The sequence below is a fragment of the Caballeronia sp. SBC1 genome, assembly GCF_011493005.1.
GTDB lineage: Bacteria > Pseudomonadota > Gammaproteobacteria > Burkholderiales > Burkholderiaceae > Caballeronia.
Genome location: NZ_CP049158.1, coordinates 744,898 through 860,240, shown reverse-complemented (window position 1 = coordinate 860,240; position 115,343 = coordinate 744,898). Strand labels below are relative to the sequence as shown.

99 protein-coding genes and 3 riboswitches (1 of these 102 running past the window's edge) are annotated in these 115,343 nt (G+C 59.5%); of the genes, 35 read left to right on the top strand and 64 right to left on the bottom strand.

The genetic code is table 11. The annotated features are described in order from the left end of the window. Both SBC1_RS30740 and SBC1_RS30735 read left to right on the top strand, forming a co-directional pair. Window positions 1–557 carry the 3' portion of an SDR family NAD(P)-dependent oxidoreductase gene (locus SBC1_RS30740; RefSeq protein ID WP_165103988.1) on the top strand. Its footprint begins 148 nt before the window's first position, so 557 of the gene's 705 nt are visible here — the last part of the coding sequence; the start codon falls outside the window, past its left edge; it ends in the stop codon at window positions 555–557. A gap of 339 nt (window positions 558–896) precedes the next feature. Next, on the top strand, window positions 897–1,898 hold the full coding sequence (locus tag SBC1_RS30735; RefSeq protein ID WP_165104900.1) for an NADP-dependent oxidoreductase: 1,002 nt from the start codon (window positions 897–899) through the stop codon (window positions 1,896–1,898). A 210-nt stretch (window positions 1,899–2,108) separates the two neighbouring features. Here SBC1_RS30735 and SBC1_RS30730 read toward each other — a convergent pair whose 3' ends face one another. From SBC1_RS30730 to SBC1_RS30720, 3 genes are all read right to left on the bottom strand, one after another. Further along, entirely contained in the window at window positions 2,109–2,846 is a 738-nt protein-coding gene (locus SBC1_RS30730; protein WP_241202378.1) for a sulfite exporter TauE/SafE family protein, read from the bottom strand. A gap of 252 nt (window positions 2,847–3,098) precedes the next feature. After that, window positions 3,099–3,620: a hypothetical protein gene (locus SBC1_RS30725; protein ID WP_165103978.1), complete on the bottom strand. Its 522-nt coding sequence runs from the start codon at window positions 3,618–3,620 to the stop codon at window positions 3,099–3,101. A gap of 30 nt (window positions 3,621–3,650) precedes the next feature. Beyond that, entirely contained in the window at window positions 3,651–3,896 is a 246-nt protein-coding gene (locus tag SBC1_RS30720; protein ID WP_165103976.1) for a DUF1697 domain-containing protein, read from the bottom strand. Between the two features lie 784 nt (window positions 3,897–4,680). On the opposite strand from SBC1_RS30720, the gene SBC1_RS30715 reads away from it, so the two are divergent. Then, window positions 4,681–5,478 (top strand): sulfotransferase, encoded by a 798-nt coding sequence (locus SBC1_RS30715; protein ID WP_165103974.1) that lies wholly within the window; start codon window positions 4,681–4,683, stop codon window positions 5,476–5,478. Between the two features lie 370 nt (window positions 5,479–5,848). On the opposite strand, the gene SBC1_RS30710 is transcribed toward SBC1_RS30715, so the two are convergent. Beyond that, the gene (locus tag SBC1_RS30710) at window positions 5,849–7,168 is read right to left on the bottom strand and encodes a voltage-gated chloride channel family protein (RefSeq protein ID WP_165103971.1); all 1,320 of its coding nucleotides are present in this window, start codon (window positions 7,166–7,168) and stop codon (window positions 5,849–5,851) included. A gap of 76 nt (window positions 7,169–7,244) precedes the next feature. Then, window positions 7,245–7,311, bottom strand: a riboswitch (Fluoride riboswitch). A 54-nt stretch (window positions 7,312–7,365) separates the two neighbouring features. On the opposite strand from SBC1_RS30710, the gene SBC1_RS30705 reads away from it, so the two are divergent. Next, entirely contained in the window at window positions 7,366–7,800 is a 435-nt protein-coding gene (locus tag SBC1_RS30705; protein ID WP_165103969.1) for an HIT family protein, read from the top strand. A gap of 33 nt (window positions 7,801–7,833) precedes the next feature. Here the strand turns inward: SBC1_RS30705 and SBC1_RS30700 are convergent, their stop codons facing one another. The 10 genes from SBC1_RS30700 to SBC1_RS30655 all read right to left on the bottom strand — a co-directional run bounded on the left by SBC1_RS30700 (window position 7,834) and on the right by SBC1_RS30655 (window position 19,542). Continuing rightward, window positions 7,834–9,825 (bottom strand): proton-conducting transporter membrane subunit, encoded by a 1,992-nt coding sequence (locus tag SBC1_RS30700; RefSeq protein WP_165103967.1) that lies wholly within the window; start codon window positions 9,823–9,825, stop codon window positions 7,834–7,836. Then, the gene (nuoB, locus tag SBC1_RS30695; RefSeq protein WP_165103965.1) at window positions 9,815–10,624 is read right to left on the bottom strand and encodes an NADH-quinone oxidoreductase subunit NuoB; all 810 of its coding nucleotides are present in this window, start codon (window positions 10,622–10,624) and stop codon (window positions 9,815–9,817) included. The genes SBC1_RS30700 and nuoB overlap by 11 nt, the downstream gene beginning before the upstream one ends. An 11-nt stretch (window positions 10,625–10,635) precedes the next feature. Beyond that, on the bottom strand, window positions 10,636–12,123 hold the full coding sequence (locus SBC1_RS30690) for an NADH-quinone oxidoreductase subunit C (protein WP_165103962.1): 1,488 nt from the start codon (window positions 12,121–12,123) through the stop codon (window positions 10,636–10,638). Further along, a complete protein-coding gene (locus SBC1_RS30685) occupies window positions 12,120–13,595 on the bottom strand; it encodes a hydrogenase 4 subunit F (protein WP_165103960.1) in 1,476 nt (491 codons plus the stop codon). Before SBC1_RS30685 ends, SBC1_RS30690 begins: the two co-directional genes overlap by 4 nt. Before the next feature lie 2 nt (window positions 13,596–13,597). Continuing rightward, complete coding sequence (locus SBC1_RS30680) at window positions 13,598–14,278, bottom strand: hydrogenase (RefSeq protein WP_165103957.1); 681 nt, start codon at window positions 14,276–14,278, stop codon at window positions 13,598–13,600. A 19-nt stretch (window positions 14,279–14,297) separates the two neighbouring features. Continuing rightward, window positions 14,298–15,245 (bottom strand): respiratory chain complex I subunit 1 family protein, encoded by a 948-nt coding sequence (locus tag SBC1_RS30675; RefSeq protein ID WP_165103955.1) that lies wholly within the window; start codon window positions 15,243–15,245, stop codon window positions 14,298–14,300. A gap of 236 nt (window positions 15,246–15,481) precedes the next feature. Further along, window positions 15,482–15,552: riboswitch (Fluoride riboswitch) on the bottom strand. 48 nt (window positions 15,553–15,600) lie between these two features. Beyond that, entirely contained in the window at window positions 15,601–15,969 is a 369-nt protein-coding gene (locus tag SBC1_RS30670; RefSeq protein ID WP_165103952.1) for a DUF190 domain-containing protein, read from the bottom strand. Between the two features lie 196 nt (window positions 15,970–16,165). Further along, window positions 16,166–16,411, bottom strand: coding sequence for a hypothetical protein (locus tag SBC1_RS30665; protein ID WP_165103950.1), 246 nt, complete (start codon window positions 16,409–16,411; stop codon window positions 16,166–16,168). Next, window positions 16,412–17,974 carry a DNA mismatch repair protein MutS gene (locus SBC1_RS30660; RefSeq protein ID WP_165103947.1) on the bottom strand — a complete coding sequence of 521 codons (1,563 nt, stop codon included), beginning with the start codon at window positions 17,972–17,974 and terminating at the stop codon, window positions 16,412–16,414. It abuts the gene before it with no gap. Next, window positions 17,971–19,542, bottom strand: coding sequence for a hypothetical protein (locus tag SBC1_RS30655; protein WP_241202377.1), 1,572 nt, complete (start codon window positions 19,540–19,542; stop codon window positions 17,971–17,973). Before SBC1_RS30655 ends, SBC1_RS30660 begins: the two co-directional genes overlap by 4 nt. Window positions 19,543–19,867: 325 nt before the next feature. Beyond that, a riboswitch (Fluoride riboswitch) is annotated at window positions 19,868–19,931 on the bottom strand. A 460-nt stretch (window positions 19,932–20,391) separates the two neighbouring features. On the opposite strand from SBC1_RS30655, the gene SBC1_RS30650 reads away from it, so the two are divergent. The 6 genes from SBC1_RS30650 to SBC1_RS30625 all read left to right on the top strand — a co-directional run bounded on the left by SBC1_RS30650 (window position 20,392) and on the right by SBC1_RS30625 (window position 27,659). After that, window positions 20,392–21,153 (top strand): enoyl-CoA hydratase/isomerase family protein, encoded by a 762-nt coding sequence (locus SBC1_RS30650; protein ID WP_165103945.1) that lies wholly within the window; start codon window positions 20,392–20,394, stop codon window positions 21,151–21,153. Between the two features lie 79 nt (window positions 21,154–21,232). Beyond that, window positions 21,233–22,294 carry an ABC transporter substrate-binding protein gene (locus SBC1_RS30645; protein WP_165103942.1) on the top strand — a complete coding sequence of 354 codons (1,062 nt, stop codon included), beginning with the start codon at window positions 21,233–21,235 and terminating at the stop codon, window positions 22,292–22,294. An 11-nt stretch (window positions 22,295–22,305) separates the two neighbouring features. Continuing rightward, on the top strand, window positions 22,306–23,367 hold the full coding sequence (locus tag SBC1_RS30640) for an ABC transporter ATP-binding protein (protein ID WP_165103940.1): 1,062 nt from the start codon (window positions 22,306–22,308) through the stop codon (window positions 23,365–23,367). A gap of 8 nt (window positions 23,368–23,375) precedes the next feature. Further along, window positions 23,376–25,148, top strand: coding sequence for an ABC transporter permease subunit (locus tag SBC1_RS30635; protein WP_165103937.1), 1,773 nt, complete (start codon window positions 23,376–23,378; stop codon window positions 25,146–25,148). A 57-nt stretch (window positions 25,149–25,205) separates the two neighbouring features. After that, window positions 25,206–26,759 carry an AMP-binding protein gene (locus SBC1_RS30630; RefSeq protein ID WP_165103935.1) on the top strand — a complete coding sequence of 518 codons (1,554 nt, stop codon included), beginning with the start codon at window positions 25,206–25,208 and terminating at the stop codon, window positions 26,757–26,759. A 54-nt stretch (window positions 26,760–26,813) separates the two neighbouring features. After that, window positions 26,814–27,659, top strand: a complete 846-nt coding sequence (locus tag SBC1_RS30625) for an IclR family transcriptional regulator (protein WP_165103933.1) — start codon at window positions 26,814–26,816, stop codon at window positions 27,657–27,659. Between the two features lie 54 nt (window positions 27,660–27,713). Here SBC1_RS30625 and SBC1_RS30620 read toward each other — a convergent pair whose 3' ends face one another. Next, window positions 27,714–28,103: a surface-adhesin E family protein gene (locus SBC1_RS30620; protein WP_165103930.1), complete on the bottom strand. Its 390-nt coding sequence runs from the start codon at window positions 28,101–28,103 to the stop codon at window positions 27,714–27,716. Between the two features lie 325 nt (window positions 28,104–28,428). Next, the gene (locus SBC1_RS30615; RefSeq protein ID WP_165103927.1) at window positions 28,429–29,406 is read right to left on the bottom strand and encodes a LysR substrate-binding domain-containing protein; all 978 of its coding nucleotides are present in this window, start codon (window positions 29,404–29,406) and stop codon (window positions 28,429–28,431) included. A gap of 254 nt (window positions 29,407–29,660) precedes the next feature. Here SBC1_RS30615 and SBC1_RS30610 point away from each other — a divergent pair, with 254 nt between their 5' ends. The 3 genes from SBC1_RS30610 (at window position 29,661) to SBC1_RS30600 (ending at window position 33,852) form a co-directional block, all read left to right on the top strand. Next, on the top strand, window positions 29,661–31,220 hold the full coding sequence (locus tag SBC1_RS30610; protein ID WP_165103924.1) for a M81 family metallopeptidase: 1,560 nt from the start codon (window positions 29,661–29,663) through the stop codon (window positions 31,218–31,220). Continuing rightward, window positions 31,221–32,585: an MFS transporter gene (locus SBC1_RS30605; protein ID WP_165103921.1), complete on the top strand. Its 1,365-nt coding sequence runs from the start codon at window positions 31,221–31,223 to the stop codon at window positions 32,583–32,585. A 211-nt stretch (window positions 32,586–32,796) separates the two neighbouring features. Continuing rightward, window positions 32,797–33,852 carry an aldo/keto reductase gene (locus SBC1_RS30600; RefSeq protein WP_165103918.1) on the top strand — a complete coding sequence of 352 codons (1,056 nt, stop codon included), beginning with the start codon at window positions 32,797–32,799 and terminating at the stop codon, window positions 33,850–33,852. A gap of 150 nt (window positions 33,853–34,002) precedes the next feature. Here SBC1_RS30600 and SBC1_RS30595 read toward each other — a convergent pair whose 3' ends face one another. Both SBC1_RS30595 and SBC1_RS30590 read right to left on the bottom strand, forming a co-directional pair. Continuing rightward, window positions 34,003–34,857, bottom strand: coding sequence for an SDR family NAD(P)-dependent oxidoreductase (locus SBC1_RS30595; RefSeq protein WP_165103915.1), 855 nt, complete (start codon window positions 34,855–34,857; stop codon window positions 34,003–34,005). A 133-nt stretch (window positions 34,858–34,990) separates the two neighbouring features. Beyond that, a complete protein-coding gene (locus tag SBC1_RS30590) occupies window positions 34,991–35,302 on the bottom strand; it encodes a DUF4148 domain-containing protein (protein ID WP_165103912.1) in 312 nt (103 codons plus the stop codon). 361 nt (window positions 35,303–35,663) lie between these two features. Between SBC1_RS30590 and SBC1_RS30585 the strand changes: the two genes are divergently transcribed. Continuing rightward, entirely contained in the window at window positions 35,664–36,590 is a 927-nt protein-coding gene (locus SBC1_RS30585) for a LysR family transcriptional regulator (protein WP_165103909.1), read from the top strand. 533 nt (window positions 36,591–37,123) lie between these two features. On the opposite strand, the gene SBC1_RS30580 is transcribed toward SBC1_RS30585, so the two are convergent. The 10 genes from SBC1_RS30580 to SBC1_RS30535 form a co-directional block, all read right to left on the bottom strand. Next, window positions 37,124–37,693 (bottom strand): cytochrome c, encoded by a 570-nt coding sequence (locus SBC1_RS30580; protein WP_243830324.1) that lies wholly within the window; start codon window positions 37,691–37,693, stop codon window positions 37,124–37,126. A 211-nt stretch (window positions 37,694–37,904) separates the two neighbouring features. Then, window positions 37,905–38,315 carry a cupin domain-containing protein gene (locus SBC1_RS30575; RefSeq protein WP_165104896.1) on the bottom strand — a complete coding sequence of 137 codons (411 nt, stop codon included), beginning with the start codon at window positions 38,313–38,315 and terminating at the stop codon, window positions 37,905–37,907. A gap of 159 nt (window positions 38,316–38,474) precedes the next feature. Further along, a complete protein-coding gene (locus tag SBC1_RS30570) occupies window positions 38,475–39,059 on the bottom strand; it encodes a class I SAM-dependent methyltransferase (RefSeq protein WP_165103906.1) in 585 nt (194 codons plus the stop codon). A gap of 235 nt (window positions 39,060–39,294) precedes the next feature. Then, window positions 39,295–40,449 (bottom strand): iron-containing alcohol dehydrogenase, encoded by a 1,155-nt coding sequence (locus SBC1_RS30565; protein ID WP_165103903.1) that lies wholly within the window; start codon window positions 40,447–40,449, stop codon window positions 39,295–39,297. A 174-nt stretch (window positions 40,450–40,623) separates the two neighbouring features. After that, window positions 40,624–41,925, bottom strand: a complete 1,302-nt coding sequence (locus SBC1_RS30560) for an MFS transporter (RefSeq protein ID WP_165103900.1) — start codon at window positions 41,923–41,925, stop codon at window positions 40,624–40,626. Window positions 41,926–42,069: 144 nt separating this feature from the next. Continuing rightward, entirely contained in the window at window positions 42,070–42,870 is an 801-nt protein-coding gene (locus SBC1_RS30555) for an N-acyl homoserine lactonase family protein (protein WP_165103897.1), read from the bottom strand. A 361-nt stretch (window positions 42,871–43,231) separates the two neighbouring features. Next, window positions 43,232–44,224 carry a LacI family DNA-binding transcriptional regulator gene (locus SBC1_RS30550; protein ID WP_165103894.1) on the bottom strand — a complete coding sequence of 331 codons (993 nt, stop codon included), beginning with the start codon at window positions 44,222–44,224 and terminating at the stop codon, window positions 43,232–43,234. A gap of 151 nt (window positions 44,225–44,375) precedes the next feature. Continuing rightward, entirely contained in the window at window positions 44,376–45,182 is an 807-nt protein-coding gene (locus tag SBC1_RS30545) for an NAD(P)-dependent oxidoreductase (RefSeq protein ID WP_165103891.1), read from the bottom strand. Between the two features lie 30 nt (window positions 45,183–45,212). Then, a complete protein-coding gene (locus SBC1_RS30540) occupies window positions 45,213–45,956 on the bottom strand; it encodes a GntR family transcriptional regulator (protein WP_165103888.1) in 744 nt (247 codons plus the stop codon). A gap of 52 nt (window positions 45,957–46,008) precedes the next feature. Beyond that, window positions 46,009–47,748, bottom strand: coding sequence for an IlvD/Edd family dehydratase (locus SBC1_RS30535; RefSeq protein ID WP_165103885.1), 1,740 nt, complete (start codon window positions 47,746–47,748; stop codon window positions 46,009–46,011). A gap of 129 nt (window positions 47,749–47,877) precedes the next feature. Here SBC1_RS30535 and SBC1_RS30530 point away from each other — a divergent pair, with 129 nt between their 5' ends. Together SBC1_RS30530 and SBC1_RS30525 are read left to right on the top strand one after the other, a co-directional pair. Beyond that, the gene (locus tag SBC1_RS30530) at window positions 47,878–48,879 is read left to right on the top strand and encodes a D-glycerate dehydrogenase (protein WP_165103882.1); all 1,002 of its coding nucleotides are present in this window, start codon (window positions 47,878–47,880) and stop codon (window positions 48,877–48,879) included. 41 nt (window positions 48,880–48,920) lie between these two features. After that, a complete protein-coding gene (locus SBC1_RS30525; protein WP_165103879.1) occupies window positions 48,921–49,850 on the top strand; it encodes a dihydrodipicolinate synthase family protein in 930 nt (309 codons plus the stop codon). 98 nt (window positions 49,851–49,948) lie between these two features. Here SBC1_RS30525 and SBC1_RS30520 read toward each other — a convergent pair whose 3' ends face one another. From SBC1_RS30520 to SBC1_RS30505, 4 genes are all read right to left on the bottom strand, one after another. Then, on the bottom strand, window positions 49,949–51,115 hold the full coding sequence (locus SBC1_RS30520; RefSeq protein ID WP_165103876.1) for a mandelate racemase/muconate lactonizing enzyme family protein: 1,167 nt from the start codon (window positions 51,113–51,115) through the stop codon (window positions 49,949–49,951). 79 nt (window positions 51,116–51,194) lie between these two features. Then, the gene (locus tag SBC1_RS30515; RefSeq protein ID WP_165103873.1) at window positions 51,195–52,487 is read right to left on the bottom strand and encodes an MFS transporter; all 1,293 of its coding nucleotides are present in this window, start codon (window positions 52,485–52,487) and stop codon (window positions 51,195–51,197) included. A 74-nt stretch (window positions 52,488–52,561) separates the two neighbouring features. After that, window positions 52,562–53,869: an MFS transporter gene (locus SBC1_RS30510; protein ID WP_241202376.1), complete on the bottom strand. Its 1,308-nt coding sequence runs from the start codon at window positions 53,867–53,869 to the stop codon at window positions 52,562–52,564. A gap of 98 nt (window positions 53,870–53,967) precedes the next feature. Next, window positions 53,968–55,515, bottom strand: coding sequence for a UxaA family hydrolase (locus SBC1_RS30505; RefSeq protein ID WP_165103870.1), 1,548 nt, complete (start codon window positions 55,513–55,515; stop codon window positions 53,968–53,970). A 256-nt stretch (window positions 55,516–55,771) separates the two neighbouring features. On the opposite strand from SBC1_RS30505, the gene SBC1_RS30500 reads away from it, so the two are divergent. After that, window positions 55,772–56,710 carry an SMP-30/gluconolactonase/LRE family protein gene (locus SBC1_RS30500; RefSeq protein WP_165103864.1) on the top strand — a complete coding sequence of 313 codons (939 nt, stop codon included), beginning with the start codon at window positions 55,772–55,774 and terminating at the stop codon, window positions 56,708–56,710. A 293-nt stretch (window positions 56,711–57,003) separates the two neighbouring features. On the opposite strand, the gene SBC1_RS30495 is transcribed toward SBC1_RS30500, so the two are convergent. From SBC1_RS30495 to SBC1_RS30485, 3 genes are all read right to left on the bottom strand, one after another. Next, window positions 57,004–58,677, bottom strand: a complete 1,674-nt coding sequence (locus SBC1_RS30495; protein ID WP_165103843.1) for an FAD-dependent oxidoreductase — start codon at window positions 58,675–58,677, stop codon at window positions 57,004–57,006. A gap of 466 nt (window positions 58,678–59,143) precedes the next feature. Next, window positions 59,144–59,491 carry a cupin domain-containing protein gene (locus tag SBC1_RS30490; protein ID WP_165103840.1) on the bottom strand — a complete coding sequence of 116 codons (348 nt, stop codon included), beginning with the start codon at window positions 59,489–59,491 and terminating at the stop codon, window positions 59,144–59,146. A 650-nt stretch (window positions 59,492–60,141) separates the two neighbouring features. Next, the gene (locus tag SBC1_RS30485; RefSeq protein WP_165103837.1) at window positions 60,142–60,441 is read right to left on the bottom strand and encodes a superinfection immunity protein; all 300 of its coding nucleotides are present in this window, start codon (window positions 60,439–60,441) and stop codon (window positions 60,142–60,144) included. Window positions 60,442–60,723: 282 nt separating this feature from the next. On the opposite strand from SBC1_RS30485, the gene SBC1_RS30480 reads away from it, so the two are divergent. Both SBC1_RS30480 and SBC1_RS30475 read left to right on the top strand, forming a co-directional pair. Further along, a complete protein-coding gene (locus SBC1_RS30480; protein ID WP_165103834.1) occupies window positions 60,724–61,539 on the top strand; it encodes a helix-turn-helix domain-containing protein in 816 nt (271 codons plus the stop codon). 341 nt (window positions 61,540–61,880) lie between these two features. Continuing rightward, window positions 61,881–62,471 carry an NADPH-dependent FMN reductase gene (locus tag SBC1_RS30475; protein WP_165103810.1) on the top strand — a complete coding sequence of 197 codons (591 nt, stop codon included), beginning with the start codon at window positions 61,881–61,883 and terminating at the stop codon, window positions 62,469–62,471. A 191-nt stretch (window positions 62,472–62,662) separates the two neighbouring features. On the opposite strand, the gene SBC1_RS30470 is transcribed toward SBC1_RS30475, so the two are convergent. From SBC1_RS30470 to SBC1_RS30425, 10 genes are all read right to left on the bottom strand, one after another. Continuing rightward, a complete protein-coding gene (locus SBC1_RS30470; RefSeq protein ID WP_165103807.1) occupies window positions 62,663–63,202 on the bottom strand; it encodes a gamma carbonic anhydrase family protein in 540 nt (179 codons plus the stop codon). Then, window positions 63,199–64,080: a 3-keto-5-aminohexanoate cleavage protein gene (locus SBC1_RS30465; RefSeq protein WP_165103804.1), complete on the bottom strand. Its 882-nt coding sequence runs from the start codon at window positions 64,078–64,080 to the stop codon at window positions 63,199–63,201. The genes SBC1_RS30470 and SBC1_RS30465 overlap by 4 nt, the downstream gene beginning before the upstream one ends. 18 nt (window positions 64,081–64,098) lie before the next feature. Next, complete coding sequence (locus SBC1_RS30460; protein WP_165103801.1) at window positions 64,099–64,848, bottom strand: SDR family NAD(P)-dependent oxidoreductase; 750 nt, start codon at window positions 64,846–64,848, stop codon at window positions 64,099–64,101. A 13-nt stretch (window positions 64,849–64,861) separates the two neighbouring features. Then, a complete protein-coding gene (locus SBC1_RS30455; protein ID WP_165103798.1) occupies window positions 64,862–65,776 on the bottom strand; it encodes a dioxygenase in 915 nt (304 codons plus the stop codon). A 237-nt stretch (window positions 65,777–66,013) separates the two neighbouring features. After that, window positions 66,014–67,438, bottom strand: coding sequence for an efflux transporter outer membrane subunit (locus tag SBC1_RS30450; RefSeq protein ID WP_165103795.1), 1,425 nt, complete (start codon window positions 67,436–67,438; stop codon window positions 66,014–66,016). An 8-nt stretch (window positions 67,439–67,446) separates the two neighbouring features. Then, window positions 67,447–69,021 (bottom strand): DHA2 family efflux MFS transporter permease subunit, encoded by a 1,575-nt coding sequence (locus SBC1_RS30445; protein WP_165103792.1) that lies wholly within the window; start codon window positions 69,019–69,021, stop codon window positions 67,447–67,449. A gap of 18 nt (window positions 69,022–69,039) precedes the next feature. Next, the gene (locus SBC1_RS30440) at window positions 69,040–70,155 is read right to left on the bottom strand and encodes an HlyD family secretion protein (RefSeq protein ID WP_165103789.1); all 1,116 of its coding nucleotides are present in this window, start codon (window positions 70,153–70,155) and stop codon (window positions 69,040–69,042) included. 118 nt (window positions 70,156–70,273) lie between these two features. Continuing rightward, on the bottom strand, window positions 70,274–70,708 hold the full coding sequence (locus SBC1_RS30435; protein WP_165103786.1) for a MarR family winged helix-turn-helix transcriptional regulator: 435 nt from the start codon (window positions 70,706–70,708) through the stop codon (window positions 70,274–70,276). Between the two features lie 160 nt (window positions 70,709–70,868). After that, window positions 70,869–71,798, bottom strand: a complete 930-nt coding sequence (locus SBC1_RS30430) for a LysR family transcriptional regulator (protein ID WP_165103783.1) — start codon at window positions 71,796–71,798, stop codon at window positions 70,869–70,871. A gap of 148 nt (window positions 71,799–71,946) precedes the next feature. Continuing rightward, window positions 71,947–73,962: an acyl CoA:acetate/3-ketoacid CoA transferase gene (locus tag SBC1_RS30425; RefSeq protein WP_165104894.1), complete on the bottom strand. Its 2,016-nt coding sequence runs from the start codon at window positions 73,960–73,962 to the stop codon at window positions 71,947–71,949. Between the two features lie 759 nt (window positions 73,963–74,721). Between SBC1_RS30425 and SBC1_RS30420 the strand changes: the two genes are divergently transcribed. Then, the gene (locus SBC1_RS30420; RefSeq protein ID WP_165103778.1) at window positions 74,722–75,048 is read left to right on the top strand and encodes a hypothetical protein; all 327 of its coding nucleotides are present in this window, start codon (window positions 74,722–74,724) and stop codon (window positions 75,046–75,048) included. A gap of 76 nt (window positions 75,049–75,124) precedes the next feature. Here SBC1_RS30420 and SBC1_RS30415 read toward each other — a convergent pair whose 3' ends face one another. Next, window positions 75,125–77,359: a bifunctional diguanylate cyclase/phosphodiesterase gene (locus SBC1_RS30415; RefSeq protein WP_165103774.1), complete on the bottom strand. Its 2,235-nt coding sequence runs from the start codon at window positions 77,357–77,359 to the stop codon at window positions 75,125–75,127. Between the two features lie 180 nt (window positions 77,360–77,539). Between SBC1_RS30415 and SBC1_RS30410 the strand changes: the two genes are divergently transcribed. Both SBC1_RS30410 and SBC1_RS30405 read left to right on the top strand, forming a co-directional pair. Next, complete coding sequence (locus SBC1_RS30410; protein WP_165103771.1) at window positions 77,540–77,809, top strand: hypothetical protein; 270 nt, start codon at window positions 77,540–77,542, stop codon at window positions 77,807–77,809. Window positions 77,810–78,770: 961 nt separating this feature from the next. Continuing rightward, complete coding sequence (locus SBC1_RS30405) at window positions 78,771–79,667, top strand: flagellar brake protein (protein WP_165103768.1); 897 nt, start codon at window positions 78,771–78,773, stop codon at window positions 79,665–79,667. A 42-nt stretch (window positions 79,668–79,709) separates the two neighbouring features. Here the strand turns inward: SBC1_RS30405 and SBC1_RS30400 are convergent, their stop codons facing one another. Together SBC1_RS30400 and SBC1_RS30395 are read right to left on the bottom strand one after the other, a co-directional pair. Next, window positions 79,710–79,907 carry a hypothetical protein gene (locus SBC1_RS30400; RefSeq protein WP_165103765.1) on the bottom strand — a complete coding sequence of 66 codons (198 nt, stop codon included), beginning with the start codon at window positions 79,905–79,907 and terminating at the stop codon, window positions 79,710–79,712. A 365-nt stretch (window positions 79,908–80,272) separates the two neighbouring features. Continuing rightward, window positions 80,273–81,790 carry a PQQ-binding-like beta-propeller repeat protein gene (locus SBC1_RS30395; RefSeq protein ID WP_241202375.1) on the bottom strand — a complete coding sequence of 506 codons (1,518 nt, stop codon included), beginning with the start codon at window positions 81,788–81,790 and terminating at the stop codon, window positions 80,273–80,275. Between SBC1_RS30395 and SBC1_RS40155 the strand changes: the two genes are divergently transcribed. The 8 genes from SBC1_RS40155 (at window position 81,768) to SBC1_RS30360 (ending at window position 88,131) form a co-directional block, all read left to right on the top strand. Next, a complete protein-coding gene (locus SBC1_RS40155; protein WP_243830323.1) occupies window positions 81,768–82,205 on the top strand; it encodes a hypothetical protein in 438 nt (145 codons plus the stop codon). The genes SBC1_RS30395 and SBC1_RS40155 overlap by 23 nt on opposite strands. 670 nt (window positions 82,206–82,875) lie before the next feature. Beyond that, the gene (gene pqqA / locus SBC1_RS40465) at window positions 82,876–82,950 is read left to right on the top strand and encodes a pyrroloquinoline quinone precursor peptide PqqA (protein ID WP_008354335.1); all 75 of its coding nucleotides are present in this window, start codon (window positions 82,876–82,878) and stop codon (window positions 82,948–82,950) included. Window positions 82,951–83,673: 723 nt separating this feature from the next. Further along, a complete protein-coding gene (locus tag SBC1_RS30385) occupies window positions 83,674–84,240 on the top strand; it encodes a cytochrome b (RefSeq protein ID WP_165103759.1) in 567 nt (188 codons plus the stop codon). A gap of 49 nt (window positions 84,241–84,289) precedes the next feature. Then, a complete protein-coding gene (pqqB, locus tag SBC1_RS30380) occupies window positions 84,290–85,210 on the top strand; it encodes a pyrroloquinoline quinone biosynthesis protein PqqB (protein WP_165103756.1) in 921 nt (306 codons plus the stop codon). Window positions 85,211–85,293: 83 nt separating this feature from the next. Further along, window positions 85,294–85,995, top strand: a complete 702-nt coding sequence (gene pqqC / locus SBC1_RS30375; RefSeq protein WP_165104893.1) for a pyrroloquinoline-quinone synthase PqqC — start codon at window positions 85,294–85,296, stop codon at window positions 85,993–85,995. Then, window positions 85,992–86,267, top strand: a complete 276-nt coding sequence (gene pqqD, locus SBC1_RS30370) for a pyrroloquinoline quinone biosynthesis peptide chaperone PqqD (protein ID WP_165103753.1) — start codon at window positions 85,992–85,994, stop codon at window positions 86,265–86,267. The genes pqqC and pqqD overlap by 4 nt, the downstream gene beginning before the upstream one ends. Then, the gene (pqqE, locus tag SBC1_RS30365; protein ID WP_165103750.1) at window positions 86,264–87,436 is read left to right on the top strand and encodes a pyrroloquinoline quinone biosynthesis protein PqqE; all 1,173 of its coding nucleotides are present in this window, start codon (window positions 86,264–86,266) and stop codon (window positions 87,434–87,436) included. Before pqqD ends, pqqE begins: the two co-directional genes overlap by 4 nt. Next, the gene (locus SBC1_RS30360) at window positions 87,433–88,131 is read left to right on the top strand and encodes a response regulator transcription factor (protein ID WP_165103747.1); all 699 of its coding nucleotides are present in this window, start codon (window positions 87,433–87,435) and stop codon (window positions 88,129–88,131) included. Before pqqE ends, SBC1_RS30360 begins: the two co-directional genes overlap by 4 nt. Here the strand turns inward: SBC1_RS30360 and SBC1_RS30355 are convergent. After that, window positions 88,065–89,114, bottom strand: a complete 1,050-nt coding sequence (locus SBC1_RS30355; RefSeq protein WP_165103742.1) for a sensor histidine kinase — start codon at window positions 89,112–89,114, stop codon at window positions 88,065–88,067. The genes SBC1_RS30360 and SBC1_RS30355 overlap by 67 nt on opposite strands. A 162-nt stretch (window positions 89,115–89,276) precedes the next feature. Between SBC1_RS30355 and SBC1_RS30350 the strand changes: the two genes are divergently transcribed. Continuing rightward, window positions 89,277–91,595 (top strand): TonB-dependent receptor, encoded by a 2,319-nt coding sequence (locus tag SBC1_RS30350; protein WP_165989108.1) that lies wholly within the window; start codon window positions 89,277–89,279, stop codon window positions 91,593–91,595. A 1,001-nt stretch (window positions 91,596–92,596) separates the two neighbouring features. Here SBC1_RS30350 and SBC1_RS30345 read toward each other — a convergent pair. From SBC1_RS30345 to SBC1_RS30310, 8 genes are all read right to left on the bottom strand, one after another. After that, window positions 92,597–93,688 (bottom strand): cytochrome D1 domain-containing protein, encoded by a 1,092-nt coding sequence (locus SBC1_RS30345; protein WP_241202373.1) that lies wholly within the window; start codon window positions 93,686–93,688, stop codon window positions 92,597–92,599. Window positions 93,689–93,909: 221 nt separating this feature from the next. Then, the gene (locus SBC1_RS30340) at window positions 93,910–94,161 is read right to left on the bottom strand and encodes a GGDEF domain-containing protein (RefSeq protein WP_370469698.1); all 252 of its coding nucleotides are present in this window, start codon (window positions 94,159–94,161) and stop codon (window positions 93,910–93,912) included. Between the two features lie 2 nt (window positions 94,162–94,163). Continuing rightward, window positions 94,164–96,179, bottom strand: a complete 2,016-nt coding sequence (gene tkt / locus SBC1_RS30335; protein WP_241202410.1) for a transketolase — start codon at window positions 96,177–96,179, stop codon at window positions 94,164–94,166. A 145-nt stretch (window positions 96,180–96,324) separates the two neighbouring features. Further along, a complete protein-coding gene (locus SBC1_RS30330) occupies window positions 96,325–98,184 on the bottom strand; it encodes a TRAP transporter large permease subunit (protein ID WP_165103737.1) in 1,860 nt (619 codons plus the stop codon). A 4-nt stretch (window positions 98,185–98,188) separates the two neighbouring features. Continuing rightward, a complete protein-coding gene (locus SBC1_RS30325; RefSeq protein ID WP_165103734.1) occupies window positions 98,189–99,232 on the bottom strand; it encodes a TRAP transporter substrate-binding protein in 1,044 nt (347 codons plus the stop codon). A gap of 154 nt (window positions 99,233–99,386) precedes the next feature. Beyond that, window positions 99,387–100,151 (bottom strand): SDR family NAD(P)-dependent oxidoreductase, encoded by a 765-nt coding sequence (locus tag SBC1_RS30320; RefSeq protein ID WP_165103731.1) that lies wholly within the window; start codon window positions 100,149–100,151, stop codon window positions 99,387–99,389. Window positions 100,152–100,215: 64 nt separating this feature from the next. Further along, window positions 100,216–101,214: a transketolase family protein gene (locus SBC1_RS30315; protein WP_165103728.1), complete on the bottom strand. Its 999-nt coding sequence runs from the start codon at window positions 101,212–101,214 to the stop codon at window positions 100,216–100,218. Further along, a complete protein-coding gene (locus SBC1_RS30310; RefSeq protein ID WP_165103723.1) occupies window positions 101,211–102,056 on the bottom strand; it encodes a transketolase in 846 nt (281 codons plus the stop codon). The genes SBC1_RS30315 and SBC1_RS30310 overlap by 4 nt, the downstream gene beginning before the upstream one ends. A 190-nt stretch (window positions 102,057–102,246) precedes the next feature. Between SBC1_RS30310 and gcvA the strand changes: the two genes are divergently transcribed. After that, the gene (gcvA, locus tag SBC1_RS30305; RefSeq protein WP_165103720.1) at window positions 102,247–103,137 is read left to right on the top strand and encodes a transcriptional regulator GcvA; all 891 of its coding nucleotides are present in this window, start codon (window positions 102,247–102,249) and stop codon (window positions 103,135–103,137) included. Between the two features lie 197 nt (window positions 103,138–103,334). Here the strand turns inward: gcvA and SBC1_RS30300 are convergent, their stop codons facing one another. The 3 genes from SBC1_RS30300 to SBC1_RS30290 all read right to left on the bottom strand — a co-directional run bounded on the left by SBC1_RS30300 (window position 103,335) and on the right by SBC1_RS30290 (window position 106,807). After that, window positions 103,335–104,693: an MFS transporter gene (locus SBC1_RS30300; RefSeq protein WP_165103717.1), complete on the bottom strand. Its 1,359-nt coding sequence runs from the start codon at window positions 104,691–104,693 to the stop codon at window positions 103,335–103,337. Window positions 104,694–104,778: 85 nt separating this feature from the next. Beyond that, window positions 104,779–105,936: a CaiB/BaiF CoA-transferase family protein gene (locus SBC1_RS30295; RefSeq protein ID WP_165103713.1), complete on the bottom strand. Its 1,158-nt coding sequence runs from the start codon at window positions 105,934–105,936 to the stop codon at window positions 104,779–104,781. 64 nt (window positions 105,937–106,000) lie between these two features. Beyond that, a complete protein-coding gene (locus SBC1_RS30290) occupies window positions 106,001–106,807 on the bottom strand; it encodes a citryl-CoA lyase (protein WP_165103710.1) in 807 nt (268 codons plus the stop codon). 200 nt (window positions 106,808–107,007) lie between these two features. Here SBC1_RS30290 and SBC1_RS30285 point away from each other — a divergent pair, with 200 nt between their 5' ends. Then, window positions 107,008–107,949: a LysR substrate-binding domain-containing protein gene (locus tag SBC1_RS30285; RefSeq protein WP_165103707.1), complete on the top strand. Its 942-nt coding sequence runs from the start codon at window positions 107,008–107,010 to the stop codon at window positions 107,947–107,949. 54 nt (window positions 107,950–108,003) lie between these two features. Here SBC1_RS30285 and leuD read toward each other — a convergent pair whose 3' ends face one another. From leuD to SBC1_RS30270, 3 genes are read right to left on the bottom strand one after another with little or no spacing between them, the layout of a single operon-like run. Next, window positions 108,004–108,636, bottom strand: coding sequence for a 3-isopropylmalate dehydratase small subunit (gene leuD, locus SBC1_RS30280; protein WP_165103704.1), 633 nt, complete (start codon window positions 108,634–108,636; stop codon window positions 108,004–108,006). A 2-nt stretch (window positions 108,637–108,638) separates the two neighbouring features. Continuing rightward, the gene (gene leuC, locus SBC1_RS30275) at window positions 108,639–110,063 is read right to left on the bottom strand and encodes a 3-isopropylmalate dehydratase large subunit (protein WP_165103701.1); all 1,425 of its coding nucleotides are present in this window, start codon (window positions 110,061–110,063) and stop codon (window positions 108,639–108,641) included. 9 nt (window positions 110,064–110,072) lie between these two features. Beyond that, window positions 110,073–111,464 (bottom strand): MFS transporter, encoded by a 1,392-nt coding sequence (locus SBC1_RS30270; protein ID WP_165103697.1) that lies wholly within the window; start codon window positions 111,462–111,464, stop codon window positions 110,073–110,075. 216 nt (window positions 111,465–111,680) lie between these two features. Between SBC1_RS30270 and SBC1_RS30265 the strand changes: the two genes are divergently transcribed. Continuing rightward, window positions 111,681–112,589, top strand: a complete 909-nt coding sequence (locus tag SBC1_RS30265; protein WP_165103694.1) for a LysR family transcriptional regulator — start codon at window positions 111,681–111,683, stop codon at window positions 112,587–112,589. Window positions 112,590–112,770: 181 nt separating this feature from the next. Here the strand turns inward: SBC1_RS30265 and SBC1_RS30260 are convergent, their stop codons facing one another. Further along, the gene (locus SBC1_RS30260; protein WP_165103689.1) at window positions 112,771–113,505 is read right to left on the bottom strand and encodes a Crp/Fnr family transcriptional regulator; all 735 of its coding nucleotides are present in this window, start codon (window positions 113,503–113,505) and stop codon (window positions 112,771–112,773) included. A 779-nt stretch (window positions 113,506–114,284) separates the two neighbouring features. Between SBC1_RS30260 and SBC1_RS30255 the strand changes: the two genes are divergently transcribed. Then, entirely contained in the window at window positions 114,285–114,947 is a 663-nt protein-coding gene (locus SBC1_RS30255; RefSeq protein WP_241202372.1) for a septal ring lytic transglycosylase RlpA family protein, read from the top strand. The last annotated feature ends 396 nt before the right edge of the window (window positions 114,948–115,343 follow it).

Below are 115,343 nucleotides of genomic sequence, written 5' to 3'. Positions count from 1 at the left end.
CGGAAAGCACCCAGGGCGTGCTGGAAGTTGAAACCGTCGACATCACGATGCCCGACCAGGTAACCGCGTTACACGGTCGTCTTGAAGATCGACGACTGGATGTGCTTTTCGTGAATGCGGGCGTCAAAAACGACGATCGTGAAACGATCGCCGATGTCTCGAACGAAGAATTTGTGCGCGTCATGGTGACGAACTCGTTGAGTCCAATGAGAGTAATCGAGGCATTTCAGGACCTCGTGCAGCCGACAGGAACGATTGGCGTCATGTCGTCCGGTCAGGGTAGCCTGACAAACAACACTAACGGCAATTACGAGGTCTATCGGGGCAGTAAGGCTGCTCTCAACATGTTCATGCGTAGCTTCGCTGCGCGACACCAGAGCGATCCGAGAACCTTGCTATTGATGGCGCCCGGATGGGTAAAGACGGACATGGGCGGTTCTGACGCGCGTCTGAGTATCGGGGAAAGTATCCCGAACCTGGTGAGCACCATAGAGACTTACGAAGGGCGCACCGGATTGCATTACCTGGACTACCTGGGAAGAATCGTTCCCTGGTGATTTGGCACGGACCGTCCCTGAGCGGGAAGCCAAGGCGTTCAATTGGAAACCCGCGAAGCGGACGGTGGCGCGCTTGGCATCAGGGTTCCTGGAACGTGTGAGATGAGCGTCGGCTGGAAGCGGACGAAGCTGAGCGCTCGTTACGGGCGCCTCGTCAAATATCGGCGAAGCCACGGTACAGCGGCTTCTTTCAACGTAAACAGCGTTACTGCGCCCTCTCCGTTGAAAGAGCGGACCAACGAAGGCGTGCACCAACGGTCGTCGCAAGTGAGCGAATCCGTGACCGCGCTGCTGCTCCCGAGAAAAATTGACGCAACCAGAAACTGACAAGGAACCATGATGAAGGCATTCGTCGTCGATCGATATGGACGCAAGAATGGCATACGGGCCGGCGATATGCCGGTCCCGGAACCACGGGAAGACGACGTATTGATCCAGATCCACGCCGCAAGCGTGAACCCGCTCGATTCAAAGATCAGGGACGGAGAGTTCAAGCTGATTTTGCCCTATCGTTTGCCGCTGATTTTGGGCAACGATCTGGCCGGGGTGGTTGTTAGCGTCGGATCGCGCGTACGGCGATTCAAACCGGGCGATGAGGTCTATGCTCGGCCGCACAAGGATCGCATCGGCACTTTCGCGGAATTCATTGCGGTCAAAGAGGATGGCGTAGCCCTCAAGCCCACAACACTCACGATGGAGGAAGCAGCTTCAATCCCGTTGGTGGGATTGACTGCCTGGCAGGCGCTGATCGAAAAAGGCCAACTCAAGAAAGGGCAGAAAGTGCTCATCCATGCTGGCTCGGGCGGCGTTGGTACGTTTGCCATTCAATTGGCGAAGCATGTGGGCGCGACTGTTGCAACGACTACGAGCGCGCGGAATATCGAACTGGTGAAGGGCCTCGGTGCGGATATCGTCGTCGATTACAAGAAGGACGATTTTTCAGCCATCCTTAAGGACTACGACTTAGTACTGGACACGCAGGGTGGAGTAGCTCAGGAGAAGTCGCTGAAAGTACTCAAGCCGGGCGGCAAACTCATCGGGATCGCCGGGCCGCCTGATCCGGATTTTGCTAAAGAGATGGGTGCGTCCTGGTTCCTGAAAACGGTGATGCGCTTTCTGAGCTATCGCATCCGAAAAGCGGCGAAAAGTTGTGACGTCAGCTATTCATTTCTTTTCATGCGACCTGATGGAGGCCAACTGAGCGAGATCGCTACGCTTATCGAGGCAGGTGAAATAAGGCCCGTGATCGATCAGGTTTTCCCATTCGAGTCAACCGAAGAGGCTTTGGCTTACGTGGAAACAGGACGGGTAAAGGGCAAGGTTGTCATCAGGATCCAATAGACGGAGCTAAGCCTGTTTGCCTGCAATCTCATTGCGTCCAATTCGAAAGAATGACGGACGCCATTGAGCTCGGCAAGCTGTAATACTTGCCGTAGCGTCCTCTCCTACGGATCCAAAGCAGATACTCGAAATGCCGATGTTCGGGCCGACTGAACCGCCAACATTGAGACATTCGCTGTTGCAGGGTCGACGACCTCTAAGACCCGAACCCTACAAGACGTGTGATTTCCAGATCATTTGAAACGCAGCGGCAAGTACAAAAAGCAGCACCAGGATTCGGAATGCGCCGGGCGGCAGTTTGTCGCGAAGCGGGCGCACAAGCATGATGCCGATAATGACGGGAACACTCGCCGCGGTCGAAATAGCAATGTCCGTCAGGCTCGTATGAGCGCCTCCGCTGAAAGTGAGGATCAGGGTAAGAATCGACACGACGAGGATGATCGCAATCTGTTTCGTAAATGCCTTGCCTGTTGCACCTGTCGCGATCAGGTACATCGCGAGCAAAGGGCCCGGAACCGACGCAATACTTTCCATCACGGCCGCGCCAAACCCAAACACAAAGCCAGCGGGCTTGGCCAATGCAGGCGAAAACGTGAGCCTCGGCGCCGCAAGCAACAAAAGCGCGGCAAGCATCAACAGGCCACCGGCCGCTGCTTGCGCGCGATGCGGTGCCAGCGAGATCAAGACCGTCACGCCCACGATATTTCCCAGGACGGTGCCAATAAGCGGAGCCGCAATACGGCGAACCGTGGGTAGCATCTCGCCGCCTTCCAGCGCTTGCGGGATATTGCCGAGAATGATCGGCATTGAGAGAAGAAGCACCGCCTGCTTGATCGGCAAGAATTGACTCAATATTGGCATTGCCACGAGCGGCACGCCAATGCTGACGATCCCTTTGACCATGCCGCCAAGCACGAGAGCGACAACGACTCCGAGTATTTCGGGCAAATTGAGCGCATGAAGGCTAGCGCCGAGAACGCCGTCAGTGAGATTAATTTGGGCCGCCGTGAGAATGAGAGATGCCTTGGCCGCTATGCTATATGAACGACCGAATCGTATGGTTTGGCGTTGGAGAGGCCACGCATTTCGAAGGCAGCTATTTTAGCGCCGACTGCACGGCTTCACTGCCCGCGTGATTTTATGTGCAGGTCACTGGCCGTGGCTGTGACGCCCGCTCCGTACACGAATATTCTCGCTGATTTAGCTTCCGCCCTTTGCGAAAAATCCCGCCGGCGGCCGTGGTCGAAAGCCGACAATGACAGCGTTGGCATCCGCGAAGAACACATCCGGGAAGATGGTCGAGATTTGGGCAAGCGCGATACGGGCCGCCGTGAGCATCATTGAAAGCTGCTGATCTGATGCCGACTCACCCAACAGCAGCCGCTGCACGAGCGCGACGCCGCCGTACCTGGCAAAGACACGCAAAACGTAGCCAAGGGAGGAATTGGTCAGCATTTCGGCGCCGTATGTGTCCGCAAGCGCTGTGAGGATGGCGAGTTCCACCTTGTTGGGTCGACGAGGCACACGACGCTCCGTTTGGCGCGTCCCACTTACTGGCACGCTGCCGCTCGAACGCGAAACACGGGCAACAATCTGGCTCGCCGCATCGAGTGCTTGCACCCCTGACTTCTGCCCTGCCCGGAATGCCGAAATGGCTGCATCCATCCGAAGCACGAGACGAGCGGTCTCCTGACAGGCTTGATCGGGCGTGGGTTCGGACATGGGCGAAACTCAAGTCGAGGGTGCTCAACTCTACACTGGAAATGCTCCGCTCAAAAAGAGCGGGAGGCACGTTCGACGAAGTATCTCGCAAGCACTGTTGAACACCCTTTGCGATTGTCTGCCAGAGCTTGTTGTGAAGACCATCGTTCCATTTGTCAGGAACGAAGACGCCGATACCGCGCCTGCAGCTAGGAACGCTTCCTCGAACTGGACCTTAGTAGGGCAATTCGGCCGACCGAGATTCAAGTTACGAAAGAAAGCAATGTGTTTATTCATTTTGGCCTTTGCGATGCAAGAATAAAACCTGATCGAACCGCTAGCCGACGACGAACGTAACGCGGGTGTGGGAAATGCGATGCAGTTTAGCATCGCGATAACACCCCAAGTTCCTGAGAAGGTGTTCCGACCGGTCAAGCGTGCGGTCGGAAGAAGTTGTCGAATGGACAGGACGCGTATGGAAGTCAAGGGCGAGTGGAAATAGTCGCCCGCTCAGCCCCGCAAAGCCGTGGAGATGCCCTTGAGCCCCGCTTCCTACTCCGCGCGGGTCGGCCAGCCTGCAGTGTACCGGTCGGACATCTCGAGCCCCCTGCTCTTCCATCAGCCGGCGATAAGACGCGTCGGTGCCTCCTATTGCTTCGGATCGCACGCGCGGAAAGCAAACCATGCCGCCCGCAGGCTCAACCCATTCAAGCAGATCTTCGCGTGCGATCTAGTTGCTTACGATTTCCCGACGCTTGCGCATTTCGGTGAGCGTCGGTTCCAGAATGGCTTGCCTGTTCGAAAGAATCAGCACGCCCATCCATTCGCCGATCACGCGGCCGCACATGCTGATCTGCTGCTAAGCCGCGCCACCCTCGCACACTTTCAGACCCGAGGCCGCGGCAGGATTGTCAACATTGCCTTGCGAGCCGCAGTTCGTAGCGACCAGTCTGACTACCTCGCTACGCGGCCCGTACGAACGTCCAAGAAAGCCGAGTTTGGCGGGAACGTCATGGGTATGTCAGGTTTGTGCCATCTGCGTTGCGTATGCTTGGAACCAGAACAATCGTCAGGAGGACAAATGGAACCGGTCCCGCTTTTCGTTGTTGGCTCGCCCCGGTCTGGAACGACCTTTCTTTGCTCCGTCCTGAACGCGCATCCGCTCATTCAACTGACCAATGAGTGTCGGATCTTCGCGTTACTCAAAGACGCTTTGGACGTTGGCGCCAATCGTCCTGACTTGCTGAGTCCGGCCTGTCGCGATCGCTTTTCCGACTTCAGCCGTCGCACGCTTGGCGCGTGGGTCGAACGTTTTTATCGCGAGGAACTCGAGATAACGGCGCCTATCTGGGGAGACAAGCATCCGTCGTATGCCGACCCCACCGTGCTGTCCGGCCGGACGGGTTCGATCGAACGCCTGCCACGATCGGGATCGTGTCTTGGCTTGATACGCGAGTTGCTACCGCAAGCGCGCTTCATTCATATCCATCGCGATCCTCGCCACGTTGCCAATTCGCTGCTGCACAAGCACTGGATTGGATCTATCGAAGATGGGATTCGAGTGTGGGAGCAATATGTGGGCGAGATCATCGAATTTTTCGCACAGATCCCTCAAGGCCAGGGCCTGACCGTTTCGTATCGCACTGTGATTGAGGACCCGGGCACGACGGCGGCAAGTATCGGGCAGTTTCTTGGCCTGGCGGATGCGTCACCAATAAGCGATTTTCTTATGTCTCAGCGTAGTGCCCCGACGCCGTTCAGTGATCCTGTTACCGATATTGCCGATCTCTATGTCGTACCTGATGCGTCGACGGGCGGCGACAAACTCCTCACTCTTGCGGGAACAACGGCGACACAACTGGGATACGCGACTGCATAACGAAGGCGGCACAACGAAGGCGGCTTGACGAAAGCTCCACAACGAAGGCCGCTTAACGAGATCCGCGCGCTTGATGAGCGCAGATTGCGACTGCGTGCGGCGCAATAGGGTCGCGCTGTACAAGCCCTGCCGAGCTGAGACCTGCCATTGATGCCATGCTGCGCTCAACACACGCAACGCTGCTCGAAGTCCGTGTGGATCTTGCCGAACCTATTATGCTGCCGGGCCATCTCGCGGCTTGATAGCGAAGTGCAACACGCTCGGAGAGTTAAGCGTGTTGGACGAGCGCTTTCGACAAGGGTGAAAATACAGACGATACTAAATCAGCTGAGGCGTGACGTATGACGTATCGCGTTGACCCGAAAAGTGTTCAAGGGCTTCCGGATTGCGTGGAGACAGTCGGGGCCTTGCGGCGCGCGCGGCGCCAGGCAGGGATATCGGCCAAGCGCATGCCGGCTGGAATGAGCGGATGTTTTGCGTGGCCGACCCGTTGCGCGCGATAAATGCCCGTGTGACCGGAGAAGAGGTAACTGACTACGCACGCCAATGCGGCATACACCCCGATCTGAGGACCAAAGAGTTCGATGGCCATCACCGTCGACGCGATCGGGGTGTTTGCCGCACCAGCGAACACGGCGACAAAGCCCAGCCCCGCGAGCACCGGTATCGGCAACGCGAGGACGTGGCCTAGTGCGTTGCCAAGCGTGGCGCCAATATAGAAGAGTGGAGTCACCTCGCCGCCCTTGAATCCTGACGCAAGGGTCACTACGGTGAAACCGAATTTTCCGGCAAAATCATAGACTGGCAATGGACCGTTGAAGGCTTGCACGATGGTCGGTATCCCGAGACCCAGGTACTGCGGAACGTTCAGGACGGTGGCGAAAATCGCCACCACGGCACCGCCCGCCACGGGCCGGAAAGGCGCATAGGCGATCTTGCGTTTGATAAGGGCCGACAACGCGTGTGTTGAGTCGGCAAAGAGCATCCCCACCACCCCGAATGCGATACCGGCAACGATCGCCGATCCAAACCCAAGGGCCGTGACGGGTGGCACGAACGGGATCGCATACACGGTATGGTGAATGCCCCACAGACGGCATACCGCATCGGCCACGACAGACGCGGCGAGACACGCGAGCAACGCGTCATAGCGCAGGCGGCCGATCGCGAGCACCTCGAGGCCGAAGATCGCGCCGGCGAGAGGCGTGCCGAAGACCGATGAAAAGCCCGCTGCAATGCCAGCCATCAGCAAGATGCGACGGTCCTCCCGACCCAGATCGAGAAGGTGCGTGACCCGGTCAGCCAGTGCCCCGCCCATCTGGACCGCTGTGCCCTCGCGGCCCGCGGAGCCGCCGAACAAGTGGGTGATCACCGTGGCGACCAACACGAGCGGCGCCATGCGCTTGGGCACGATCTTCTGCGGATCATGAATCTCGTCGATCAACAGGTTGTTGCCGCCCTCGACGCTCTTGCCAATGCGGTGATAGACCCAGCCGGTCAGAAACCCTGCGAGCGGCAGCAACCAGACGAGCCACGGATGATCCAATCGTGTATTGGTGGCGCGATCCAATGCGAAGAGGAAAAGCGCGGAGGCAGACCCGGCCAGGGTGCCGAGCACGGAGGAAAGCAGCAGCCAGCGCGCCAGATACGGCACCATGGCGATCTGCTCGACAGACTTGAGACGTTTCATAATTTCTAGGTTTGATAGAACATCAAACCTGGGCGACAGGACGTCGCACGGACGACCTACGACCTCCTGCACCCAGGAACTCGTAGGCATCATCAGCCGAAGGATCGGCGGTTGTTTGGAGGAATGCCATCTCCAGAAACGCGGATTTTACGGACTAAAATTGCGCAACGCAACAGCGGCATGTGCCAAGAGAAGTCATGACATACGACCACAACAACGCGTTCGCCAGGATCCTTCGGGGAGAAGCACCGTGCATCAAGGTAGACGAAACCGACGCGGTGCTCGCGTTCATGGACTTGATGCCCCAGTCCGACGGGCACGTGCTTGTCATCCCGAAGGAAACGGCGACGGACATCTTCGAGCTCTCCGATACTGCGGCGGAGGCCTGTATGTGCATGGTCCGGCGTGTGGCGCTCGCGGTACGCGCGGCACTGCAGCCAGATGGCGTCGTGATCGCGCAGTTGAATGGGCGCGCGGCCGGCCAGACCGTCGGCCACGTGCATTTTCATGTGATTCCCAGATGGGCCGGCCAGCGGCTTCGACCGCATGCCGGCGTCATGGCCGAGCAAGCCACGCTCGAATCATTCGCCGAGCGTATTCGCACTCATCTGAACCACCAGTCGAATGAATGATTGCCCTTGCGCGCGGCCCTTCGTTGAGGCGATCTATATCAGCGTCAACGCCAGTATCGCGACCAGCAATCCTCCGATCAGTGCGAGATAGAAATTAAGGTTGCCGGACTGCAATGCGCGCAAGTTCTCGGCGGACCACGTCACGATCCGTATCGCCGGCGCGAACAGATGCCGCTCGAACAGATCGGTCACGCCTTCGGAAAAAACCAGCCGCTTGATAAAGTATTCACGCTGTTCGTGTTCGCGCTCGGTGCTCATTGTTGGTTGATATACGAAGCTGTAGAACGTGCGCATCGCGTTCGAGAATGTCAGCGGCGTAGTCATCGCCTCACGACCGTTCGGGGTCATGCCGCCGAACCAGACCGCTGTGCGCCGCACCGGACGCGTCTTCGTGAACCTCAGGAGTGCGAGCGGCAAAAGCGCCAGCAACGGCATCACGATGATGAGCTTCGACGGCGAGATGAAAGCGAACTTGTCGGTCAACGGTACCAGCAGCCATCCGGAGACCATTGCCTGGGGACTGTTGGCCTGGAACAGCATCTGGGCGCCGCTCGCCAGTGCGTTGAGCCATAGCGGTGCACCGACGGCCACTGCGAGCACGCATAGCCCCAGCACTCCGACGACTGCCGCGTTGCGTCGCGGCACCGGACGCGCATAGTCGACATCTGGCATGCCCAGGAGTCCCAACCCGAACAGTTTCACGAACGTAGCGAGCGCTACCGCTGCCGCTAGCGCAAGACCCGCTCCAGCCAGCACGAGTACGAGGCGTCCTGTGAAGACCGAGAGATGGAAGCCTTGAAACACCGTTTGGAAGACATACCATTCACTGACGAACCCCGCTTGCGGTGGAACCGAGGCGAGGCTCATCACCGCAAAGACCGCGCCGAGTCCCAGCATGAAGCCGCTATTCTTGAGCCATGCGCGCGGCACGATATCGTAGTTTCCGGTCGACGCCTGGATGCCGTCAGCGACCACAAAGAGGGCACCTTTGGCGAGCGAGTGGCCGGCGAGGTGAAGCAGCGCGACGGTCCATGCGAGTCCGGCGAGGTCGCCCAGATGGTCACTGCGAAAGAGCTGCGTCACACCGAGCATTGCTACCGCCACCGACGCGTTTTCCGCAGAGGAGTAGCTGAGCAACGCTCTCCAGTCGTCCTGCTGAAACGCGAACAAAATCGCCAGCACCGCGCTGATCACGCCGATTGCAATCGCGACAACACCAAGGCCGAATGCGGTGCCACTATCGCTCGTCACGCCCAGCCAGCTATTCCAGCCACGGCTTAACGCGAAATAGGCGGCGTTCAATACGACACCGGAAAACAGCACGCCGGTTGCACCGCTGCCGCTCGAGTACGCGCGCGGGAACCACTCATAGAACGGGATGAGACCCAGCTTGGCGCCGAAGCCGACGAGCAGCGCGACGCCAGTCACCCACGACAAAAGCGCTGACGCATGGGGCGCATGAGCACTGATCACATCGAAGCTGATCCCGCCCGACGCATGGTCGAGCAGCAGGATCGCGAGGACAAGCGCGATCGCGCCCACCTCGAGCAGCGCAAGCATGAGCAGCACGGAGCTGCCATCGGCATCGCGTGCTCGCTCGCCTGCGAGCATCACCGCTCCACCCAGGCTCATCACCTCCCAGGCGACGAGCATCGACATGCCGTCTTGCAGGCCGAACACGCCCAACGCACCCAACAAGCTCAGCGATGCACCCATCCACCATGTACCAGAGCGGCCCGAGAGCGGTGAACCAAGCCAGCAGGCGAAGATGGCTGGTACAAGACCAAAGCCCAATAACCATAGCGCCGACGGCTCAAGCTTGAACGCGATTCGCTGCGACGCGAGCGCGAACGGAAATTCGACGCGCGCCGTCGCGGTTGGCAAAGCGAGCAGACACGCCACGACACCCAGCACGCAACCGGCGGTCAGCGAATATCGGACCACCACGCGCACTGAGCGCAGCGGCGAAAGGATGGCGGCGGCGAACCACAGTGCGCTTGCGGCCAAGATCAGATCAGCGCTCAAGCTGCCCTCCTCGCATCCGTTGCTCTGCGCGGCCGAGGAGCAACAGCAGCGCGTGAATGATCGCAGCGGGGTTCGGCGGGCAGCCCGGCAGATAGATGTCAACCGGCACCACGCCATCAAGCCCGTTGCCACATGCGTAATTGCCGCCCGTAACGCCGCCCGACACCGCGCACGTGCCCGTCGCGATGACCCACTTGGGATCCGGCATCGCCTCATAGGTCTGCAGCAGCGGCGCGCGCATCGCGTGCGTCACCGGACCGGTGACGAGCAGGACATCGGCCGAGCGAGGAGACGCGGTGAAGAAAATACCGAGTCGATGCAAGTTGTAGAACGGATTGTTCAACGCCTGCAGCTCCGATTCGCAGCCATTGCACGAGCCTGCATCAACGTGACGGATATGGAGACTGCGCCTAAACGGTCTTCGCGTTCGCTCAGCGGGATCGGTGGCAGCACCGGACGCGAGCGCCTCGGCCCAAACCAGATCGTCGCGCCGCCTCACACCGAGTGCCCAATCTTCGGACGGTGAAAAAGCACCCGTTGGACACGCTTCGGTACAAAGCTGGCAGACGATGCAGCGCCCCCAATCCACCTCGGGACGCGCGTTCTCGCCAAGCGTCGGCGAAAACGTAATGGCATGCGTCACGCAAGACTGCGCGCATGCGTCGCAACCGTCCTGGCATTTGGCCGGGTCATAACGCGGCATGCCAAGTACGCCTTGCTGACCATGCGCATCGCCCTTGAGCGGCCAGCCGGTACTTGCGCTGCCACTCGTCAAGCCGAACCAGGTCCATAAAGACATATCGCTCCGCCCTATCGTGCACAACCCGAAATGGTCAAACCGAAACTCGCCTCGTTGATCGCATAGTCCATCATGTTGCTGTCATGCACGGTGAAAGGGAAAACCCGCCAGTTCGAAAATGATGGCGACTTGATCTTCGCGCGTGCAATGCATGATTGGTCGTCGAAATGCAGCGCGTAGAGCACGCTGCCACGCGACGATTCCGCCCACCCGAGCCCCTCGGCATTTGGCACCCGGTGGCAAGGCTGAAGCAGCGGGCCGGTCGGAACGCCGCGCGTGATGACATCGTCCAGGAATCCTAAGCTGGTCTGGAGTTCCGCGATACGCACCTTCATCCGGGCATACGCATCGCCCTCGCTGCGGGTCGCGACAGCTGGCAGAAGTTCACCGTACGCGGCATACGGGTGATCCCGCCTGAGATCACGGTCGACGCCCGAGGCGCGCTCGATCGGCCCGGTAGCGCCTTGATCAAAGGCGAGTTGCTGACTCAGGGGTGCTGTAGAAATGAGCCGGTCGAGATGACTCGTGGTCCGCTCGATGAGATCGACGTACCGGTCCAGTTCACGCCGGAGCGTAGCGACTCCCTCCGCAATCGCAACCACGTCCAGATCCCGGCGTACGCCGCCCGGCCAGACAATGCTGCGCAGTAGCCGGCTACCCGATGCAAGCGCGTTCATTTGTTTCGTGCGCTCCTCCAGCAGCTTGCCCTGGGCCTCGCCAACCTTTAGCGTGGTCGTGTGGCACAAGTGACCGAGGTAGTGCAAATGGTTGTAGGTACGCTCGAGTTCCGCCGCGATGACACGAAGCCACTGCGCGCGAGGCGGCACGATGCACCCCGAGGCGTCTTCAACGGCCTGCGCATACGCAAGCGCATGCGCGACGGTGTCCACGCCCGATACACGCTCGGCCAGCAGAATGCCTCGTTCGATGTCGATCCCCTCGAACTGTTTCTCCATCCCACGGTGCTTGAGGAACAGGTTGGGGTGATAGTGAAGAATTCCCTCACCAACGTAATAGAAAATGAACTGGGCCGACTCGACCACATCGGCACGCACTGGACCGAACGGCAATAACTGAACGTGCTTGCCGGACACTTGCGGCAGTGTTGGTGCCGCAAGTGAGCTCGCAGCGCTCGCATGCGCCGCCCCGCTCGGCTCGAGCGGGCCACGGGCCGTCTGAGGCAGAAATGCGCTCACCAGGCGCTCCGGCTCCGGATGCCCGGCAAACGCGATGCCGCTCATTTCCATGATCTCGCGCTCGTGCCAGCCGAGCAGTGGAGATTTGGCCGCCAGACTTGGGACTGGCTCTTTGCCTACATCGACACGCCAGCTCGTAAATTCCCGCTGGCCGGGCGTGGTCGAGATGTATCGCAATTCCGGCGCGTCCGGTCTCGGAAACCACGCATAGGCCATCTGCATGCAACCTCCCTGATCAAGGAGATCGGCAGCAGCCGCGTTGAGTTCGGCAGGCGTTATGGTCTTGAACAAGCAGTTGTTCATCGCGCTACTCCTCCGAGATCAGCGGCAACCATTTCAAAGAAGTGCCACAGATCTTGCGGCCACCACACGCCGAGCACCAACACCGGCACCAGGGCGAGCCACATCGGGACAGTCATCCAGGCGCTGACGCTCGCCGAGCTATTCGTTCCGCGGTTGTCTGCCGCTGGCTTGATTTCAAAGTACATGGCCCTGAAGTGATTGAGAAAGCCGATGAAGATAACAATCAGCAGCAGCAACATCACGATCACGGCCCAGGCGTTCGAGGTTGCCATTCCAGCACGCATCAATGTCAGTTCGCTCAGAAAGAGACCGAACGGAGGCGCCCCGGTGATCGCGACGGCGCCGGCCAGCCACAGCGCGCCAGTGACGGGAAAGCGGATCCACACGCTGCGTATTTCGCCCATGTCCTTAGTACCGAACACGCGCATGACGTTGCCGGCGCCAAAGAACATGAGCGATTTGTTCAGCGAATGATTGAGCATGTGATACAGCACGGCGGCGATCGCGAGCGGGCCGCCGAATCCGAATCCGAGCGCCAGCACGCCCATGTGCTCGACGCTGGAATAGGCCATCAGCCGCTTGATGCCCTGCTGCTTCACGATGAAGAGCGCGGCGACGAACAGCGAAAATGCGCCGAATGCAACGAGCACCGTGCGCGGCAGCGGCGAGGAACTCGCGGCATCGGTAATCGTGAGGAACCGCGCAATGCCAAGCATCGCCGTATTCAAAAGCGCGCCAGAGAGCATGGCGGACACTGGCGCCGGACCCTCGCTGTGCGCGTCGGGCAGCCAGGTATGCATCGGCGCAAGGCCCGCTTTCGTACCATAGCCCACCAGCACGAGCAAGAACGCCATTTGGGTGAGAGCAGGACTCATCTGCGGGGCCGCACGGCGCAGCGCATCCCAGGTCATGTCGTAGGTCGGGCCGATGACGAGACTTCCCGCCCAGTAGAACAGCACGGTCCCAAGCAGCGCAAGGCTGATGCCAGCCGACACCACGATGATGTATTTCCATGCCGCTTCGATCGCTTCCCTGCCGCGCTCGAAGCCGACGAGGAACGTGCTGACGAGCGTGGTCAACTCGATCGCAATCCAGTAGACGCCGATATTGTTCATGATCGGTCCGCAGATCATCGTTGCCGCGAACAGGGCGAAGAGCGCATAGAAGTTCGGCAGGCGCTCGCGTTCTTCGGCGAGCAAGCGCATGTAGCCAACGGCATAGATGGAAGCGAGGCAATACACGAGCGCGGTGCAAACCAGCGTCCAGGTGGCCAGCGCGTCAACCACTACGTAGTCGTGCAGAAAGCGATACCCGTCCTTGACGTTGCACGCCAGCGAAAGCGCTGCGACTACGCAGACGAACGACGCGATCAGGTTCGCATACTCGGCGACGCGCGCATGGTGGCACGCGGCGCAAATCGCTGCCGCAACGAGGGGGGAAACAACGATCACGATGCTCAACGTTTCGATCATGGTCACCCCACCAGCCGCGTGAGTTCACGGCTGCTCGTGCTGCCGACGTGCTCGACCAGATAACGGACCAACACGCCGAAGCTCACGACGATGACAAGCAGATCGAAGAGCAACACCAGTTCGATCAACATCGGCATGCCGGGCACAAGGATTTGCGAGCCCAGGAAAATGCCGTTCTCCAGGATCAGCAGGCCAAGCACCTGGCTGATTGCCTCATGACGCACTGCCAGCATCAGGAAGCCAATGAGTTTCATGGAGAGCATCACGGTGAGCGCCAGCACCACGACGGTGCCGCCGAAACCCAGCGTGTTGCCCAGATGGTTCGATACGACAAAAGCAAAGAGCACCAGCAGCGCGCCGAGCACGATGCTTGAACTAGGTTGCAAGATGACGTGCAACTCCCGCTCGACTTTCAGCCGAACAATGATTCGCCAGATCAGATAGGGCAGCACCAACCCCCGAAAGAGCGCAGTCAGGATCGCGATCAGGTACAGCTCGTGATAGTTGCCGTAGTAACCCACGGCTCCGGAAAGCACCGCGATCAGCCACGATTCGGCCATGAACGCTAGCAAGTAGTCTTTCAACCAGCGCGAACCCAGCATCACGAACGCAAGCAGGAGGCTGCCGATCGCCAGCAGGCTGAAGAGGGATGCGGCAAGCGGACTCAGATGGGCGAGCGGCATGAGGTGTCACCTAAGTTGGTCACCTGAGCTGGTTGGCGGCGATCGCAAGCACCGCCAGCATGAACGATGCAGCTAACGGCTCCTGATAACGGAAGAAGCGCAGGCGGGATTGCGCTGTCTCGACCAGCACGACGACAAGTGCAATTAGCAGCATGCGCAGGAAAAGCCCGATCGCAGCACCCAGTACACCTAAGGCCGTGCCCCGTTGCGACAGTCCCCATGGCAAGGTCAGCACGTTGCAAAAGATGGTGTAGAGAATGAACTGCTTCATCATCGACGCCCATTTGAGCAGCGCGAGAAGCGAGCCTGAATACTCAAGGATCCGCGCCTCTTCGATCATGTATACCTCGATATGCGTGCTCGAGTGGATCGGCAGACGGTCCGTCTCCACGAGCAGCAAAACAAAAAAGGCGAACACGAGAAAAAGGTGTGCCGGACTCCAGTACACGGAGGGTTGTGCCACCAGCAGATGGTTCACGACGAACGGCAGCATGGCTTTGGCGAGCAGCGTAATGCCGACCAGCACGAGGATCAGCGTCGGTTCCGCGAGGATGCCAAGCATCACCGAGCGGCTCGAGCCAATGCCGCCATAAGCGCTACCTGAATCGAGCCCCGCGAGTACAACAGCAAACGACCCGAGCGTCAGGATGAGGCCGCCGCCCAGGATGTCGCCCATGTCGGATAGCGGTAGCGGAAAGTCGGTGAGCACCGGGATGAGGATCGGTACCGTGAGCATGCAGGTGAACGCCACGACGGGCGCAGCCAAGTAGACCCACGAGGCGGTTTCCGGTACCACGAGTTGCTTGTGGAAGAGCTTCCACAAATCCCGGTACGGCTGGAAGATGCCAGGGCCGCGTGCCCGTTGCACGCGCTCTTCCCATTGCAGGATGACGCCCTGCAGAAGCGGTGACACTGCGATGACGGTCAGAACCTGGGCGATCTGAAGTGCCACGTCGCGCGTGCTCATACGCCCTCCGCGGAAACGAAGGGATGCCCAACATGGCGATGTGTACGGGTCTCAACGCCCGTGCGGATCGCTAGACGATGACGCGACAAAACGTGGCGACAAAGGCGGGAACAAGCGCAACACGGTGACTCGCTGATGCATCCCATATTCTTGTGTTCTTGTAGGCAACAATATGCCCGGGATGCTCAAAGAAACGAGCCGGCGGAAAAATGCCTACCGGCCCCGAAGCGCCCGGGGACCATGTAGGCATCATTAGCCGCTAGGGTGCTAGCGGCGGTTAGGGAGGAATGCCATCTCCGCCAGATTCAAACTTGAGTATAGGTGACGCGCCGACGTGTGCAAGGTCACCGTTCAACTATCTTGGCGAGTGGCCGTAGAGCGAAAAATGCTTCGGCGACTTAGGCGGGGCACCGTCGCCGATCATTCCGAACTCGATGGGAAACCGCGTATAGAACACGTGAACGTTTTCGGCGCGCACGACATCCAGAATGCGTTCGGCTTCATCTTCGGTCAAAGCAAGAATGATCTGCAGCGGCTGATCGGCGAGTTTCAACATGTGCGCTGCATGATGCGCACCCGCGTGGCCGATGCCTTCGGCGCAACTGATGACGGTCGCACCGCGAATCCCAAGTTCGCGAACCTCGTGTAACAGCCACTCGCATACGGTCCGATGGCCATGCTTTCGGTTCTGCTCGGTATAGAACGTCAGTTGATAGCCGTTCATCACCCACCTCCCGTGGCGCAATGGGTACTTTCCGCCGCGAGAGATCTGCTGTGCGGTGCTACGACACGCTGGCAGACTGTCAAGGGCCCCTACCTCTGTTCATTCTAGTGTATGGGTCCGGCGACGCACGATTGTGCAGTGCGATATGGGGCAACACCACGCAGTGCGGAGCGTTTCATTGACCATGCCAATCTGGTTAAGCTTGATCGGGCTGAGCCTTCTTCGCTTCGTCCAGTATCCAGCCGACCATCGTCATATTATTCTCGCGATGGCTTTGATTAGCCGCGAACACCGTTAGCTGACCGCCTTTCATAAGTAAATCCGAATGGCTCGAGAGAGAAACAGGAACTGCCCACCGCTGCCCGCAAGCGCACCGCAGCGAAATGCGCAGGGACAGGCTCGCCCATGCTGCGCGGTATTCGATCAGTTTTTGCGCAGCCAATTATTCAACCTTTGAAAGACTGACAGCGATGGGCTCGCCCTGCGCTCTCGAGTCACCTTCCGAATCGCCTTTCGAGAGGAATATGCGCCTGTACAAATCCTCTCCATAGCTGGTCTGCAAGGGCTCAGCCTCGGTCAACTTGAACGTGCGCTCGCCGTCCGCGCGCCGTTCCGCTCTCAGGAACATCATGCCCTGCGCCTTCCGCTCATGCAGCCCGTGAGCAAGCGTGTACAGATGCGTCACCAATACGATCTTTACGCGCTTCCGCAACAACGCCATGATGATCTGGCGCGCGATCTCGGAACCCTCGCGCTCGTTGGTTGCCGCGAATGACTCGTTGCACAATAGCAGCGAGTGATCGCGGATGTGGTCGACGATTTCGCTCATCCGCTTGAGCTCCTCATCGAGCTTGCCGCTCTTCATCGACGCGTCTTCTTCGCGCTTGTAGTGCGTCAGGATTCCGTCGCATACGTTAGCCGAAAACGACGCCGCCGCGACGAACATTCCGCATTGCATCATGACCTGCGCCTGGCCGACGCCGCGTAAGAACGTCGACTTGCCCCCTTGATTTGCACCGGTGATCACAACGAGGTCGCAGCCATCCCCGGCCACGTCGTTGCCAACGAGCGGATGCGCGGTGCGCAGTGCGAGACTGGCATCGTACAACCCGTGAAAGGCGTACCGCCTTTCACTGCGCGCCAATGGAACAGGAACGCACACATCAAAGCGCAGCCGTGTCAGTTCACGATGCAGATTGACGCATCCAATGTAGAAAGCCAGTTCCGTGCGCAGCATCGTAAAAAAACTCAGTATGTGTTCGGCGGACTGGGCAAGTGCATTCGCGACGAGATTGATGCCGCGCGCCTCCAGTTCCGACAATGCTCTGGCGCCTGCCTCATCCCGCCCCGCGATATGAAACGTCAACGAGCGCGGCCGTTTTGCGAATAACCGCCTCAGAAAATTGGGATCTTTCTGGTGAGGTTTCCGGAGCACGTAGTTGATCCCCTTGTTGCCCTGGCCCAACCCGGCACTGATCAGCACACCGCCGTTGAACCTCAGTTCTTTGAGGCACCGCTGAATTGTCACGAAATACTCGTCCGTCAACTCTCGCTGGATCATTGAGAAAAATTGAGCGAACCCTTCTGATTGAAACTGCGCCGCCTGCGTGTCGGCGACATCTCGCAGCTTCTTCAGCACGCCCACGAATTGCTGAATCAAGTCACGTGCGCCGTGCAGCACCGAACTGGGAGACCCCGAAAACACCCCGTAATAGCACTTTCGCTTCGTTTCAATCCCCTCGATCGCAATAGCATAAAGCTGTCTCACTGCTGCTTCGAATAGGATGCAGTCGCTAAGGACTGCCTGACGATAAGCAATTTCATTCAAGTCAATTGAACTCGCCGGCACCACCCGTTTGATCACGTCGTAGACAAACGTGTCGCCCTGCGCCATCGCCTGATAAAGCGCGTTCAACTCCAGGTCCTGTACGAGCGCCGCCTCATTCCACACGGCCTCCTGGCACATATCCTGGTCCCGGTCCCGGTATAAAAGATAGGCTTTCATAGCCCGATCCGCTCCGTCAGATGATCATAGGTCAGGCCGTAAAGCTCCGCGACCGACACCGCATAGGCCCGCCCATCAGCGGGCCGTCTTCTCACGCGGAAGGTGCGAGAAGCCGGGTCTTCGGGCTTGACTTCGCTCACCATGCTCACAGCCCGGTCATCGATCTGAGCGAGCTCTTCGATAAATGTCACGCAAACGCACAAGGCATCACGTCCCAGTATCTCGTCGATTATTTTCCTGCTTAGAAACAGCGCGTCGGTCAGCGTGGTAGAGCTGAATATTTCGTTCATGATAATGACGCTTCGTGACGTGGTGTGCGCCAGGATTTGATGAACACGCATCAGGTCGTCCTGGAGCTTGCCACGCAAGTCTTTCGTATTCTCTTCGCGTTCGAAGTGCGTAAAAATATGGTCGCATAGAAAAAGCGCGGCGTTCCGGCCCGGCACCGGACAGCCTATCTTAGCCAGATAATGCAGTTGTCCGAACATGCGGGCAAACGTCGTTTTCCCACCGTTGTTAGGTCCCGAAACGACAATCAGGCGCTCTTCGTCATCGAGATGGCATTCGTTACAGACCACACGCGCTTTCTCGTTAGCGAGCTTGTGCGCGAGCGCCAGATCAAATGTCTCGTCGCAGTGCATGGCTTTACTGGTTGACGACATACGTGGGTAGCAAAAGCTCAAACCCACCGATTTGCAGATGCCGATGTAGTCGCGGTACGCCAGATAGAACTGAACTTCACGGTCAAACGTCTGGATCGTGGCGTCGAGATAGTCCGTGTTGTTCGCGCAGTATGTAGAGAGTTCGACAAACACCTGCGGGTGAAGCTGCTCGACAAAATCCAGTACACGCGCTTCGACATGGTTCATGTCCAGCCAATCGCGCAGCTCTGCGCGGTGATCCTTGACCGCTCCTTGCTTGAATTTTTCGAAGATCCTCAGGACGTCGGCACTGTGATCGATTTCTGCATCATAGTGAAGCACCGTAACCGCACTCCCCTTGATGCGAACGCAATATCGAATCGCCGCCAGACTCTTCTTGATACGGATCGCGTCACGCATGAGCGCCTGAAAGCGAGCCGATGCGACATACGCGTTCAGGGTTCGATGAAACTCACGCAGTCCTTTCGATCCTAACGCCGTCAATGACAGATCACGGGCAAAAGTCTCGAGCGTCTGGCAATACACCGCAACCGCTTCGAGGAACCACCACTCACTTTGGAGCAGGTAGTGGAGCTTGTCCGCCTGTGCCAAATGCTGGCGCATCTTGCGCATGCCAGCAGCGAAAGCGTTGATGCTGTCGAGCACGGCGACGTTATCGAGGTCCCGCATGACCTCATGCCGGTAGGTGATCGCTTCCTCGCGCACCAGCTCGGTGTGGAAGAACGGCTTGAGCTTGTATTCGTCCCTCCCCATCGTGACCGCCGAGACGATCTGGTCGAGATTGAGATCGCCGAAGAACGCCGGCTCCGGGATATCGTCGGGCCTTGGGCCGTCTTCTGGCTTTTCGAACAGGATGCTGTGAAAGACCATGCGTATCCCCTTCATCCCTTCTTGTTTGAAGCTCACACTCCCGCCTCCGCAGACGAGGCCGGATAGTCCGTTTGCCGGTCCCCCTCTACCTTGGTACAGACAGACCGACCGAGCGGCGCAACAGGACAGTCCCTACGCCCGGATTGAGTCGAATGTCGTAAGAGAGACCCGTAGGCCGATATCCGAGAGATAGCTGCCCCATCATGCTTCCTTGCGCGCAGGGCAACGCTCCGCGATCAACGCAGAAACGCGGAGAGACTGACCGGACGGTGATGGAAACTGGGATCGTGCGCCGAACTAACTAAGGCGCATGTTTTAAGGCAAGTGAAACCGTTGGACGCGCGCCCACAGTGCCATACCCAGGCCTGTAGGCATCATCAGCCCGTTGCGGGCGGTTGCGGAGGAATGCCATCTCCGACGTCAATTTAAAGTCTACGCCTCGCAAGATGCAGGCACAACCCCCTTGCCAGTCGGTGTTTCGAGCAGACGATTCACGCGGTCCGGGACCGATTTTCGACCTCCAGGTTGAACACGCATGGTGAGGCGCAGCTAAATGATTGCTACACGAGCATGCGGTCAAGCGCGCTAGTGCTGCGTACGCAATCGGTCTCACCTTGCAGCAGGAAGCCATGCAAACCCACTCAACGCGACTAAGCGCCGACGAACTTCAGGCTCCTGCCGTCACGTCATCAGCCTCCCGAAGTGCACTCCACGACTGCTCTGCTTGACTCATGCTGCGACGCGTTACAGGTCGTCCCCGTGCCGCGACCCCATCCCAAACTCTCAGCACCGGCATCGTGCAAACCCTCAGGAAATGCCGCTTGCATCGGCATTTTGTTGCGGTTATATTGAACTGCGATATCACTTATCACTATGAGATAACTTATGAACAACGACATTCTTGTTTCGAACCATGGCCGTGTTGCTGTCATTACGCTGAATCGTCCGGCTCGCCTGAACGCGTGGACAACGGCGATGCGCGACATGATTATCGAAGCGCTGCAAGACCTGGATGCCGACGACGGCGTTGCCGCGATCATCATGACCGGCGCGGGCGATCGCGCATTCTCGGCGGGCCAGGACTTGTCGGAAGCGCACGACTTCGACGGTGCAAGAGCCGTGGAGTGGGTCAAGGAATGGGAGCGTTACTACACCGTGCTCCGCAGCCTGAAAAAACCGCTCGTGATGGCGCTGAATGGCACGGCCGCGGGTTCGGCGTTCCAGGTCGCGTTGCTCGGCGATATCCGGGTGGGACATCCCGGGGTGCGCATGGGGCAGCCGGAAATTAACGCGGGCATTGCCAGCACCACAGGCCCATGGATCATGAATTCCATGCTGGGCATGTCACGCACGATCGAACTCACGCTTAGCGGCCGCCTGATGGAAGCAGACGAGTGTTATCGCATTGGACTCATTCATCACCTGGTTGCCCAGGAGGAAGTGTTTGCGAAAGCGCTCGAAATTGCCAACGAACTCGCGGCCAAGCCGCCCGTCGCCATGCGGCTGGACAAGCAGCGATTCCGCGAGATGACGGAGGCCGGTTTTCGCGACTCCATTGAATCGGGCGCACGCATTCAACGCGAGGCCTACGACTCCGGGGAACCGGCCCGGATGATGGAGGTCTTTTTCCAGCAGCGGGCAAAGTAAGCCCCGGCGAAGCGGAGGCCGACGCCGCCGCGCGCGACTATTCGCGACTATTCATCTCATCTAGTGCGGGAGACCAGGCATGACTCAAGACTTCAATGCGACCCGACGGCGCATGTTCCAGGGTGCGGGCGCAATTGCGCTTGCCGGTTTGATGCCGGCGCTGGCCGGCGCCCAGTCAAAGCAGATCGTTGTCTCCGATCCGGGTGGTCCCTATACGGCAGCGTATCGCAACGCCTTCTACGACCCGTTCGAGAAAGCGACCGGCATCAAGGTGATCAGTGTCGCGCGCGAGTCCCAGCCCGTCGCGCAGTTGTCGGCCATGGTCCAGACAAGGAATTACGTCTGGGACGTGACCACGCTTACGCTCTCGGCCGATATTCCGTATCTTGAATCGAAGGGTTATCTCGAACCGATCGGGATGAAGGCCAGCGACTATCCCGATCTGATGCCGGAGGCCGTGACGGCGAACTGGCTGGGGGTCGACGTGTATTCAACCGTGCTCGCGTATCGGCAGGACAAGTTTGCGCAGAACGGCCCGAAATCGTGGGCGGACTTCTGGGACGTCGCACGATTTCCGGGCCGGCGCTGCCTCAGGCGCAGCCCGCTGGACACCCTCGAACAGGCGCTTCTCGCCGACGGCGTACCGCTCGACAAACTTTACCCGCTTGACGTCGACCGCGCCTTCAGGAGTCTGGACAAGATCAAGCCTCATGTAAGCATTTGGTGGACCTCAGGCGCGCAGGCAATGCAGGCGATCCAGAGCGGCGACGTCGACATGATCTCAACGTGGAACGGTCGTGCGCAGGCTGCCATCGACGCCGGCGCGCCGGTGAAGATCGTCTGGAACCAAGGACTCTATTCCATTGAAGGTTGGGGCATTCCGAAAGGCACGCCTCGAGCGGAAATGGCAAAGCAGTTCGTGCGTTTTTGCGCCGACGCGAAGCGCCAGGCCATGCTAACGGAGACCCTTGCGTATGGACCGACCAATAAGAAATCGTTCGATTCGATCTCGCCCAAGCGTGCAGCACTACTACCTACCTCACCGGATAACGTTCGCGACATGCGCCTGCCTAGCCCTCAATGGTGGGAAAACAATCGCCAGATGGTCACTGAGCGGTTCAACTCCTGGATCATTTCCTGAGGAACGATGTCATGAGCGCAAAACTCGACACTATCGGCATCGCGAAAAACTACGGTGAAACCGTCGCGCTGTCACCGACCGACCTGAGCGTTCAGGCAGGCGAATTCCTGACGCTGCTGGGTCCTTCCGGCTCCGGCAAGACAACCTTGCTGCAGATGATTTCCGGACTGGTCTCGCCTACGGCGGGCCGCATCGAAATCGACGGAAAAGACGTCACGGATATAGAACCGGGCAAGCGCGGAATCGGCATGGTGTTCCAGAGTTATGCGCTCTTCCCTCACATGAGCGTGTGGGACAACGTGGCGTATGGCCTGCGCATGCGTCGTCAATCTCGCGATGAAGTAAAACGGTCGGTAGCCGACGCGCTCACGATGGTTCGCATGACTGATTATGCGAAGCGCTATCCGAAAGAACTTTCCGGCGGACAACAACAGCGTATCGCCCTCGCTCGCTGCTTCGCCTACCGGCCTTCGGTCATCCTGCTCGACGAGCCCCTCGGTGCACTGGACAAGAAACTTCGGGAGCATATGCAGTCCGAGATCCGCAGGCTGCACAAGGAGCTTGGTGCGACCTTCGTTTATGTCACCCACGATCAGGACGAGGCGCTCACGCTTTCGGATCGCATCTGCCTGATGAACCAGGCCCGCATTGAACAGATTGGCACGCCGGCCGATCTCTATGATCGTCCGGCCACGCGCTTCGCGGCACAGTTCATCGGTCATTCAAACTTGCTTGAGGGGGCACTTGATGACGCGCGTGGCCCAGATGGTGAGGACATCCTGCTGAGCGCAGGCGGTCGTATACCGTTGCCGCAAGCGGGCATGGCCGGGGCCGAGTCGAAACATTGCCTGCTGGTACGTCCGGAAGCGCCGCGGCTCGTGCCACCCAAGAGCGGCTTTGTGGATGGCACGATCTCCGACATTGTGTTTTTTGGCAGCGATTCACGCGTCCAACTGACAATGCGAGACGGCACATCCTTCACCGTGCGATGCGAGCGCAACATCATGCCGCGTGTCGGCGAAACCGTGGGTGTTGTATGGGACCCGAGCCGCACCACGCTACTGCGAGCCTGAGGATAACCATGACCGTCGCCCTGTATGTACAACGTTCCCCTGACGCCGCCCGCAAGCGCCGCTTCGCGTGGCTGGCGAGCGGCATGCGCTTCCTGCCAATCTTGCCAACGTTGCTTTTCCTGCTGGTGTTCTTCATTTTTCCTGTCGGCGAAATCCTGCAGGGTGGGCTTTTCAACGCGGACGGTAGCTTGGGGTTCGGGCAGTTCCAGCGGATTGCTCACACGCCCGTGTATGCGAAGGTGCTATGGATCACCTTCTCGATCTCGTTCATGACGGCAGCCTTCTCGGTGCTGCTCGGCTATCCGGTCGCGTACCTGCTTAGCCGCTTGTCCGCCCGTTCGCGTGAACGCTGGCTGCTGTGGATCATGCTGCCGTTCTGGACCAGCTATATCGTCAAGACCTACGCGTGGATGCTGCTGCTATCGAAAACGGGCGTGCTGTCCACCATCGCCCTTTCGCTCGGGCTTGTGAAGGAAACCAGCGGCACGATTCCCTCACTGACGGGGGTGCTGATCGGCATGGTCCACGCCATGTTGCCGCTCGCCGTGATGACCATGCTGCCTGTCATGCGTGGTATTGACGACCGCCTGGCGCAAGCTGCCGAAACGCTCGGTGCGGATCGCGGCACCAGCTTCTTCACGATTTTCCTGCCACTGTCGTCGCCGGGCGTGGCGGCCGCTGGCTTGCTGGTGTTCATCACAAGTCTTGGCTTCTTTATTGTGCCGGCGCTGCTTGGCTCGCCGAAACAAACGATGATCGCGCAGCTCGTGATCTCGTCAGTGCTTGATCTTTTCGACATGCGCTTTGCTGGCGCGCTGTCGACCGTGCTGCTGGTCTGCTCGATCATTATTTTCTTTGTCTACGACCGGCTGGTCGGGCTAACTTCACTCACCGGCGATGTCCCCGACAAACGCCGCGGCGGACGCGCCCAGGGGGCCAAGCTCGCCATGCTGATCATGTTTGGCAGGCTCGCCGCTCCGCTTGTTCGTCGCAGGGAGGGCCGAGCCGTTACCGGCGTGGGTCCATTGCGCGTCTATACCTTCATGGTGCTAGCCGTACTGGTTGCACCCATCTTGTCCATCATTCCGTATGCGTTCACTCGCAGCGACTACATTGCATTTCCACCAACCCTGTTCAGCCTCAAGTGGTTCTCGACGTTCCTGCATTCGCCCGTCTGGCAAAGCGCGCTGATCCGTTCGTTCGAAGTCGGCTTTGCAACCGCGCTGCTTGCCCTTACGCTTGGTTTCGGCGCGACTCTCGCGCTCACCCGCATGTCGTCCCGCGCAAGCAAGCCGATGTTCGCGTTGCTCGTCGCCCCCCTGATCGTGCCGCGCATCGTGGTAGCGGTGGGTTTGCTTTATCTGTTCGCGCGGCTGGGATTGACCGGCACGAATACCGGCCTGGTCGTGGGTCACACCGTATTGGCAATCCCCTATGTGGTGGTCACGCTTGCAGCAGGTTTCAGGCAGTTCGACTGGCGCCTCGACGACGCAGCGCGCGTCATGGGAGCGTCGCCGTTGCGGCGTGTCACCACAATCTTGCTGCCGCTGCTCGCGACAAGCCTCGTGGCGGCATTCCTGTTCGCGTTTATTGTTTCCTTCGATGACCTGACTATCGCAATCTTCGTAAGCGGTGGCATCAACAGCACTCTGCCGAAGCAGATGTGGGACGACATCCAGCTTGCGATCACGCCGACGCTCGCGGCTGTATCAACCACGCTGATTGTCCTGATTGCGTTGATTGTTTTTCTTTCCTCCTATCTGAAACGTGACACCCGTTAAACGTGACACTCCACAAGCGTGACGCCCGCTGACTTCCGGTTTTCCAAAGACATAACCATGCACGCTTATTCCGAGTATTTTCCCCAACGTCATCCGAACGACGCGCTGGACTGCGCGCCGCTGATCGCGGCCGGTCTGCACCGAACGCCCAAAGCGGCTTTTCTGCACCTCGACGACAGTGTGATCACCTATGCCGAAGCCGCGAAGCGCATCGCGCAACTGCAGGGTTGGTTTCAGCAGCACGGCCTCGTCGCAGGCGACCGCGTCGCGGTGATGCTCGGCAACAGTGCGGCCCACATTCACTTGATCTATGCGCTGATCGTCAGCGGCCTTGTATGGGTACCAGTCAATACCAAGCTACGCCGCGCCGGACTCGAGTACCTGCTTCATCACGCGGAGCCGAAGCTTCTTGTGTCAGAACCCGCATTCAACAGTGTTGTTGCGGACATCGATCCCGGCACGGCAAGCCGCGTCGAAGTGCCGGAGTACGAGCCGGGCGCCAGCGCGCAGCCGGTGCAAACCCTGTCGATTGCACCTCACCTCCCGCTTTGCGTGATCTATACGTCTGGTACGACCGGGGCGCCCAAGGGGGTTGTGTTCACGCATCGCATGATGCGCATCGCCAGCGAGGCCGCGCTGCAGGTCGCTGACGTGCGCGAGGGAGACCGGTTGCTCCTTTGGGAGCCGCTGTGCCATATCGGTGGCGCGCAGATGCTTCTGCTGCCATTCCTCGAAGCTGTCGAACTGCATGTGGTGCCGCGCTTTTCCGCAACGAAGTTCTGGGCGCAGGTCGAGCGTTCGCGCACGACTCAGCTTCACTATCTCGGCGGCATTCTCGATATCCTCATGCAGCTTCCCGCGGCCGCTCAGCCCGCGCGGCACAGTATCCGCGTCGCCTGGGGTGCTGGCGTGGCTGCGTCGTCCTGGCACGCGATTGAGGCGCGGCTGCAAGTCCGCCTGCGCGAGTGCTACGGCATGACCGAATGCTCGAGCTTCGCGACGCTCAATACAACGGGGACGCCCGGCTCGATCGGCAAGCCCCTGCCATGGATTGACCTGGAGTTGCTCGACGAGCAGGGCTTGCCGGTGAAGGACAGTGAGGCGGGAGAAATCGTATTATCGAGTCGTGTGGAAGGAGCCTTCCTCCCGGCTTACCTGAAAAACGAGACTGCAACGCACGCGGCCATGCGCAACGGAAAGCTTTACACCGGCGACAGCGCCCGCCGTGACGCCGCGGGCAATCTATTCTTCGTCGGCCGTCGCACGGACAGCATGCGGGTGCGCGGCGAGAATGTTTCGGCGTGGGAGGTAGAGCGCGTTTTTGCAAACCATCCGGCAATCAGTGCGAGCGCGGCGATCGGCGTGATATCGGAAATTGGCGAGCAGGATATCCTGCTCCATGTACAGTTCAAGGATTCCCCTGTCGAGTGGGAGTCTCTGCTGGCATGGGCGGCGCCGCGCCTCGCAAGTTTCCAGTTGCCGCGCTATTACCGCGCCGTGGCGCAGTTCGAACTAACACCCAGCGAGCGCATCAAGAAGCACTTGTTGCCGCGCGATCCTACAGATGCATGGGACTGCACGCAGATGACCAGTGTTATCGTTAATAGATAAAGGTCTATCTGTATGCGATAATTCAGGCCAACATTCAACTGGCCGATATTTATCGTGACAAAGGCATCTCTCAAGAATCCAGGACGGAAAAAGAGCGCCGTCAACGCTGAAGGTGCGCCCATTGCGGACCCCACTGCTTCGTCGCTCTACGTTCAGTCGGTCGAAAAAGCGATGACAGTGCTTACTGCATTCGACGGCAGCAAGCGCCAGTTGTCGCTGTCCGAGATTGCATCGCTCACCGGTTTTGACCTGAGCGCGACGCAGCGCTTTACGTTCACGCTAGCGGCGCTTGGCTATTTGTTCAAGGATCCGGAAAGCAGGAAGTATGAACTGTCGCCAAAGCTGCTCGACTTCACCTATCACTATCTTACGTCTAACGAACTAGTCAGCCGCGCGACCCCTTATTTGCAGCAACTGGGCTCTGAAACCGAAGAGGCCACGAACCTTACCGTGCTCGACGATACGGATATTGTGTTCGTGCTTCGCATTGTCAGCCGCAACGTATTCAATGCGCACGTGATCACCGGATCGCGCTTGCCAGCCTATTGCACGGCTCCGGGCCTTGCCATTCTTGCTACGCTTAGCGACGGCGAAGTCGAAGATATCCTCGCGCGTACGAACCTGATTGCGTACACGCCTTCGACAGTGCATCAGCCCCGCAAGATCAAGGACCGCATCGCGCAAATCCGCAAGCAGGGATATGCACACACCGAAGACGAATACTTCGTCAGCGACATTTCAACAGCCGCGGCGATTACCAATTCACATGGGCGTGCAGTTGGCGCGGTGAACATCGCGGTCGCCCGGCCGCGCTGGCAAGCCGAGCGAGACGAGCAGCGCTTTGCGGATCTCGTGATTTCCACCGCGTCCGCCATCTCTTCAAGACGGCGAACCGAATGATGTGCGATAAACCCGTTTAAGCCGCATTCGAACAGGCCGGCCGCACATTGATCTTCAGCCCTTATTGCACACCGCACGCAATATGAACTCTCCGGCTGTACCCGGGACGACAACCGCTGGAGCGTCTTGCTCCGGCGGCAGAGAAGCGAGGACATTACCTTGCGCATCGTAAAACATCAGTGCGTTCACGAGGAGTGTTCTGCCCTGACAGTCCGCAATGTATTGTGTCCTGACCTCCTTGGCGGGACGTCCGAGCTGCACGTCCGTCTCTACCGTCAAGACCGTCCGAGTCCAGGCGTTGATGTTGTCGCCACTGCGAGCAATAGAGTCGGTATCAACGCTTATGGCCTCCGCCGGGTTCGTGAAGACCTGGACCCAATCCGACGCAATCGCCGAAGCCGACGATAAAAGCAGAAATGCGCCGATCGCAAGTATTCTATTCATGTTTGATCTTTATAATTTTGAGTTCCTGCCGGTTGGCGGGAAATATCTAAGCCAGATACAGATATCGTAACAGGCAGTGTGTGAGCGAGATTCTGTTTGTCTTCTGGTTTGAACGTCACACGCGATGACCGCGATAAAACGATTCGAATTCTTCAGCGCATCCACCCTGCGCGACGGCCCGGGCAGCGTGACGAGTGCCCGTCAGATGGTCCCCGTGTCCTTGCCGTTTACGTACATTGGCGGACGATTGATCCGCTCCCCGTGAACGCGTGTTACGAGAACAATCAGGCCCTGTCGGTCATGTAGGCGGCGCAACAGCATTCGACTAGCCGGCATCTGGCCCTGGCTTACGTCTGTGCTCAGCACGGCCGCGCTCTGCTGGTTCGCCTGCGACGGACGGCGGCCACAGCAGTTGCGATAACGACGAGTGCAGATGGTCGAGAAAGCGCGTCGCGCGCAATGAGCGTCCATGTCGCGAGCTGATCAGTGCGACGATATCGGCATCCGGCAATTGCCACCCATCGAGTAGCGGGACAAGACGGCCCGCGTGCAGATGCTCGGCGACGTCCCATTCGGAACGCGCAATGATCCCGAGCCCGGCAAGTGCCCAATCGCGTACGGTGCCGCCGTCGTTGCTCGTCAGGCATGGCTCGATCCTGACATTCGCCGGTGTGCCGTGCTGCATCGGCATGAAGCGCCACATCGTCACGTCTTCATCGTTTTCGCGTAGCGCGATGCAGTCGTGCACACGCAGTTCATCCGGGTGACGTGGTTCGCCTCGCAACGCGAGATAGCGCGGCGCCGCGCACAGGATGCGCCGGTTCGGCGCAAGGCGCCGGCTGACTAGCGTGGAATCGCGTAGCTCGCCAATATGAACCATCAGGTCCCAGGTGTCATCCGAAAGGTGCGTGGGGCGATCCGATAGCATCAGGCTTGCGGTCACTTCCGGATAGAGGCTGCGAAATTTGGCGATGACGGGTGCGATGTACCGCTGCCCGAATCCGAGCGGCGCAATCACTCGAAGATGCCCCGCCACCGTCCCGCGTCGCGACGCCAGCGTGTCCGACAGATTGCCGATGTCATCGCAGATCCTGCGCGCGTGCACCGCGAGCAGTTCGCCCTCATCGGTCAGCACCATGCGCCGGCCCGACCGGTCGATCAAGCGCATGCCCAGCCGCTTTTCCAGGAGATGCAAGCGCTGCGTGACAGCAGGCGGCGTGACATCGAGCTTGCGCGCGGCGTCCGCGAGCGAAGCGGCAGCCGTCAGCGTAATGAAAAAGTGCAGGTCTTCAGTCGAGATCATTGTCGACGTCATCATCGACGTAATTAAGCTGCGCGTTAAGTTGCGTGTTAACGAAGCAATAAGAAGATGTTAACCCCCGCGGCTATTTGACGGCCAATACTCTTTTCACCGCGTGCGAGCTCAAGTGCCGATGTTCGCGTCCATGCACGGTACGCCATGATGCCGCGCATGGAAATGCGATTGCCTTTCGATGACCCGCCGGGAATGTCAGCGCCGAATGCCGGCTGATGACACCGGCCGATAAGGAGCAATTGATGAAAAACCCGCGCATTGCCATTCTTGGCTTCGCGATCGAGTCGAACCGGTTTGCACCGGTTTCGACGCGCGCCGATTTCGTATCGCGTGCGTATCTGCAAGACGCCGCGCTCCTGGTTGACGCGAGAAGCGCGGCACCTGTTATGACGCCGGAAATCCCGGCGTTCGTTCGAACGATGGACGCGCTCCAAGCCTGGACACCGGTACCCATCCTGTTCGCGAACGCGGAGTCTGGCGGACCAGTCGAGCACGCATTTTTCGCCGATACGCTGCGCGAATTCGAGAAGCGGTTGCGCGCCGCGTTGCCGCTTGACGCCGTCTACATCTGTGAGCATGGCGCAGCGATCACGACAGAAGAAGACGATCCCGACGGCGCGGTGTTCACGCTGGTACGACGCATCGTCGGGCCGGCGGTACCGATCGTCGCCACCATCGACTTGCATGCGAACGTGTCGGACCGGATGGTCGACGCAGTCAACGCGCTCGTGTCGTACCGTCGCAATCCTCACACGGATATGGCCGAGCGAGGTGCCGAGGCGGCGCGGATCGCCATCGAACTGCTGGACGGTATGCGCACGTCCGTCGCCCATGTGCGAATGCCCGTCTGTGCACCGCCGACACAGTTGCTGACAGCCCCCGGCACAGGACCGTATGCTGAAATGATCCGACGCGCCGAAGCGCTCGATGATCCGCGCATTGTGAACGTCTCGATTGCCGGTGGATTCGCATTTGCGGACACGCCGAAGAACGGGCTGACGGTACTGGTCACCACGCGGGCAGACGCGCCGCTCGCCGCCCGGATTGCGAACGAGCTTGCGTCGTACGCGTGGCAGGAGCGTGCCGCATTCACGCCGCGGCTGACGCCACTCAACGATGCCGTCAACCTCGCGAAAGCAACAGGCGACGATACGTCGCGAGCCCCCGTGCTACTCGCTGACGTAGCCGACAACCCTGGCGGCGGCGGGCGCGGCAACACGCCGTTTATTCTGAAAGCACTCCACGAACAGGACGTGCGCGGTGCGATCCTCGGCGTCGTCACGGACCCGGAACTGGTGTCGGACGCCTACCTGGCCGGTACCGGCGGAACGTTCAATGCGCGGTTCAACCGGGCCGAAACCACCGTTCATTCAGAACGGTTCGACGTGCCCGCCCGGGTGTTGCGGCTGCATACCGGCAAAGGTATCGGCCGCCGCGGACAACTGGCCGGGTGCAGCTTCGACCTCGGTCCGTCGGTTGCGCTTCAAGTCGGAGGTGTGACGGTCATCGTCATCAGCAAGCGGCACCAGTGTCACGAGCCAATGTTCTTCGAGATGTTCGGCATTGATATCGCCAGCGTGCGCGTCGTGGTGTTGAAGTCACGCGGACATTTCAGGGCTGCGTTCGACGAGTTCTTTGCTGACGAACAAATCGTGAGCGTCGATGCGCCGGGCCTGACCTCGCCGATTCTCGCGCGTTTCGACTTCAAGAAATTACCGAGACCGGTGGTACCGCTGGACGACATTGCAACGTGGAGCACGACAGTCCGTGCGGTCCAGCCCAACAGCCACGCGAGTACTTAAATGAACGATACCTTGAATGCCGCACGAATCAGACCCCAGACCGCCCGGAAAGTCATTTGGCACCTGGCACCCCTGCTGATCCTGCTCTATGTCGTGAACCAGATGGACCGGGCGAATGTCGGTTACGCGGCATTGACCATGAATCACGAACTCGGCATGTCGGTCTCGCAGTTCGGGTTCGCGGCCGGCCTCTTCTACGCGGGCTACATTCTCGTTGCCGTGCCGAGCAACCTGATGCTGGCCCGGTTCGGCGCGCGGCTTTGGATGACCCGTATTCTCGTCACATGGGGAATCATTGCGTCGCTGACCGCATTCGTGAACAGCGCGCACACGCTGTACGTGCTGCGCTTTCTTCTCGGTATCGCCGAATCGGGTTTCTTTCCGGGGATGGTGCTGTACGTCACGTTCTGGCTGCCGCGGCAGGAACGGGTGTGGCTGATGTCACTGCTCTTTATCGCGATCCCGCTGTCGAACATGCTCGGCGCGCCGATTTCAACCTTCGTCATGGAGCATGTGCATATTTTCGGGTGGCCCGGCTGGCGCTCGATGTTCTTCATTGAAGGACTGCCGGCGATTGCGTTAGGCGTCGCCACCTTCATCCTGATGAAAAATCGGCCAGACGATGCCTCCTGGTTGACTGCGGACGAGCGCGCTGAACTGAATCAGGCGCTTGCAGTGGAGCAGCAGGAGGCGCGGCGGGTGTCGCCGCAAAGCGCGTGGAGTGCGTTGCTGGATCGGCGCGTTCTTGCCTTTGGGCTGATCTACTTCGGCATTAATATTGGCGTCGTCGCGCTGTCGTTCTTCATGCCACAGATCGTCGCCGAGTTTTCACGGACGTTCGCGGTGAACTATTCGGTCCTCCAGATCGGACTGATCACCGCGATTCCATTCTCGGTGTCGGCGTTGACCATCCTGTTGTGGGGACAGTATGCACGGCGTACCGCTGTCAGCGCGTGGCACGTCGCGATTCCTACCGCGGTGGGTGGTTTGTCGTTCGCCGCGGCGCTCTTCCTGTCCTCGCCGTACGAGGTGATGGCCGCCTTTACGCTCGGCGCCGTGGGCGTCTATACACCGCATGCGTCGTTCTGGCAGTTGCCTCCGCGCTATCTCAGCAATGCAGCGGCGGCGGCCGGGATCGGACTCATCAATACGATTGGCACGCTCGCCGGTTTCCTCGGGCCTTATGCGACCGGGTGGCTACATGATGTGACCGGGTCGTATCGCGTCCCTATGCTCGGCGTCGCCGCGCTGATGTGCATGTCCGCAACCATGGTCGTGCTCATCGAGCGCACGAGCCGCGCCGCGCCGCCATCGGTGAGACCCACTGAGCTCCCGGAACAGCGCGTCTCAAGATCGGTGATCTGATCAGAGGAGTTCCTTGAAACACCGTTAAGCATAAAAACTGCTTAATCTAAGCAGATATTCCCATTGGAATGGTAAGTGAATCTCCTATATCGTCGAACGGTTGGGCGCGTCAACGGAGGGAACAGGCAAGATTTTCCCGCGCGGGTGGATGCGAAATAATCGTGCGCGGGGTCCTGAACCCTGTGCAACATTCATAGGAGATTGCTTCATCATGGAATATCGTCAACTCGGTCGTTCTGGCCTCAAGGTGTCGACCATTACGCTCGGCACCATGACGATGGGCGGCAAGGGCAAATTTGCGAGCGTCGGCGAAGTCGGCCTCGACGATGCGCGTCGGCAGATTGACATGTGCATCGACGCGGGCGTCAACCTGATCGATACGGCGGACGTCTATTCGAATGGCGCGTCGGAGGAAATTGTCGGCGAGGCGCTTGGCGGAAAACGCAAGGGCGGTGTGCTGATTGCCACCAAGGCACGCTTTCCAATGGGCGACGGCCCGAATGACCGGGGCCTGTCGCGGCATCATTTGATCCAGGCTTGCGAGGCGAGCCTGCGCCGCCTCAAGACCGATGTAATTGACCTCTACCAGGTTCATCAATGGGATGGGCTCACGCCACTTGAAGAGACGCTGGAAGCGCTCGACCTATTGGTCCGGCACGGCAAGATCCGTTACATCGGCTGCTCGAACTACTCGGGTTGGCACCTGATGAAAGCGCTGCACGTGAGCGAACGAGATCGTCTGCCGCGCTTTGTGAGCCAGCAGATCCACTACACGCTCGAAGCACGCGAAGCAGAATATGAGCTCGCGCCGATCGCGCTCGATCAGGGACTCGGCATTCTGGTCTGGAGTCCGCTCGCAGGCGGCCTGCTGTCAGGCAAGCATCGCCGCGACGCGACGCCCGAAGGCACACGCCAGCTCGCAGGCTGGACCGAGCCGCCAATCCGCGACGAGCAACGGCTGTGGTCGATCGTCGACGTACTCGTCGAGATTGCCGGCGAGCACCAAGTCTCGGCCGCACAGGTAGCGCTTGCATGGACGCTCGGCCGCCCTGCCGTTGCCTCGGTGATCATCGGCGGACGCAACGAGACGCAACTGCGTGACAACCTCGGCGCGGCGAATCTCGCGTTGACCGCCGAACAGCGCGAGCGGCTCGACAAGGTAAGCGCGCCGCCCCTGCTCTACCCGTACTGGCACCAGGTGCAGACCGCACACGATCGCCTTGGAGTCCCGGACCTGTCGTTACTGGGACCGCATCTGAAGGCATAGGCCGATCCTGCCGGTCACACTGAAAAACAGTTCTGTCGTAATCGGGCGCTCTGCTAGGGAGAGCGCCCAAGACGAGCGATCTTTCGATGCTGAGGACACCGAACACCACCCTGAACCAAGTGCGCAGCAGACTGACTATCTGCCGGCAGGTCAGTCGGCTTTCCGGCTGAACGCTTCGAACGCTTGCTTGTAATCCGGATGCCAGCGCGACAGCGGCGGACGGTTCTCGACAATGTCTCCCGCTGCCCACAGGATGCGTCGCTCGTCGAGGGAGCGCGGTACATCGTTGTCGGGGCAGAGAATGTAGAAGTCGCCGGCACCCAAGCGTTCCATCATGAAATCGACCGTTTGCTCAGGGGTCCAGGCGCCGGCCGGCTTCTCCGCGCGCCCCTGAGCGGTAAGGTTCGTGAATACAAAACCCGGGATCAGCAAATGAGCGCTTAGCTGGCAATCCGGCGTGTTGCGCAGTTCATGCTGCAGCGCTTCGGTGAACGCCTTAAGGCCGGCTTTGGAAACGTTATAAGCCGGGTCACCGGGCGGCGTAGTGATACCTTGCTTGGAGCCGGTGTTGATAACCAGACCCGGGCGGCCGCGCGCGATCATTGAAGGGACGAAAGCCTGAGTGCCACGGATGGCTCCCCACAGGTTGACGTCAAGCACCCGTTCCCAGTTAGCGGCCGGACCGAAGATTGCGCTGCCAGGTTGAATCCCGGCGTTGTTCATGAGGATATCTGTCCCGCCGAAGCGATCCTGAACCGCTGCCTCAAGTCGACGTAGGTCCTCGACACGGCTGACATCCGTCTCAACGGCCATGACATCGTCCGCTCCATGAGCCGTCAGGATGGCGACTTCCTGTGCTGCTCGCGCGAGTCTGTCCGCACCCAGATCCGCGATGCAAACGCGAAGTCCGAGTTGCGCGAATCGCTTGGCAGCGGCGAGGCCGATACCGGCAGCACCGCCCGTGACAACGGCGACCGATCCAGCAGTGAAAGCAAAGTGAGTCATCAATGACCCCTCCTAGGCGAGTACTTGGCACCCTACCCCGTTGATTATCTCTGATCTTCCACTTCGCAACAATTCTTCAAAGCCTGCACCACGGTCGCCTTCCGAACAGGGCGCCTCGCTGTCGGAGCAGTCATCAATGATGCGCGTACAGCGTCTGACTCTGAAGCTCGGCTACGGGTGCTTTTGATCCGAATGCGCTCCCTTCGGATACACCACCGTAGGACGTGTCAGCAGTCGATGACGTATGAACGCGCGCTTCGGCGGCTTGAATATCGGCTGGGTAATTCAGGTCGTTGCGTGCCGGGTTATAGCCTGCCTGTTCGAGCTGCACAAGTTCGGCTTTGACTTCTGCACGCGTGACCGGTGCGTTGCTCACTTGTGCAAATGAGAGCGAGGGAGCGGCGAGAACAGCAGCGGCGAATACCGCGCAGATGAGTGATTTCATGATGGCTGCCTTTCAATGTCGGTGAGATGGTGTCGCTCACCACGAGCAGCACCTGATTCGCATTGTGCGTATCCGACCATGACCTCACGCCAACTTTCCCATTACAAATTTGTTATCCGAGCTGGTGCGTGTGCTGCCGCCCGGCACGCCGCGTACAATGTATGCGCGGTGCCGATCCTGCAGTCCGCTCAGCACGGCATTGATCTAACCTGACGTACGTCAGAGCTACGATACGTCTTCCTCAGTAAAGAAAGTGCCGATCCGGACACGCGCTCCTGACGCGGCTGACATCATCAGCCAACTGAAGCTGGATCGCTGCAGTTGACCCGCAGCACGAACTCGGCACATCCAGGACAAGTAAATGGATCTAAAGCAGCTTGAGTGTTTTATTGCCGTAGCCGAAGAACGTCACTTCACCAGGGCGGCACGACGGCTGAACATTGTGCAGTCCGGCCTTTCGCAAACAATCCGCATGCTTGAAGAAGAGCTCGGCGGTCCATTGCTCGTTCGTAGCACGCGTCGCGTTGATTTGACGCCCGCGGGCAAGGTTCTGTTGAAGGAAGCGGCTCGGGTGCTGGCAGCGGCCCGCGAAGCGCGCCTGGCAGTCACCCAGGTGCACGGCCTCGCCCGTGGACAGTTGCGCATCGGCTCGATTCAGAGCCTGGCGCCGTTCGTCGACTTGCCGGCCTCTCTAGGGCGATTTCGCGACCGATTTCCCGGTATCGATGTCCAGCTACTGCTGGATGGTGCGACGCCTTTGCTTGATGAAGTGAACGAGGGGCGGCTCGATCTCGTATTTACCCAACCCGGAGAAACCGGTGCCGGGATGGTGACAAGAATGCTGGCCTGCGAGGATGTTGTAGTGGTCTGTTCGCCGAGGCATCCATTAGCTGATGGGCCTGCGACCAACATGTTGGGTCTGCTGGACGAAACCTTCGTCGATCTCAAGCCCGACTGGGGAATGAGACGTCTGCTGGACCGGGGCTTTGCCGCTCTCCCTGGCGCTCGCACAACCGCTTTTGAGGTGAATGACGTATCGACGTTGCTCGATCTGGTCGCTCAGGGCCTGGGCATAGCGCTCGTGCCCGAATCAATCGCACGCGCGCGCGCAAAGGACGCGCGTGCAAGCCCAATTGCAGTGGCAAAACTATCTGACAGTGCCGCGCCTTGCTGGGAGCTCGTCGTCGCGTTCAAGGGACATAACGGACAACCATCCGATCGAATCACCAAGACCTTCCTGGACCTGTTGATTTCAAAGAACGGCGTAGCGGTGCAGTATGAGAACTAGATGATTTTCTCTTGCAACTCAGGACAAGCTGAACGTTCCCTGCATCTGCGCGCTCTCACCCGCGTTGGCCCAGCGTTAGAGTGCTGTTGCCGCGCGCTGCAGACCATCTGTCACCTTGCTGGACAAGTCGGTTCCCTGACGTGAAAATTCTGACAGGGATAGCCGGGCTTCAGCTGCGGATGAGTTGCTTGATCCACGCCGCTTTTATCGGCCGACCGGCCGTTTCCATGCATAAGGTCATTGCTGCTCGCAAGGGTACCGTCGGCAGTCGTTGGTTCTGGCTCGGATAACTGGGCAATACTGTTGGATACCGACATGCCTGCAGCCTCGCATTGGACAGGCGGAAAACTGAACAACACGGTGACTAGCGTCAGAACAGGTAGTGCGATACGAGCGTTCATAGTATGTCAGCAAGATGCGTTTTGACGACCGAATTTCAATGTAGCCAAATTTCAATGTAGATAAGGCAGCGTTAAGGTTTTCTCAAAGACCTGACTCATTCAGAAATCCGACGGATATTCGATCTCCGTTCATCATTTCGTTAACGCGGCGTTATTTTTGAACATCAAGGCATCGTAGTCTTGAGCAGATATCCCCCGTCCTTTTGACAGGAACGCCGCGAGTTGCCACATCGACTGATCACTCTGCGTCTTTCCGAATGAAGGCATGCCGGTCATCTTGACGCCGTTCTTGATGACCCAGAACATTAGCTTCGGATTATTCCGGCGATGGGCGTCGAGCAATGGCGGAGCAAGAGGCAGGATTCCCTGTCCAATCGAGCTAAGCTCTCGACCCGGCGCTCCGTGGCAATACACGCAGGTTGAGTTGTAAAGACGGGCTCCTGCCCGAACATTTTCTGCGCTAACCAGGTCGGCTGGAACGACTATATTTTGAGCGTGCCGATGCAGGGATTGCATATACGTCTCATGCAGAACCCGCGCAACCAAGGGGTTATGTCCCGACGACACGGAAACGTCGTAAATGCCCGACTCCATGAACGCCAGTCCCCCGGCAATGATCGCAACAGCGGCTCCTGCCAGCAACAGGCCCGCTTTGCCACGTCCTGAAAGGGATCTTTTCGTCGATACGCTCATGTTGTTCATCCGTCGAACCGCAGTGAAAGTTGGCTTTAGTATGCGATCTCCACATTGCGCCACACGGTCAAGAACATTACCATTTTGTTATCCGATGGTATCCTGCATCTATAAAAATATCTGCATTACTAACTATATTTCCCGTCACTCAAGCGAGCTTGGATCAACACGGCACGGCACGGCACGGCACCGGAATCATGCCGCAATCCTTGTGACCGACTTATTGACCGGGATCGTTTAGGTGCGTAACGAAAGGACGTATCTTTGCATCCTCCGGATTAACGTACACAACGTCGGACGGCACGCGCCGGGGTGCATCAACCGTAAAAAATACGGCGGGAGACTCCAGAATCTCGGTAATTGCATGCACGGTGTTCCGTTCAAACGTGACTAGCTGACCGGCCGTGAGCACGCGAGGATCTTCGTCTTCGATCGCAAATTTTACTTTGCCCGTCAGGAGATAGAGATGCTCCTCGCAGGTCTCATGGTAGTGGCGAGGTATTGGATAGTAGACGCGAAAGATTCGCGAGCTAGCTGAAGGCTCGTCGGTGAGATAGGTGTCTACAATCGTGCTAACTGCCTCGTCGGGAAACGTCTTGATGATGTCGTTCACGTCAAAAAAATTGAACACTTCATACTCCTTTGTATTCATCTCCACGTTGAATTACCGCTCTTGTCGCTGCGGATGTTTCCACTTGGACGCAACTTTCCAAGCATCGCAAGCGTTTCTCGCGCCGAATATTTCACGGTTTCACGCAACAGCCATCATGGCCGTTTTCGTCCTGTCAACCTACGGCCCCCTTCTGGTGATCCTATAGACCACAGCGGGTGGCAGATTCCGAACGGTCTGCCCTACGCGGGTAGCTTTCAACCCCAGACGAGCGAGGATTGCATGCGGCACGGGACAACGAAATCCGTAGGTAAATTGATAGAATGCCCCGTCAGGGCGGATATAGCGAAAGGCGCCACGAAGGACAGAAATCACTCTTCGCCGCGACATGGACAGTAACGGCAGACCGCTGACCACCGCGCCAATCGAAGCAGGTGGAAACAGATCGAGCGTCGAAAGCCGCGATGCATCAGCCAAAAGCACCCGGGATTGCGGGAATCGACGGCGCAGCAGCCGAGCAAAATCTGGGCTGCTTTCAATCAGAGTAAGTTCAGTCTCGCTCAGGCCTCGACCCAACAGCGCTTTTGTAAACACCCCGGTTCCGGGGCCAAGCTCGAGGACGGGGCTATCACACGGATCAATGTTCTGAGTAATAAGCCGACCCAGTGCTTCTCCCGATGGAACAACTGCTGAAACGCTCAGCGGGTTGGAAAGCCATGAACGGAAGAAGTGCAGGAAGTCAGAGTTCGAAGTGCCGTATGTCATGGATCGATTCGTGTCGAGTCTGGATGGTTCGCCGGAAAGGACTCGTATGCCCTCAGCCAACGGCGCAGTCAGACATGCTTTCAGAGGGCAGAACAGCCCCTCTTTGGCCGTCTACCTTATCGGACGCAGAAAACCCGAGGTGGTTCATTCGCTGCTTCATGGCGGATCTCGGTGCGTCCCGGCATAGGTCCCGGTAATGGTCAATTCGAAACTGTTAGCCCCGGAAAGGTCTTCGTTACACGGCCATTTGATACACCTGGCGAGCCACCTCGGGCGTCACGCCGCCGCGCTCGCCCAGCGCCGTCATGCCGTGCTCTTCAAGCTTCGCCACGAGCGTGCTGATGGAAGAGCCGCCGATATCGTAGTCGCGCAAGCGGGTGCCGACACTCAAGCGCTCGAAGAACACGCGGGTCGCAGTGATTGCCCCGGCAATACGATCGTCCTCGCTGCCTCGCGTAATGTTCCAGACACGCTCCGCGTATTGCAGCAACTTTACACGCTTCTCGTCGCGACGCACGCGCAGCATCGCCGGTAGGACAATGGCGAGTGTCTGAGCGTGATCCAGTCCGTGCAGCGCGGTAATTTCGTGGCCAAGCATATGCGTCGCCCAATCCTGGGGCACGCCGGCACCGATCAAACCGTTAAGCGCCATGGTGGCGGCCCACATGAGATTCGCGCGAACCTCGTAGTTGAACGGATCGGCGAGTGCTTGCGGGCCAACCTCTGTCAGTGTGATCAGGAGTCCTTCCGCAAAACGGTCCTGCACGCTTGCACCAACCGGATAGGTCAGATACTGCTCCACGATATGAACAAACGCGTCCACTACCCCGTTGGCAATCTGCCTTGGCGGCAACGAATAGCTCGTTGTGGGATCGAGCACTGAAAAACGCGGATAAGTCGCTTCGCTGCTAAACGCAAGCTTGTCGCCTCGCGCACGGTGGCTGATAACGCCGCCGCTGTTCATTTCCGAACCGGTCGCAGGCAGCGTCAACACGCTTCCAAACGGCATCGCGTCATGCACCTGCGCCTGCTTTTCCAGAATGTCCCACGGTTCGCCGTCGAACTTCAGCGCAGCCGCAATGAACTTCGTACCGTCGATGACCGAGCCTCCGCCAACTGCAAGCAGAAAGTCGATGTTCTTCTCGCGTGCCATCGCGACCGCTTGCATCAAGGTCTCGTAGGTCGGATTCGGCTCGATGCCGCCGAACACGAACCATGCGCGCTCTCCTAGCGCCGCCTGCACTTGTGCGAGCACGCCATTGCTCTTGATACTGCCGCCACCGGAAGTAATCAGCACGCGAGCGTCGTATGGAATTTCTGAATTCAACGCGGCGATCTGGCCTTCGCCGAAAATGATCTTGGTCGGATTGTGGAAGGAAAAGTTTTGCATATGACCTCTTGTTGAATGCGTGCCGGATCAGCCGCTCGATCTCGATGATGTCGCGTCATTCGCGGTTATTCAACGGGACGGCTTGAATAGATTCAGCACGAGTAGAGATCAATCGCGTGTCACGCACAACATGCAGCCGAGAAGCCGATCCTCGACACTGCTGCTACATTGCGTTCAATCGGCGATCTGCGTCAGATCAAGACGAGAACTGGCGGCGGGCGTTCGGGGTCGGCCGGCTTCCTTGATTAACAACACCAGGATACACGTGCCGATCAAGCTACCGCCCATGACCAGCAAACCCGCGGAAAATGATTGCGTGACCGCGCGGACATAACCAACGAGATACGGCCCGGCGAATGCGCCCAATACGCCCACGGCGTTGATCGCCCCGCTGACCGACCCGGTCACGCGACCGGGCAGGATTTCTGTCGCGATGGACCAGAGCACCGGTTGCGAGCCATACAACGTTGCGCCGGCGATCACCAGAAGTCCCATGTTGAAGACGAACGTGTTGCTGCCATAGGTCAACCCGCCGATTACCAGCGCCGCGCCTGACACGGCGAGAGGAAGCGCGGAGAAAAGGCGGCGATCAAGCGTACGGTCTGACCAGTAGGTCAGGATCTGCATGACGACAATAGCGCATGCATAAGGAATCGCGCTGAGCCAGCCGACTTCGGTTTGGGACAAGCCGGGCTGCTGATGGATCACGCTCGGCAACCAGATCACGAAGCCAAGGAAACCGACGTTCCATAGAAGGATTGACGCCGTGAACAACAGGACGGGCAAACGCGTCATTTGCGACCCGAATGAGGCGGGTACTCCCGGCGCCTCCCTTTCGGCGCGTAACTTGTTTTCGTTCTCGATCTTTTCGACGATGCGCGCACGATCGGCCTCGCTCAACCACTTCGCATGCAGCGGGGAGTCTGCCACGCCCCAAAGCCAGACAAACACCCAGACAAGCGGAAAAACACCTTCGATAATAAACAACGAACGCCAGTCGCCTGAACGCAGAATATAGCCAGCGATAGGACCACTAATTACTGCCGCCAGCGGATAGCACAGTTGCCAGATGCCATTAGCGCGAGCTCGCTCCGACGGCGCAAACCAGTTCTTGACGAACAACAGGAAAGTGGGAAACACGCCCCCTTCGAACAGCCCGATCGCGAAGCGTACGATCACCAGCTGGGTTGCGCTATGTACGAAGCCCTGCGAGATTTCAGTCAAGCCCCAGAACAACATCAGGACGGCGACCAGCATCCGGCCATGCCCTTTATCGGCTAGCCAGCCGGACACGGTCTGAGACATGCCATAGCCAAAAAACAGCACACCGGAGGCAAACCCAAGCACCGACGCCGTGATGCTCAACTCCTTACCCATCAACGGTATGGCGAAGCCGATGTTAGTACGGTCCATGAACGCAATGATGAACGTGATCATCATCACAGGGAGTAGGCGAAACCAACGCTGATCCATCATTTGTCTCCTGGATTCTCTCGCTCAGGCGCAGCGGTCTCGTCGCTGAGGTCTACCGGGCGCTATTCGATTGTCATCCGCTGAGCGCCGGGGGTAAATGCCAGGCTTAAGTCGCGGCCCGGGTACAAGACACGCTAAAAAGGCACGCTACAAGCAACGGCACGAAGGATATTGTTTGAAATCGAATACGCGCGGCTCGTGCGCCGGCAATACCGTGGCGTTAAGCGCCGCCAGGCGCCTGAAGCTTGCGGAGTACGCACGCAGATCCGTGTGATTTCCGTTGGGTATCGCCTGGCTCTCTGTGCCCGGCCAGCTTTCGTACAGAGGCACCAGATCCCCGGCAATCAGGAACCCGCCTTCTGCGGTATTCACCAGCACCCCCTGTGAGCCGGACGTGTGGCCCGGGAGCAGTAAAGCGCGTACCCCAGGCATGATCTCGGCGTCCCCCTCGAGCACTTCCATGCGGTCCAGAATGTCGACCCACGAAGGGATCTTGCCGAGCTGATTGGTTTCGTAAATGGGCCGTTGAAAAGGCACCGGCCACACGGCTTCTTTAAGCTCCGCCTCTTGCACGTAAAAACGAGCGTTCTTCAACAGCGGCGCCCCTCCGACATGATCGTTGTGCAGATGCGTGAGGATGACGTGCGTCAAGTCGGAGGGATCCACGCCCAGGCGTGCCAGCTCTTCGTTCAGAAGATCCTGCTGGTCTCCGTCGTCGCTGTAAAAACGCGCGGCGCGACTCCGGGTACCCGGTCCCGTGTCCACGAGCAGAGTGCGATTCTGGCTGCGCAACAACCATGCGATACACGGAGCGTTCAGCCGCGCGCCGCCACAATCCGTGCGGTACAGGAAGCCTGAGCGTTCGTGGTTGCGGATCGTGCCGCAGTTAAGCGGGTGGATGGTGAATTCGTCGGCGTGATCATTCGTAAGCTTCGAAGATTCATGCATGGGCGTCTCTTGAGTGCGCGGTATCGCCGGCGCCTTATGACTTCGTTGCCACGAAGAGTTTTCCTGGCCGACATCTGAAGTGGAAGCGCAAACGTCCCGGAATTCTTCATTCGACTGGTAAGCGCTTACTCAGAATGTAGAGAAATTGAACCTATCTGTCAACAACCGGCACTCAAGGAAAACCCAAGCCATCGTAATTCAACCCTATAAAAACAGATATTTATGCCGCTTTACTCAGGTATCGATCGTTATTTAATTTCTCATCTCGGCGAAGATAGATCGACCCCGCTCTCTTTATGGTAAGCGATTACCGAAAAAATCGAACGTACGGGCAAATCCCGCGCACATCGCCAAGCCAGGCTTAACCGCTGCTGGGAGGACGGCCCGTCGTGCCGCGCACGATCAGGTCGGTGGGCACGATGTTCTGAGAACTGGCGGGCCGCCCTTCTATATGCGCGAGCAGGTACTCGGCGCTGCGTGCGCCGATTTCGTCCGCGGCCAGACGCATCGTGGTTAGCGGTGGCGTGGTAAAGCTGGAAAATTCGATGTCGTTGATACCGGCAATCGACAGTTCGCCGGGAACGTTGATGCCGGCTTCGTGCGCTTCGGCAAGTGCGCCCACCGCCAGCAAGTCCGTGCCGCAGATAACAGCAGTCGGCCGGATTGGACCCTGCATCAGCGCGCGCATGGCCATTTGGCCTTCAATGATCTTGTGCGGCATCTCGATCAGGTGCTCGTGACGCAACTCGAGCCCGCGCGCCCGCAAGGCTGCGCGCACACCCATGATGCGATCGGCCGCGCGATCGCTGTGCTGGGTCATCTGCGTGATCATGCCGAAATGCACGTGCCCGAGATCGAGCAGATATTCCGCGATGCGCCGCCCGACCGCGACGTTATCGAAGCCTACATACGGATGATGTTGATCGACGGTCCAGCCGTTCACGAGCGGAATCTGCTCCTTCTCGAGCAGTTCGTAAAGAGCGGGGGAATGACTGCGGCCCACCAGCATCAGCCCGGCAATGCCATCGGCGATCAGCGCGCGGACCTGCTTGAGTTCGTCCTCCTGGTCATAGTACGAACAGGCCAGAAGCAGCGTATAACCGGCTTCGCCAAGACGTTTTTGCAGCGCGAACACGCCGAGCGCAAAGTTCTGGTTTTCAAGCGACGGAATGACTGCGCCGATGGTCTTCGAGCGTTGGGACGCAAGCGCGCGCGCGGCCGCATGGGGCGTGTAGCCAAGATTTTGCGCGATCTCGCGTACCCGGTCCTGCAATGCCTGCGCAACCGTGGCGTTGCCGTTAAGAACACGCGAAACGGTCGCCGTGGAAACTCCGGCGGCGCGCGCGACGTCCATGACTGAAACCGCGTTGGACTTGCGGCGCGGCGCCCTCTTTTTTAATTCCGTGTTCAACGTCCACCTGCTTCTCGTCGTAGGGTCATGAATGATGCCATTCACGACCGCATACTACAACGCGACGCGCTTTCCCGACGATGGACCGCCACATTCAATCGATCCGGGCCGGATCCCCGTCGAATTCGACCAGGCAGCCGAAGCCGCCATGAAACAGCGCTTCGCGCGAGTCTTCTATCTTCCCGGTTGCAGCGATCTCGGCCGCGTGCAGTTCAGCGTCGTCCTCCGGCACAAAGCCGAGATAGCGCACGTTGGCGTTGTCCCAGCGATTGCGCGCGTTATTGGACACGCCATAGACGATCGCGAAGTGAAAATCCGGATAGTCGATACAGCGGCGTGCCACCTGCACCATGTCGCGATGGCTGATCCAGGTGAAGAGGTGCCGTGGCGCGCTCGGCTGGTCGTCGGGGCGAAACGACCCAATGCGGATGCACGCGACCGACATGCCGTGCTTGTCCGCGTACATCCGGCCAAGCGCCTCGCCGAACACCTTCGAGATGCCGTAGCGGCTGTCCGGGCGAGGCTCGACCGCGTTATCGATCATCCGGTCGCGACGATGAAAACCCACTGCATGATTCGAGCTCGCGAACACCACGCGCTTGACGCCCGCTTGCCGCGCCGCTTCGAACACGTTGTAGCAGCCTTCAATGTTCATATCGCGGATGCGCTCCCAGCGATCCTCGTCAGGAATACCGGCAAGATGGACGACCACGTCGACACCTTCCATGACGGGAAGAAGATCCTCCAGCCGCGTGATGTCCGCGGTCACGATTTCCTCACCTGCCTGCGCCTCGGCTTGCGGCGCAATGTCGGCCAGACGCAGCGCATAGTGGCCCTGGAAACCGGCGCGGAGCACGCGCCCAATGTGGCCCGCCGCGCCGGTAATCAATACTCGAGTCATTGATACTCCGTGTGATTGAAGTAAATACGGTTATTCGGTCTGGCTTTTCTGCGCGGCGTAGCTAAGCGAGCGGCGGTGGTGCGCTTCAAGATACGCATCGCGCGATGGCACCAGGTGCTCCCGGCACAACTTGATCAGCGATTCCCGGTCGGCCGCCCGAAGCGCCTCGATCATCTGGTGATGCTCGGCGCGAGCCTTTTCCAGGTACTGAGGAAACACGATCGAGACCGACCGGATAGCGTGCGTGCGGCGTTCATACTCGCGAATCGCCTCCGTCAGGACCTGGCTTTCCGAAAGCGCAAAGAATGCATGGTGAAAAGCCATGTTTGCGCGGAACACGCGCCGCAAATCACCGGCATCGGCCGCTTCGTCATGCTCTGCCTGAATGACCTCCAACGCGTCGAGCGCCTCGCTGCTCACCGGAAAAACAATCCGCCTCGCCGCGTCGGCTTCCAGCAGTTCGCGCAGTGCGTACAGCTCGATGACCTCGCGCGGGGTGTACGACTTGACCAGCGCGCCTACGTTCTTGCGGCGCTCCACCAGCCCGCGCCGCTCCACTTCCGCCAGCACCTGCCGCGCGACGTGGCGCTTCAGGTTGAAACGCTCGCACAAATCGTCTTCCACGAGCCGTTCTCGCGGATGCAGAACGCCAAGGACGATTTGCTCCTCGAGTTCGTCCGAGACGCTGCGCATCGTTTCGTCGATATTGCGGTCGCGCTCGACCGTCTTCGCGACGGGTGCATCGGAGAGTTTGGACTTGGCAGCGTTGCTCATAAAAGGGTCCGCAAAATGATCTAAGCCGGGAGCCTATACGAAAATGGGGCCGTCAAACCTTGTTTCCGTCGCCGGGAACGGTCGCGGTAACGCGAGTCGCTTGCAAAAAATCAAAGTCGCAGCCCTGGTCGGCCTGGGTGATCGTGGTCAGGAATAGCTTGCGATAACCCCGCTCGTCGGGATCGACCTCGCGCGCCGGCAAAGCGGCAAGACGCGCTGCAATTTCCTCGTCGCCGAGGGCAAGTTCGATCGATCGTTCTGCCACGCTCAGGCGAATCCGGTCGCCCGTTTGCACGATCGCGAGCGGACCGCCGATGGCCGCTTCCGGTGTCACGTGCAGGACCACCGTACCGGACGCCGTGCCGCTCATGCGGCCATCCGAAATGCGCACCATGTCTTTCACACCCAGGCGGCCGAGCTTGCGCGGGATCGGAATGTAGCCCGCTTCCGGCATCCCGGGTGCGCCGACCGGGCCGATCCGCTTGAGCACGAGTATGTCGTGCGCTTCCACGTCCAGTTCCGGATCGTCGATACGAAGAGCCAGATCCTCCGCGTCCTCGAACACGACGGCCCGGCCTTCATGCTCCATCAGGCTCGCGCTTGCCGCCGACTGCTTGATGATCGCGCCGCCCGGCGCGAGATTGCCACGCAACACCGCAATGCCGCCTTGCGGAAAGATCGGGCGATCAAATGGGCGGACGACCTCTTGCGGAAAACTTGCAGGAGCGGCATCCAGCTCCTCGCCGAGTGTGCGGCCGGTCACTGTGAGCGCGTCGAGATGCAGCAGGCCTTTCATCTCGCGCATGACCGTGGTCAAACCTCCGGCGCGATGCAGGTCCTCCATGTAGTGCTGTCCCGACGGCTTCAGATCGACCAGCACCGGCGTTTCGCGCGCCATCCGGTCGAGCTGCGCAAGGTCGATGCGAATGCCGAGCCGCCCCGCAATCGCCGTGAGGTGGATGATGCCGTTGGTCGAACCGCCGATCGCGAGCAGCACCCGCAACGCGTTTTCGATCGCTTTTGGCGTCAGGATTACCGCGGGACTCAAGTCCTTCCCAATCATCGCCACGGCCTGCGCGCCGGTGCGCTCGGCGATGCGAATGCGATCGGCCGTCACCGCTGGCGCCGACGCGCCGCCCGGCAACATGATCCCCAAGGCTTCCGCAATGCAGGCCATCGTGCTTGCCGTGCCCATCACGGAGCAGGTTCCCACCGTTGCAACGAGTTGATTGTTGACGGCTTCGATCTCGGCCTCGTCAATCTGATCGCCACGAAAACTCGCCCAGAAGCGACGGCAGTCCGTGCATGCCCCAACCCGTTCGCCCCGATGTGAACCCGTGAGCATCGCGCCCGTAACAAGCTGAATGGCGGGAACGCCCGCCGCGGCCGCGCCCATCAGTTGGGCCGGGACGGTTTTGTCGCAGCCGCCGATCAGCACCACCGCATCCATGGGCTGAGCCCGGATCATCTCCTCCGTGTCCATCGACATCAGGTTGCGGAGATACATGCTGGTCGGATGCGAAAAACTTTCAGCGATCGAGATCGTTGGAAATTCGACCGGCAGGCCGCCCGCCAGCATCACACCGCGCTTCACCGCTTCAATCAATTGCGGCGCGTTGCCGTGACAGGGGTTGTAGGCGCTGCCGGTGTTCGCTATGGCCACGATCGGGCGCGACAGGGCGTCGTCCGTATAGCCCGCGCCCTTGATGAACGCCTTGCGCAGAAACAGCGAGAAGCCTTCGTCGCCGTAGTTCGTCAGGCCCTGCCGCAAGCCGCTTTTCTTCTCGCTCATCGCTGCTCCTAACTCTTCAATGAAATTATTGATAATCTTGACGACAATCTTAACGATATCTATAGTGCTTCCGCAAGGGGTTCTTTTTCGTCTGTTATCTCTCTACACAGGATTCGTCCCGAGGTTTTCATGAAGCATGTCGTGGCCTATCGTCCGTTGCCTCCTGCCGTGCTGGACGTTCTTCGCAAGCACTGCTCCGTCGACGTGGTCGACGTTTCTTCTGGCGGCGACCTCGCGCCATTTCGGCACGCGCTCGCCTCGGCTCACGGGATCATCGGCAACAATCTCAAGATAAGCCCTGATCTCCTCGATGCTGCGCCGTCGCTCCAGGCCGCCTCCACCATCTCGGCCGGCTTTGACGCCTTCGACGTCCCCGAGCTCTCGCGCCGCGGCATCTTCCTTACCAATACGCCGGACGAAGTCACCGAAACCACCGCCGATCTCGTCTTCAGTCTGATCCTCGCCACCGCGCGCCGCATCTCCGAACTAGCGGACTGGACCCGGCGCGGTCAGTGGACCCGTTCTGTCGGCGAAGCGCAATTTGGTGTCGACGTGCATCACAAGACGCTTGGGATCGTGGGGCTTGGGCGCATCGGCAGCGCAGTCGCGAAACGTGCTGCCCTCGGTTTTGGCATGGATGTGATCTACTCCAACCGGTCTCGCAATCAGGAAGCCGAGCAGCGGTATCGCGCGCAATGGCGGCCGCTCCCGGATCTGCTGGCAAGCGCCGATTTCGTCTGCCTGCTCGTCCCGCTTTCTTACGCCACCGAGCGTCTTATCGGGAGCACCGAGCTCGGCCTCATGAAGCCGTCCGCCATTCTCATCAACTGTTCGCGTGGACAGGTCGTCGACGAAGCAGCCCTCATCGAGCATTTGCGTGAACGACGCATTCTCGGTGCCGGTCTCGATGTCTTCGAGCGCGAGCCCTTGCCGCACGACTCGCCGCTGCTGCAATTGCCTAACGTGGTGGCGGTGCCTCACATCGGCTCCGCTACGCGCCAGACGCGCGAGAACATGGCCATGCGTGCTGCGCGCAATCTCATTGGCGCACTCGACGGCAATCTCTCCTCTACCTGTGTCAATCCCGAAGCACTCAAAGCCCGCTCGTCCCTCCGACATCTCGCGGGATGAATGATGCGAGACACCCTCACTTCAACGATAAGGAACACGCGATGACTTCTGTCAGCCGGCCTCACGGCGTCTATTCGCCCGTGGTCACGCCGTTCACCAAAGACCTTCTTCCCGCTTACGATCGCTATGTTCGTCATTGCCGATGGCTCATCGAACAGGATGTGGGACTCGCCGTGTTCGGCACCAATTCGGAAGCGAATTCGCTCGGGGTCAGCGAGAAAAAGAAGCTTCTCGAAACGCTGGTTGGCGCGCAAATCCCGATCGATCGTCTGATGCCGGGCACGGGCTGTTCGGCACTCACGGACACGGTGGAGCTGACGCGTCATGCGCTCTCACTGGGCGTCAACCATGTGCTGATGCTGCCGCCGTTCTATTACAAGGGCGTCACCGACGAAGGCCTGTTCCGCAGTTATGCGCAGATCATCGAGCGGGTGGGTTCGGAAGCACTGCGCATTTATCTGTATCACATCCCGCCCGTGTCCCAGGTGCCGCTCAGCCTCGGGCTGATCGAACGACTACTGACTGAATTCCCGGGCGTCATCGCCGGCGTGAAGGACAGTTCAGGCGACTGGAGCAATACTCAGGCAATGCTCGAGCGCTTCCAGCCGCGTGGGTTCGATGTTTTCGCCGGCAGCGAAACCTTCCTGCTGGCCACATTGCGAGCGGGCGGCGCGGGCTGCATCACGGCAACCGGCAATGTCAATCCGGCGGCGATTGTGAATCTGTACCGTCACTGGCAGTCGGATGACGCCGATGCCCGCCAGACAGCACTCGACGCCACGCGTGCGGTGTTCGCCAAGTTTCCAATGATCCCTGCGCTCAAAGCCGCGATCGGCGTTTATTCGAATGATCCCGAATGGGGTGTCGTACGCCCGCCGCTCGTTGATCTGACTACAGCCCAATGCGACGCGCTCGCCTCGGCATTGCATGAGATCGGCTTCTCGATGCCTGGGATCGAAGTAGCGGCATAAAAGCGGCATAAAGCGAAAAACCGCCGGCTGCATGTATAACCGGCGGTTAGATTATTAGTTTTACTGACGACTTGTTCACGACTTATTTACGTGCCCTCTCAGGCCCAGTCGTCCAGCGCATATTCGTTTAGCGCTGCCTCGTCGAAATCGAAGCCCAGGCCAGGACGGGTCGGCACCGTCAGCCTGCCGTCCGCGAACTCCAGTTGCGTATCGACCAGTCGACGAAAATTCAGCACCTGATCATCGGGGAAAAATTCGACATAGCGCGCATTGGACGTCGATGCCACCAGATGCACGTGCAAATCGTGAAACCAGTGCGGGCACATCGTCACACCCACAGCCGCCGCCGACGCCGCAATCCGCCGCCATTCGCTGATCCCTCCGCACACTGCCGCGTCCGACTGAAGGATCATCGCCGCGCGTTTATCGAGCAGCTCCTGATGGCGCCAGCGTCCCGCTTCTATCTCGCCTGTCGCAACCGTCACCGGCGTGCGCCGGCTCAATTGCGCGTGGCTCTCGATGTCGTCCGGGCTGAACGGCTCTTCTATCCAGTACGGGTTGAACGGTTCGTACCGGCGCATATATTCCAGCGCGGTCGGAACATCGGACCAGGCGTTGTTGGCATCGAGCATCAGCAGCACGTCGTCGCCAATCGCCTCCCGTGCTGCCCTGATCCGGGCTTCCTCACCGCGCGGATCAAGCCGCCCGACCTTCATCTTCACGGCGCGAAATCCAAGCGCCACGTAACTCGCCATCTCGTCGCCGAGATGCTCCGGCGTCTTGCCCTCGAGGTAATAGCCGCCGCTGGCATACGCCGGCACGGTTGTGCTCGATGTCCCGCCAAGGTACCGGCTTAACGGCAAGCCGGCCGCTCGCGCGTTCCTGTCCCACAGCGCGATATCAATGATGGACAGCGCTCGCATGACCGATCCCGCACGCCCTTGCAGCAGCGACTCCTCGTACATTGCGCGCCACAGGCCTTCAATATCAAGGGCGGATCGCCCGCGCAACAGCGGTGCAAACAGTTCGCGCACGGCATAGGTGACGAGCATGCCCGCACGGCTGCCGCTGTAGCAAAAGCCAATGCCGTACCGGTCGTCGGCCGTGGTGACTCGCACGACCGTGTAGTCGCGAGCGGTAACTAGCCGTGTCGAAAATGCAGTCTGGCGGTCGAGTGGGACGCGGATAGTGCGCGCCTCCACCGAAACGATCCGGGAACGGGTCTGATAATCGTCTTGCTCTGTTTCAACGATGGCTTGATTCATGGCAATAGGTCAACTCAGAAAAAATTAATGACATTTCCCGTTCATCGCGCTTCATCCTGGCGTGACAGGAATGGAAGGCTTACGCGGCGGTGGACTGCCCCTCGGCTGCCTTATCTGCCGCGCGCCGGCCGATGACAAGCAGCATGGCCAGCACACCAATCAGATCGATTACCGCGCCGAGCACAAAGCCGCTGCTGTAACCGCCGAAGTACTGGACCGCAATGCCCATCATGGTCGGCCCGACGATGCCCGAAATGTTGCTCAACAAGTGAACAAAGCCGCTCACGCCACCCAGATGCCTGCCTGGCACAAGCTCATGCATGACTGCCCAGCACGCCTGCGACGAAGCTGTCAGAAACATCACGGCGCACGCGACCAGTGCCACCGCGGGCGTGACGGAATCGACCATGCTGACGCCCAGCAGCGCGAGACCCGACAATGCGAGCGGCACCGTAGCCGAGACCTTGCGTGCCAGCAGCTTGTTGTTTGCCCGCTTGAAGTAAGCGTCGGCAAGCAGGCCCCCGCCGAAATAGCCGATCCCGCCGCATGCCCATGGCACCGCGCTCAGGACACTCATGTGCGCCATGTCCAGATGCAGCGCATTGGTGAAATAGCTCGGCATCCACGAAATGAACACGAACAGCGTGTAGTTCACCGCGAAGAGGCCAACGCCTAGCGCGAGCGTGCTCGGACGAAACAGGTAGCTGCGTAGCGGCGTGGTTTCGTCACCGCCTTCAGCCGGGTGCGCGGCGTTCCGGCTCGCTTCGACCAGCTCGCGTTCCGCCTCGCCGACCCGCGCGTTTTCAGCGGGCCTGTCGGTCGCAAAAATGCGCCAGGCGACAATCCACACCAGCCCGAGCGCCGCGATAATCACAAACGACGTGCGCCAGCCATAAGCGATGGCGATCAGTCCGACCACCGGTCCGGCGATCGCACTGCCTACCGTCTGGCCCGAAAACGTAAACCCGACCATGGTCGCGGTTTCGTGGCGGGGAAACCAGTTGGTAATGGTCCGGTTGGTCGTCGAGTTCATCGGCCCTTCGCCGAAGCCGAAAAGCGCCCGCGCAATCAGCAGCGTGCCGAATCCGCTCACGGCCGCGGTGAGTCCGCAGAGGATCGACCAGCTTCCCATCGCCCAGGAAAAAACCCGGCGCGGTCCGTACTTGTCAGCCAGTTGGCCGCCGACAAAAGCAAAGATGGAATAGCCGAAGAAAAAGCTGCTGAACACTACTCCGAGTTGCGAGGGTGAAAGACTCAGCTCCTTGTTGATGATAGGCGCGACTACCCCAAGCGCCGCCCGGTCCATGTAATTGATCGCGCCCGCAATAAATAGCAGCAAGGCGACGACGTAGCGATACCTGCCAGTCTTCATGTTGTCTCCACTTCATATTAAGTAAGTATTCCGAACTTTATGATCTGGCACTTCTGACGAGTGGCATGGACTTATTACTTGTTCACAAGCTTTGCAGGAAGCTGCGTGAGGACAAGACAGGCGGATACAAGCAGCGAGCCTGCAATCAGGAACAGACTCGAATCGAGTGAATGCGTGATCGTCTTCAGCCATCCGACCAGCGTAGGGCTGACGAATCCGGCAAGGTTGCCGGTCGAGTTGATCAATGCGATGCCTGCCGCGGCGCCCGTGCCTCCGAGAAACGACGTCGGCAAGGCCCAGAACATTGGCAAGGCGGTAATCACTCCCGATGCGGCAAGCGTCAGACCCAGCAAAGCAACATAGGTGTTGTTTCCCGCATAGGCGCAGATCACGAAGCCCGCTGCCGCCACACACTGCGGCACGACAACGTGCCACCGGCGTTCGCGTGTGCGATCCGCATGGCGGCCAACGAGGATCATCGAAATCAAGGCAACAAGATACGGCACCACGGTGAGCAGGCCGATGGTAAAGGCATCGGTGATTCCCGAACCCTTGATGATGGTCGGCTGCCAGAAACCTACTGCATACGAGCCCATCACAATACCGAACAGAATCGCGCACAGGAGCCATACCTTGAGCGACGTGAACACCTCGCGCACGGAACCGTGGCTTTTGGTGCGCGCCTCCGCTTCGATTTCTGCCGCAATGAATTCGCGCTCGTGCATTGGCAGCCACTTGGCGTCCTTCACCCGGTCATCGAGGAACCAGAAAATGACAACCGCCAGAAGCAGCGCGGGAATGGCTTCCAGAATGAACAGCCACTGCCAGCCGGCAAGCCCCGCGTTGCCCGCCAGGCGCTGCATGATGAATCCCGATATGGGACCGCCAACAATACCCGCCACCGGATTGCCTGCCATGAGAAATGCGACCATCTTGCCGCGCCGGTGTGCTGGATACCAATAGGTGAGATACAGCACTAGCCCCGGAAAGAATCCCGCTTCAGCTACGCCGAGAAAAAAGCGCAATACGTAGAACATCGCGGGCGTGCTGACCCATGCGGTCGCCGCTGAGAGAACAGCCCAGGTGAGCATGATCCTGGCTATCCATCGGCGCGCGCCGAGCCGGTGCAGCAGCAGGTTGCTAGGCACCTCAAAGAAGAAATAACCGATGAAAAAGATCCCGGCGCCGAAGCCATACATGGCCTCGCTGAAGTTCAGGTCGCTGAGCATCTGGAGCTTGGCAAAACCCACATTGACCCGGTCCAGATAGGCCACGACATAACAGACGAACAGCAAGGGCATGAAGCGCCAGGTCACTCGCGTATAGATTGAGTTGCTTGCCGCGCTGTCAGGTATTCGTACTGTCGAGGTTTGAGTACTCAAGGGCTGTCTCCACTATTCTGTCTGACCGGTTGCCGGGCGGCAGCTTACTTATTGTGTAAATGGCCGTTCGCCCTGCCGATGCGCTGACCCGCGCGGACTCAACTCATGATGCCGATCTGCCACGGTACGAATTCGTGGTCGCCAAGCCCCAGCATTTCACTCTTTGTGCGCTCTCCCGACGCGGCCGCAAGAAGCGCGTTGAAGATTTCCCGGCCCGTGCTTTGGATTGATGCGACGCCGTCCAGGATTACGCCGCAGTTCAGATCCATGTCTTCAGTGAGGCGGTTGTACATCGGCGTGTTGGTGGCAAGCTTGAGCGATGGCACGGGCTTCGCGCCGAACATTGAACCGCGCCCGGTGGTGAAGGCGATCAGGTTCGCGCCGCCGGCTATCTGCCCCGTCGCCGAGACCGGGTCGAAGCCCGGTGTATCCATGAACACGAGTCCGTGTTTCCTCACCGGTTCCGCGTACCTATACACCTCCATCAGCGGCCCGGTCCCGCCTTTCATCGATGATCCAATCGACTTCTCGAAGATGTTCGCCAGGCCACCTACCTGGTTGCCAGGGCTGACCTGGCCGTTGATCTGTACGTCTCGACCGACCGAATACACGTCTTTCCACCAGCGAATCCGCTCGACCAGTTTTTCGCCGACTTCGCGATTGACCGCACGCCGTGTCAGCGTATGTTCAACGCCGTATATTTCGGGCGTTTCAGAGAGGATTGCCGTGCCGCCATGACGTACCAGCAGATCCATTGCCGCGCCGAGCGAAGGATTAGCGGTGATAGACGAGAAGCCGTCCGAGCCACCACACTGCAGGCCGATTTTCAGGTGACTTGCGCAAACCGTCGTGCGTTTCACACGATTAGCTTCGGGCAGCAGCGCCTGCACCGCGGCCACGCCGGCCTCGATGGTCCGACGGGTGCCCCCGTTCTCCTGCATGATGAAAGTATGTAGCCGGGAATCCGCCTTCAAGTCTTCCTGATCCATTAGTCCGGACAACTGATTACGCTCACATCCCAGGCCGACAATCAGAGCTGCGGCGAGATTGGGGTGGCGTGCGTAACCCCCCATGGTCCGTCGCAACAGGGCCATTGGCTCGCCGCTCATCTCCATGCCACAACCGATCGAGTGACTGAACGCGACCACGCCGTCCACATTGGGGTAGTCCGCCAGCCGCTCCGGCGTGAACCACTCGGCAATCTTGTGGACCACGGTGGCCGAACAATTAACTGTCGACAACACGCCAATGTAGTTGCGTGTCGCGACTTCGCCGTTGTCCCGCACGATTCCCTGGAAGGTGGCGCGCTCAGCCTCGGGCACCATCTCGACCGGCCGGTACTCCGCGCCAAACGCGTAGTCTCGATCAAACTCGCGGAACTCCACGTTATGACTATGCACCATCGTGCCTGCCGCAATGTCCGTCGCAGCAAAGCCGATCACTACATTGTATTTACGGATTGGCTCGCCCTTCCTGATCGATCCGGCCGCGATTTTGTATCCCGCTGTCACTTGGCTGCGGCAAACAAAATCTTCTGATGGGACCGGAGTGCCGATCGCCACGTCGATGCGTGCGATCACCACGTTATCGGCGGGATGCAACCGGATAACCGGCCCGGTTACGGTCTTGCTGGACATATCGATCATTAGGCATTGCCCTTTAAAAGTCCTTCGATCAGCTGTCTGAAACGCTTGCAAGAAAGTACCAATCAAGTAATCGCTTTCTCAAACGACCGTTCTGACGGACGCACCGCTGACATAACATCCTTAATTTCAGGCATCTTATGGCAGTTTTGTCGGAATTTCAAGAGAAAGCGCTTACTCATTTGCACTATACTGTCGCTCAAACACCGGTCGCACGTACCGCACCGGCGCAATCCCGGAACTCAACCAGGAGCTACAGATGTGGCAACAAGCTGAGCGATATCCCGACCCTCGCGTGATTTCGCTAGACCCTTCCTTCGATAAATACCGGGTGGCGTTTTCAGCCGTCGAACGGCTGGCTACCGGGTACCGCTGGACCGAAGGTCCGGTATGGTTCGGCGATGGCCGTTACCTTCTTTGGAGCGATATTCCGAACAACCAGATGCTGAAATGGGAGGAGGAAACGGGCATGGTCAGCGTGTTCCGCAAGCCCTCCAACTACGCGAACGGCAACACGCGCGACCGCCAAGGACGGCTTGTTACGTGTGAGCATGGCCGCCGCGTCACGCGTACCGAGTACGACGGAAGCGTAACCGTCCTGCTTGATTCCTTCGACGGCAAGCCCCTTAACTCCCCGAACGACCTCGTGGTGAAATCGGACGGCTCGATCTGGTTCACTGATCCGCCGATGGGCATTCAAGGACATTACGAAGGGCTCAAGGCGGAGCAGGAACTACCACATTCGGTGTATCGAATAGATGGCGTGACGGGCCAAGCGTCAGTCGTGACGCGCGAGTTGAAGGGGCCGAACGGCTTGTGCTTTTCGCCCGACGAGAAACTGCTGTACATCATCGAGTCGCGCGGCGTGCCAAACCGGATGATTCATGTTTATGAAATGGATCCGGACGGTCGCGGGATCGGTCGAGGCCGCGTGTTCCACGACGCAGGTGCCGGGACAATTGACGGAATGCGTGCGGATATCGACGGCAATTTGTGGTGCGGCTGGGGCATGGGTAACGACGAACTCGACGGCGTCATGGTGATTTCGCCGCAAGGAAAGATGATTGGCCGGATCGCGTTGCCGGAGCGCTGTGCGAATCTATGTTTTGGCGGACGCGCACGTAACCGGTTGTTCATGGCTTCGTCGCAGTCCATTTACGCGGTGCATGTGAACACGCAGGGCGCCGTGGGTGGATGACGCGGGGTGCGGCAAAACTTTGTTGGTCAGCGAGACATTCGAGCGCATGGCGAAGGTCGTCTACAAGCAGAACGCCAACGGCCCGCACTACCAGCCGATGGTTCGTCACGTTGAAACGTCGGCGGCTTTCCATGTGATCATTACGCCCGGAATGCTTGCCCTTGCCGTGGGCGACGCTTGTCCATTGCCGTGGCAGCCTTGCGGTTCTCGTCTTCCATCGGAGTGCTCCTTAAATGAAGCACCACGACAATGCTTCGAAGATGTTCTCGAGACAAGCTGCCACTCCACACACGTCACCCGGATCTTGCAAGATATTGGTGAACGGCTTGAATGGCAGCTGCCCCCTCTCCCACGGCAGCCGCGACTCTCTTGACGGAGCTACTCCGCACGTCGCCGGCGGCAAAGACACCGGGCCTGCTTGTCTCCAGATCATGCGGCGGCCGCTCCGCTTTCCACCTGCCGCCTGTATCGGCACCGGTCAGCACAAACCCATCCTTGTCCAGGGCGACGCAATCACCCAGCCACCGAGTATTGGGCTGGGCTCCCAGAAAAAGGAAGACGTGCTGGATGGGCTTCTGTTCGATCTGCCCCTGCCGGTCCCACTTTATCGACTCTAGTTTCGACTCGCCGCATAACTCGACGATCTGTGTCCGCGTGTGAAGCGTGATGTTGGCCGACGCGTTGATTCGTCTGATCAAATAGGTCGACATGCTTGCACTGAGTCCGTCACCGCGAATGACGACGTGGACATGGCGCGCGAACCTCGCAAGGAATACCGCGGCCTGTCCGGCTGAATTCCCGCCGCCCACCACAATCAACTCTTCGTTTTTGCAGAACCCGCCCTCCATGAAAGTCGCGCTGTAGTAGATGCCGCGACCCTCGAAATGCTCAAGACGGGGAAGATCCGGCTTCCGATAGCGCGCCCCGGTAGCAACAACGACAGCGCGAGCGTAGACGCACTCGTCCTGATTGAGGCCAATGTAAAACGACTGGGAGTCCGTGCAGTCGATCGTCAGCGCCTCGATCGGAACGCCGACCTCGGCGCCGAACTTCCGACATTGCGACAGCCCGCGGCCGGCTAGCGCCTGCCCCGATATGCCAGTCGGAAAGCCAAAGTAGTTTTCGATCTTCGAACTGGTGCCGGCCTGCCCCCCCGGCGCCTTGGCGTCCAGAACCGCCACCTTCAATCCCTCCGATGCGGCATACACTGCGGCCGCGAGACCGGCGGGGCCCGCGCCCACCACCACGACATCGAAGTGCTCGCCATTGAGCCTGTCCGGACTCAGGCCGATCGCGTCTGCGACGGCCCTGTGGCTGGGTTGCCTCAGCACAGAGCCTTGCAACGTGATCACAACCGGAATGTCGGCTTCCGTTGCGTCATAGTGCGCCAGGAGTTCTTTGGCCTCTGCGTGATCGACGATATCGAAGTAGGCCGAGGGCTGACCGTTGCGGCTCAGGAAATGGCGCAGGCGTAGCGTGGGGCCCGAGGACGTACTCCCAATCACCACCACGCCTACGTGTTGGCCCTGGATGAAAGCGACCCGGCGCAAGATATACGCGCGCATGATCGTTTCGCTCAACTCGGCTTCTGCGATCACGAGCGCGCGGAGCGATTCTTCATCAATGACGATGACCTCGCAATCGGAGAGGGCCCGTGTTGTTGCGACCGCAGCCCGGCCGGCGAGCGTGGCGACCTCGCCGGTGAAACTGCCTGGGCCATGTGTGCCCAGTAATCGGGGACCCTGAACGGACGCCCTGGACGCCTCGATCGTTCCGGAAAGAATGGCGAACATCCCGGTGTGCCGGTCGCCTTCGGAATAGAGGATGTCGTTGGGCTTCAGCTTGCGTCGCGTGCCGTATCCCTCCAATATTGCCAGTTGCCTCTCATCCAGCGTGGGATACACCTGATGGTAGCGGCTGCCGCCTGACGACAGTTCGTTCGGATTACCTGAAGAGTCTTTGCCCATGGCAGATTCCATCAAGTTGAGACGTGATCCTTGTCGTGGAACTGCTTTGTCCACCAGGGGTATGATAGTTCCGGTTGCGACACGCGATCGAAGGCTATTTTCTCGAGTTATAGCCGCTTTGGCGAGTAGTACTCTTAGCCGAAATATACCCCTGTCGAGCTTTCGCGCGAATCAAGAGTGATGGTGACTTCCACTCGATAAATCGAACGTCTGTTACTTGGCCGTAGGCGGATTTTCCTGATGATGCACCGATCGGCTTGGCATACGCTGAATCCGGCGGCCTCCCGAGACGCACCAGTTCAAGCAGCGGCTTTTCGTTCGGCTCCGAGGGGTGTTCATTGGACTCCTTATGACTGACAGCGCATGCCGCGCCGGTGCAATAGTAGAGGCAATGCTTACGCGGCATGAACGGCTATTTCTCAAAACACCGTTAACCAGAACGCAACACTGCAGCGGGAACTTTCAATCAGGGTGTCGGAGGCACCAACGGCATCGCAAGCAAAATCATTGCGGGTTCGGCGGAATTGTTTCTCAATGCGCGCGCTTCACCAGGGGCCAGGCGACACGAGTCGTACCGGTAGAGCGTCGTTGCATGGTCTTCGGTACAAACGACAACCTCGCCTTGCAACACAACGTAATGCTTCTCCAGCGGGGACGCCGCAAGCGACGTGTAACCGCCCGGCTCAATGGTCGACACCCCCATCCAGAATGTGTCGGCAGGGCCGGCCTCGTGCCCCTGAAGTCTCACACATCGCATCTGATAGTGATGCGCGGGCAGGTATTCGGGGGCTTCGTCAAATCGCGTCACGTTCATGGCTTAAGCAAGGCTCCGTGAGTTACGGCCTCAAGCGGCCCGGTCAGCGCGGTCGGTGCGCGCGTGTGCTCGAACGCGGGTCCCGCTCAATCACAGTGCTTCACATGCTATCTGTTCGGTAGCCGCACGGATGACAATCGATTTCGAGTTTCGGCCAACGCTGGTCGACTATTGGCAACCTGGACTGGCGACGAGGACTGTCCGAAACTCGAAAGTCATTGGCCATTCAACTGGCAGTTCACTGGCTAAGGTTCTACCTGACAGTAGCGATGCAACCCTAGTCCTTCGCCAAACATGAGGAGGAATTCCGCGGACATCGCGAAGTCGATGCGGATGTTTACGAAGGTCGCGGAGCTCAACAGCTTCGCCCGTGCCGCGGGATCGCTCGACATGGTTGTCCCTCGAATAAAGCCGGGCACTTGCCGACCTTGAGGATCACCTTGGAACCAGCTCGCTCCAGAGAACCACGCGCAGGATGTCCCTGACCGAAGCGGGCCTAAGTTTCTCTCGCTTAAGGTCAGGGCGTTCATCGACCTTGCCATTGAACATTTTCGCAACGCAAACAGGACACGTTAGGTCGCGGGCCCCCCTGTCACAGGGGCACCTCAGGTCGTGTTGTTACCTCGATGTATTTTTCAACCCTGACCGTGTCACCTCATGCGCCCGGCATCCGCCCGCTTCTGCGCTCGATCGACAATCGCGGCGACGGTGCTATGAGCCTGCGCGCGCCGCGTTGCACGGACTGTACGGACTATCCGGCCCTGGCTGTCGGGATGAAGCGCCCAGTAAAGCGCTGCGATCCAGCACACTACCGTCCAGCCGAACAATGCGTTCAGTAGCGCCAACAGGAGGACGTTACGTCGTCCCTTTCGGTCGGCCACGATGGCTGGCAGGAAATACACTGCGACCGCGGCAGTAACCGCAAGACCCTCTAAAAGGTAGCGAAACATCTTCACCTCCGGCTGGACGTGTTACGCCCAAAAACCTGGCCATTGAACCAGAATATAAAAGCAATAATACGATTACCGATATTCAACTCAAAGATGTGATCCGTTAAAACGTTATTGTCTGGAACGCAAGAATCTCCGGTGCCAGCGGCGGCGGGACATCCCCTGCTTCGAGCCGCTCTCTGGCGTGGGCACCACCTTGCAGGAGACCTTGGCGCGCGTCCCAATCCTCCGTTTCTACAAGGTATGCTTATTCGTCCCGCCCCTTTTTATAGGCAAATTACGATGCCGAAAGCTGTCCCTCCCGATCTCGACGACGAATCCGGACGAGGCCGATCGCTGGCAAGACGTTATCCGCGTGGCCTTCGCATTGACCCGCACGCTCACGAATGGGCTCAGGTGCTCTACGCAGTCGCAGGTGTCATGTGGGTTGAAGTCGGTCGTGAAGCACTGATCGTCCCGCCGCAGCGAGCGGTCTGGCTACCGCCCGGAACCGAGCACTCCATATACATGATGAGCGAGGTTGACATGCGCAACCTTTATCTACGTGGACCAGACGTTCAGCACCTGAGCAAGACCGGTGACGTTTTTGAAGTCAACGGTTTGCTAAGGGAACTCATTACGAGCATCGCCGAACACGAACGCGAACGCGACGACGAATATCTGGACGCGGCTTACCATCTTGCTGCACTGGAACTGACTTACGCGCCGCGCTACTCGCTGAGAATTCCGCTCCCGGACAAATCGGATCGCCGGCTAGAGGTACTATGCCGGGCCGTCATCAGCAATCCCTCTGTCGACATCAGTTTCGAACATCATGCAACGTCCGTAGGTGCAAGCGTGCGCACGCTGTCACGGCTGTTCACGCGGGAGCTGGGACTCGGATTCGCGGAATGGCGCCGGCAGGTACAGCTCGCCATTGCCTTATCGAAACTCGCGGAAGGTCAAACGGTGAGCTCGGTGGCGCGATCCCTGGGCTATCTGCCCAGCAGTTTCAGCGATATGTTTCGCCGCGAACTGGGCACTGCGCCTAGTGAATTCCGTCCGGACGAAACACTGGCCGCCTCAGGGGACGGGGCTGCCACGCCAGCGGTGCGCTAACGGGGAGCAGCGGTACGCGAGCCGTCTGGCCCGCCTTGTCCAAAGTTCGAAAGCCTATGTCCGAACGAGTTCCCTCATTCCCGGCGTCGTCGTCGGACTGGTCTACCACCTTGCCGGTGTCTGCTTTGCACGCTCGCGTTTTGGCTGAAACTCGAAAGTGGTTGTCCGCCGGGTCATGCACCCGGTGGCTATAGTCAAACCGTCTGTGAGGCGAAGCCCGCTTTGTCTCCTGCGGGTCCGGTGGATGCTTCATCACGGGCCACACTCCTCGCTTGATACATGACACCCCTTTCGATCCGTCTGGACCGGACGGGCATTTTTTCTATTGATCAAATAATCTCATGAAAACATCGCTTAGATTTGTCGGCCTGTCAGGCAGCCTTCGTCAGGAGTCTTATTCATCTGCTGTTTTGGATATGGTTGGCAAGCAGCTTCTGCCGCGAGGATACGGTCTTGACGTGTTGAATATTGGAGATTTCCCGCACTACAACCAGGACCTTGAGGAGTCCGCTCTACCTGAAGTGGTCGCACTGGGGCGCAGTCTCGTCGCGCAAAGCGACGGCGTTGTCATTGTGACGCCGGAATTTAATCACGGTATTCCCGGGGTGCTGAAGAATACCCTGGACTGGTTGTCCAGGCCGGCCTTCGCGAGTTGCTTTCATCATAAGCCAGTCCTCTTTTGCACGATTTCTCCCGGGGCTCTTGGGGGCGTGCGGGCGCAGTATCAACTGCGAGAAACACTCAGCTCGATGCTTTGCAAAATTGTCCCGATGCCGGAAATCGTCATTCCGCATGTAAACAAGAAGTTCGAGAACGGGATATTTTCCGAAAAGCAGACGCTTGATTTCGTATCGAACTCCATTGATCGATTTATCAACGAGATCAAGACGAGCCGAACCGTCCAGGATGAGGAATCCGTGCTCGAAGCCTAGTTGCCCGGACCGGATTTGCATCTCGCGCGAGATTGCACCCAAGCTTCCCCGAGGTATAGCGTGACCATTGCAAGACCCCTCGCGCAAGGGGAGTCGCGCGCTAACCGGGGAAGGTAATTTTCCGAGTTCGCCGCACGACAGCAAAAAAGGATCAGTTTTACTTAGCCAGGGTTGAGCAGAAAAACGTCCCGCTAGAAATGCAGGACGACGGGCTTGGCGAACATATACCGCTGTGCAAGCGCTACATAGCGGTCCGACGAGGTGATCATCCCCGCCCGTTCCTGTTCTGTGAGCGGGCGAAGGAGTTTGGCAGGATTTCCGGCCCACAGGTCCCCTGATCCGACCACTTTCCCGGGCGTCAGCACCGCGCCCGCCGCCAGCATGCCGCCGGTGCGCACAATTGCGTTGTCAAGGACCCGCGCGCCGAAACCCACAAAAGCAAGATCCTCGATGGTGCACGCATGCAGAATCGCGCCATGTCCCACAGTGACCTGGCTGCCGATCAGCGTCGGCGATCCATTCGTCGTGCCGTGAAGAACGGAACCGTCCTGGATGTTCGTCCTCGCGCCGATGACAATGCGTTGCACGTCGCCACGCAACACGCAGTTGAACCAGATTGATGCGTGCTCACCAATCTGCACATCGCCGATAATCGAGGTTCCGTGGCCCACGAATACTGATCGGTGAACCGACGGCGTGCCGAACTGCCGTGCGTCCTGGTCCTTGCTCATTTCACCAACCCCAGTTGCTCGCGCGCTTCACGCGCAGTCGCAATCTCTCCACCCAGCGACAATACGATGTCCCGAGCCCGGGCGACGAGCACCGCGTTCGTTTCAGCAAGGACTCCTTTGGATAGGTAGATGTTGTCCTCAAGACCGACGCGCACGTGCCCACCGGCCAGCCATGCCTGGGCGACAATGGGAAACTCTGCCCGGCCAATACCGAAGGCCGACCACGCCGCCCCTTGCGGGAGAAAGTTGCGGGCGTACAGGAGCGTTTCCGGCGTCGCGGCAAAGCCGTACTTCACACCCATCACAAACGTCCAGAGCCCCGGTCCATCGAGCACGCCCTCCTTGATCAGATCCAGGGCGAGGTGCAAGTCACCCGAGTCGAATATTTCAAGCTCCGGCTTGACGCCGGCTTCGCGTATCGCGCTTGCCATGCGCCGCACGTTTTTCGGGGTGTTGATCACCACGTCGCCGCCTGAATTCATGGTGTTCAGGTCGAGACTGCAAATATCGGGTTTCAACGCAGCAATGTGCTCGACACGTTTTTCTGGCGGCAGCAGTGTCGTCCCCGGGGCCGCGACCCTGGGATCGTGGTCGCTCGGAATGAAGCGCCCCCCGGGACCGGTAGTCAGATTGATGATGAGTTCGCTATCGACGGCGCGGATTCGCTCGATGACCTGCCGATACAGGTCGATATCCATCGAGGGCCGGCCGGTTGCGGGGTCGCGCACATGAATGTGAACGACAGCCGCGCCGGCAAGCGCCGCCTCCAGCGCCGATGTGGCAATCTGCTGGGGCGTAATCGGCAGGCCGGGATGCTGCTCCGGTTTCGTCAGATTGCCGGTAACGGCGCAGGTAATAATGGTTTTACGTGCATGCATGCTTGGCCTCGCTTAAGCTCAGTTCAGGCGTCGGCCGCCGTCGACGACAATCGTCACGCCGGTGCTGAATGTCAGATGGGTTGCACACGCCTCGATCGCTGCGGCAATATCGTCCGGCGTGCCGATTCGTCCTAGAGGCGTCGTCGCGGCGACCTTGTCATTGAAGTCCGCGCCACGCCCGGGCACGAAGCTCGTGTCGACAACACCGGGTGAAACATTCAGAACCCGGATACGCGGCGCAAGTGCTCGCGCCAGCGAGGCGGCCATGACATCGAGCCCCGCTTTCGCTGCACAGTACGCAATGTTGCTGCCCACGCCCGTGCTGGCTGAAATCGACGATACGTTCACGACCAGTCCGTCACCGGACTCGTCGAGCAGATGGCGAAAAGCGCGGATGGCAGCAAACTGTGCGCGCCAGTTGACCTTCATGATTTCGTCGATCAACTCGTCTGTCAGCGCATCCAGGTCGCCATGTTTGACCGGTTTCGTAAAACCGGCGGTGTTGACAAGGATGTCCGTCCGCCCTAACTGTGCTTTCACGCGGCTGGCGAGTTCGACGAGCGATGTGCTGTCAGTGATCGCCGCAACTGTTGCTACATGACCGCTGCCGGGCAGTGAATCGACCACAAGCTGCGCCTTGGCAACGTCAGACTGACCGGTGACGACGACGGTCGCTCCCGCGTTTGCCAGCCGGGTGGCGGTAGCGACACCGATGCCGCCCGTGCCCCCAAGAACGACTGCTACTTTTCCTTCGAGATGGTTAGACACTTGAATCTCCGGCTTACTTGATAGGGGGTGTCGGATACGTCGGTGTACCTTCGGTCAGCACAAAGTCGTAGTCGAGCGTGTAGTACGGCCCTGTCACGTCTGCATCAGGCGCCTGGCCGTCATCGTGCATCGCGAATTTGCCGACTAGCGACCGGTTGACTCCGAACACGACATCCGAGCCGAGATACTCCGAGTCGTCAGCAAAGACCTGGCTGACCAACGTCTCGTGCCCTTCTGCAATCACGACGAAGTGAATGTGAGCGGGTCGATACGGATGCCGATGCTGCTTCGCCAGCAGGACGCCCACCGGCCCATGAGTGGGGACTGGGTAACCAGCAGGTCTGACCGAGCGGAAACGGAAGCAACCGTCTGCGTCGGTCCTGAAGCTGCCACGCAGATTCATGTCGGGCTGGTCCGGGTCCTGGTTTTCATAGAGACCCACCGGCGATGCCTGCCACACGTCAACCCTGGCATTCGCGATGGCTTGGCGTGCGGTATCAACCACGTGACCACGCACGAACAGCGGAGCGCCCGGAGAACCCTCGGCGACGATAGATTCGCCGTTGCCATATTCAGGGGAATTGCCGCGATAGAACGGCCCAAGCAATGCGCCAGGCGTCCGGTCGGTCTTGTCCACTGTATTGAGCAGCGTGACGAGTGTCGAAAAACCGAGCACGTCAGCGCACAACACGACCTCGTTGTGATCGTCGACCGTGGCCTGGCCAATCGCCTTGACGAATTCAATGCCCTGCTCGAACTCCCGGTCCGTCAATTGGACCTCGCGAAAGAATGCGTGGGCGTGCCGGACAAGCGCGTCGAGAATCTGCTTGAGCCGGGCGTCATCGGTTCGGCTCATTGCAGCGAGCACCACCTCTGTAATCGACTCAGCGTCGTCAGCGATACTGTCCAGGTGCGATAGATCGGTCATACGAGTCTCCTTATAGGCGCACCCATCGGGGAACGAGAGCTCCCCGCAGTTGAGCCGCGATAGCATTGATAAAGCGCTTGAAGTTGGTTTCGATGAATTTGCGCGAAGCCATATCTGGATGCTATCCGCTTCGAGGCGACGCGGCCGCCAATCGCTTTCGAGTTTCTGCCAAGTTGAACCACTGCAGCGTCCGCTCGCGAGCGCGACGCGCAGTGGCTTAGTAAGGAGCGCGCCCCCTCAATGATCAGCGCTGACGGCAACAACCGGAGCGGTCTGGCTCCATCCACCACCCAGCGATCTATACAGCGCCACCGCAGCAAGTGCGTGCTCCTGTTTCGCCTGATTAAGCAGGTCCGAGTCCTGCAAATAGGTCTGCTGTGCGGCCAGTACGTCGAGGAAGTCCGTCGCACCGCCTTTGTACAGCTGATTCGCCAGCTTCAACGACTGGTCCGAAGCACCCAATGCATCGGTCAGCCGTTGCGTTGATTCAGTCATGCTAACGAGGTCGCTGCGAGTGTCTTCCACTTCCTTGAGCGCCTGCAGCATTATTTGCTGCAAGTTCAGTTGCGATTCGCGCATCTTGCTTTCGCTCTGCTGGATATCAGCCGTAATCCGGCCCGCGTTGAAGATCGGACTGGTCGCGTTCAACGCGGCGCTGAACAGGTTGTCGGTGAGCGCGGGCAAGCCAAGGTACGACGATGCAAGCAATCCATCACTCAGGTTCAGCGAGAACTTCGGATAACGCTCGGCTCTCGACACCCCTACCTCCGCGGCACGCTGTTCAACCGTGGCGTAGGCAACGAGCACGTCCGGACGACGCAGCAGCGCTTCGGACGGCAAGGTCTGCGGCGCGGCTCCTTCCGGGTTGGGAATGGGACCCGGCGTTGCCAGCACCAGCTTGTCGACCGATTCCGGCGTACGTCCTGAATACAGCGCGATCAGGCTTAACTCGTGCTCGATTGTCGACCGGGCGCGTGGAATTCTGGCCTGCAGTTCATCCAGTTGGTTCTGTGCACGCGCTACATCGAGCTGGGTCGACAGGCCATACTTCAAGCGCTCCTGGGTGAGTTGCAGCGCACGCTGCCTAATCCCGAGGTTGTCCTGCAGGATCTGCAACTCTGCCTGCGCCCAACGCAGGTTCACATACGCGGACGCAGTGTCGGCCGCCAGCGCGAGCCTGAGTTCATCCTCCACATGCTGTTGGCCAACGAGTTTCGCCTGGGCCGCGAGCAGGTCGAGCCGCTCGCCGCCGAATACGTCGGGTGACCAGTTCAGCGCCAGACCAACGCCACCTTGGCGCACGTAGCCAAGCGGAGGCGGGGTGTTTTGCCGCGCATCGGCGGCCGTGGCCGTCGCATCGAGCTCGGGCAGAAGCGCCGCATGTTTTTGCGTGGTGAGCGCTTGCGCCTGCGTGACGCGTTCGGCTGCCGCCTGCAGGTCGAGATTGCTGGTCAGCACCGAGTTCACCAGCTCGTCCAGCACCGGGTCGCCGAACTGCGACCACCAGGTCTTTGCATCGACGGCATCCTTGGGCGCCTCGACGCTCCAGTTCGCGGGTGCGATCGTCTTGACGGTGTCCGGCAGTTCCTCATGGCTAGCCGGTTGCACGGCACACGCAGCGAGGGCGAGACTGGTCAGAATTCCGATGAAGAGCTTTTTCATGATTGACCTCAATGCGCGTCCGGCGGCGGCGCGGCGTTGGAAATAGGCAGGGAAAAAAAGACACTGACGATGGCCACCAGGAAGCACAGCGACAGAACGTAGAAGGTGTCGGAATACGTCAGAACCAAAGCTTCGCGCAACACGAGCGCGTGCAGATTGGCGAGCCCCGATTGCGTCGCGTTCAGCGCATCGCCCGCGACCAGCGACCAGTGCGCGGTCTGCTGCGAGAGCACCGATTCCACTTCTGGCCGCCCGACCGTGACGCTTTCGTTCAGGCGCAGATAGTGGAAGTTCAAGCGGTCGTTGAGCATCGTCGCGCTGACGGCAATGCCGATCGCGCCGCCCAGGTTACGCATCAGGTTGAACAGGCCGCTGGCAGACTTCAGGCGCGATTGCGGCAGCGATCCAAGCGCCATCGTGACGATGGGCGGCACCGCAAACTGCTGGCCGATGCCGCGCAGCGCTTGTGGCAGCAGGAGTTGCTGCCAACCCCAGTCATGAGTCAAAGGTACATACAAGTAGCAGCCCAGTCCGAAACAGACGAGACCGAACATCAGCAGTGCACGCATGCTGATGAACCGTGCTGCAATTGCATAAGCGGCCAGTGCCAGCAACTGGAATCCCCCCACCGACAGCAACGCAATGCCGATCTGCAGCGAATTGAAACCCCGCACCTGGCTCAGGAATAACGGCGTGAGAAAGACCGCCACGAAGATCCCGGTGCCCGTAACAAACGACAGCAGACTGCCGATGCCAAAATTTCGCACCGCCAGCGCCCGCAAGTCCACGATCGGGTCTTCGGCTGTCAGCGCATGCACGATGAAGAGGAAACCACAGACCGCAGACACCCACGTACACGCAACAATAATATGGTCTCCAAACCAGTTCTTACGCGGTCCTTCTTCAAGCACGTACTCGAGGCAGCCCAGAAAGCCGGACATCAGCAGGATGCCGAGGTAGTCCCCTTTCTTCAGCAGCGACAAATCCGGTTCGTCGATATGCACATACTTCGGAACCAGCACCGCAACCGCCACGCCCGGCACGACGTTCAGATAAAACAGCCAGTGCCATGACCACTGGTCCGTGATCCAGCCGCCAATCACCGGACCGATGGCCGGCGCGAGCGAAGCCAGCGCACCGATCGTGGTGGAGGCAACCAGACGCTGCTTGCCCGGGAACAGCACGAACGCGGTCGTGAACACGGTCGGAATCATTGCGGCGCCCAGCGCGCCCTGCAAGCCGCGAAACAGGATCATCGAATTGATGTCCCACGCCATTCCGCACAGCATGCTGGTCAAGGTGAAACCCACGGCGGAGGCAACGAAGAGCCAGCGCGTCGAGAACACCTTGGAAAGCCAGCCGGACATCGGGATGACAAGAATCTCCGCAATCAGATAGGCGGTCTGCACCCACGACAGTTCGTCCTGACTCGCGGAGAGCCCACCACCAATGTCCCTGAGCGAGGAAGCAACAATCTGAATATCCAGCGTGGCCATGAAAAAACCCAGGCACATCAATGCGAAAGCAAATACCCGCTGCTTCATGGGCTGTAATGCGGGGTCGAACGGATGAGAGGTTGTCATGATGGGGATCCCGTTCGCTCAGCGATCGCTCGATGTCTGCGTGCCGTCGGCGAGATGAATCTCGACCGTAGCCGAAAGCCCCGGACGCAGTATGCTTTGCGTCCCGTTCGTTCCGTTCGGCACGTTCAGGCGGATTCGCACCGGCACCCGCTGCACGATCTTGGTGAAGTTGCCGGTCGCATTCTCAGGGGGCAACACGCTGAACGTGGCTCCCGTCGCGGGCGCAAGACTCTCCACATAACCGTGGAACGGCACGCTCGACGCATCCAGTGCAACGTCTGCCTTGTCGCCAACGTGCATCTTCTTCAACTGGTCTTCCTTGAAATTGGCGTCCACCCACAGATCGCTTGCCGGCACCACGGTCAGCAGCGGCACGCCTGTGTTAGCGAGCATCCCTACCCGGCCGGTGCGGTTGCCGATATAACCGTCGACCGGCGAGCGGATGGTGGTGTACTCCACGTTGAGTTCAGCCACCCGTTGCGCTGCCAGCGCCGTATTGACCCGTGCTTGCGCGTCGGTGATCTGTGCGCCCAGCACTGACAGTTGCCGTTGCGCTGCAAGCACGGCAGCACCGCTGCTCTGCACGGCGGCCTGCGCCTTGGAGAAGTCCGCATCCGCACGCTCGACGATCTGATTGGAAACGGCATCGTCCTTGACGAGTTCGCGATAGCGCGCCCGGTCCTCTCCGCTGCGCGTCAATTCAGCCGACGACGCACGCACTTCCGCCTGATGCTGGTTGATCACCGCGGCCTGAAGAACCTGTTGCGCCTGCAACTCCGTCACGGCGGCGCGGGCGCTCGCGACCTCCGCTGTCGCCTGGGCGAGCTTCGCGTCGTAGTCACGCGAATCGAGACGGATCAAGACCTGGTTCGCCTTCACGCGCTGGTTGTCCTGCACCAGGATGTCCGTGATGAAGCCATCCACTTTCGGCGCCATCACGGTCACGTTGCCGCCAACGTACGCGTCGTCGGTGGATTGCTCGAAGCGCAGCACGAAAAACCAATAACCGGCAGCGGCGGCGAGCACCAGCATCACCGCCCCCACGGCCATGCGCATCCACGGAATGCGCTTGGCCTTAGTGCGTTCGGCCGGCGGCTCGGGAGTATCGGAAACGGGTAAGGAAGGACTCGACATAATTCACCTGTGTATATGCACTGATTTAAATGGACTTAAGTGGACCTGAATAGACGACTCCGCCGGAATCGGCCGGCCGTCTTACTTTCGGGTCTAATTTTTCGGGTCTAAGTTTTCATCAAGCTTTCGAAACGTCGCGCGTGACGCGGAAAAGCTCGCGTCTAAGGTGGGCCGCCTGCTGATGTCCGAACCTGCGCTCAAACTCGTCCTGGGCCGCGCGCCAGCGCACCATGGCCTCTTCAAGCTTCGCGCGGCCGCTGCTGGTCAGGACCAGTTGGAGACGCCGCTTGCCCTGCCCGTCCGGCTCATTGGCGACAAAGCCGCTGCGCAGCAACCGCCCGAGCACCCGCACCAACGTGGTTCGATCCATCACCATCGCCTGCGCCAAGTCGACCATCGTCAAACTCGAACAGCGTCCGAGCGCGCTCAGGATGCTGAACTGCGTCGGTGTGATGTCGGCTTCGGACAGATGCCGCTCGTAAAGCTGCGAAATGTGCCTTGCAGCCTGACGAACGGCAAAACAGTCGTCGTTTTCGGGTGATTGAGTGTGCATGCGCACAGAGTAGTGGCGCAGCGACAGGCGATCAATGCTCGCCAGCGCAACAATTTATAACGGCCAGAGGAGACTTAGGCTCACGGCTGGACCGACTGGGCTCGGGCGAGGACCGGTTGAGGACCGCTTGACGCGGCGATCAACGGCGATCTGAGAATCCTCAGATCTCGGGCTCCAACGCCGCCGGCGTGCCGGACACCTCTTCAAAGAACGCGGCGGCATGCTCGATAAACGCTCGCACCTTGGCCGGCAACAGCGTTCGCGTGCTGTAAGCGAGCCGGATCTCTATCGCTCCATCGACAATCTCGAACTCGTCCAGGAGCGAAACCAGTTGGCCGGAGGCCAGTTCCTTCTGCGCCAGCGCGACCGGCACCACGCCGATCCCGAACCCCTGCAATACCATTTCCCGGTTGAAGACCGGGTTATTCGAAGCGATGTCGTAAGTCATCGGGATGGTCAGATCCTCCTGCCCCACACGGAAGGTCAGGAAAGGTTTGCGCAATGAAGGCGACATCACGACGAACGTGTGTTCGGCTAATTCGGACGGATGCAGGGGGCGAGCATGGGTCTGCAGATACTGCGGTGCAGCGGCAATGCAAAGGGGAATGCGCTCAAGCAGTCGTGTGACAGTCGTGTCGCTATTCAACATGAAGGGCACCACCACCCCGAGGTCATAGCCATCCGCCACCAGATCGACCGGGCGCTCGGTTAGCGTTACGTCGAGGCTCACCTTGGGATGCTTGCGCTTGAAGGTCGAGATCAGCGGGACAAGCCGGTTCACGGTCGACGTCGTATGGGCGACGAGTCGAAGTACACCGCTCGCCTCGCGCGTCTGCTTCGACGCCTGCGCTTCCAGCTCCTCCAGATCGTCGAGAATCCGGGAGCAGCCTTCATAGAAGTGTTCCCCCGCTTCCGTCAGCGAGACCTGCCGCGTGGTTCGATGAAACAGACGGCTGCCAAGACGCTGCTCTAGCCCTGCAATGGCACGAGACACGACAGGCGCGGTAACGCCCAGCATGTCCGCGGCGCGCGTAAAGCTTTTCGCTTCGACGACCGAGCGGAAAACTCGCAAACTCTCAAGATAGTCCATACCGCACCTTGGCTCATTTCATTAGTGCAACGAATTGGATGAGCGCCCGAATAGGTACGCCTGGAATCTCAGAGCGCAGCCGGGCACCGCCGTTGCTCTCAAGTATAGGAAGCAAGCGTACATCCTGCTGCCCGGCCAAGAAGCTTCCTCAACGCGGCGCTGGCCGAGCGCTTGCGCCATCCTTTTGTGCTGCTGCCTCCTCCGGGCTTTCGTTGATGTAGGAGGAAACCCCGCGCTCACTCAATGCACTACCCAGCTTCATTCTCAGAAAGCTGCTGGTCGTATACCGCGTCACGCCCGAATAGAAGCGGCTCACAAGCTTTGACACCATGTTTGAATAGTCGCCGATGATCTCGGGGCGAATGGAGAAGTTATCGTAGTTGACGATAGCGTGGGGGTGCGATGGAAGATGGCTCAATCTGGATTCGACCTCTGCGTATATCGCCTCGACGTCATCGTGAGTCGTAACGTCCAGTCCTTCAAAGTTGATGAAGAACATATTCTTGTCAGCATCCAGGCTGAAGCGCTCGCTCAATTTCAACCTGAGGAGAACGCTGCGCAAACCCATCGGCGCAAGACGGAAAATGCGCTCATCCATGAGCCGAGGTGGGGCTTTGATGACGGGCGCAAATCCCATCTGAGCGACAATGTCGCGTTGCAGGTCCACTCCCGGCGCGATCTCGATCAGCTCAAGTCCGTCCGGATTGAGCGAGAACACACAGCGTTCCGTGACGTACAACACGGGTTGCCGGCGCTCACGCGCATACTGGCCGCTGAAGGTCCGATGCTCCACTGCCTCAACGAATTTTCGGCACGTTCCGTCCCGGAGGATATTCAGTCGGCCCTCTTTTATTTCTACGTCGAGCTTGCCCGCGTTGAAGGTCCCAACGAAGACAACCTTCTTAGCGCTCTGGCTGATATTGATGAACCCGCCCGCTCCCGCGAGCTTCGGACCGAATTTGCTTACATTGAGATTGCCTTCGCGGTCCGCCTGGGCGAGACCCAGGAAAGCGATATCCAGGCCGCCCCCGTCGTAAAAATCGAATTGATATGGCTGGTCAATAATCGCCTGGGTGTTCGTCGCAGCGCCGAAATTTAGACCACCGGCAGGGATGCCGCCAATGACACCCGGCTCGGTCGTCATGGTGAAGAGGTCGATCACTTGTTCTTCATTGGCCACACTTGCGATGCCTTCCGGCATGCCGATACCGAGGTTGACCACGCTGTTGGCCATCAATTCAAACGCCGCTCTGCGGGCAATGACTTTCCGCTCGCTCAGCGCCATGGTCGCTATAGAGCCAGCTGCTACGCGGAGTTCGCTCGAAAACGCGGCGCTATACGGTTCGGCGAAGGTTTGCCAATGATTCGCCGGCTGCGCCAGAACGACACAGTCGACCATGATTCCCGGAATCTTGACCTGTCGCGGATTCAGGGTGTGCGTATCGGCAATACGCTCGACCTGGGCAATCACAATGCCGCCTGAGTTTCGCGCTGCCATGGCAATAGAAAGTGCCTCAAGCGTCAACGCCTCCTTTTCCATCGTCACATTACCGCTCGCGTCCGCGGTCGTGCCACGAACGATCGCGACGTTGATTGGAAATGTTTTATATAGGAGGCAGTCCTTCCCATCGACCAAAATCAGACTGACCAAGTCTTCCGTTGTACGAGCGTTTAGCTTTCCTCCCCCGTGACGCGGGTCGACGAAAGTGCCTAAACCAATGGTCGAAAGATGCGCTGGACGATGAGCAGCGATGTCCCGGAACATTTGAGAGATGACGCCCTGCGGCAAGTTATAAGCCTCAATGAGGCCGTCCATTGCCAGGCGCTGCAGCCCTGGCACCAAGCCCCAATGACCGCCGATAACCCGACGAACCAGGCCAACGTGCGCCAGATGGTTCAAGCCCTTAGACTTTCCGTCGCCTTGTCCTCCGGCATACACGAGTGTCAGGTCGCGAGGGAAATCGCCGGTCGACTTATTCTCCTCAAGGTAAAGCGCTTCAAGTGCGATCGCTATTTCTTCTGCAAAACCAATTCCGACAAAACCGCCCGTTGCGACTGTATCGCCGGGGCGGATCAGTCGTACGGCCTCACGCGCGGATACCACCTTGCCCCGCTCCGAACTGCGCGGCGACGACAGAAACGGGTGCTGAAAGCCTGCGCTCATGATGTCTCCTCTCCGCACTTTGGAGCTTGATCTCCTTGTGCTGTGAATTTTTCCCACTACGCTGCCGGTGCGAGCGAACATTGTGCGCCGCGCCCTCTTTTGCCAAAGTCCAAGATAACCCTAACTGCCCTTCGACGTCAGCGTCCAGACGTCGAACGTCAAAAATCCAATTAGACCTCCGCCGGCCTCTGACCTCTTATGAGGGCGCCGCTTGTCAAGCGTTGCAATACCTCGCTATCCGCCATAAGCCCCGCCTTAACAGCCAGCGCCAGGCTTCATGATTTTGCTTTCTGCTCATTGATCGCCTACGTTTAAGACAAGCTTGCGCGCGACGAAGACTTGCGTGCATGCAACTCGATTGCATTGAATCGCTTCGCCTAAATCATCCCACTTTTGAGCAACGCGGGAATAGCACGCGTTGCTCGGTTGACACCCATGGCGCATGAGGTGGTGCGCGCCTGCCCGACAATTCAGCCTTTCCAGAATCCAACGCCGAGTGCGCCATGGCCAACTATATGTGGAACGCGGGAGCGGGTGATTTCGATGCGGCAAAGAACTGGGAGGTCAGCGGCGCGGTGCCGGCGCAACCGCCAGGACCTGGCGACTACGCCACTTTCGATGCTGCCGGCATCGTCGTGACGGGCACGGGTACTGCGCAACGACTGATCTTTTATACCGCTCAGATACAAGGCCAGGATCAATGTCGATACGGGCGGAGAACTTCAATGTATCGGGTCGCTGATCGGCCAAGGCACGATCTTGTTGAAGACGGGCGCGGTCGCGTCGCTTGCCGCAGTGGCATCCACCCAGGCGATCACGTTCACCGGTAGCAGCGGTAAGCTCGTGATCCGCAGTCCTGGAGACTTTTACGGCACGATCAGCGGCTTCGTAAAGGGCGACACCATAGAACTGGACGCGCCGGCTACCCACGGTACGTTCGCCGCAGGCGTTGTCAACGGCGTCGCGGGCGGCGTGCTGACGCTAACCGATGCGCCGGGCAATGTGGTGGCTCAATTGAGCATGATCGGTGCGTACACCACTGCCGATTTCAAGGTGAATCCGCCTGGCATTGCTCAGCACACCTGACATATCAAACGAGTCCTCATGGGCACGGGGAACGGCATGGGCTTGTTTTTAACGTGGCCGCATCTTTATTAATTAGTCAGGCATCGGTAGGCGCTGCAACTTTAACCAGCGCCATCAGAGCGTCGAGCGGCAGCGGCCGGCCTAAAAGAAATCCCTGGATCTCATCGCAGTTCGCCGCCGCAAGGATTGACATCTGATCCTCCGTTTCAACGCCCTCTGCGACGACCGCTATGCCCAGCTTGTGCGCGAGTTCGATCACGCCTTCAACTACTGTACGCGCGGCCTCGTCGATCACCACGTCGTCCAGCAACGACTTGTCCAGTTTCAGTACATCAGGGCGAAACTTCGTGAGGTAGCTGAGGCTGGAATATCCGATGCCAAAATCGTCAATCGCGACGCGTAGACCGAGACCACGAAGACCGTCTAAAACGCCTTGAGCGCGCTCGATATCTTCCATCAATGTGGACTCCGTTATCTCGACGACCAGTCGCGAGCCGCTAATGCCATGCTTTCTGAGTGCGTCTCTAAGCACAGGGACGAGCCTGCTATCTTTGAATTGCTTTGGCGATACGTTGATGGACATCGACACAGAGCCAACGGTTCCTGAATCGATAGTGGCTAACGCCGCGATCGCCTTCCGGATCACCCAGTGTCCCGCTTTAACAATGAGCTCGCTTTCTTCGAGAACGGATACAAATACTTTCGGCGCGATCAGACCGCGGCTAGGATGGTTCCAGCGGATCAACGCCTCCACTCCTTGCAGCGTTCTTGTACGGGTGCAAAACTGGGGTTGAAAGTACAGGACAAACTGTTTTAGTCCAATGGCTTCACGGAGTTCGTTCTCGAGGTGCGCTCGCGTCAAGTCGCCCTTCTCCTGTGCGCCAAACATCCGAAAGGTATTTCTGCCCGAGCGCTTCGCGGCGTACATGGCCAGGTCCGCGCTCGTAAAAAGCGCTTCCGGGGTTTCGCCGTGCTCCGGGAAAATCGAGGCGCCCACCGAGAAGGTCATTGTTATAGCGTGGCCGCCGGCCGTTATAGGCCGGCGGCAACACGCAATGAGTCGCTTATATACAGGTTCAATGCTCTTGACGTCCCAGCATCCTGGCAAGATCACGGTAAATTCATCTCCTCCTGGACGCGCAACCGTGGCGTCGTCGGGCAGCGATTTCCGAATGCGATCACCGAGCACTTTAAGCACGTCGTCACCGGTCGAGTGGCCCTCTGTGTCGTTGACTACCTTGAATTTGTCGAGATCAATGAACAGAAATGCGAAGGGCTGTCCGCCTGCGCAACTGCTAGCCAAGGCCTCAAGCATCGCGTTGCGGTTATAGAGTCCCGTCAGGTCATCGGCGCGCGCAATGCGTTCCAATTCCTGCAGTCGCTGTCTCTCCGATGTGGCATCCACGCACACGCTCACGATGCGTTTGACCGAGCCTTTGTCAATAACTGGACAAACGTCCGCACGGACCCACTTGGTTCGCCCACCGCCGAAGATGAGCCGGAAATAAGCTTGCGCGCCTACCTTTTCGCGCATCGCAGATCGCATTTGCTCACGAAGGATCGGCAGATCTTCCGGATGGACGCGATGTGCCCAGGCAGTCTTGTCTTGCGACAGTGCCGACAGCGGCATTTCCCACATCCGCTCGAAGCCAGAACTGACGTGGTGAAGATGTTCAAAGTCCGCACTCGCGGTCCAGAACACGGCATCCACGTGGTCTTCCATATCTCGCTGCACCGTCGCCGTGTTTTGCAACTTGTTCAGCAATGCCATTTCGCCCGTTATCTCGCGGGAGGTACAGAGCGCGGCGATGACAGTGCCATCTTTCGTGAGAACAGGAGCCAGTGTTGACCGCCACCATTTTAGTTCACCCTCCAAGCTTTCACAGCAGCCGGAGAACGCGGCGAGTTGACCGCTCATTGCCGTTCGGAATGCGATGTCTGCATCAGGCGTTGACCAGAAACCGAGCCAGTTCTTACCGACTAGCTGGTCCTCGGACTGTGCTCGCATAAGACGCTGGCCGACCTCTGAAATACAGGCAATCCGTCCGTTGCGGTCGAGAAGCTTCAGACAGTCTTCGTCTGTCGACAGCAAGACACGCGAAAGGCCGTCTGTGATCGCTGCTTTCGATTCAAGGTGACGAAGTCGAAAACCAAGATATGCAACTGAAAGCTCGCTCAAGACGACGATCGCAGTTGATGCAATGGAGAAGTGTAAAAGGAGGAGTGCGCAGCCGGTTGAGCCCGCAACGATGATCGCGAGTGCGTCAAACAAGGAATAACGCGTCCAGCGCGCAGTTCCCGCGCGGTCCATCCACGCGCCAAACGCCGCAATGAATCCGTGATTCTGATGTTGCAATTGACGTCTCACTTTCTAAGCGACAAGCGCATTGGTGGCTTGCGGGAAGCCGGCCCTACTTAAACGGATCGCGTTAATTCGCTATGCGGGACCTGGTAGATCCATCAACCTGTTTACGGCAGGGACGAAAGGATTTTGAGCCCTGATTTCCGAATGTTTATTCAGACAGTGAGTAGTCGCGAGCATGGTGACTTTCACATCGGCTTTCAGGAAGGCCTGCATGCGCTCCAGTTCACGAAAACCGCCGTCGCTTTACATGTTTTGCGCTTAGGCTCGCACTGCACGAAAATCTGGCAATTTCAACCGAAGGGCAACTTCCCGCTGAAGAAGCACCGCGATGAAAGGTGCTTTTCACCCGATTCGATATTTCCCGTGGTCGATAACGCTCATTTTTTTAGCCAGTGATTGCAACATGCGCCCGTTTGCCATTCGCACAACCACGCTGCCAGCTTAGGTACAGGCGTTGCGCGATCCCTCCTGCAAGCCTCTCGTGAGAATTGCTCGTCTCTCTCCTTGGGGTCGTATTCGTCTCTCTTCCCATCGAAAACGGAGTTCGACGTGAAAAACCCATGGACCAAAAAGAATCCTTTTATGAGCATGTGGCTGAGTGGCGCGAACAGGGTCGTCGGATCGGCACGAGGCCAGGCGAGCGCGGCCGCAAAGCGTCAGGTCGTCGATTTCTGGACGACTGCGTTGACGCCTCCCAAGCCGAAGAAACGCAAGAGTCGGCGTTAGCATGAAAATGGTATGAAAACTATTGGGGCAGGAGCGCTGCGGCAATAGGGGACGGCGCGACCATAGTTTCTCTTGCTGCCTGCAGCATTTGGCCGACGTTGCAAACAATCAGGATTGCCAATAAATTTAAAAATTCAAAAAACAATCGCACTTGTCGTTAATCGTTAAAGTGCGGCCAATGAAGGATCAGTTTTATCGAGCCCTTGCGACGCATGCATTGTCGCGAAGAGGCGGTTTCTCGCCGTCAAACGGCGGATGTGGCACAAAGCTTTCCGCCACGACCCGCTGAAAAATCGGGCCATACGCCGAGCCTCCCCATTGAAAGTAGCCAATCTCATCGGGTTTGGCGACCCGGCTGACCGGGGAACACTTCGATGACCGCCCCAAGCCAGCACGGTGTCCGCAATAAAGAATTGGCCGATTGAAAAATGACCGGAGGTAAATTATGCCAATGTCGGTGGGCAGCTGATCCAATGGAATAACCAGGAGCCCAAAAACAAAACCTTACATCTGACGAATGAGCGCTCCCGCACGGAGCAGTGTCGCTTGTCAGCCTAAATTAACGCCATCCGAAACCGGCTCTTCGCGCAGGCACCCGTGCTGCGAGTGAGTCAAGTTTTCCCAGGCGAAAATGGCACAAGTAAAAATTTCAGCGCACGAACTTGCACTCAATACGCCACTACCCTTTCGCGTGTATTCGGCGGCCGGCAAGTTGTTGCTGAACGAGGGGAATTGTCTGCGCTCCGAGTCGCAGCGCGAGCGCCTTCTCACAATGGGCGCTTTTCGCGATGCCGACGCGCCTGTCCAACAAGCGGACAATGTGTGCGCCGGCAATGCGATGCTGCTATCAACCGCTACGCATACGACCGCCCAGCCGAGCGCGCCGGAGCTTGTTCACGCGCGCTTCCCGACATTGCCCACTGGCATCGAACTGTTTCAGTTGACTGTCTGCGCGGGAGAGGAAGCGTCGTTTCACGTGCGCTATGTGGGCGCGATTGCGGATCAGGCTCTGCTTGTCACCGTCGAGGACGAATGCGAAGCGCTGAAGGTGGGCACGGAGCTTGAGGCGAAAGTGATCTGCGGGCGGGCTGTCTATGCCTTTCGCACCCGCATCGCGGCCCGGGACACCCGCATCACGAAGCTAATTCAGCTTGATTTTCCCGCCGCTATCAAACGACATACGATCCGCAAGCACATGCGGATCAGCACGCAGCTTTCAGGGCGCTTGCTTCGCAATGACGTTGTAGCAACGGGCTTCGACGCGGAAGTCACTAACGTTTGCGCGAACGGTATCGGCTTTTTCCTGCCCGACGCGACGCTTGATGCGGGCGAGCACTTCAAGATTGCGCTGCGGCTTAAGGTTGATGGGCGAACACACGCCGTCATGCTCAACTGCATCGCACGAAGCGTGTCACGCAAAGATAACGGCCTTCAGATTGGCGCGGAGTTCGGCGTTATCTCCGAAGATGTCCGTCGCGTCATGCAGGCTTACATATTTCAGCAGGCGACGGGCTCTTCGCAGACTTGAATCGTGCCGCATGCAACCACAGCCAGTCCCTGGCTCCCAGGCCTAAAGCGACGAGCACACCAGCATTGACGCCGCGTAGACGCCAACCACAATACCCGCGCCCAGCATATGATTGCCCAGCGATTTACGCACGTCGGGCTGCAGCCACCAGCTCAAGCGCTTGCTGGCCCACGGCACAAGCCAGTTCAACAACACCACGCTAACAACATTACCGACAAATAGCGCCAGCCAAAACGGCATGCCGATGCGGCCCCATCAACAATGGCTTTTGCACGAACAAACCGAACAGAAACACCACCGGATACAGCAGCCCCAGCACGATCATGTTTTGCTTCCAGACCGGCACTGCGGGTAAAGCGCTGTTGCACAAACTACAGCAAGTCGTGATCAAAGCGTAATCTAAGGATCTGCGTGCCGTCCGGCGCTCGTGTACGCAAACCATTTTTCTACGACCGCACTGCCCCGGATCGTTTGCAGCCCGAGAAGCTAGCGCAACTGATGCAGCGTTTAAAGTAATTCGTTCTCTTTATCAAGTAATCACCGATGCATTCGCGCAACGACATCGGCCAGGAGAGCGAGCGCTGCATGCTCTCGCTGCATGCGTTTTAACTGCCAAGCAGTCCGAACACCGCCACGCCAGTCGACGTCCCCACATACACTTTTCCGTTCGCGATCATCGGCGTGATGAACTTGTTTCCCGGGCCGAACTGGTCACGCGAACCCGCCTGATTGCTGTTGTACAACTCGTTCGCCAGGTTGGTCGCGTCATACGCGTGCAGCGCCGCGATCGTACCGTTTTCTGCCGCCCACACAATACCGTTCGACGTGCCGTTGGCAGAGACGCTGGGCGTCGCGCCGGGTGTGCCGAAACTGGTCGGTGTCTGGCTGACCGGCGCCGCCGAAAGACGCGCTCCGCTGATCGAAAACGCCTTGATGTCGTCACCAATCGCGCCAAAGTACACCGTGTTGTTGAAGTACGCCGGCATGCTGAATACCGGTCCCGCAATTTGTCCGACCAACTCCTGATAGATGGCGTCCGCCACCGGGTTATATTTGCCCATCGAGTCGCGGTTGACGATGTAGATGATCGAATCCTTGCCCGCGCCCAGCGCGAGATGATGAACCGTGCCGCTGGCATCGGTAAGATCGGGCAGCACGAGCGCACCGCCCGAACCCAGGTCTTCGTCGGCGGCCGACTCCTGGATCGTATTCGATGCCTCGAAATAATCAGCCACCGTCAAACCAGTCGTCGTTCCCAGCTTCAGGAACGCATTGCCGTAATCGCCCGATACCTGCACGCCCGCCGCGTTGACCGTGGCGTCGAAGCTGCCGTTTGCATCGAGAAAATAAATCGAGGTTCCGTCCGACGCCATGCCCGCGCCGCTCATCCAGATTGCTCCGCCGGAGCCGTTCGGCGTGAGATTCAGCACGCTGGTTTGCTTGAGCGTGTCCGCGCTATAAGCGATCACCCAGCCGGTGTAAGGCTGGACGTCGCAATGCGAAGTCCAGCCCGTGTAGATCATGCCGTTCAGCAACAGCAGCGACTGACGCTCGGCATATTGTTTCGGGTCGAAGATCACGTTGCCGTTCGAACTGTTCGCACCGGTGCCCGGATACGACGCCGTGATTTCCGTCGGACCGCCGAACAATTCAGCTCCCGTCGTGACGTCGAGTGCGTGAATCCTCTGGTGATACGCGCCGGCTGCATCCTTGGACATGCTGACAACGTACATAGCGCCATTCGGGCCACGGGAGCGATCGATAACAGGCGTTGCAGTCACGCCGATCGTCGGAGAAATCTGGAAACAGCCCAGGGTGTCGCTCGGCGTTTCGCCGGTGGCGAGGGTGGTCGTTTTCCATAATATCGTGCCCGTGTCCGCGTCAAATGCGTAGACGCTCGCATTTTCTGTCGCGACATACAGCACGTTGTGCGTACCACCGGCAATCGTCATGCTTGAAAGATAAAGCGGCTCGGCGTCGACCGGACCGTCCACGGTGTAGAAACCAAGCTTGCCGAACGTCGCCGACTTCACCGTGGCCGGGGTCAGCGCGGTCTCGTTGAGATGCTGGCCCGTGCGCGCGATGTCGTTGTGATAGGTGGTGACGTCAGCCGCGTTGACCACGGGCGTGATGGGAGCGCTCGGCGTGGTAGTGGGCGTCGACCCTGTGCTCGTGCTTGATGCGGCGGTCGTACCCGAAGCTGTAGTCGGACTCGAGGGCGAGCTCGCGGCGGGCGTGGTCGTGCCGGTGGGCGTCGTTGTGCCGGACGGTGTTGCGGCCGGGCTTGATGCCGTGCCGGCACCAGAGGCGGCTGTAGCGCCGGACGCGGCGGATGCGGGAGCGGCTCCGCTGGCGCCGGAAGCGGCATTGGTGCTTGAACTGCCACCGCCCCCGCTGCATCCCGCAATCAAAGCCGCAAGCAGCACCTCGATAAAGCGATCTGGAAGATGCGAGCGTTTCATGTGCATTCCCCTTTATCGAGCGTACGCAACCGGTGGCCGGATGCTGTCTGGCGAGCATGGTTCGGTGGAGCAATAAAGGTGCCGCAGGGACGGTCATCGCTAAGTGTCTCTTTATATTTTCACGAGCGGCCGGAACGCGCAAGCGAGCGATGCAACTTGGGATAGCGGTCAGCACACCTTGTCATACCGAAGTGAAGATGCGGCGAATGCTTGATACGGTTAAAGAAGCGTTCGACCAAATTGTGCGCGCGGTACAAGGTACGAATTTAGCGGCGCTTCGTCCCGGGATCCGAGTGAGGTGGGATGACGACGCCCGTGGCCCGGAGAGTCTGTAAAAAGGCGTCGAAGTGAAGAACGCACCGCGCAGCGGCAAAGCCCCTGAAGAGCTGACAAATGAAATTGGCCTGCGCCGTGATTGGAATGCAGGGGTGAGCCGTCCCGAGTGAAATTCACGATTTTCTTCGTCAGGCTTAAGCTATCCGCTAACGTGTGGCACTCCTTGACGCCGCGTGCCGGAACAACGTGAGACACTTTTGCTGCGGTTCCTCGACAGTCATGCGCACCGCCATTTTGCGCCGTCAAACCCGCGTACTCAGTAAGTGCTCCGAAAATACTGCGCGTCTTTCGGCACGCCGCTTGCGCGTGGATGCCTGCCCGCGCTGCTGATCGCTGTGGAATATTGCTGTAAAAAATGCGATCATGAATTGCACTGGCGTTCCGTTTGATAACTCTTTATGGAGGCGACTATGCAGTGGACGACACCAAGCTTCACCGATATGCGTTTTGGTTTCGAAATCACGATGTATATCGCAACGCGCTAAGCTTCAAGGGCCGCCGCCGGCTTTTTCTCCTTGCACGTAACTGACGTGCGGCCTAGCGTGATTGTTAAGCGTGTCGGCGCGCTGAAGAATCTAACGTATAGCTAACGCAGCTAACGACTCCGCTTAAGTTGAGATTTACCAACCCGCCGGCTCCCGACGCGTCGCGATAACGAGCGTTCCGCTCCACGATCTACGAAACGATCCTCACGGCAGCGGCGCGCGGTAGCCAACCCGGTATCGCACCCGTGAACGTCCGATCCGCTCACGACCCGCCCGCCGGCCACCGCCGAACGCTTGAATCAAGCTGCCGCAGGACTCTGACGCGCCGCGACGGCAGGCTCGTACGTAACCAACCCCGACCGCAGCGCCACCGCTCCGCCCGTCGCTCAAGTCGCTCTCTATTCAGGCAGATCCCGACTCGCGTGGGCGCATCAACCAGGCTCACGAAATCGATCAAGCCGCGCCCTTGCCGCTATGCCAGCGCATTGGCCAGAAACTGCCCGCGCTGCCCGCCCACCAGCGGCGCCCGTGCCGCGCCGGCACACCCGCGATCTGGCAGTGGGCGCTTGAGTAGAACTGCTGCTCGTCGGATGAAAACAATCGGCGTAATGTTGAAAAACCGGTTGAGCTATCTGTTGAGCACCCGGTTGAGCAACCCGTAGGGAAACGAGTAAAGAAAAGCCGAAACGCGGCCCACGCCGCAACCAACGGAAGGGGGCGACCATGAACATCGCGCATTCGTCCGCCACACCACTCGACGCAAGTGTCGGTGCGCCGCGTTATTCACCCGCGCAGATCGCTCTGCATTGGGTGATCGGGCTGGCGATCATCGTCATGCTCGGCATTGGTCTCTACATGGTCGGACTGCCTAAAGGCCTCGCCTTCAAGTCTAGCTTGATCAACTTCCACAAGTCGCTTGGGATGACCATTTTCTTGCTTGTGCTGATTCGCATCGTGGTTCGCCTGGTTGCAGGCCGGCCTCCGCTTCCCCCGATGCCGGCCTGGCAACGCGCCGCCGCGACCATGACGCAAGGTCTTTTATACGTGGCGATGATCGTCATGCCGCTGACGGGTTACCTCGGCTCGTCATTCAACAAGTTCAGCACGCACTTCTGGGGCATCCCCCTGCCGATGTGGGGCTGGGACGACCCCGGCTTGCGAAAGATTTTCTTCACGGTACACACGTTCGCGGCCTGGGTCTTGATTGCATTGATCGTGCTGCATGTGGCCGGCGCGCTCAAACATCAGTTGATAGACCGTGACCGCCTGATGGAAAGGATGCTGCCATGACGAGGTTCGACCAATTTTTGAATGAGGGACGCGGCCAGCGTCACGTCGTATGAAAATCAAGGTACTCGGTTCGTCTGCGGGTGGCGGTTTTCCCCAATGGAACTGCAACTGCCGCAACTGCGATGGTGTACGCAACGGTACGCTTAAGGCGCGGCGGCGTACGCAGTCGTCGATAGTCGTGAGTGCGAACGGTGATGACTGGCTACTCGTGAATGCATCACCGGACCTGCTTGCCCAAATCGCGGCCCATCCCGAACTACAACCCGCGCGGCGCGTGCGCGACACCGGCATTGCAGCGGTCGTCGCAATGGACGCCCAGATCGATCACGTGACCGGCCTGCTGATGCTGCGCGAACGAGACGCCCCATTGCCTCTCTACGTCACCGACGCCGTCCTGCAGGACCTGAGCACCGGCTTTCCGGTTGTATCGATACTCGCGCATTATTGCGGCGTCGAACGCCATGCGATTCCGCTCGACGGATCGTCGTTTATTGTTCCCGCGCTGCCGGGCATCCGCATTGAAGCGCTGCCGCTCTCGAGCAAGGCGCCGCCTTATTCGCCACATCGCGAAGCGCCGCAACACGGCGACAACATCGGGCTGACGTTCATAGACGAACAGTCGGGCAAGCGCGCGTTCTACGCGCCCGGCCTGGGTGAGCTCGATCCCCACGTCCTCGAAGCCATGAACGCGGCTGACTTGCTGCTGGTCGACGGCACGCTCTGGACGCCGGATGAAATGATCGGACTCGGGCTCTCCAAAAAGACCGCCGCCGATATGGGGCATCTCGCGCAAACCGGCGCGGGCGGCATGATCGACGTGCTTGATTCGATCAAGCGTGCCGGAGTGCGCAAGGTCCTCATCCACATCAACAACACGAATCCGATCCTGGTTGAAGACGGTCCCGAACGACGACGACTCGCAGAACACGGCATTGAAGTTGCGTTCGATGGCCAGGCGTTCGAACTTTAAGCGAACTTCAAAGCGAACTTCAAAGCCAACCTTAAGCATCGATAGCGCCTACAGGAGGACTCCAAGTGAACGGCCCCGCTCCGATGACTACCAACCACGATCCCGCCCGGACCCGGGAAGAGTTCGAAGCCCGGCTTCGCGCAAAAGGCGCGGGGTATCACATTCATCATCCATTCAACGTGAAGATGAACGAGGGCGGCTGTTCACGCGAGCAGATTCGCGGCTGGGTCGCGAACCGCTTCTATTACCAGATCAACATTCCGCTGAAGGATGCAGCCGTGATGTCGAATTGCCCCGATCGCGAGACACGCAGGCGCTGGGTGCTGCGCATTCTCGATCACGACGGTTACGGCAACGACGAAGGCGGCATCGAGACATGGGCCCGGTTGGGAGACGCCGTCGGCCTCTCGCGCGATGAACTCTGGTCGCTTGAGCACGTGGCGCCGGGCGTCAGGTTCGCCGTCGATGCCTACGTCAACTTCGCGCGTCGCGCGCCGTGGCAGGAGGGGGTGTGTTCGTCCCTGACCGAGATCTTTGCGCCGCAGATCCATAAGGACCGGCTTGCAACGTGGCCATCGTGTTATCCGTGGATCGAAGCCAATGGCCTGACGTATTTCCGCTCGCGTATCACGCTGGCACAACGCGATGTGGAACACGGCTTGCAGGTGACGCTCGATTACTTCAAGACCCGCGAACAACAGGACCGCGCGCTCGAGATACTGCAGTTCAAGCTCGACATCCTTTGGTCAATGCTCGATGCCATCGAAAAGGCCTTCCCCCAATGACATCGCCTGTGCTCAAGCTCAAGGGAATCTTTCGGCTGCAATGGGAACCGGCGCAGGACGCGCATGTGCTGCTGTACCCCGAAGGCATGGTGAAGCTGAATCAAAGCGCGGGGGAAATACTCAAGCGCTGCGATGGCACGCGCGATATCGACATGTTGATCGCGGACTTGCAGCAAGCCTTCAATGCGCAAGGCATTGGCGACGAAGTCCGTTTGTTCGTGGCCGAAGCCGAGCGCCGCGGCTGGCTGGAGCGTGCGGAGGCTGCAACATGAGCGATATCGCCCCGCCGCTGTGGCTGCTGGCCGAGCTGACGTACCGATGCCCGCTGCATTGCGCGTTCTGTTACAACCCCGTGAACTACACGGACCACGGCAGCGAACTCTCCACCGATCAATGGCTCGGCGTGTTGCGCGAAGCGCGTGGGCTCGGCGCAGCGCAACTTGGCTTCTCGGGGGGTGAACCGCTCCTGCGCGACGATCTGGAAATCCTGGTGCGCGAGGGACGCCAGATCGGTTTTTACACGAACCTGATCACGTCGGGTATCGGCTTGACGGACACGCGCCTGGACGCGTTGAAAGACGCCGGGCTCGACCACATCCAGTTGTCGTTCCAGGACTCGTCCCAGGAACTCAACGACTTCCTGAGCAGCACGCGCACCTTCGATCTGAAGAATCGCGTGGCGAAATCGATCAAGGCGCATGGCTTTCCGATGGTGCTTAACTGCGTGCTGCATCGATACAACCTGCCCCACGTCAGCAAGATCATCGACATGGCCCTCGCCATGGGCGCCGAGTATCTGGAACTCGCGAACACGCAGTACTACGGCTGGGCGCATACCAACCGCGCCCAACTGATGCCGACCGCCCAGCAGTTGAAAGAAGCGGAGGCGGTGGTCGAACGCTACCGAAGCGAAATCGGCCATCGCTGCAAGATCTTCTTCGTCGTGCCGGACTACTTCGAGACCCGGCCCAAACGCTGCATGAACGGCTGGGGCTCGGTGTTCCTGGGCATCGCCCCGGATGGCGCCGCGCTGCCCTGCCACGCGGCCCGCTCACTGCCCGGCCTGAGCTTCCCGAACGTGACCGAGCGCTCGATCCGCGAAATCTGGTACGACAGCGACGCGTTCAACCGCTTTCGCGGCTTCGACTGGATGAAAGAACCGTGCCGCAGTTGCGAGGAAAAAAGCATCGACGCTGGCGGTTGCCGCTGCCAGGCCTACCTGCTGACCGGCGACCCGGCCAACGCCGATCCGGTCTGCGATAAATCGCCCCACCACGAAGCCGTGATCAATGTAGTGCGCCGAGCAGCTGTTGAACGCCAGCCGGACGAACAGCCGATCCTGTTTCGCAACGACAGCAATTCGCGGCGACTGGCGGCAGTGTCCGACGGCCGCAACCCAAACCATCGTAGCGTCGCCGATCTCGCGGGAGCTCGCAAATGACCATCGCCAACATCAGTGTCCTCCTGGTCGACGACCACGCCGTGGTGCGCGAAGGTTACCGGCGCCTGCTCGAACTGAGTCCCGACGTGAGCGTGGCTGGTGAAGCTGCCGATGCCGCGCAGGCGTACCAGCGTTTCTGCGCGTTGCACCCCGACGTTGTCGTGATGGATCTGGGGTTGCCGGGCGCGAGCGGCATTGAAGCGATGCGGCGCATGCTCGCCCGCGAACCCGACGCCCACGTCCTGATTTTCAGCGTGCACGAGGAAACACTCTTCGTGCGTCGTGCGCTAGACGCTGGCGCGCAAGGCTACGTGACCAAGGCAAGCGCGCCCGACGTTCTCGTCGAAGCGGTCCGCGCGGTCGCAGCACGGGCACGCTACCTGAGCGCGGACGTTTCGCATGCGCTCGCCCTGCGGGCCACGTTCCAGGAAGGGCCGCCGGGACGCCATTTATCGGCAAGGGAGTTCGAGGTGCTGCGGTTGCTGGTGCAGGGCTACACGCTCCCGAGCATCGCGGAGAAACTGGGCCTGAGCCAGAAGACTGTTGCCAACCATCAGTCGGTGATCCGGCAGAAATTCGGCGCGGACAATGGGGTGCAGCTCGCGCAGATGGCGAACCGCCTGGGCCTTCATTTCACCGATTTCGCCAACTCGGCGGGTGCGCTGGGCTCGTTCAGTTCGGGCAATCCGGCCTGAGCCGGCACCCGTGCGCAGAACAGAAAACCGCTGCCCGGCTGGCTCGCGATGTGAAACTCGCCGCCGATTGCCTCGACACGCTCGCGCATGCCGATCAGTCCCAGACCCGCACGGGGTTTCGTCAGATCAATACCCGGACCGTCGTCGGTCATGGTTACCACGATCTCGTCGCGTTTTGTTTGTTCATCGCAATCATCGTCCGCAGTCCGAACCAGATAGATTTCCACTCGCGACGTGCGCGCAAACTTCGACACGTTGGTCAGCCCTTCCTGCACGAGCCTGTACAGCGTGATGTTCAGCACATCCGCCAGACCCGAGAAGTCACCGTCGACCGTCAGCGTGAACGACGCCTGCGGCAGGCGCTCACGCCAGCCTTCAACGCAATGTTCCAGTGCACTCGGCAAGCCGAATTCATCGAGTCCGATAGGCCGCAAGCGCCGGATCATCCCCCCTATCTGCCGATACACCGTGCTCGCGCTCTGCATGACCGCTAGCGACAAGCGATGGACTTCAGGCTCTCCTTGCGCTGACAGATCGCGGATACGTCCCGCATCCAGCGCAATGGCGTTCAGGTACTGACCGAGTTCGTCGTGCAATTCGCGCGCGAGATGGCGGCGCTCGTTTTCCTGTGCCCCGATGCTTTCGCTAGCGATACGCCGGTTGTCAGCAAGGAGCCCTTCGGCCTGCTCTTCAAGCGCGCGGCGATGCAACAATTCGCGCTGCGACTCCCGATAGCGGCGCCAGGCAAACCACGCAAGCCCCAAGGCCAGCACGACCAGCGTGGGCGGAAACTCGTCCAGTTGGAAGCGTTCGAACCGGCGCGTGAGGGAATACGTCAGCTCGCCGACATCGAAGCGCATGCAAAGCCCGGCAGCGAGCACCGTTACCGCCAGCACGCAAGCAAGGTCGCGCCGCACGCTCGGGTGCGAACTCGAGTGCGATGCTGGCGCTTGTGCGGAGGAGGTTGGGAAATCGGGTCGCATGGCGCTCTCATTCTACTCAGCACGCGCGCTTGCGTCGCGTGCTGACCACGCGGGTTGAGAAGGCTTCGCCCTGTAATCGGGAAGACCTCCCGGTTGCACCGCGCGCATCTTGTGGGACGCTTTCAGTACGGAAACAATAACGACACCCTGCTGGAGACGATCATGAGCCAGGCGCCGCATCACCGTCATCGCCGCTCCGGCAGGCATCCATTCGCGCTGCGCGTGTGCTTCGGCAGCGCGCTTGCCGGCCTGAGCGCCGCGACGTGGGCACAAGATGCGGCAGCGCCGCCACTGGCTGCCTCCGAGGCGAACCTGATCCAGCTTGCGCCGATCGTCGTGGTGGGCACGACGCCGTTGCTGGGCATTGGTACGCCGCTCGAGAAGGTGCCGGCCAACGTCCAGACCATCAAGGGCAGCGCGATCGACCAGCAGCATCGGGCGGTGCTCACTGACTACTTCGAGAAGAACGTGGGGAGCGTCGACATCAACGAAGCCCAGGGCAATCCCTCCCAGACCGACATCAACTATCGCGGCTTCACGGCGTCGCCTTTGCTTGGCACACCGCAGGGTTTGTCCGTGTTCCTCGACGGCGTGCGCATCAACGAGCCCTTTGGCGACGTGGTGAACTGGGACCTGATCCCGCAAGCCGCGATCAGCACGATCCAGGTGATCCCTGGCTCCAACCCCACCTTCGGGCTGAACACGCTGGGTGGCGCCATTGCTGTCACGACCAAAAACGGCCGCAGCGACCCGGGCGGCGAGGCAGAGATATCGGCGGGTTCGTGGGGTCGCAAGACGGCGCAGATCCAGCAAGGCGGCGTGATCGGCCAGAACCTCGACTATTACTTCACCGCGAACACGACCAACGACGACGGCTGGGCTGACCACAATTCCAGCCGCCTGCGGCAAGCATTTGGCAAGCTGCGCTACACGGACTCGGACACGACGATTTCGCTCTCCATGGGCGCAGCGGATAACAACCTGCAGGGCTCGCAGACCATCCCGCGTTCTTTGCTCGATGACTACAAGCAGGCCTACACATTCCCGGACGAGAATCAGAACCAGGTCGGATATCTCACGCTGTCGGGCGAGCATTATTTCAGCCCCAACCTGGAGATCAGCGGCAACGTGTATTACCGACACTATCGAAACGTGAACACCAGCAGCAATACCAACGACGACTACGGCATGACCGATGCCAACGGCAATATCGACACGGTCCAGGCCACCAACGTGCAGTCCGTGATCGTCACCGACAGCTACGGCGCCAGCCTGCAAATGACGCTGCTCAACAAGCTGATGGGTCTGGAGAATCAGTTCGTCGCGGGCATGGCGGGCGACTTCGCCAACTCGCATTTCACGCAGGCTTCGCAGGACGCGCAGTTCACCGATTCACGCGCGACCATAGGCATTGGCCCCTATGAGTCTCAAACCGATGCCAAGACGCGTAACGCCAACTATGGGGTGTATTTCGAGGACACGTTGTCGCTCACGCAGCAATGGTCCATGACACTGGCTGGGCGTTATAACTGGTCCAAATCCGTGATCGGCGATGAAAGCGGACTGGAGCCGCTGCTCGACGGCAGCCACACGTTCTCGCGCTTCAACCCGGCGGTAGGCGTCAACTGGAACCCGACCTCCACGTTCACCGCCTACGCCACTTATAACGAAGGCATGCGCTCGCCGACCGCGATCGAACTCGCCTGTGCCGACCCGTCGGCGCCCTGTTCCTTGCCGAACGATTTCATTGCGGATCCGTCCTTGCAAGCGGTGATATCGAAGACCTTCGAGGTCGGCGCGCGGGGCCAGCTAGGGCACGCAACGTCGTGGAGCGCGGCGCTCTACCGGACGACACTTGATAACGACATCCAGTTCGTCACCAGCAATGGCTCGGCCAGCACGCTTGGCTATTTCCAGAACGTGGGCAAGACTCGCCGGCAAGGGGTCGAGCTGGCCGGGCGCACGCAGTTCGGGCCACTGGGCGTGGCCGCGAGCTACAGTTATGTGGACGCGACGTACCAGTCGACCTGGATCGAAAACAGTTCCAGCAATTCCAGCGCTGACGCTAACGGCAATATCACCGTCAAGCCAGGTGACCGCATCCCGGGCATTCCGCAGAACACGATCAAGTTGCGGCTCGACTATGCGGCCACGCCGAAGTGGAACGTGGGGACCAACCTCACGTATCGCGGCAGCATTTTTGCGCGTGGCGACGAAGACAACCAGGATGTAAACGGTACGGTGGCGGGCTATTTCCTGATCGACCTCGACACCACGTACAACATCACGAAGCAGCTACAGGTGTTCGCCAGCATCACGAACTTGCTCAACAAGCGTTATGCGAGTTTTGCGATTCTGGGCGAGAACGATTTCGATGGTCCGAACCATACGTTCAACGGCGCCAATCCGGTAAATGAGCAATTCCTGGGCATAGGGGCGCCGCGGGGGGCATGGGTGGGGCTGAGGTATGCATGGAAGTAGGTTTTCGCTTCGCACTCGGTCGGGGTTCTGGTCGGGGTTCGGGTCGGGGGGGAGTGGTCGGGGTTGGTGGCGCGTTGCTAGGTTCCAGGGTTAGTGGTCGGGGTCAATGCCGGGTTGCACGGGTTCTTGGGTAGCGGTCGGAGTCAATGCCGGGTTGCTGCTTTCTGTGTTAGTGGTCTGCGTAAGTTGGATTTTCTCTTTATCACTGTTAGCCACTGTGCGTGGCGGCACGTCATTTCTTTGTCCAAAGCGACAAAGAAACGAAGCAAAGAAAACGCTTTCAAACCACGCTACCCTAAGTGTCCACAGCGTGCAGTTTCCATTCATAGGTGCCCCAAAAGCACGGTGCTCGCCAGAACTGCGGGTGTGTGAACCCTCTTTCTCCGAACACGGATACCCACACGCTTCGCCACCAGTGACTGAACCTGCCCAAGGGGCACTCCGCGCTATCCGCGGATAACCTTCCACCGAATTTGTATGCATAACGAACCATATAGTCAACCCATCAAGAAACGAGGCCGTAAAGATGCGTGAGGTCGTGCTAGTACCTGGATGAATGGTGCTTGCCCGAGAGCGTTGGGGGCGAAGCGTGTTCGTGTCAGGATTCGCGAGAAGGAGGGTTTCACACATCCGTGGCTCTGGCGAGCACCGTGCTTTTCGGGTACCACATACGCTTAGCTTGCACGCTGTGGACACTTATGTGCCCTCGTTCTGAAAGCGCTTTCTTTGCTTCGTTTCTTTGTCGCTTTGGACAAAGAAATGACGCGCCGCCACGCGCAGTGGCTAATAGTGATAAAGAGAAAATCCGACTCTTGCAGACCGCTAAAGCCGAAAGCAGCAACCCGGCATTGACCCCGACCGCTTACCCCAGAACCTAGCAACCCGGCACTGACCCCGACCGCTAACGCAGGAACCTAGCAACCTGGCATTGACTCCGACCACTAACCCAGAACCTAGCAACGCGCCACCAACCCCGACCGAGTGCGAACGAAACCACCGTGCTATTCAATCGTCCCGGCGCTCCGCGGATACGTCACGATGCCCCACGCCAGCGGCAATCCTTCGATCTGCTTGATCGGCTGATAGCTAGTGGCGTCGAACACATACACCGCGTTCGAACGCCCGCACGCCAGCATTATCTTCGACCCGTCTGGCGTGAAACTAAAGTGCCAGCAGCGCAAGCCCACCGGTACATCGGTCATATGGTCGAAGGTCTTTGCGTCAAACACCTGCAACATCTTGCCGCGCGCCGCCGCGACCATCAGGCGCTTGCCGGCAGGATCGAACGCAACACCGTAGGGACCAAGCTGCGTGTCGATCGTCTTAAGCACCTTGAAATTTCGGGCGTCAAGCACAACGAACTTGTTTGCGTTCTCCAGCGTAACCACATATTGCGTGCCATCCGGCGAACGCTTGATGCCGCGCGGGCGCGACCCGTGGTCCAGCTTCAGGGTGCGCAGCGGCGCACCCGTGCCGACGTGATACACCGAGACCGTGTCGTCGCCCTCGTTCGTCACCAGAAGTTCCTTGCCATCGCCCGAGAACTCCACGCCCTCCGTTTCGTGCCCGCTCTTCACCGAACGAACCACCCGCAGGGTCTTCAGGTCGACAATTGCAATTTCCGCCGGAGGCTCGTTCGCGTTGTCATCGTCCTTCCCGGCGCCCGAAGGGCCGCCTTTATCCCCTCCTGATGCTCCTGATGATCCCGGCACACCCGTAGCCGGCCCGCCATTCTCACCGGGCTCGTAGGTCACGTAGGCGTAGCCGCCATATACCCGGACAAACTCTGGATTCTGGCCGATCTTCACGCGCCGCAGCACCTTGCCGGTCGCTGTATCGACTTCGGACAGATCGCCCGGCTTCTTGTTGGCCAGCAGAAGGCGGCGTCCGTCGGCAGTCAGGCTCAAGCCGCGGGGACCATCGTCTCCGAATGAGAACGTCTTCGCAAGCGTCATCTGATCAAGATCGATCACGCCAACCCCCGCCGTCTCGCTCGTCACATAAGCCGTCGGCCCCGCAGCTGGCGCCAGGCTTGCGCCAAGCATCCCCACCGATGCAAGCGCCAGACACGCCGTGGCTTTTTTCAGATGCATGTTCGTCTCCGCCCATTTTTCTTTGCACCGTGCGCCGGTCGTCTTCGGACATCGCGGACCCATAGACCAACTTAGCCCATCATGTCGCCGCTTGACAATGGATCGAGGCGGGAGATTTTCCCGAAAACGCGCCGCCCTTCCCTTTGTGGTGCCTTCAGCTCGCGCCGCCAGGGTCGTCGGCAATCTTGATGTTGTGCTCACCGAGGTTTTGATCGGGCACATCACGCCCGGGCAGTCCATACCTTGTTGCGGCCCGTCGCCTTTGCCTCGTACAAGGCTTCGTCGGCAGCGTTGATCACCGTGGTCACATCGTGCGCGGCCTGGGGGTTACCGCTCGCCGCGCCAATACTCGCGGTTACGCATCCATACTCGCTGCCTGCGTGTTCAATCTGGCAAGCACAGATAGCGGCCCGGATTTTTCGGCAATCACCGAGGCGCCGAACTCCGACGTATTGGGAAGGATGAATTTGCATTCCTACAGAAGTCGCTTCACTTCTGCCACGACATGGCCGGCCGTGATGCCGAAATGTTCGTATAGCGTGTCCGCACCGGCAGACGCGCCGAAGCCGGTCATTCCAACGAACCCGCCCCGCTCGCCCAGATAACGGTCCCAGCCGAAACGCAGCGCCGCCTCCACACCAACGCGCACGGTGCCCGAACCCAGAACCGCCGCGCGATAAGCGTCGTCCTGTTCGTCGAAGATCTCCCAGCATGGCATGGACACAACAGCGGTTGCGATACCTTCGTTCTGCAGCTGGCTGCGCGCCTGCAACGCCAGCACCACTTCCGAGCCAGTCGCGAGCAAGGTCACCGCACGTGGCCCGCCCTCCGCCTCGGCCAGCACATACGCGCCTCGCTGCGACAGCGGCTCGGCGCTGTGCGTGCGGCGCACGAGCGGCAGCGTCTGGCGCGCGAACACCAGCGTACTCGGGCCGTCGCGGTGTTCGAGCGCAAGTGCCCAGCATTCGGCCGCCTCCACCGCGTCGGCAGGACGCAGCACGCGCATGTTCGGCATCGCGCGCAACGAAGCCAATATCTCGACGGGCTGGTGAGTCGGGCCGTTCTTGCCGACGCCGATCGAGTCGTGGCTAAACACGAAGTGCACCGGCAAGCCCATGAGCGCGGCCATCCGCATCGCCGGCCGCTGGTAGTCGGAGAACGCCAGGTAGGTGACGCTGGTCGCAATGATGCCGCCGTGCGCGGCCATCCCGTTGGCCATCGCGCCCATCAGATGTTCGCGCACCCCGCAGTGAACGTAAGCTCCGCTGCGGTCGTCGGCGGTGAAGGCATGCAACTGGCGCTTGTGCCCGGTCGGCGCTTCGAGATCGGCGCAACCGACCATGCGTTCCGGCAGCATCGGCACGAGCAGGTCGCTGATCTCGCCCGACAGCGCGATGCCAGACTGCGGCTCGTCGCGCTCCACGGTGCGCTTGCGGTAATCGCCGAGCACATCGCGCCAGCCGTCCGGTAACTGGCCGGACTGAACGCGCTCGAACTCGACGCGTTGCGCGTGCGGCAATGCGGCAACGCGCGCCTGCCATTCATGGTATTCACGATGGCTGCGGCGCCCCGCCGCGCGCCATGCGCTCAAGACGTCTTCAGGCACCTCGAAAGGGGCATGCGGCCAGCCGAGCTGTTCCCGCGCCGCGTCGGCATCCGCCTGGAACAGCTTACCGCTATGACCGCCGCGCTGCCCTTGCAAACGCGCAATGCCGCAGCCGATGATGGTCTTGCACGCGATCATAGACGGCCGCGGATCCTGTCGCGCGATCGTCAGCGCAGCTGACACCGCTTCAAGATCGTGACCGTCGACTTCCACGACATGCCAGCCGCCCACGCGAAAGCGTGCGCAGACGTCTTCGCTGATCGATAGCGAGGTGCTGCCGTCGTCGGTGATCTGGTTGTCGTCCCAACACAGGATCAACTTGCCCAGCCGCAAATGCCCGGCCAGCGAAATCATTTCCTGACCGATGCCCTCCTGCAAGCAACCATCGCCGACGAACGCATACGTGTAGTGGTCAACAAGTTCGCTGCCGAATTTTGCCGCGAGATAGGCCTCGGCGATCGCCATGCCGAATGCGTTCGCAATACCCTGGCCGAGCGGACCGGTGGTGGCTTCTATACCGTGCGCCGGTTCGTACTCGGGATGCCCCGCGCAATGCGAGCCAAGGTCACGAAAGGTCTTGAGCTGGTCCAACCCGATGGCCGCATAACCGGTCAGATAGAGCAGCGAATACAGCAGCAGCGAACCGTGCCCATTGGACAGCACGAAGCGGTCGCGGTCGGACCAGGTTGGATCGGCGGGATTGAATTTCAGATGCCGGGTGAACAGCGCGGTCGAGATTTCGGCCATGCCGAGCGGCACGCCCTGATGGCCCTCGCCAGCGCGCAGGATCGCATCAATAGAGAGGAAGCGGATCGCATCGGCCAGCGGCATTTGAGATTCCTCCGTTGCTGGCGGCAGCGATGGCGCAGGTGCAGCAATGTGCATCGCGGGCTGGGCTTCGGTTGTGGACATGACGAAAGGCTCCTCGCCACCGCCTCGCGATGCGGGGCGGTGGTAATCAAACAAATCAGGTTGGAAAAACTACGCCACGCCGTAGCGGCCAGGCGCTTCAAAGGATCAAGTCAAAAATTCAATGCAGGAAGCCCGTCGAAATCCACGGCACCGCGGCGACCACGATCAGCCCGACCATCAGCGCGGCGATGTAGCCAAGAATCGGCTTCATGCCTTCGTCCGGATGAATGCGGCTGACCGCACAGGCCGAGTAGTACCCGACGCCGAATGGCGGAGCGAACAGGCCCACGCCCATCGAGAGGATCACGACCATCGCATAGTGAACGTCGTGTATGCCCATCTGCCGCGCGATCGGGAACATCAAGGGGCCGAACAGCACGATCGCCGGAATGCCTTCGAGCACGCTGCCCAAAATCACGAACACGCAAATGGACGCGGCCATGAACATCGCGGCGCCTCCGGGCAAAGCGCCGAGAGTCTGCGCGAGCTGCCCGGAGAAGCCCGATTGCGTCAACGCCCAGGCCATGCTCGTCGCCGCGCCGATGATCAGCAGAATCGCGCCTGACAGACTCGCCGTGTCAATCAGCATTGGCTTGAGCCGTTTCCATTCGAAGCGGCGATAGATCAGCAACCCGGCCAGCACCGCATAGGCAATGCCGATGGTCGATACTTCGGTCGCCGTCGCGATGCCTTCGACCACCGCCATGCGGATCACGAACGGTAACGCGAGCGCAGGGATCGCGATCACCAGCTTCTTGAGGATCTCGCCACGGCTCGCTCTTTTGACGTCCGAGAGATCTTCACGCCGATAACGCCAATGCACCACCGCGCACAGCGTGATGGCCAAAACGATGCCAGGCAACATGCCGCCGGTGAAGAGCGCGGAGATCGAGACCCCGGTGACCGAGCCGAGCGTGATCAGCACCAGGCTCGGCGGAATCGTCTCGGTCTGCGCACCCGTCGCGGCAAGCAGCGCCACCAGATCTCCGGGCTTCGCGCCGCGCGCTTTCATCTCCGGAAACAGCACCGGCGCGATGGCTGCCATGTCCGCGGCCTTCGACCCCGAGATGCCCGACACCAGGTACATCGCACCGACCAGCACATACGACAGTCCGCCGCGCACGTGACCCAGCAAGCTCGCAAGGAACGCGATCATTGCCGCCGCCATGCCGGTCATCTCGATCAACTGGCCGAGGAACACGAAGAGCGGCACGGAGAGCAGGATCAGATGCGACATGCCCTCGTCCATCCGGCCGACCACCACCGGCATCGGCGTGCTGGTCGTCAGCGCGAGATAGCCAAAGGTTGCGAGCCCGAACGAAAATGCAATCGGCACACCGCTCAGCACACCGAGCGCCACCAGTCCGACGAAGAAGATCAGCAGGTTGATATTGCCGAGATCACGCAACAGCGGTCCGAGCACAATGAAGACGCCGACCAGCGCGCCGACCGTTGCGATCGCACCGAGCGTCAAGCGCCAGTTGCCCATGCGGGCGAGCCGCACTACCGCCACCAGCAACATCAGCGCAGAACCAATCGGCAATGCGGCGGCACGCCATGCGTTCGATAGTTCGAGCGCGGGCGTAGTGATGATCGCTTCGTCCTGCGCGAAGCTGATCGCCGGGCCGATCACCATGGCGAGGAACGCGATCGGCGCGGCGATCGCGACCACGTCGAGAAAGGCGCGTACAGCGGGCGGCGCCATGCCGACGAGCGCCGTCATGCGCATGTGCTCGCCGCGCCGCAAGGCGATCACGGCGCCTAACATGGCGAGCCACAGGAACAGCATGGACGCGAGTTCATCGGACCAGACGAGCGGCGCGTGCAGCACATAGCGGCTCGTCACGCCGGCCAGCAGCACGACGATTTCCGCGAGCACCAGCAAGGCGGCGGGAATCTCCACCAGATGACCGAGCGCGGAGTCGAGCGCGCAGGCAAACCGATGCTGCCGCTCGTGCGAATAGGAGATCGAGATCATCGCTTTACCCCAGTTTTCCGACGGACTTCTCCAGCAGCCCCCACGCCTCGTCGCCGTATTTGGCTTTCCAGTCGTGATAAAAGCTCGTCTTGGCCAGCGCGCCACGGAAGGCTTCGCGGTCGACATCGATAAAGGTAATGCCCTTCGATTTCAGGTCGACGCGCAATGAGGTGCTGAGCTTGGCGATATCTGCGCGTTGCAGCATCGCGGCCTTCTCGAATTCGCGCGTGACGATTGCGCGGATGTCAGCCGGCAGGCGCATCCATGCGGTCTGGTTGCCGAGAATCCAGTAACCGTCCCACACATGCGAGGTGAGGCTGATGTACTTCTGCACTTCATAGAGCTTGGCGGTCGCGATGATCGGCAGCGGATTTTCCTGGCCCTCCACCACGCCGGTTTGCAATGCCGAATACAGCTCGTTGAAATTGATCGGCGCTGGCCCTGCATCGAGCGCCTTGAACAGCGAGGTCAACATGGGCGCTTGCGGCACGCGGATCTTGAAGCCTTTCAGATCGGCCGGCGCGCGTAACGCCCGGGTCGATGAACTGATTTGCCGGAAACCGTTGTCCCAGACCTTGCTCACCGAGACAATGCCCGACTTCGCGATCTGCGCGCGGATATAGGCGCCGAGATCGCCGTCCATTGCCTTCCAGACCGCGTCGTAGTCCTTGAACGCGAAGCCGGTATTGACGATGCCAGCAGCGGGCGTGAGCGTCGCCAGAATCGAGGACGCCTGATTGAAAAACTCCACACCGCCATTGCGCACCTGCGACAGCAGATCGGTGTCGGAGCCAAGCTGATTCTGCGGAAAGAGCTTGATATCGAGGCGGCCGTTGGTCGCTTCGCGAATGTGGTTGATCGCCTCCTGGGCGCGGATGTTGACTGGATGCGTCGGGTCCTGGCCGGTCGCGAGCTTGTACGAAAACTCCGGAGCGGCCATCGCGCGGCGCGAGATGCTCCATAACGGGGCGGCCGCGGACAAGGTGGCGCCGGCCTTCAGAAAGGTGCGGCGGCTGATGCCCTGAGGGGCGTTTGAACGGGTGGTCATGGTGTCTTCCTCCAATATGGCGTGTCGTTATAGTTTTCGAATCTGAACCGCGGCGGCTGCACGTGTCGCTCGCCGCGGTCGTATGTTCTTTACTACGAGGTCTTCATCGCCGCCGTCCAGTCTCCCGCCAGACGGCCCGTTCTGCGCAAGGGCGTCAGCCGTGAATCAGCATGCCGCCGTTCACATCGATCACCGCGCCGGTAATATACGACGACAGGTTCGACGCGAGAAACAGGAATGCGCCGGCTACATCGTCGGGCACACCCAGGCGGTTGAGCGGAATGCCGGCCAGAATTTCTACGCGCTTGTCGTCGCTGATCTTGCCCGCGTTGATGTCGGTCTGGATCAGGCCCGGCGTCACGCAGTTCACGCGGATGCCGTCGTTGCCGAGTTCGCGCGCCATTGCTTTTGCCAGACCGAGCACGCCGGCTTTCGCCGCCGAGTAGTGCGGACCACCGAGAATGCCGCCGCCGCGCTGGGCCGACACCGACGACATGCAGCCGATCGAGCCGCTCTTCTGTTTCTTCATCTGCGGGACGACTGCTTGCGACAAGTACAACACACCACGCAGGTTGACATCGAGGATACGGTCCCAGCTTTCCGGATCGATATCGAGCAGCTTGGCGGCCTGGGTAATGCCTGCATTATTGATCAGGATATCTATTGAACCTAAATCAGCAACAGTACGTTCGACAGCGGCCTGGCACGCAATACGGTCAGTCACGTTGCATACATAGCCGCGATGTTCTGGCCCAATAGACGCAGCGGCTTCGACGGCTGCATTTTCGTCGAGATCAAAGATGGCGATGCGGGCGCCGTGCGCCGCGAACATGCGGGCGGTCGCCATGCCGATGCCGCGCGGCGACGCGCCGCCGGAAATGACGGCGACCTTGCCGTCGAGTAGATGTGACTCTGACATGATGCTGATCTCCTCAATGTGATGTTTAGTGTTTGCTAAGTTATCCGATACTTAAAATCGATATCTACCGCAGCCAGCCTTTGATCGTGTCGCACATCGCCTGGGTCGAAATACCGTAACGGTCGTGCAAGGTCGGCAGCGCACCCGCGTCGAGAAACGCGTCGGGCAGTCCGATCTGACGGAACGGCGGCGCCACGCCGTTAGTCAGGAGTACTGCTGCGACGGCCTCCCCTAGCCCGCCGATCACCGTATGGTTCTCCGCCACCACCACGAGGCGTCCAGAGCGGCGTGCTTCGCGCAGCAGCGTGGCGGTGTCGAGCGGCTTGATGGTCGGCACGTGCAGCACGCCCACATCAACACGATCGGCAGCCAGCGCCTTGGCCGTTTCCAGCGCGCGCATGGTCATGATCCCCGTCGAGATGATCAGCACCTCGGCACCGTCGCGCAGCAGCTTCGCTCGGCCAAGTTCGAACCGGTAGCCGTATTCGTCGAGCACGACCGGCACGTTGCCGCGCAACAGCCGTGCATACACCGGCCCGCGATGGTCGGCGATCGCCGGCACCATCTGCTCAATTTCCAGCGCATCGCACGGGTCGATCACCGTGAGGTTCGGCATCGCGCGGAACAGCGCGAGGTCTTCGGCCGCCTGGTGGCTCGGCCCGTAGCCGGTCGTAAGGCCGGGCAAGGCGCAGACGATCTTGACATCGAGGTTGTCCTCGGCAATCGCCTGGTGGATGAAGTCGTAGGCGCGGCGCGCGGCGAACACCGCATAGGTGGTGACGAACGGCTGCGCGCCTTCGTGCGCCATGCCGGCCGCAGCGCCCATCAACAGTTGTTCGGCCATGCCCATCTGGTAGTAGCGCTCCGGGTATTCCTTCGCGAACAGATGCAGGTCGGTGTACTTGCCGAGATCGGCTGTCATGCCGACCACTTCCGGACGGTTGCGCGCCAGCTCGACCAGTGCGTGACCGAACGGAGCAGAGCGGGTGATCTGCCCTTCGCCTGCGATCGAGGCAATCATCGCCGATGTTTTCAAACGCGGTTTCGGTGCGGCGGTGCTCATGCATTTCTCCCGGCTTCCAGCGCTTGCAACGCGAGTTGCCACTCGTTCGCATCGACGCGGATAAAGTGGTTCTTCTCACGTGCTTCGAGAAAGGGCACGCCACATCCCATACGCGTATCGCAGACAATGATCCGGGGTTGCGCTTCCGGATGGGCGCGCGCTGCATCGAACGCTTCGACAACGGCGGCAAGATCGTTGCCGTCCACGCGCTGCACGAACCATCCAAACGCAAGCAGCTTGTCGACCAGCGGCTCGAACGCCATCACCGTCGAAGAGGGTCCGTCCGCCTGCTGGTTGTTCACGTCGACCATTGCGATCAGGTTGTCGAGCTTCCAGTGGGCGGCCGACATCAGGCCTTCCCATACCGCGCCCTCATCCAGTTCGCCGTCGGAGAAGAGTGTGTAGACCAATGCGTCCGAGCCTTTGCGCTTCAGACCCAGGCAACGGCCGACCGCGATCGTCAGCCCCTGCCCAAGCGAGCCGCCGGACATCTCCATGCCCGGGGTGTAGCTCGCCATGCCGGACATAGGCAAACGGCTGTCGTCGCTGCCATAGGTCTCCAGCTCTTCATCGGCGATGATGCCGGCCTCGATCAAAGCCGCGTATAGCGCGATCGCGTAATGGCCGTTGGATAGCAGGAAGCGGTCGCGGCCCTCCCACTCGGGGTCATCGGCGCGATAGCGCATCGCGCGGAAATAAGCGACGGCCAGCACGTCGGCAATATCGAGCGCCTGACCAATGTAGCCCTGCCCCTGCACCTCGCCCATGCGCAGCGCGTTGCGGCGGATCTGATAGGCGTGCTCCGCGAGCTTGGCGTAGGGCGCGGTTTCCTTAGTGTTCACTTTTATCTCCTGTCGATCGGAGTTCGTGCAAAGCTCGCTACTCCGGTCCCGTGCAACAGGGTTGCGCGGGGGTTCTTTGGATCGGTCGTATCGACGCCGCTGCCAGTGATTCAAGCGTAATCTCCCGCCAAGCAGCGCTCAAACGAATTAAGATGGTCAATGGATGAATTGAATTCACCTTGATGCTGCCATGCACAATCGCGTCACCCTCAAGTCGGTACAAGCATTCGAAGCTGCCGCGCGGCTCTCGTCGTTCGCGCTCGCAGCAGAAGAACTGTTCGTGACGCCCTCCGCCATCAGCCATCAAATCAAGCTGCTCGAAGAGCAATTGAGCATTCGTCTGTTTCATCGGCTGCATCGCACGGTGATCCTGACGGACTCCGGGCGGCAATACGCGGAGGAAATAACCTCAGCGTTTGCGCGGATTGACGCGGCGACCCGCGAGATCGGCCGGGTCGCGAAAAGCGACATCCTTACAATCCATTCCACACCGAGCTTTGCGACTCAATGGCTGATGCCGCGCATCGCGCGTTTCAGCGCGGCGCACCCGGACATTGATGTGCGTTTGAACGCGTCGTCAGAGGCGATGAACCTGATTTCGGAGGCAGTCGACATCGACATCCGCTACGGTCCACGGAAATTGCAGCCGGCCGGCACGATGGTGCTCGAACTGCCGCCCGAGACGATCGTTCCGCTGTGCGCGCCGGCGCTCATGGCGGGCGACTATCCGCTGCGCAGCGTCGCCGACTTGCAGCACCATCCGCTGATTCATAGTGAAGGGTGTCTCGTCGGCTGGCGTGACTGGATGCGCCAGCATCGCAAGATCCGGCTCGACATTGGACGCGGGCCGCGCTTTGACCGCTCGTTCATGGCGATCAGCGCGGCGGTCGACGGTCTGGGGGTGTGCCTGGAGAGCCTGCTTTTGGCGCAACGTGAACTGGAAACCGGGAGGCTGGTTGCCCCGTTCGGCTTCGACGGATTACATGTGAACGGCTATACGCTGAACTTGTTGAAGTCGCGAGTGGAATTGCCAAAGCTGCGTAGCTTCCAGGATTGGCTGTTCGCTGAACTGGAGAAGTGATGCTCGGCCAGACATCAGCGGCTGGCGAATAAGCGCGGGGCGTCTAGCCGATGGGCCGTGCGACCGTCTTGTGTCTTCTTCGAATCGCTATCGTGGCACGCCGCTCGCCTCAGAGACCAGGGACGCTAGTAACGCCATGGTCGTTTCGAGGCCGACCACGGCGCGGATGTACATCCAGGACCCGTAAGAGGCGCCCCTTATCGTTCGGCGCGCTCGCGCATGAACACGGCGATCACGATCGCGCCGCAAGCCAGCACCATGGCCGCGAGATAGGAGCCCGCGCTGATCTCATGGGTGATCGCGGTCAGCTTGCCGATGATAGCCGGCGCCATCAAGCTGCCAAGCTGCCCAATGCTGGAGATCAATGCAATGGCGCCTGCGGATGCCGTACCGGACAGGAACTGCGCTGGAATCGTCCAGAAGATCGCCGTGCATGCGAGGTACCCAATGGCGACCAGCGCCAGCCCGGCAATCGCCGGCACGAACGACGCGTGCGCGGCGCCGAGCATGACCGCTCCCGCTGACGCCAGCAACGCGCAGCAGGCAAAATGCAAGCGGCGCTCGTTGCGTGCGTCGGAGTGACGGCTCGCCAGGATCATGCCGACTGCGCCAATCAGATAAGGCACCGCTGACACCAGCCCGATATGCCATGGACTGGAAACGCCTACTTGCCGGATCACCGACGGTGCCCAGAAGTTCAGCACGCTACCTGCCCACGTGATCGTGAAGTAACCGAACGCGCAGACATAGACGCGCCAGCTGCGCAAAGCCGCGCCGAAATGCTGGGTTCGGCCCGTTGCACCGGCCCTGTTACCGTTACCTGCCAGTTCACGCGCGACCAGCTCTTTTTCCTCGGGCGACAACCAGCTTGCGCTTTCGGCTGAATCCGGCAAATACCAAAGCGCGCAAATGCCCACCAACACCGGCGGAATCCCTTCCAGAAGAAACAGCCATTGCCACGCGTGCAATGCATGCCAGCCCTCGGCGTGGCTCAAGATCCATCCCGAGACCGGACCGCCCGTGATACCGGCAACCGCAATGCCTAGAACGAACGCCGACAACACTTTCGCGCGATGGCGCTCCGGGAACCACGAGGTAAGGTAATACACGACGCCCGGGAAAAAACCTGCCTCGGCCACACCAAGCGCGATCCGCGCGATGTAGAACTGCGTTGTGTTCTGCACGAACATCATCGACAGCGAAACGAGTCCCCATAGCACCATGATCCGCGCGATGGTCAGACGCGGCCCAATACGGCGAAGCAGGAGGTTGCTGGGCACTTCAAACAAAACGTAGCCGATATAAAACACGCCGACGCCGAGCCCATAAGACGCTTCGGTCAAACCGATATCGGCCCTGAACTGCAGATGCGCAAAGCTGATGTTGACCCGGTCGATATAGTTAAGGACGTAGCAAAGAAAAAGGAACGGGATCAGCCTGCGCGCAATGCGGCCGAACGTTTTCTCCGCGTCGACTGCGATCGCGCCGCTCCGGTCCGCCGGAAGCGGCGAACCGGCCGCCCCCTTTTGCGCCAGCAAGCCATTGGTCGTTTCCATACCGGGTCTCCGTTTCTGTTTCTAGTAGTCGTTCATGCGAACGTGCAAGCGTCGCTCTTCCAGGCCATCCGCCTCACCAGGGGCGTCATTGTGTCTGGTGGTCCGCGAAACGCTGCCGCAAGGGTCCAAGCACTTCTTCGTTGTGTTCGCCAAGCGTTGGCGGCGGAATGACATCGGTCGAGCGTGCGCCGTCAAAAGTCACCGGCGGACGAACCGTGCGGAAGCTGCCCATTGTCGGATGCTCGGCCTGCACGAGCAATTCCAGATGCTTCGCCTGCGGATCCTCGAGCGCCTCGCTTGCGTCGTACATCGGCGCATGCGGGACGTCATTCGCCTCAAGGCGCTCACACCAGTACGCACGATCACGCTGACAGAAAATGCCGCTCATCAAGGCGATCAGATCTTCCTGATGGGCAATGCGACCGGCCCGGTCTGCGAAGCGCGGATCGTCCAGCAACGTCGGCCGTTCGATAGCGTTCGCCAAGCCGGTCCAGAATTTTTCCGGGGACGACATATGCAGCGCGAGCCACTTGCCGTCCGCGCACTGCATCACATAGGACTGCGATACGCTGGGCCTGCTGTACGGCCCCATCACTTCGCCGGCTGAATAGAAGTGCGTGAAGGCATCGAGGTTGAAATGGCTCATTGCCTCCAACATGGACACCTCCACCTTGCGGCCAACGCCCGTCCGGTGCCGCTCATGCAGCGCGCCGAGAATGCCGTAGGCCGCGTAGAAACCGGTCAGCGAGTCTGCGATCGCCGGGCCGACCACGCGCGGATTCTCTGGATTGATCAGCAAGCCGAGAAACCCGCTCGCTGCCTGCGCAACCGAATCGTAAGCGGGCCGGTTGGCGGCTGGCCCGGTCTGGCCGAACCCGCTTATCGCGCAATAGATGAGCCGGGGGTTGATCGCCCGAAGCCGCTCGTAGCCCGTATTCAACCGCTCCGCCGCACCGGGACGAAAGTTCTGGATATACACGTCCGCGTCACGGACCAGCGCATCGAAGAGCGCGAGATCCGGCGCGTCCTTGGTGTTCAGGGTGACGCTGCGCTTGTTGCGGTTATAGGTCTGGTAATGCGGACTGTAGAGGCCACCCTTGAACGCCCGGAACGGGTCGCCTGTGCCGGGCTGTTCGATCTTGACGACATCCGCGCCAAGATCGCCCAGCAGCATACCGGCCGCGGGGCCGGTAATGAAGGTACCCTGCTCCAGCACGCGAACGCCCTCGAGAACTTTTGTCATGCAACCGCTCCAATCATGTGCCGTTCGCGCTCATTGGCGACAGCGGAAAAATCGTTCGAATAAATCAGGCGTCCGGCACGAAACCTTCAGGCAGGTCGCCGTCGTACACCAGGTCGCGGGTGGCCTGATAGGACAGCGCGAAGCCGATCGAGCGCGTCAACTCTTCCGTGAGGTGGCCGATGAGGCCCGCCGTGCGCGCGAGAATCGGCACACCCTTGAGAGCGGCCGCCGGGAAGCCTACGCCGAGCAGCACTGCCGGAATCGCCGCCGACACGTTCAGCATCAACGATTTGCCATAAATGTCGGGAAGCACTGCTTCGATCGCCTCGGCGATCCGGACATAGGTCATGTCCGCGCCGTTGCGCTCAGCCACGTCGAACAATGCGGCAACGCGTGGATCGCGCTGCTTGTGCAGCGGGTGGCCGTAGCCCGGTATCGGGCGTCGTGCCGCGCGGTACTCCGTGACAACGGCGCTCGCGGCGCTCGCGAAATCCTTGTCCTCTTGTTCACGCTCCCGCACCTCTTCCAGCAGCCTGCCGCACGTCTCAGAGGCGCCCAGGATGACCGAGCCGCACCCGAGGATGCCGGCGGCCACAGCCCCTTGCAGGGCGTCCGGCGCGGCGGCCAGCGTCATCCGGCTCGCCTGCACGCTTGGCACGAGTCCGTGTTCGGCGATGGCGACCAGGGTTGCGTCCAGTACGGCGGTGATTGCCGGCGTCGGCATCTGCCCGGTCACCAGCAAATAGAAATAGTCCGTGAAAGAAACCTTGCCGATCAGTTCGCCCGCGAGATCGCGTCCGCGCACGACAATGGCGTACTCGTTCGACGTTGAGATGGCGGTACGGGGTATCGTTTCCTTGCCGATTTTCATGTTCGGTCCGTAGTGAATCCCGCCACGCCGGGGGAGCTGCTTCCGTGGTTTAAATAGGCTGCAGCCAGTCTACGGCGATGTCAGCATCGACAACAATGATGTTTTTAGCTGACAATCCATCGATGCCATCGATAATCTACGCGTCAGAGCGCATCGGCGCTGATTGATGCTGACTGATGCTGACACTTCATGGAGTTCAAATGGAACTGCGTCACCTTCGCTACTTCGTCGCGCTTGCCGAACAATTGAGCTTTACCGTCGCAGCGGAAAAGGTGCACGTGACGCAATCAACGCTCTCGCATCAGATCCGGCAACTTGAAGATGAATTAGGCTGCCGGCTGTTCGACCGCGAGAACAAGCGCGTGAGCATGACGCAGACCGGCGAGGCGTTCCTCGAACGCGTTCAGAACGCGCTACGTGAGGTCGACGAAGGTATTTCGACCGTTCGTCTTGCGGCCGATGAAATGAGCGGTGTGGTGCGGATTGGCACGACCCACACGTTCAACATGCGGATCATCCCGCGCTGCATGGCGCTTTTCCTGGAACGTCATCCGTCGGTTCGCGTGGATGTACTCGAGATGTCCGGGGACGACATAGCCGCGGCGCTTCTGCGCGGGGAACTGGATATAGGCGTGACCTACAAGCCGCAGAACGCGCCGGAGTTGCGTTTTGAACCGCTTTATAGCGAAGAAATGTTGCTGGCGGTAGGCGAGAAGCACCCGTTCGCTCAACGCCGGTTTGTTCGCACGGCCGAATTGCACTTACAGCGGATCGTGCTGCTGCCGCGCACCTTCGCTACTCGCGCCCTCCTCGAAGAGTGTTTCAGGATGGCTAACGCGACGCCGGTGGTGGTTGCCGAGATGAATGCAATTGCACCGATGATCGAACTCGTCAGCATAACGAACATTGCTGCCATCGTGTCCGAACACGCATTGCGGCGTGATGACGTGCGCGTGATTCCTCTCGAAAGCCCGACGCCCGTGCGTTCGCCGGGACTGCTGTGGCGCACCGGCGAGGCGCGCTCGCCGGCAGCCCGTGCCTTCGCCTCGATCATTCGCGGGGTCAGCAATGGTGAGGGGCGAGACAAGCGCCGCAACCGTACCCGCAAGCTTGCGCCGGGGAACACGAGTTCATCGGCCTGAGAGACGTGATGCCCATGTTTCAGAGAATCCTTCGAGAAGGCAGGACGCACACCATCACAACCACGGGCGATGCGTTATCCTCGCTTGCTCAAACGCTCTGATTTCATCCGCGAACAATAATGTCGCGCCCACCTCGTCTATGCCCTCGAGAAGGTTCTTGCGTAACGCTTCTGGCACATCGAATTGAAAGCACTCGCCGCTCGGAGACATCACTTGGCACGTGGTCAAATCAACCCGCAGACGAAAGCCGATCGTGTTCTCTACCGCTTGCCGCAATGTCTTGATCCGCGTCTCTTCCAGGACGACGGGAAGGATGCCGTTCTTACAGCAGTTGTTGAAGAAAATATCAGCGAAACTCGTCGCAATCACAACGCGAAAGCCGAATTGATACAGTGCCCATGGCGCATGCTCGCGGGAACTGCCACAGCCAAAGTTCTTTCCGGTCAGCAAGATGGAGGCATTGGCGAAGCGCGGAAAATTGAGTGAGCAATCTGGATTCAACGTTCGCTCGGACAAGGGCTTCCCGTAGTACCCCTCATCAAAGAAACGCCACTCATCGAATACATAAGGCCCAAAACCAGTCCGCGCGATCGACTTCATGAACTGCTTTGGAATGATCGCGTCCGTGTCGATATTATCCCGGTCTAGCGGGACCACCAGTCCAGTATGCTCAGTAAAGGGTGTCATTTCTACGATCTACCTTCTCGCAACAAAGCGCGGACATCGGCGAAGTGCCCTTTCAATGCGGCCGCCGCGGCCATCGGTGGGCTCACGAGGTGTGATCTGCCTCCGGCGCCCTGCCTGCCCTCGAAATTTCGATTCGATGTAGACGCAACACGCTCGCCTCGGCCGAGCCGATCTGCATTCATCGCCAGGCACATTGAACAACCGGCTTCACGCCACTCAAATCCGGCGGCAAGAAAGATCTCGTGCAGCCCCTCTTCCTCCGCTTGACGTTTAACGGCGGTCGATCCTGGCACGGCAAGCGCAAGCTTGATATTGGCGGCGATCCGCCCACCGATTCTCACCAGTACTTCGGCCGCGGCGCGTAAATCTTCAATGCGGCCATTGGTGCACGAACCAATGAATATCTTGTCCAGCGCGATTGAGGTAATTGGCGTTCCTGGTTCCAATCCCATATAGCTCAGTGCGTTGAGATAAGACGTGCGCTTTGCATGATCGCCTGCCGAACCGGGATCTGGAACGCAGCCCGTCACATCAGTGACCATCTCGGGAGAGGTTCCCCATGTGACCTGAGGCGAGAGCGCCGTTACGTCGATGCGGACTTCTGTATCGAATACGGCATCGTCGTCCGAGTAGAGCTGGTCCCATTCGTTCCTTGCACGCACCCAATCCTCACCTTTCGGTGCAAGGGCACGCGTTTCGCAATAAGCCAGCGTGATTGCATCCACCGCAATGAGACCCGCTCTCGCGCCGGCCTCAATGGACATATTGCACAGGGTCATTCGACCTTCCATGGACAGGTTGCGAACCACTGGACCCGCGAACTCGATCGCATGCCCCGTCGCACCGTCCGTGCCAATATGTCCAATAATGGCAAGCGCGACATCCTTTGCAGTACAGCCCGCGGGGAGCGCCCCGTCAACCGTGATACGCATGCGCTTGCTGCGCCTCGTCACCAGTGTTTGCGTACTGAGGACGTGCTCAATTTCGGACGTTCCCACGCCGAATGCCAGGGTCCCTAACGCACCGTGCGTACTGGTATGAGAGTCGCCACAGACAATCGTCATTCCGGGCAGCGTGCTTCCAATCTCCGGCGCAACCACATGAAGAATGCCTTGTTGCGGATGGTTCATGCCGAAGTGTCTGATACTGCTCGCGCCGGTATTGTCTTCGAGGGCCAGGACCTGTGTACGGGAGATAGCGTCTTCAATGCCGTGTGAGCGGTCAGTCGTGGGCACGTTGTGATCCGCGACAGCGAGGTTGGCGCGTGGACGCCAGACCGCGCGCCCCTCAATACGCATCGACTCGAACGCTTGTGGGCTCGTGACCTCATTCACGAGGTGGCGATCAACGTAGAGCAAGACGGTGCCGTCCGCCTGGCTTCGGACGACGTGGGCGTCGAATATCTTGTCATACAGCGTGCGACCCATGAACTGCTCCTAACTGCGCGCAGCGTGCGCGCCATGAGAATCAAGATCCTCGGGCAAGCCGATGTCTTTTGTTTCCGGAAGGAACCAGGGAAGAATCATGCCGATGACATACACGGAGCCGAACATCAGTGCGGCATGGGATACACCGCCAAAGGATTTGATCATCGAACCGGAGAGAATCGGGAAAATCCAGGCAATGAGGCGGGCGGAATTGAACACGAAGCTCGTCGCGGTCGAACGGACGGACGCATTGAATAATTCGGCCGGATAGATAGCGAGCCAGGCGAACGTGCAACCCAGCGTAAAGAATCCGTTGATCGCGGAAATGGCCAGCATGCCTTCCACAGAACTGATCCAGCCATAGGCCAGGACGGTTGTCGCCAGCGAACCGGTAAAGCCCAGAAAAAGAAACCAACGCCTACCTACGCTATCGATGATGAAGCCCGAAAGCATATAGGCAAGAATGGCACCTACCGTATAGACAATCGATACCGACGAGATCCAGTGCCCGGCATTGACAACATGTTCCAGTGCCGCCAATTCTGCCGTGCGTGCAGGCAGCCAGCTTGAGACTGCCCACCAGCCTACTATCGTCACGATGGACAGTATGGTCGTCAGTACAATTCGGCGAACGGACTCGCGCTCGCTAAACACCTGCTTCAAGGTAAAGGGCCGCTTGGTGGAGCGGTTGCTCGCGTCGCTGGTACCGGTTGCGCTCCATTGCTTATTGCGCACCGCTTGCTGCCATTGCTCCGATTCGTCCACGCCACGCCGAATATACAAAACAAAAAATGCGGGCAATGCGCCGACGACAAACATCACACGCCAGTTGTCCGCACCGAATGGATTGAAGCTCGACAAGGCGTACCAGATCACGGCCGCAATGAGCGTGCCCCAGCCAAATCCGGATTGAAGAAAGCCAGCACCTTTGGCTCTTGCGTCACGCGGCCATGTCTCTGCAATGAGCGCGATACCTGTGCTCCATTCGCTGCCCATGGCGAGGCCCGTCAAGAAGCGCAAAACGCACAGGTAAATCAGATTGCCCGAGAATGCCGTGCATCCGGTCAGCAACGCGTACATGAGTACCGACCACATCATCATCGGCTTGCGCCCGACATAGTCGGCAAGTACGCCACCAACCAGGCCGCCTACCCCCCATCCCAGCAACGTGATCCCGATCACCAACCCGGCGTAAAGCGGCAGCGAACTCATCTGGCCAGCCGTCAACACCGAATGCATCAATGCGGGCAGCACCATGATCAGGGCAAGCGCTTCATAGCCATCGAAGATCCATCCAAGAAATGCACCGTTCAGGGTGAGCCAGTGCTTTTTGGTCAAGCGCGCGTACCACTTGCCAGACGGCACGGGCGCTGAGAGTGATTCGTTTACGATGTCATTCATGACGCTATCTCAATTTTATTATCTGGAGGTCTGCCCAGGCGGCCATTCGCGATGCCGAACGGTGCCTGCCTCGTGCCACGTTGGGCTTTTGCGGGGTGCGATAATGCTTTGGCGAGGCTAGATCATAGTATTGGGCATTAGCCTCAACCATTGTTTTCTCACGAATCTAGCCATCGTCTACGGCGATGGGTGACGCCTTTCCCTCTTCGAGCCACAATGCGCATCGATATCGAGTCCCTTCGGGTTTTTATGGCGGTCGTGGAAGAAGGAAGCATTGCCACGGCCTCGCGGGCGCTTCATTTGGTGGCATCCGCCGCGAGCAAACGGATTTCAGATCTCGAGAAAGACGCCGGCTCCGCACTCTTCTACCGTCATAGCCGGGGTGTTCTGCCCACGCCCGCGGGCGACGCACTGTACAGTCATGCCAAGCAGATTTTCGAGCAATTCAGACAAATCGATACGCTGTTGAGTGAGTACTCCGGCGGTATTCGTGGACACGTACGGCTGTCAGTCACGTACACGGCGATGGTGCATTACCTGCCGGACGACTTGCGCCGCTTCACGAGCGAACACCCGGAAGTCAGGATTGAGTTGGTGGAAAAAACCAGCGACGTCGTGGTGAGAATGGTCGAAAACGGGGTTGTCGACTTCGGCATATGCGCCGTGCCGGATCCTTCGCTGAGGCTGACCTGTTTGCCATACAGGGTGGATCGACTGTTCCTCGTGGTGCCGGTTGGTCATCTTTACGCGTCACGAAAATCGATCGGCTTCAATGAGACGCTGGATCACGACTATGTGGGGATGCAGGAAGGCGCATCGATCCATACGCTTTGCACGCGCGCGGCCGAAGCAGCCAATAGGCGACTGAAGCTCCGAATCCAGGTGACGAATTTCGAGGCGGTGCGCAATATGGTCGCCGCCGGCCTGGGGATAGGCATCTTGCCGGAAGTGGGCATACCGGAGCATGAAAGATCGCGCTTGGTAAGCATTCCTCTGGATGAGCCGTGGTCCAGTCGCCCTTTGAATATTGTGTGTCGCGACCTTGAGAATATGCCTGCTCCCGCCCGCATGATGGTCGAGCAACTGACGCAATCGAATGCGCCGAGGCGACTGCCGCGAAGATGACCTCGACAATCAGCCGACACATGCATGCGGACAACGATCGCCTGGTCGATCGACACGCGGCCTTACTTTTTCGGCGCTCTTTTCGGCACTGACGAGACGACTATCCTCCCGCCCTTCCGACTCACTTTCCGGCTCATTTTCCGATCCGCGCGACCAGCTCTCCGCGGTGACAGGACAACCCTTAGCAGACTTCCTCGACCTGGCGCACGCGCGGCAGCATCCGGTCGAACTCACGCTTGACGATGCCATAGCATTCGCACGCACGGGCTTCCAGGCCTGCACGATCGAGCACCTTGATACAACCACGGCTGTGATGGATCAGGCCGGCGTCATGAAGCTTTCCTGCTGCTTCCGTCACCCCTTCGCGACGCACGCCCAACATGTCGGCAATCATCTGTTGCGTCACCTGAAATTCGTTCGATGGCGTGCGGTCAATCTCGATCAGCAACCAGCGGCACAACTGCTTGCTCAACGAGTGGTGACGGTTGCAGGCGGCGGTCTGCGCAACCTGCGTCAGCAGGGCTTGCATGTACAGGAGCATGAGGCGGCGCAGGAAATCCGAGCGATTGAACTGCTCGCGCAAGGCGGAGGCACTCATGCGATAAGCAAAGCCCGGGCATTGAACCTGGACGCGCGTCGGCATGGTATCGCCGCCGGTCAGGATAGGAACGCCGGTCATGCCTTCACGGCCGATCGCTGCAATTTCCGCCGAGCTGCCGTCTTCCATCGAGTGAAGCAGGGAGATGATGGCCGTCGTTGGGAAATACACGTGATGGATGCGTTGTCCTGAATCGCAAAGCAATTGGCCCGTGCGAAGCTGAACGAGCTCCAGATGAGGCGTGAGAGCTTGCCATTCTTGCGCCGGAAGCGCGCCCAACAAATGATTGCCGTGCAGGTCGGATTGAAGGTTCAACATGATTTTTCTTCTCGTATTTGTGCGCTGTGCGCCATATTTTTATACTGGTCCACTCCGCGTTTCGTGATGCATCTGACGGCATTCATCGAAGACGTGTTGCGACCAGCCCCGTAAGCAGATCAGGCAACGTCGTTTGCTTGATATTGAATATCGACGTTGGCTAGTGCTGTACCACACATAAAGCGAGGACCGTGCCAGGAACCCAAAACCCAATGCCAGCATAGGGCGCCCCGGAATATGCAGCAGCACACAGTGGGGATGAAATTGTTTTTGATTCACTCTTGAACAATGCATGATCGAACCGGCGCCATCCGTCCGATTAATCGCGCAAACGCTTTCATCTGTTCAATCCCTTGCTGGAGGCGCATCCGGCTTTCATGACGCCATTTGAAACCCCGCTTTTGCGGCACGCAAAATCAAGGTTGCATAAGCATTCGTAGGGTGTTTTAAAAGTGATGCAGAAATGTTCAGTCGGCTAATGGGGAATTTCGATCGCCTATCCTTAAGCCGGAACGCACGAGGCGGTGTTTCGACTAAACCAGGCGCTCGGCTCTGCGCGCGGTTCTCCGAACTGGGGATATTCTCGGACGTGGTTGATTAAATTCGGGCAGCGGCTCGTGTATTGACGGACCTCGGTTCGATGCCGTACAGACAACCCGGCTTGGCGTGACAGGCTTTTCCATACCCCGCTTATGTCCATCATTCGCATCCATCATTCAGCCGTTGCTTTCGCTGAATCACGTGCCTACTGCTTTTGACAGGCTGGAGAGGAGTGGCAAATGAAAAATGACCTTCATACCACGAAGAATCGGCTGCCGGGCCGTCTCCCCGAAGCGGAACTGATGCGCCTGAACACGCAATCGGTACCGGTTGAGACAGCGCTGAGATTGCCCATGTACGAGCCTGGCGACCACATCGACCCCGTCAATCACACCCATTTACAGCCTGGTCGAAGACGCAAGCTTCGAATGCTTCTGTTCCTGGTCCTGTCCTACTCCCTGAGCACGGCGGTTGCCGCGCAAAAGCAGACATCCATCGATTCCTCACAGGCAAGTTCGAAGGCAGCCCGGCACGCCGGTCTTGACCGCTCCGGCAAGGCACGCAAGGGCAAGGCCTCTTACTACGGCCGGGAGTTTTACTCAAAGAAAATGGCCGACGGTACACGCATGAATCCGCAATCGAATGTCGCTGCGAGCAAGACTTTGCCGCTTGGCACCAAAGCCCGGGTCACGAATCTGGAAAACGGCAGCAACGCGGTGGTCGAAATCAGGGATCGCGGTCCCTACGTCAAGAATCGAATCGTGGATGTATCGCCCAAGACCGCCGATAAGCTCGGTTTGAAAGAAAATGGCACCGCGCCCGTCGAAGTCAAGCCGCTTGAAGTCCCGCAGCCCGACGGTAGCGTCAAGCCGGGCGCCGGCGCAACGAACACCCAGCCGTAGAGCGGGGCAAAACCGTCACCCATTGAATGGTCTGGGGAAAAGGCAAAACGAGGTAAAACGAGGTAAAACGTCTCCCTGATCAGTCCTCCTGCGACCATCAAGACGGCCAGCGTCACAGCGATTCGCCAATCTATCGAGTGGCTGAAGGAAGCATCGCCGTTCGACGCGAGGGTGAGAGTGCCCTCTTGAGGCGGCCTCTAGTAGCGCCGCCCATGCATCGGTTAATGACAGCGGGTTTGCCAGTGACCATGCACCTTCACTTTGTGGCATACGCGGTGGTGATCGTTTGCGTAAGCGGATGAAAAGGCGCCAAGCGTCAGAGCGGCGGTGATTACGGCGAGAAGGGTCTTTTTCATGTGACTATATGACGTGGAAGGGAGTCGGAATCCTAACAGC

Coding starts and splice junctions, on each gene's coding strand:
- SBC1_RS30735 (WP_165104900.1), top strand. CDS start 897: ATGAAGGCATTCGTCGTCGATCGATATGGACGCAAGAATGGCATACGG.
- SBC1_RS30725 (WP_165103978.1), bottom strand. CDS start 3,620: ATGTCCGAACCCACGCCCGATCAAGCCTGTCAGGAGACCGCTCGTCTC.
- SBC1_RS30720 (WP_165103976.1), bottom strand. CDS start 3,896: ATGAATAAACACATTGCTTTCTTTCGTAACTTGAATCTCGGTCGGCCG.
- SBC1_RS30715 (WP_165103974.1), top strand. CDS start 4,681: ATGGAACCGGTCCCGCTTTTCGTTGTTGGCTCGCCCCGGTCTGGAACG.
- SBC1_RS30710 (WP_165103971.1), bottom strand. CDS start 7,168: ATGAAACGTCTCAAGTCTGTCGAGCAGATCGCCATGGTGCCGTATCTG.
- SBC1_RS30705 (WP_165103969.1), top strand. CDS start 7,366: ATGACATACGACCACAACAACGCGTTCGCCAGGATCCTTCGGGGAGAA.
- nuoB (WP_165103965.1), bottom strand. CDS start 10,624: ATGTCTTTATGGACCTGGTTCGGCTTGACGAGTGGCAGCGCAAGTACC.
- SBC1_RS30690 (WP_165103962.1), bottom strand. CDS start 12,123: ATGAACAACTGCTTGTTCAAGACCATAACGCCTGCCGAACTCAACGCG.
- SBC1_RS30685 (WP_165103960.1), bottom strand. CDS start 13,595: ATGATCGAAACGTTGAGCATCGTGATCGTTGTTTCCCCCCTCGTTGCG.
- SBC1_RS30680 (WP_165103957.1), bottom strand. CDS start 14,278: ATGCCGCTCGCCCATCTGAGTCCGCTTGCCGCATCCCTCTTCAGCCTG.
- SBC1_RS30675 (WP_165103955.1), bottom strand. CDS start 15,245: ATGAGCACGCGCGACGTGGCACTTCAGATCGCCCAGGTTCTGACCGTC.
- SBC1_RS30670 (WP_165103952.1), bottom strand. CDS start 15,969: ATGAACGGCTATCAACTGACGTTCTATACCGAGCAGAACCGAAAGCAT.
- SBC1_RS30660 (WP_165103947.1), bottom strand. CDS start 17,974: ATGAAAGCCTATCTTTTATACCGGGACCGGGACCAGGATATGTGCCAG.
- SBC1_RS30650 (WP_165103945.1), top strand. CDS start 20,392: ATGAACAACGACATTCTTGTTTCGAACCATGGCCGTGTTGCTGTCATT.
- SBC1_RS30645 (WP_165103942.1), top strand. CDS start 21,233: ATGACTCAAGACTTCAATGCGACCCGACGGCGCATGTTCCAGGGTGCG.
- SBC1_RS30640 (WP_165103940.1), top strand. CDS start 22,306: ATGAGCGCAAAACTCGACACTATCGGCATCGCGAAAAACTACGGTGAA.
- SBC1_RS30635 (WP_165103937.1), top strand. CDS start 23,376: ATGACCGTCGCCCTGTATGTACAACGTTCCCCTGACGCCGCCCGCAAG.
- SBC1_RS30630 (WP_165103935.1), top strand. CDS start 25,206: ATGCACGCTTATTCCGAGTATTTTCCCCAACGTCATCCGAACGACGCG.
- SBC1_RS30620 (WP_165103930.1), bottom strand. CDS start 28,103: ATGAATAGAATACTTGCGATCGGCGCATTTCTGCTTTTATCGTCGGCT.
- SBC1_RS30615 (WP_165103927.1), bottom strand. CDS start 29,406: ATGATCTCGACTGAAGACCTGCACTTTTTCATTACGCTGACGGCTGCC.
- SBC1_RS30610 (WP_165103924.1), top strand. CDS start 29,661: ATGAAAAACCCGCGCATTGCCATTCTTGGCTTCGCGATCGAGTCGAAC.
- SBC1_RS30605 (WP_165103921.1), top strand. CDS start 31,221: ATGAACGATACCTTGAATGCCGCACGAATCAGACCCCAGACCGCCCGG.
- SBC1_RS30600 (WP_165103918.1), top strand. CDS start 32,797: ATGGAATATCGTCAACTCGGTCGTTCTGGCCTCAAGGTGTCGACCATT.
- SBC1_RS30595 (WP_165103915.1), bottom strand. CDS start 34,857: ATGACTCACTTTGCTTTCACTGCTGGATCGGTCGCCGTTGTCACGGGC.
- SBC1_RS30590 (WP_165103912.1), bottom strand. CDS start 35,302: ATGAAATCACTCATCTGCGCGGTATTCGCCGCTGCTGTTCTCGCCGCT.
- SBC1_RS30585 (WP_165103909.1), top strand. CDS start 35,664: ATGGATCTAAAGCAGCTTGAGTGTTTTATTGCCGTAGCCGAAGAACGT.
- SBC1_RS30580 (WP_243830324.1), bottom strand. CDS start 37,693: ATGAACAACATGAGCGTATCGACGAAAAGATCCCTTTCAGGACGTGGC.
- SBC1_RS30570 (WP_165103906.1), bottom strand. CDS start 39,059: ATGACATACGGCACTTCGAACTCTGACTTCCTGCACTTCTTCCGTTCA.
- SBC1_RS30565 (WP_165103903.1), bottom strand. CDS start 40,449: ATGCAAAACTTTTCCTTCCACAATCCGACCAAGATCATTTTCGGCGAA.
- SBC1_RS30560 (WP_165103900.1), bottom strand. CDS start 41,925: ATGATGGATCAGCGTTGGTTTCGCCTACTCCCTGTGATGATGATCACG.
- SBC1_RS30555 (WP_165103897.1), bottom strand. CDS start 42,870: ATGCATGAATCTTCGAAGCTTACGAATGATCACGCCGACGAATTCACC.
- SBC1_RS30550 (WP_165103894.1), bottom strand. CDS start 44,224: ATGGACGTCGCGCGCGCCGCCGGAGTTTCCACGGCGACCGTTTCGCGT.
- SBC1_RS30545 (WP_165103891.1), bottom strand. CDS start 45,182: ATGACTCGAGTATTGATTACCGGCGCGGCGGGCCACATTGGGCGCGTG.
- SBC1_RS30540 (WP_165103888.1), bottom strand. CDS start 45,956: ATGAGCAACGCTGCCAAGTCCAAACTCTCCGATGCACCCGTCGCGAAG.
- SBC1_RS30535 (WP_165103885.1), bottom strand. CDS start 47,748: ATGAGCGAGAAGAAAAGCGGCTTGCGGCAGGGCCTGACGAACTACGGC.
- SBC1_RS30530 (WP_165103882.1), top strand. CDS start 47,878: ATGAAGCATGTCGTGGCCTATCGTCCGTTGCCTCCTGCCGTGCTGGAC.
- SBC1_RS30525 (WP_165103879.1), top strand. CDS start 48,921: ATGACTTCTGTCAGCCGGCCTCACGGCGTCTATTCGCCCGTGGTCACG.
- SBC1_RS30520 (WP_165103876.1), bottom strand. CDS start 51,115: ATGAATCAAGCCATCGTTGAAACAGAGCAAGACGATTATCAGACCCGT.
- SBC1_RS30515 (WP_165103873.1), bottom strand. CDS start 52,487: ATGAAGACTGGCAGGTATCGCTACGTCGTCGCCTTGCTGCTATTTATT.
- SBC1_RS30505 (WP_165103870.1), bottom strand. CDS start 55,515: ATGATCGATATGTCCAGCAAGACCGTAACCGGGCCGGTTATCCGGTTG.
- SBC1_RS30500 (WP_165103864.1), top strand. CDS start 55,772: ATGTGGCAACAAGCTGAGCGATATCCCGACCCTCGCGTGATTTCGCTA.
- SBC1_RS30495 (WP_165103843.1), bottom strand. CDS start 58,677: ATGGGCAAAGACTCTTCAGGTAATCCGAACGAACTGTCGTCAGGCGGC.
- SBC1_RS30490 (WP_165103840.1), bottom strand. CDS start 59,491: ATGAACGTGACGCGATTTGACGAAGCCCCCGAATACCTGCCCGCGCAT.
- SBC1_RS30485 (WP_165103837.1), bottom strand. CDS start 60,441: ATGTTTCGCTACCTTTTAGAGGGTCTTGCGGTTACTGCCGCGGTCGCA.
- SBC1_RS30480 (WP_165103834.1), top strand. CDS start 60,724: ATGCCGAAAGCTGTCCCTCCCGATCTCGACGACGAATCCGGACGAGGC.
- SBC1_RS30475 (WP_165103810.1), top strand. CDS start 61,881: ATGAAAACATCGCTTAGATTTGTCGGCCTGTCAGGCAGCCTTCGTCAG.
- SBC1_RS30470 (WP_165103807.1), bottom strand. CDS start 63,202: ATGAGCAAGGACCAGGACGCACGGCAGTTCGGCACGCCGTCGGTTCAC.
- SBC1_RS30465 (WP_165103804.1), bottom strand. CDS start 64,080: ATGCATGCACGTAAAACCATTATTACCTGCGCCGTTACCGGCAATCTG.
- SBC1_RS30455 (WP_165103798.1), bottom strand. CDS start 65,776: ATGACCGATCTATCGCACCTGGACAGTATCGCTGACGACGCTGAGTCG.
- SBC1_RS30450 (WP_165103795.1), bottom strand. CDS start 67,438: ATGAAAAAGCTCTTCATCGGAATTCTGACCAGTCTCGCCCTCGCTGCG.
- SBC1_RS30445 (WP_165103792.1), bottom strand. CDS start 69,021: ATGACAACCTCTCATCCGTTCGACCCCGCATTACAGCCCATGAAGCAG.
- SBC1_RS30440 (WP_165103789.1), bottom strand. CDS start 70,155: ATGTCGAGTCCTTCCTTACCCGTTTCCGATACTCCCGAGCCGCCGGCC.
- SBC1_RS30435 (WP_165103786.1), bottom strand. CDS start 70,708: ATGCACACTCAATCACCCGAAAACGACGACTGTTTTGCCGTTCGTCAG.
- SBC1_RS30430 (WP_165103783.1), bottom strand. CDS start 71,798: ATGGACTATCTTGAGAGTTTGCGAGTTTTCCGCTCGGTCGTCGAAGCG.
- SBC1_RS30425 (WP_165104894.1), bottom strand. CDS start 73,962: ATGAGCGCAGGCTTTCAGCACCCGTTTCTGTCGTCGCCGCGCAGTTCG.
- SBC1_RS30415 (WP_165103774.1), bottom strand. CDS start 77,359: ATGGACCGCGCGGGAACTGCGCGCTGGACGCGTTATTCCTTGTTTGAC.
- SBC1_RS30405 (WP_165103768.1), top strand. CDS start 78,771: ATGGCACAAGTAAAAATTTCAGCGCACGAACTTGCACTCAATACGCCA.
- SBC1_RS30400 (WP_165103765.1), bottom strand. CDS start 79,907: ATGCCGTTTTGGCTGGCGCTATTTGTCGGTAATGTTGTTAGCGTGGTG.
- SBC1_RS30385 (WP_165103759.1), top strand. CDS start 83,674: ATGAACATCGCGCATTCGTCCGCCACACCACTCGACGCAAGTGTCGGT.
- pqqB (WP_165103756.1), top strand. CDS start 84,290: ATGAAAATCAAGGTACTCGGTTCGTCTGCGGGTGGCGGTTTTCCCCAA.
- pqqC (WP_165104893.1), top strand. CDS start 85,294: ATGACTACCAACCACGATCCCGCCCGGACCCGGGAAGAGTTCGAAGCC.
- pqqD (WP_165103753.1), top strand. CDS start 85,992: ATGACATCGCCTGTGCTCAAGCTCAAGGGAATCTTTCGGCTGCAATGG.
- pqqE (WP_165103750.1), top strand. CDS start 86,264: ATGAGCGATATCGCCCCGCCGCTGTGGCTGCTGGCCGAGCTGACGTAC.
- SBC1_RS30360 (WP_165103747.1), top strand. CDS start 87,433: ATGACCATCGCCAACATCAGTGTCCTCCTGGTCGACGACCACGCCGTG.
- SBC1_RS30355 (WP_165103742.1), bottom strand. CDS start 89,114: ATGCGACCCGATTTCCCAACCTCCTCCGCACAAGCGCCAGCATCGCAC.
- SBC1_RS30350 (WP_165989108.1), top strand. CDS start 89,277: ATGAGCCAGGCGCCGCATCACCGTCATCGCCGCTCCGGCAGGCATCCA.
- SBC1_RS30345 (WP_241202373.1), bottom strand. CDS start 93,688: ATGCATCTGAAAAAAGCCACGGCGTGTCTGGCGCTTGCATCGGTGGGG.
- SBC1_RS30340 (WP_370469698.1), bottom strand. CDS start 94,161: ATGCAAATTCATCCTTCCCAATACGTCGGAGTTCGGCGCCTCGGTGAT.
- tkt (WP_241202410.1), bottom strand. CDS start 96,179: ATGCACATTGCTGCACCTGCGCCATCGCTGCCGCCAGCAACGGAGGAA.
- SBC1_RS30330 (WP_165103737.1), bottom strand. CDS start 98,184: ATGATCTCGATCTCCTATTCGCACGAGCGGCAGCATCGGTTTGCCTGC.
- SBC1_RS30325 (WP_165103734.1), bottom strand. CDS start 99,232: ATGACCACCCGTTCAAACGCCCCTCAGGGCATCAGCCGCCGCACCTTT.
- SBC1_RS30320 (WP_165103731.1), bottom strand. CDS start 100,151: ATGTCAGAGTCACATCTACTCGACGGCAAGGTCGCCGTCATTTCCGGC.
- SBC1_RS30315 (WP_165103728.1), bottom strand. CDS start 101,214: ATGAGCACCGCCGCACCGAAACCGCGTTTGAAAACATCGGCGATGATT.
- gcvA (WP_165103720.1), top strand. CDS start 102,247: ATGCACAATCGCGTCACCCTCAAGTCGGTACAAGCATTCGAAGCTGCC.
- SBC1_RS30300 (WP_165103717.1), bottom strand. CDS start 104,693: ATGGAAACGACCAATGGCTTGCTGGCGCAAAAGGGGGCGGCCGGTTCG.
- SBC1_RS30295 (WP_165103713.1), bottom strand. CDS start 105,936: ATGACAAAAGTTCTCGAGGGCGTTCGCGTGCTGGAGCAGGGTACCTTC.
- SBC1_RS30290 (WP_165103710.1), bottom strand. CDS start 106,807: ATGAAAATCGGCAAGGAAACGATACCCCGTACCGCCATCTCAACGTCG.
- SBC1_RS30285 (WP_165103707.1), top strand. CDS start 107,008: ATGGAACTGCGTCACCTTCGCTACTTCGTCGCGCTTGCCGAACAATTG.
- leuD (WP_165103704.1), bottom strand. CDS start 108,636: ATGACACCCTTTACTGAGCATACTGGACTGGTGGTCCCGCTAGACCGG.
- leuC (WP_165103701.1), bottom strand. CDS start 110,063: ATGGGTCGCACGCTGTATGACAAGATATTCGACGCCCACGTCGTCCGA.
- SBC1_RS30270 (WP_165103697.1), bottom strand. CDS start 111,464: ATGAATGACATCGTAAACGAATCACTCTCAGCGCCCGTGCCGTCTGGC.
- SBC1_RS30265 (WP_165103694.1), top strand. CDS start 111,681: ATGCGCATCGATATCGAGTCCCTTCGGGTTTTTATGGCGGTCGTGGAA.
- SBC1_RS30260 (WP_165103689.1), bottom strand. CDS start 113,505: ATGTTGAACCTTCAATCCGACCTGCACGGCAATCATTTGTTGGGCGCG.
- SBC1_RS30255 (WP_241202372.1), top strand. CDS start 114,285: ATGAAAAATGACCTTCATACCACGAAGAATCGGCTGCCGGGCCGTCTC.